This window comes from Polynucleobacter sp. P1-05-14 (assembly GCF_018881675.1).
Classification (GTDB): Bacteria; Pseudomonadota; Gammaproteobacteria; order Burkholderiales; family Burkholderiaceae; genus Polynucleobacter.
On sequence record NZ_JACVPV010000001.1, the window covers coordinates 225050 to 335866 of the forward strand.

The 110817-nt window shown below is 45.5% G+C and carries 124 protein-coding genes and 1 pseudogene (2 of these 125 only partly in view); 82 read left to right on the forward strand and 43 right to left on the reverse strand.

Annotation, left to right across the window (positions count from 1 at the left end):
- Both ICN37_RS01225 and ICN37_RS01230 read left to right on the forward strand, forming a co-directional pair.
- Positions 1-266 carry the 3' portion of a hypothetical protein gene (locus ICN37_RS01225; protein ID WP_216154381.1) on the forward strand. It extends 223 nt beyond the left edge of the window, so the window shows 266 of its 489 coding nt (coding positions 224-489); the start codon falls outside the window, past its left edge; its stop codon occupies positions 264-266.
- A gap of 2 nt (positions 267-268) precedes the next feature.
- Positions 269-712 (forward strand): hypothetical protein, encoded by a 444-nt coding sequence (locus tag ICN37_RS01230; protein WP_216154382.1) that lies wholly within the window; start codon positions 269-271, stop codon positions 710-712.
- Here the strand turns inward: ICN37_RS01230 and ICN37_RS01235 are convergent.
- A complete protein-coding gene (locus tag ICN37_RS01235) occupies positions 709-1713 on the reverse strand; it encodes a polyprenyl synthetase family protein (protein WP_216154383.1) in 1005 nt (334 codons plus the stop codon). The two genes, ICN37_RS01230 and ICN37_RS01235, sit on opposite strands and share 4 nt — an antisense overlap.
- A 75-nt stretch (positions 1714-1788) precedes the next feature.
- Between ICN37_RS01235 and rplU the strand changes: the two genes are divergently transcribed.
- The 4 genes from rplU to proB all read left to right on the forward strand — a co-directional run bounded on the left by rplU (position 1789) and on the right by proB (position 4373).
- A complete protein-coding gene (rplU, locus tag ICN37_RS01240) occupies positions 1789-2100 on the forward strand; it encodes a 50S ribosomal protein L21 (RefSeq protein WP_011902040.1) in 312 nt (103 codons plus the stop codon).
- 19 nt (positions 2101-2119) lie between these two features.
- Positions 2120-2380, forward strand: coding sequence for a 50S ribosomal protein L27 (gene rpmA / locus ICN37_RS01245; protein WP_011902041.1), 261 nt, complete (start codon positions 2120-2122; stop codon positions 2378-2380).
- Positions 2381-2468: 88 nt separating this feature from the next.
- Positions 2469-3557 (forward strand): GTPase ObgE, encoded by a 1089-nt coding sequence (obgE, locus tag ICN37_RS01250; protein WP_215321387.1) that lies wholly within the window; start codon positions 2469-2471, stop codon positions 3555-3557.
- Between the two features lie 21 nt (positions 3558-3578).
- Positions 3579-4373 carry a glutamate 5-kinase gene (proB, locus tag ICN37_RS01255; protein WP_215321388.1) on the forward strand — a complete coding sequence of 265 codons (795 nt, stop codon included), beginning with the start codon at positions 3579-3581 and terminating at the stop codon, positions 4371-4373.
- On the opposite strand, the gene ICN37_RS01260 is transcribed toward proB, so the two are convergent.
- Positions 4370-4936, reverse strand: coding sequence for a CNP1-like family protein (locus ICN37_RS01260; RefSeq protein WP_215321389.1), 567 nt, complete (start codon positions 4934-4936; stop codon positions 4370-4372). The two genes, proB and ICN37_RS01260, sit on opposite strands and share 4 nt — an antisense overlap.
- Positions 4933-5532, reverse strand: coding sequence for an RNA pyrophosphohydrolase (locus tag ICN37_RS01265; RefSeq protein WP_215321390.1), 600 nt, complete (start codon positions 5530-5532; stop codon positions 4933-4935). The genes ICN37_RS01260 and ICN37_RS01265 overlap by 4 nt, the downstream gene beginning before the upstream one ends.
- 48 nt (positions 5533-5580) lie before the next feature.
- On the opposite strand from ICN37_RS01265, the gene ICN37_RS01270 reads away from it, so the two are divergent.
- Complete coding sequence (locus ICN37_RS01270) at positions 5581-7323, forward strand: proline--tRNA ligase (RefSeq protein WP_216154384.1); 1743 nt, start codon at positions 5581-5583, stop codon at positions 7321-7323.
- Here the strand turns inward: ICN37_RS01270 and ffh are convergent, their stop codons facing one another.
- Positions 7324-8706 (reverse strand): signal recognition particle protein, encoded by a 1383-nt coding sequence (gene ffh / locus ICN37_RS01275; protein ID WP_215321392.1) that lies wholly within the window; start codon positions 8704-8706, stop codon positions 7324-7326.
- Positions 8707-8726: 20 nt separating this feature from the next.
- Between ffh and ICN37_RS01280 the strand changes: the two genes are divergently transcribed.
- The 5 genes from ICN37_RS01280 (at position 8727) to ICN37_RS01300 (ending at position 15458) form a co-directional block, all read left to right on the forward strand.
- Entirely contained in the window at positions 8727-9575 is an 849-nt protein-coding gene (locus ICN37_RS01280) for an inner membrane protein YpjD (protein WP_215321393.1), read from the forward strand.
- A 3-nt stretch (positions 9576-9578) separates the two neighbouring features.
- The gene (gene ampD / locus ICN37_RS01285) at positions 9579-10394 is read left to right on the forward strand and encodes a 1,6-anhydro-N-acetylmuramyl-L-alanine amidase AmpD (RefSeq protein ID WP_255538430.1); all 816 of its coding nucleotides are present in this window, start codon (positions 9579-9581) and stop codon (positions 10392-10394) included.
- A gap of 331 nt (positions 10395-10725) precedes the next feature.
- Complete coding sequence (locus tag ICN37_RS01290; protein WP_370623804.1) at positions 10726-13635, forward strand: ribonucleoside-diphosphate reductase subunit alpha; 2910 nt, start codon at positions 10726-10728, stop codon at positions 13633-13635.
- Between the two features lie 43 nt (positions 13636-13678).
- Positions 13679-14866 carry a ribonucleotide-diphosphate reductase subunit beta gene (locus tag ICN37_RS01295; RefSeq protein WP_216154385.1) on the forward strand — a complete coding sequence of 396 codons (1188 nt, stop codon included), beginning with the start codon at positions 13679-13681 and terminating at the stop codon, positions 14864-14866.
- A 331-nt stretch (positions 14867-15197) separates the two neighbouring features.
- Positions 15198-15458, forward strand: a complete 261-nt coding sequence (locus ICN37_RS01300; protein WP_370623802.1) for a hypothetical protein — start codon at positions 15198-15200, stop codon at positions 15456-15458.
- Positions 15459-15680: 222 nt separating this feature from the next.
- Here the strand turns inward: ICN37_RS01300 and ICN37_RS01305 are convergent, their stop codons facing one another.
- The 7 genes and pseudogenes from ICN37_RS01305 to ICN37_RS01330 all read right to left on the reverse strand — a co-directional run bounded on the left by ICN37_RS01305 (position 15681) and on the right by ICN37_RS01330 (position 21349).
- Positions 15681-16640, reverse strand: a complete 960-nt coding sequence (locus ICN37_RS01305; RefSeq protein WP_215321396.1) for a carbohydrate kinase family protein — start codon at positions 16638-16640, stop codon at positions 15681-15683.
- 52 nt (positions 16641-16692) lie between these two features.
- On the reverse strand, positions 16693-17313 hold the full coding sequence (locus ICN37_RS11465) for a DUF3426 domain-containing protein (protein ID WP_370623805.1): 621 nt from the start codon (positions 17311-17313) through the stop codon (positions 16693-16695).
- Positions 17302-18222, reverse strand: a pseudogene (prmA, locus tag ICN37_RS11470) (50S ribosomal protein L11 methyltransferase); the annotation flags it as partial. The pseudogene prmA and the gene ICN37_RS11465, both read right to left, overlap by 12 nt.
- Before the next feature lie 15 nt (positions 18223-18237).
- Positions 18238-19602 carry an acetyl-CoA carboxylase biotin carboxylase subunit gene (accC, locus tag ICN37_RS01315; RefSeq protein ID WP_215362568.1) on the reverse strand — a complete coding sequence of 455 codons (1365 nt, stop codon included), beginning with the start codon at positions 19600-19602 and terminating at the stop codon, positions 18238-18240.
- A gap of 52 nt (positions 19603-19654) precedes the next feature.
- On the reverse strand, positions 19655-20116 hold the full coding sequence (gene accB / locus ICN37_RS01320) for an acetyl-CoA carboxylase biotin carboxyl carrier protein (RefSeq protein ID WP_215321399.1): 462 nt from the start codon (positions 20114-20116) through the stop codon (positions 19655-19657).
- A 36-nt stretch (positions 20117-20152) separates the two neighbouring features.
- Positions 20153-20602, reverse strand: coding sequence for a type II 3-dehydroquinate dehydratase (aroQ, locus tag ICN37_RS01325; protein WP_215321400.1), 450 nt, complete (start codon positions 20600-20602; stop codon positions 20153-20155).
- 219 nt (positions 20603-20821) lie between these two features.
- A complete protein-coding gene (locus ICN37_RS01330; protein WP_215321401.1) occupies positions 20822-21349 on the reverse strand; it encodes a TlpA disulfide reductase family protein in 528 nt (175 codons plus the stop codon).
- 26 nt (positions 21350-21375) lie between these two features.
- Between ICN37_RS01330 and mpl the strand changes: the two genes are divergently transcribed.
- The 6 genes from mpl to mtgA are packed head-to-tail and all read left to right on the forward strand — an operon-like array spanning position 21376 to position 28153.
- The gene (gene mpl / locus ICN37_RS01335) at positions 21376-22776 is read left to right on the forward strand and encodes a UDP-N-acetylmuramate:L-alanyl-gamma-D-glutamyl-meso-diaminopimelate ligase (protein WP_216154387.1); all 1401 of its coding nucleotides are present in this window, start codon (positions 21376-21378) and stop codon (positions 22774-22776) included.
- A 29-nt stretch (positions 22777-22805) separates the two neighbouring features.
- Positions 22806-23540 (forward strand): beta-ketoacyl-ACP reductase, encoded by a 735-nt coding sequence (locus ICN37_RS01340; protein ID WP_216154388.1) that lies wholly within the window; start codon positions 22806-22808, stop codon positions 23538-23540.
- Between the two features lie 2 nt (positions 23541-23542).
- Entirely contained in the window at positions 23543-25567 is a 2025-nt protein-coding gene (locus tag ICN37_RS01345; RefSeq protein WP_216154389.1) for a ribonuclease catalytic domain-containing protein, read from the forward strand.
- Positions 25536-26438 carry an energy transducer TonB gene (locus ICN37_RS01350; protein WP_255538431.1) on the forward strand — a complete coding sequence of 301 codons (903 nt, stop codon included), beginning with the start codon at positions 25536-25538 and terminating at the stop codon, positions 26436-26438. The genes ICN37_RS01345 and ICN37_RS01350 overlap by 32 nt, the downstream gene beginning before the upstream one ends.
- 44 nt (positions 26439-26482) lie before the next feature.
- Positions 26483-27388 (forward strand): shikimate dehydrogenase, encoded by a 906-nt coding sequence (aroE, locus tag ICN37_RS01355; protein ID WP_216154390.1) that lies wholly within the window; start codon positions 26483-26485, stop codon positions 27386-27388.
- 9 nt (positions 27389-27397) lie between these two features.
- Entirely contained in the window at positions 27398-28153 is a 756-nt protein-coding gene (mtgA, locus tag ICN37_RS01360) for a monofunctional biosynthetic peptidoglycan transglycosylase (protein WP_216154391.1), read from the forward strand.
- Positions 28154-28172: 19 nt separating this feature from the next.
- On the opposite strand, the gene pyrF is transcribed toward mtgA, so the two are convergent.
- Together pyrF and ICN37_RS01370 are read right to left on the reverse strand one after the other, a co-directional pair.
- On the reverse strand, positions 28173-29018 hold the full coding sequence (gene pyrF / locus ICN37_RS01365) for an orotidine-5'-phosphate decarboxylase (protein WP_216154392.1): 846 nt from the start codon (positions 29016-29018) through the stop codon (positions 28173-28175).
- A gap of 57 nt (positions 29019-29075) precedes the next feature.
- Positions 29076-30149, reverse strand: a complete 1074-nt coding sequence (locus ICN37_RS01370) for an RNA-guided endonuclease TnpB family protein (RefSeq protein ID WP_216154393.1) — start codon at positions 30147-30149, stop codon at positions 29076-29078.
- A gap of 134 nt (positions 30150-30283) precedes the next feature.
- Here ICN37_RS01370 and corA point away from each other — a divergent pair, with 134 nt between their 5' ends.
- The gene (corA, locus tag ICN37_RS01375) at positions 30284-31249 is read left to right on the forward strand and encodes a magnesium/cobalt transporter CorA (protein WP_072583348.1); all 966 of its coding nucleotides are present in this window, start codon (positions 30284-30286) and stop codon (positions 31247-31249) included.
- Positions 31250-31292: 43 nt separating this feature from the next.
- On the opposite strand, the gene ICN37_RS01380 is transcribed toward corA, so the two are convergent.
- From ICN37_RS01380 to thiL, 3 genes are read right to left on the reverse strand one after another with little or no spacing between them, the layout of a single operon-like run.
- Positions 31293-31772 (reverse strand): CinA family protein, encoded by a 480-nt coding sequence (locus ICN37_RS01380; RefSeq protein WP_216154484.1) that lies wholly within the window; start codon positions 31770-31772, stop codon positions 31293-31295.
- Positions 31773-31777: 5 nt separating this feature from the next.
- Positions 31778-32341 (reverse strand): phosphatidylglycerophosphatase A, encoded by a 564-nt coding sequence (locus ICN37_RS01385; protein WP_216154394.1) that lies wholly within the window; start codon positions 32339-32341, stop codon positions 31778-31780.
- On the reverse strand, positions 32338-33363 hold the full coding sequence (gene thiL, locus ICN37_RS01390) for a thiamine-phosphate kinase (RefSeq protein WP_216154395.1): 1026 nt from the start codon (positions 33361-33363) through the stop codon (positions 32338-32340). The genes ICN37_RS01385 and thiL overlap by 4 nt, the downstream gene beginning before the upstream one ends.
- A gap of 105 nt (positions 33364-33468) precedes the next feature.
- Between thiL and ICN37_RS01395 the strand changes: the two genes are divergently transcribed.
- Both ICN37_RS01395 and ICN37_RS01400 read left to right on the forward strand, forming a co-directional pair.
- Positions 33469-35790, forward strand: a complete 2322-nt coding sequence (locus ICN37_RS01395) for an NADP-dependent malic enzyme (RefSeq protein ID WP_215321413.1) — start codon at positions 33469-33471, stop codon at positions 35788-35790.
- Positions 35791-35918: 128 nt separating this feature from the next.
- The gene (locus ICN37_RS01400) at positions 35919-36539 is read left to right on the forward strand and encodes a barstar family protein (protein ID WP_215321414.1); all 621 of its coding nucleotides are present in this window, start codon (positions 35919-35921) and stop codon (positions 36537-36539) included.
- Positions 36540-36572: 33 nt separating this feature from the next.
- Here the strand turns inward: ICN37_RS01400 and ICN37_RS01405 are convergent, their stop codons facing one another.
- Complete coding sequence (locus tag ICN37_RS01405) at positions 36573-37334, reverse strand: 16S rRNA (uracil(1498)-N(3))-methyltransferase (RefSeq protein ID WP_216154396.1); 762 nt, start codon at positions 37332-37334, stop codon at positions 36573-36575.
- A gap of 43 nt (positions 37335-37377) precedes the next feature.
- Between ICN37_RS01405 and tkt the strand changes: the two genes are divergently transcribed.
- Positions 37378-39369 (forward strand): transketolase, encoded by a 1992-nt coding sequence (gene tkt / locus ICN37_RS01410; protein ID WP_215321416.1) that lies wholly within the window; start codon positions 37378-37380, stop codon positions 39367-39369.
- A gap of 42 nt (positions 39370-39411) precedes the next feature.
- Positions 39412-40440, forward strand: a complete 1029-nt coding sequence (gene gap / locus ICN37_RS01415; protein ID WP_216154397.1) for a type I glyceraldehyde-3-phosphate dehydrogenase — start codon at positions 39412-39414, stop codon at positions 40438-40440.
- Positions 40441-40586: 146 nt separating this feature from the next.
- Here the strand turns inward: gap and fur are convergent, their stop codons facing one another.
- The gene (fur, locus tag ICN37_RS01420) at positions 40587-41039 is read right to left on the reverse strand and encodes a ferric iron uptake transcriptional regulator (RefSeq protein ID WP_072583439.1); all 453 of its coding nucleotides are present in this window, start codon (positions 41037-41039) and stop codon (positions 40587-40589) included.
- A gap of 130 nt (positions 41040-41169) precedes the next feature.
- Between fur and ICN37_RS01425 the strand changes: the two genes are divergently transcribed.
- From ICN37_RS01425 to hemL, 10 genes are all read left to right on the forward strand, one after another.
- Positions 41170-41805 (forward strand): outer membrane protein assembly factor BamE, encoded by a 636-nt coding sequence (locus ICN37_RS01425; RefSeq protein ID WP_251368499.1) that lies wholly within the window; start codon positions 41170-41172, stop codon positions 41803-41805.
- Between the two features lie 69 nt (positions 41806-41874).
- Positions 41875-42675, forward strand: coding sequence for a 4-hydroxy-tetrahydrodipicolinate reductase (dapB, locus tag ICN37_RS01430; protein WP_216154485.1), 801 nt, complete (start codon positions 41875-41877; stop codon positions 42673-42675).
- A 42-nt stretch (positions 42676-42717) separates the two neighbouring features.
- On the forward strand, positions 42718-45390 hold the full coding sequence (gene leuS / locus ICN37_RS01435; RefSeq protein WP_216154398.1) for a leucine--tRNA ligase: 2673 nt from the start codon (positions 42718-42720) through the stop codon (positions 45388-45390).
- Between the two features lie 14 nt (positions 45391-45404).
- Complete coding sequence (gene lptE / locus ICN37_RS01440; RefSeq protein ID WP_216154399.1) at positions 45405-45932, forward strand: LPS assembly lipoprotein LptE; 528 nt, start codon at positions 45405-45407, stop codon at positions 45930-45932.
- A gap of 14 nt (positions 45933-45946) precedes the next feature.
- Entirely contained in the window at positions 45947-47008 is a 1062-nt protein-coding gene (gene holA / locus ICN37_RS01445) for a DNA polymerase III subunit delta (protein ID WP_216154400.1), read from the forward strand.
- Between the two features lie 18 nt (positions 47009-47026).
- Positions 47027-48304 carry a glutamate-5-semialdehyde dehydrogenase gene (locus ICN37_RS01450; protein WP_216154401.1) on the forward strand — a complete coding sequence of 426 codons (1278 nt, stop codon included), beginning with the start codon at positions 47027-47029 and terminating at the stop codon, positions 48302-48304.
- Between the two features lie 29 nt (positions 48305-48333).
- A complete protein-coding gene (locus ICN37_RS01455; RefSeq protein WP_215321423.1) occupies positions 48334-48759 on the forward strand; it encodes a CopD family protein in 426 nt (141 codons plus the stop codon).
- A gap of 69 nt (positions 48760-48828) precedes the next feature.
- Positions 48829-50265, forward strand: coding sequence for a class I SAM-dependent RNA methyltransferase (locus ICN37_RS01460; RefSeq protein ID WP_216154402.1), 1437 nt, complete (start codon positions 48829-48831; stop codon positions 50263-50265).
- An 81-nt stretch (positions 50266-50346) separates the two neighbouring features.
- Positions 50347-50517 (forward strand): rubredoxin, encoded by a 171-nt coding sequence (locus tag ICN37_RS01465; protein ID WP_011902084.1) that lies wholly within the window; start codon positions 50347-50349, stop codon positions 50515-50517.
- A gap of 13 nt (positions 50518-50530) precedes the next feature.
- On the forward strand, positions 50531-51832 hold the full coding sequence (hemL, locus tag ICN37_RS01470) for a glutamate-1-semialdehyde 2,1-aminomutase (protein ID WP_216154486.1): 1302 nt from the start codon (positions 50531-50533) through the stop codon (positions 51830-51832).
- A gap of 25 nt (positions 51833-51857) precedes the next feature.
- On the opposite strand, the gene ICN37_RS01475 is transcribed toward hemL, so the two are convergent.
- Together ICN37_RS01475 and ICN37_RS01480 are read right to left on the reverse strand one after the other, a co-directional pair.
- Positions 51858-52697 carry a symmetrical bis(5'-nucleosyl)-tetraphosphatase gene (locus ICN37_RS01475; protein WP_216154403.1) on the reverse strand — a complete coding sequence of 280 codons (840 nt, stop codon included), beginning with the start codon at positions 52695-52697 and terminating at the stop codon, positions 51858-51860.
- Positions 52698-52746: 49 nt separating this feature from the next.
- The gene (locus tag ICN37_RS01480) at positions 52747-54219 is read right to left on the reverse strand and encodes a deoxyribodipyrimidine photo-lyase (RefSeq protein WP_216154404.1); all 1473 of its coding nucleotides are present in this window, start codon (positions 54217-54219) and stop codon (positions 52747-52749) included.
- Positions 54220-54295: 76 nt separating this feature from the next.
- Here ICN37_RS01480 and ICN37_RS01485 point away from each other — a divergent pair, with 76 nt between their 5' ends.
- From ICN37_RS01485 to ICN37_RS01520, 8 genes are all read left to right on the forward strand, one after another.
- Complete coding sequence (locus ICN37_RS01485; protein ID WP_216154405.1) at positions 54296-55105, forward strand: YdcF family protein; 810 nt, start codon at positions 54296-54298, stop codon at positions 55103-55105.
- Between the two features lie 66 nt (positions 55106-55171).
- Positions 55172-55771, forward strand: a complete 600-nt coding sequence (locus tag ICN37_RS01490; protein ID WP_255538443.1) for a YqgE/AlgH family protein — start codon at positions 55172-55174, stop codon at positions 55769-55771.
- A complete protein-coding gene (gene ruvX / locus ICN37_RS01495; protein ID WP_216154407.1) occupies positions 55764-56177 on the forward strand; it encodes a Holliday junction resolvase RuvX in 414 nt (137 codons plus the stop codon). The genes ICN37_RS01490 and ruvX overlap by 8 nt, the downstream gene beginning before the upstream one ends.
- Positions 56178-56221: 44 nt before the next feature.
- Positions 56222-56722: a bifunctional pyr operon transcriptional regulator/uracil phosphoribosyltransferase PyrR gene (pyrR, locus tag ICN37_RS01500; protein WP_215321429.1), complete on the forward strand. Its 501-nt coding sequence runs from the start codon at positions 56222-56224 to the stop codon at positions 56720-56722.
- Positions 56722-57681 carry an aspartate carbamoyltransferase catalytic subunit gene (locus ICN37_RS01505; protein ID WP_215321430.1) on the forward strand — a complete coding sequence of 320 codons (960 nt, stop codon included), beginning with the start codon at positions 56722-56724 and terminating at the stop codon, positions 57679-57681. The genes pyrR and ICN37_RS01505 overlap by 1 nt, the downstream gene beginning before the upstream one ends.
- Positions 57682-57697: 16 nt before the next feature.
- Positions 57698-59038, forward strand: a complete 1341-nt coding sequence (locus ICN37_RS01510) for a hypothetical protein (RefSeq protein ID WP_216154408.1) — start codon at positions 57698-57700, stop codon at positions 59036-59038.
- An 11-nt stretch (positions 59039-59049) separates the two neighbouring features.
- Positions 59050-59949 (forward strand): DUF6492 family protein, encoded by a 900-nt coding sequence (locus ICN37_RS01515; protein ID WP_216860865.1) that lies wholly within the window; start codon positions 59050-59052, stop codon positions 59947-59949.
- Positions 59949-60863: a glycosyltransferase family 2 protein gene (locus ICN37_RS01520; protein ID WP_216154409.1), complete on the forward strand. Its 915-nt coding sequence runs from the start codon at positions 59949-59951 to the stop codon at positions 60861-60863. Before ICN37_RS01515 ends, ICN37_RS01520 begins: the two co-directional genes overlap by 1 nt.
- Positions 60864-60870: 7 nt before the next feature.
- On the opposite strand, the gene ICN37_RS01525 is transcribed toward ICN37_RS01520, so the two are convergent.
- Positions 60871-61755, reverse strand: coding sequence for an alpha-1,2-fucosyltransferase (locus tag ICN37_RS01525; protein ID WP_216154410.1), 885 nt, complete (start codon positions 61753-61755; stop codon positions 60871-60873).
- Between the two features lie 82 nt (positions 61756-61837).
- Between ICN37_RS01525 and ICN37_RS01530 the strand changes: the two genes are divergently transcribed.
- From ICN37_RS01530 to waaC, 6 genes are read left to right on the forward strand one after another with little or no spacing between them, the layout of a single operon-like run.
- The gene (locus ICN37_RS01530) at positions 61838-63058 is read left to right on the forward strand and encodes a glycosyltransferase (protein ID WP_216154411.1); all 1221 of its coding nucleotides are present in this window, start codon (positions 61838-61840) and stop codon (positions 63056-63058) included.
- Positions 63059-63114: 56 nt separating this feature from the next.
- Complete coding sequence (rfbB, locus tag ICN37_RS01535) at positions 63115-64173, forward strand: dTDP-glucose 4,6-dehydratase (RefSeq protein ID WP_216154412.1); 1059 nt, start codon at positions 63115-63117, stop codon at positions 64171-64173.
- Between the two features lie 27 nt (positions 64174-64200).
- Entirely contained in the window at positions 64201-65175 is a 975-nt protein-coding gene (gene rfbD / locus ICN37_RS01540) for a dTDP-4-dehydrorhamnose reductase (protein ID WP_216154413.1), read from the forward strand.
- 44 nt (positions 65176-65219) lie between these two features.
- On the forward strand, positions 65220-66149 hold the full coding sequence (gene rfbA, locus ICN37_RS01545; RefSeq protein WP_216154414.1) for a glucose-1-phosphate thymidylyltransferase RfbA: 930 nt from the start codon (positions 65220-65222) through the stop codon (positions 66147-66149).
- Positions 66146-66712 (forward strand): dTDP-4-dehydrorhamnose 3,5-epimerase, encoded by a 567-nt coding sequence (gene rfbC / locus ICN37_RS01550; RefSeq protein ID WP_255538432.1) that lies wholly within the window; start codon positions 66146-66148, stop codon positions 66710-66712. Before rfbA ends, rfbC begins: the two co-directional genes overlap by 4 nt.
- 39 nt (positions 66713-66751) lie before the next feature.
- A complete protein-coding gene (waaC, locus tag ICN37_RS01555) occupies positions 66752-67819 on the forward strand; it encodes a lipopolysaccharide heptosyltransferase I (protein WP_216154415.1) in 1068 nt (355 codons plus the stop codon).
- Here waaC and ICN37_RS01560 read toward each other — a convergent pair.
- Positions 67816-69441 carry a TolC family protein gene (locus ICN37_RS01560; protein WP_216154416.1) on the reverse strand — a complete coding sequence of 542 codons (1626 nt, stop codon included), beginning with the start codon at positions 69439-69441 and terminating at the stop codon, positions 67816-67818. The genes waaC and ICN37_RS01560 overlap by 4 nt on opposite strands.
- A gap of 120 nt (positions 69442-69561) precedes the next feature.
- Between ICN37_RS01560 and ICN37_RS01565 the strand changes: the two genes are divergently transcribed.
- From ICN37_RS01565 to trmB, 3 genes are read left to right on the forward strand one after another with little or no spacing between them, the layout of a single operon-like run.
- Complete coding sequence (locus ICN37_RS01565; protein WP_216154417.1) at positions 69562-70407, forward strand: undecaprenyl-diphosphate phosphatase; 846 nt, start codon at positions 69562-69564, stop codon at positions 70405-70407.
- Positions 70408-70446: 39 nt separating this feature from the next.
- Positions 70447-70911, forward strand: coding sequence for a DUF2721 domain-containing protein (locus ICN37_RS01570; protein WP_216154418.1), 465 nt, complete (start codon positions 70447-70449; stop codon positions 70909-70911).
- The gene (gene trmB / locus ICN37_RS01575; RefSeq protein WP_216154419.1) at positions 70908-71687 is read left to right on the forward strand and encodes a tRNA (guanosine(46)-N7)-methyltransferase TrmB; all 780 of its coding nucleotides are present in this window, start codon (positions 70908-70910) and stop codon (positions 71685-71687) included. Before ICN37_RS01570 ends, trmB begins: the two co-directional genes overlap by 4 nt.
- 24 nt (positions 71688-71711) lie before the next feature.
- On the opposite strand, the gene ICN37_RS01580 is transcribed toward trmB, so the two are convergent.
- The 4 genes from ICN37_RS01580 to ribBA form a co-directional block, all read right to left on the reverse strand.
- Entirely contained in the window at positions 71712-73184 is a 1473-nt protein-coding gene (locus ICN37_RS01580; protein ID WP_216154420.1) for an NAD-dependent succinate-semialdehyde dehydrogenase, read from the reverse strand.
- A gap of 110 nt (positions 73185-73294) precedes the next feature.
- On the reverse strand, positions 73295-73804 hold the full coding sequence (gene nusB / locus ICN37_RS01585; RefSeq protein ID WP_215321446.1) for a transcription antitermination factor NusB: 510 nt from the start codon (positions 73802-73804) through the stop codon (positions 73295-73297).
- A 5-nt stretch (positions 73805-73809) separates the two neighbouring features.
- Positions 73810-74325, reverse strand: coding sequence for a 6,7-dimethyl-8-ribityllumazine synthase (gene ribH / locus ICN37_RS01590; protein WP_216154421.1), 516 nt, complete (start codon positions 74323-74325; stop codon positions 73810-73812).
- 35 nt (positions 74326-74360) lie between these two features.
- Positions 74361-75491, reverse strand: a complete 1131-nt coding sequence (gene ribBA, locus ICN37_RS01595; protein ID WP_216154422.1) for a bifunctional 3,4-dihydroxy-2-butanone-4-phosphate synthase/GTP cyclohydrolase II — start codon at positions 75489-75491, stop codon at positions 74361-74363.
- A gap of 122 nt (positions 75492-75613) precedes the next feature.
- On the opposite strand from ribBA, the gene ICN37_RS01600 reads away from it, so the two are divergent.
- The 6 genes from ICN37_RS01600 to ICN37_RS01625 are packed head-to-tail and all read left to right on the forward strand — an operon-like array spanning position 75614 to position 79185.
- A complete protein-coding gene (locus tag ICN37_RS01600; protein WP_215321449.1) occupies positions 75614-75943 on the forward strand; it encodes a hypothetical protein in 330 nt (109 codons plus the stop codon).
- Entirely contained in the window at positions 75867-76532 is a 666-nt protein-coding gene (locus ICN37_RS01605; RefSeq protein ID WP_215321450.1) for a hypothetical protein, read from the forward strand. The genes ICN37_RS01600 and ICN37_RS01605 overlap by 77 nt, the downstream gene beginning before the upstream one ends.
- Complete coding sequence (locus ICN37_RS01610) at positions 76529-76858, forward strand: hypothetical protein (protein ID WP_216154423.1); 330 nt, start codon at positions 76529-76531, stop codon at positions 76856-76858. The genes ICN37_RS01605 and ICN37_RS01610 overlap by 4 nt, the downstream gene beginning before the upstream one ends.
- Before the next feature lie 4 nt (positions 76859-76862).
- Positions 76863-77411: a GspH/FimT family pseudopilin gene (locus ICN37_RS01615; RefSeq protein WP_216154424.1), complete on the forward strand. Its 549-nt coding sequence runs from the start codon at positions 76863-76865 to the stop codon at positions 77409-77411.
- 17 nt (positions 77412-77428) lie between these two features.
- Complete coding sequence (gene ribD / locus ICN37_RS01620) at positions 77429-78547, forward strand: bifunctional diaminohydroxyphosphoribosylaminopyrimidine deaminase/5-amino-6-(5-phosphoribosylamino)uracil reductase RibD (protein WP_216154425.1); 1119 nt, start codon at positions 77429-77431, stop codon at positions 78545-78547.
- Between the two features lie 26 nt (positions 78548-78573).
- The gene (locus ICN37_RS01625; protein ID WP_216154426.1) at positions 78574-79185 is read left to right on the forward strand and encodes a riboflavin synthase; all 612 of its coding nucleotides are present in this window, start codon (positions 78574-78576) and stop codon (positions 79183-79185) included.
- Here the strand turns inward: ICN37_RS01625 and ICN37_RS01630 are convergent.
- On the reverse strand, positions 79182-79427 hold the full coding sequence (locus ICN37_RS01630) for a type II toxin-antitoxin system Phd/YefM family antitoxin (RefSeq protein ID WP_215321455.1): 246 nt from the start codon (positions 79425-79427) through the stop codon (positions 79182-79184). The genes ICN37_RS01625 and ICN37_RS01630 overlap by 4 nt on opposite strands.
- A 93-nt stretch (positions 79428-79520) precedes the next feature.
- Here ICN37_RS01630 and ICN37_RS01635 point away from each other — a divergent pair, with 93 nt between their 5' ends.
- Together ICN37_RS01635 and ICN37_RS01640 are read left to right on the forward strand one after the other, a co-directional pair.
- A complete protein-coding gene (locus ICN37_RS01635; protein ID WP_216154427.1) occupies positions 79521-79826 on the forward strand; it encodes a type II toxin-antitoxin system HigB family toxin in 306 nt (101 codons plus the stop codon).
- A complete protein-coding gene (locus tag ICN37_RS01640) occupies positions 79823-80209 on the forward strand; it encodes a transcriptional regulator (protein ID WP_216154489.1) in 387 nt (128 codons plus the stop codon). The genes ICN37_RS01635 and ICN37_RS01640 overlap by 4 nt, the downstream gene beginning before the upstream one ends.
- Positions 80210-80214: 5 nt before the next feature.
- On the opposite strand, the gene queC is transcribed toward ICN37_RS01640, so the two are convergent.
- The 7 genes from queC to tolQ form a co-directional block, all read right to left on the reverse strand.
- Positions 80215-80958, reverse strand: a complete 744-nt coding sequence (gene queC / locus ICN37_RS01645) for a 7-cyano-7-deazaguanine synthase QueC (protein ID WP_215321457.1) — start codon at positions 80956-80958, stop codon at positions 80215-80217.
- Positions 80959-80968: 10 nt separating this feature from the next.
- Positions 80969-81700, reverse strand: a complete 732-nt coding sequence (gene ybgF / locus ICN37_RS01650) for a tol-pal system protein YbgF (protein ID WP_255538434.1) — start codon at positions 81698-81700, stop codon at positions 80969-80971.
- Positions 81701-82201 carry a peptidoglycan-associated lipoprotein Pal gene (pal, locus tag ICN37_RS01655; RefSeq protein WP_215321459.1) on the reverse strand — a complete coding sequence of 167 codons (501 nt, stop codon included), beginning with the start codon at positions 82199-82201 and terminating at the stop codon, positions 81701-81703.
- 142 nt (positions 82202-82343) lie between these two features.
- On the reverse strand, positions 82344-83666 hold the full coding sequence (gene tolB, locus ICN37_RS01660) for a Tol-Pal system beta propeller repeat protein TolB (protein WP_216154428.1): 1323 nt from the start codon (positions 83664-83666) through the stop codon (positions 82344-82346).
- A 3-nt stretch (positions 83667-83669) separates the two neighbouring features.
- Positions 83670-84491, reverse strand: coding sequence for an energy transducer TonB (locus ICN37_RS01665; protein WP_216154429.1), 822 nt, complete (start codon positions 84489-84491; stop codon positions 83670-83672).
- Positions 84492-84516: 25 nt separating this feature from the next.
- Positions 84517-84936 (reverse strand): protein TolR, encoded by a 420-nt coding sequence (gene tolR, locus ICN37_RS01670; protein ID WP_072583297.1) that lies wholly within the window; start codon positions 84934-84936, stop codon positions 84517-84519.
- Between the two features lie 23 nt (positions 84937-84959).
- Positions 84960-85616, reverse strand: coding sequence for a protein TolQ (tolQ, locus tag ICN37_RS01675; protein ID WP_215321461.1), 657 nt, complete (start codon positions 85614-85616; stop codon positions 84960-84962).
- 76 nt (positions 85617-85692) lie between these two features.
- On the opposite strand from tolQ, the gene glyA reads away from it, so the two are divergent.
- From glyA to ICN37_RS01690, 3 genes are read left to right on the forward strand one after another with little or no spacing between them, the layout of a single operon-like run.
- Positions 85693-86937 (forward strand): serine hydroxymethyltransferase, encoded by a 1245-nt coding sequence (gene glyA, locus ICN37_RS01680; protein WP_216154430.1) that lies wholly within the window; start codon positions 85693-85695, stop codon positions 86935-86937.
- A 39-nt stretch (positions 86938-86976) separates the two neighbouring features.
- The gene (gene nrdR / locus ICN37_RS01685; RefSeq protein WP_215321463.1) at positions 86977-87423 is read left to right on the forward strand and encodes a transcriptional regulator NrdR; all 447 of its coding nucleotides are present in this window, start codon (positions 86977-86979) and stop codon (positions 87421-87423) included.
- A 14-nt stretch (positions 87424-87437) separates the two neighbouring features.
- Complete coding sequence (locus tag ICN37_RS01690) at positions 87438-87593, forward strand: DNA-binding protein (RefSeq protein WP_216154431.1); 156 nt, start codon at positions 87438-87440, stop codon at positions 87591-87593.
- Between the two features lie 57 nt (positions 87594-87650).
- Here ICN37_RS01690 and adk read toward each other — a convergent pair whose 3' ends face one another.
- The 6 genes from adk to ICN37_RS01720 all read right to left on the reverse strand — a co-directional run bounded on the left by adk (position 87651) and on the right by ICN37_RS01720 (position 91708).
- Positions 87651-88316, reverse strand: coding sequence for an adenylate kinase (gene adk / locus ICN37_RS01695; RefSeq protein WP_216154432.1), 666 nt, complete (start codon positions 88314-88316; stop codon positions 87651-87653).
- A gap of 124 nt (positions 88317-88440) precedes the next feature.
- Complete coding sequence (kdsB, locus tag ICN37_RS01700; protein WP_216154433.1) at positions 88441-89205, reverse strand: 3-deoxy-manno-octulosonate cytidylyltransferase; 765 nt, start codon at positions 89203-89205, stop codon at positions 88441-88443.
- A gap of 21 nt (positions 89206-89226) precedes the next feature.
- Positions 89227-89406, reverse strand: a complete 180-nt coding sequence (locus ICN37_RS01705) for a Trm112 family protein (RefSeq protein ID WP_215321469.1) — start codon at positions 89404-89406, stop codon at positions 89227-89229.
- 72 nt (positions 89407-89478) lie between these two features.
- Positions 89479-90570: a tetraacyldisaccharide 4'-kinase gene (gene lpxK / locus ICN37_RS01710; RefSeq protein WP_216154434.1), complete on the reverse strand. Its 1092-nt coding sequence runs from the start codon at positions 90568-90570 to the stop codon at positions 89479-89481.
- Between the two features lie 26 nt (positions 90571-90596).
- Positions 90597-91061 carry a biopolymer transporter ExbD gene (locus tag ICN37_RS01715; protein WP_215321471.1) on the reverse strand — a complete coding sequence of 155 codons (465 nt, stop codon included), beginning with the start codon at positions 91059-91061 and terminating at the stop codon, positions 90597-90599.
- Positions 91058-91708 carry a MotA/TolQ/ExbB proton channel family protein gene (locus ICN37_RS01720; RefSeq protein ID WP_216154435.1) on the reverse strand — a complete coding sequence of 217 codons (651 nt, stop codon included), beginning with the start codon at positions 91706-91708 and terminating at the stop codon, positions 91058-91060. Before ICN37_RS01720 ends, ICN37_RS01715 begins: the two co-directional genes overlap by 4 nt.
- A 313-nt stretch (positions 91709-92021) precedes the next feature.
- Between ICN37_RS01720 and xseA the strand changes: the two genes are divergently transcribed.
- Positions 92022-93242, forward strand: a complete 1221-nt coding sequence (gene xseA, locus ICN37_RS01725; protein ID WP_216154436.1) for an exodeoxyribonuclease VII large subunit — start codon at positions 92022-92024, stop codon at positions 93240-93242.
- A 98-nt stretch (positions 93243-93340) separates the two neighbouring features.
- Positions 93341-94393, forward strand: coding sequence for a GSU2403 family nucleotidyltransferase fold protein (locus tag ICN37_RS01730; RefSeq protein ID WP_216154437.1), 1053 nt, complete (start codon positions 93341-93343; stop codon positions 94391-94393).
- 13 nt (positions 94394-94406) lie between these two features.
- Here ICN37_RS01730 and murB read toward each other — a convergent pair whose 3' ends face one another.
- Positions 94407-95444 carry a UDP-N-acetylmuramate dehydrogenase gene (gene murB, locus ICN37_RS01735; RefSeq protein WP_216154438.1) on the reverse strand — a complete coding sequence of 346 codons (1038 nt, stop codon included), beginning with the start codon at positions 95442-95444 and terminating at the stop codon, positions 94407-94409.
- 136 nt (positions 95445-95580) lie between these two features.
- On the opposite strand from murB, the gene ICN37_RS01740 reads away from it, so the two are divergent.
- From ICN37_RS01740 to ICN37_RS01800, 13 genes are all read left to right on the forward strand, one after another.
- Complete coding sequence (locus tag ICN37_RS01740) at positions 95581-96066, forward strand: YajQ family cyclic di-GMP-binding protein (RefSeq protein WP_215321476.1); 486 nt, start codon at positions 95581-95583, stop codon at positions 96064-96066.
- Complete coding sequence (locus ICN37_RS11650; protein ID WP_216154439.1) at positions 96059-96265, forward strand: CopG family antitoxin; 207 nt, start codon at positions 96059-96061, stop codon at positions 96263-96265. Before ICN37_RS01740 ends, ICN37_RS11650 begins: the two co-directional genes overlap by 8 nt.
- Positions 96266-96421: 156 nt before the next feature.
- A complete protein-coding gene (locus ICN37_RS01750) occupies positions 96422-96703 on the forward strand; it encodes a hypothetical protein (protein ID WP_216154493.1) in 282 nt (93 codons plus the stop codon).
- Positions 96700-97110, forward strand: a complete 411-nt coding sequence (locus ICN37_RS01755; RefSeq protein ID WP_216154440.1) for a type II toxin-antitoxin system PemK/MazF family toxin — start codon at positions 96700-96702, stop codon at positions 97108-97110. The genes ICN37_RS01750 and ICN37_RS01755 overlap by 4 nt, the downstream gene beginning before the upstream one ends.
- 4 nt (positions 97111-97114) lie before the next feature.
- Positions 97115-98038, forward strand: a complete 924-nt coding sequence (xerD, locus tag ICN37_RS01760) for a site-specific tyrosine recombinase XerD (RefSeq protein WP_216154441.1) — start codon at positions 97115-97117, stop codon at positions 98036-98038.
- 17 nt (positions 98039-98055) lie between these two features.
- A complete protein-coding gene (plsY, locus tag ICN37_RS01765) occupies positions 98056-98688 on the forward strand; it encodes a glycerol-3-phosphate 1-O-acyltransferase PlsY (RefSeq protein ID WP_216154442.1) in 633 nt (210 codons plus the stop codon).
- 40 nt (positions 98689-98728) lie between these two features.
- The gene (locus ICN37_RS01770) at positions 98729-99100 is read left to right on the forward strand and encodes an MAPEG family protein (protein WP_216154443.1); all 372 of its coding nucleotides are present in this window, start codon (positions 98729-98731) and stop codon (positions 99098-99100) included.
- An 83-nt stretch (positions 99101-99183) separates the two neighbouring features.
- Positions 99184-99435: an antitoxin gene (locus ICN37_RS01775; RefSeq protein ID WP_215321482.1), complete on the forward strand. Its 252-nt coding sequence runs from the start codon at positions 99184-99186 to the stop codon at positions 99433-99435.
- Positions 99401-99844: a type II toxin-antitoxin system VapC family toxin gene (locus ICN37_RS01780; RefSeq protein WP_216154444.1), complete on the forward strand. Its 444-nt coding sequence runs from the start codon at positions 99401-99403 to the stop codon at positions 99842-99844. Before ICN37_RS01775 ends, ICN37_RS01780 begins: the two co-directional genes overlap by 35 nt.
- Positions 99845-99885: 41 nt before the next feature.
- Positions 99886-100671, forward strand: a complete 786-nt coding sequence (folE, locus tag ICN37_RS01785; RefSeq protein WP_255538435.1) for a GTP cyclohydrolase I — start codon at positions 99886-99888, stop codon at positions 100669-100671.
- A gap of 4 nt (positions 100672-100675) precedes the next feature.
- Entirely contained in the window at positions 100676-101569 is an 894-nt protein-coding gene (locus ICN37_RS01790; protein ID WP_216154445.1) for a hypothetical protein, read from the forward strand.
- A 41-nt stretch (positions 101570-101610) separates the two neighbouring features.
- On the forward strand, positions 101611-101838 hold the full coding sequence (locus tag ICN37_RS01795) for a hypothetical protein (protein WP_255538436.1): 228 nt from the start codon (positions 101611-101613) through the stop codon (positions 101836-101838).
- Between the two features lie 184 nt (positions 101839-102022).
- Positions 102023-102331: a high-potential iron-sulfur protein gene (locus ICN37_RS01800; protein WP_215359138.1), complete on the forward strand. Its 309-nt coding sequence runs from the start codon at positions 102023-102025 to the stop codon at positions 102329-102331.
- A 73-nt stretch (positions 102332-102404) separates the two neighbouring features.
- On the opposite strand, the gene ICN37_RS01805 is transcribed toward ICN37_RS01800, so the two are convergent.
- Positions 102405-103765 (reverse strand): IS3 family transposase gene (locus ICN37_RS01805; protein WP_216154446.1). Its coding sequence is split into 2 segments (ribosomal slippage): positions 102405-103306 and positions 103306-103765, totalling 1362 coding nucleotides; the frame shifts between segments, so codons are not numbered across the junction.
- 89 nt (positions 103766-103854) lie between these two features.
- On the opposite strand from ICN37_RS01805, the gene ICN37_RS01810 reads away from it, so the two are divergent.
- Positions 103855-104400 (forward strand): HPP family protein, encoded by a 546-nt coding sequence (locus tag ICN37_RS01810; RefSeq protein WP_216154447.1) that lies wholly within the window; start codon positions 103855-103857, stop codon positions 104398-104400.
- A gap of 20 nt (positions 104401-104420) precedes the next feature.
- On the opposite strand, the gene ICN37_RS01815 is transcribed toward ICN37_RS01810, so the two are convergent.
- Positions 104421-104570, reverse strand: a complete 150-nt coding sequence (locus ICN37_RS01815; RefSeq protein ID WP_216154448.1) for a hypothetical protein — start codon at positions 104568-104570, stop codon at positions 104421-104423.
- Between the two features lie 250 nt (positions 104571-104820).
- Here ICN37_RS01815 and ICN37_RS01820 point away from each other — a divergent pair, with 250 nt between their 5' ends.
- The 5 genes in view from ICN37_RS01820 to ICN37_RS01840 are tightly spaced (at most 15 nt apart) and all read left to right on the forward strand, a layout consistent with a single transcriptional unit that may run on beyond the window.
- Positions 104821-106335 carry a mannose-1-phosphate guanylyltransferase/mannose-6-phosphate isomerase gene (locus tag ICN37_RS01820; RefSeq protein WP_216154449.1) on the forward strand — a complete coding sequence of 505 codons (1515 nt, stop codon included), beginning with the start codon at positions 104821-104823 and terminating at the stop codon, positions 106333-106335.
- Complete coding sequence (locus ICN37_RS01825; protein WP_216154450.1) at positions 106325-107281, forward strand: GDP-mannose 4,6-dehydratase; 957 nt, start codon at positions 106325-106327, stop codon at positions 107279-107281. The genes ICN37_RS01820 and ICN37_RS01825 overlap by 11 nt, the downstream gene beginning before the upstream one ends.
- Before the next feature lie 8 nt (positions 107282-107289).
- Positions 107290-108417, forward strand: coding sequence for a GDP-mannose 4,6-dehydratase (gene gmd, locus ICN37_RS01830; RefSeq protein WP_216154451.1), 1128 nt, complete (start codon positions 107290-107292; stop codon positions 108415-108417).
- Positions 108418-108432: 15 nt separating this feature from the next.
- Entirely contained in the window at positions 108433-109425 is a 993-nt protein-coding gene (locus ICN37_RS01835; RefSeq protein WP_216154452.1) for a GDP-L-fucose synthase, read from the forward strand.
- Positions 109426-109431: 6 nt separating this feature from the next.
- Positions 109432-110817, forward strand: the 5' portion of a protein-coding gene (locus ICN37_RS01840) for a hypothetical protein (protein WP_216154453.1). Its footprint extends 24 nt past the window's final position; only the first 1386 of its 1410 coding nucleotides appear in the window; it begins with the start codon at positions 109432-109434; the stop codon falls past the right edge of the window.

The following is a 110817-nucleotide window of genomic DNA, read 5'->3' on the forward strand; positions in this document are numbered from 1 at the left end:
GCCAAGGCGCTCCTTACAATGCTGCAGCCAAGTTTTATCAGCCCTATCAACAGTCGATCGAAGGAAGTATCGATTTACGAATTGCCCATGTGGGGGTTGATCGCAAGAATGCCAATATGGAAGATAGCCATTGTTGGTTCCCGCTGGACGCCGCTAAACGAGCGGTTGCATCTGGAAGAATAGGTGGGCTTTCAGAAAACTTCTATGGCTTGCCGACCAATCGAAGTCAGCGCCACACATTAGAGATTGATGCCCCCGCGTTTTAGAGATGATAAAAGCCGACGGTGTCAATGTAGTGGCATTAATTCCGAACTGCCCAATATGTCATCAGAGCCAAAGTTTATTAGCGCGTTACTTAGATGCTGCAGGCATTTCAACAGTCGTGATGGGCGCCGCTAAAGACATTGTTGAATATTGTGGGGTGCCACGACTAATCTTTAGTGATTTTCCGTTAGGTAATGCGGCTGCAAAACCAAATGATGTGCCTTCTCAGGATTTGAATTTTGAGTTGGCATTACGGCTTTTGGAGTCTGCTCCTGCAGCCCGCACAACGGTTCAATCACCATTGGTATGGTCAGAAGATCCTTCGTGGAAACTAGATTATTCCAATCTAGAGCAGTTATCACCGCCAGAAATTGCACGTTTGCGTGAAGAGGTGGAACAGGTCCGAATGACTGCGCGTGAACTCAGATTAAATACTTTGGGATCTTAAGTTTGCCTCGTAAGAGAGTAGGCACACAGAGCTTCCAGCGCAGCACTGGCTTCATTTGATGGGAAGTCTTTTAGGCAGGCTAAGGCCAGGTCGGCCTCACGCTTGGCTGCTGCTTGTGTGTAATCTAGAGCGCCAGAGTTTTGGACGGCGGCAAGGATTTGTGCAAACACATCATCTGGTAAATCTTGGTTTTGTTCAATTGCTGCGCGCACTAAAAGACGTTCTTCATTACTACCGTTTTCTAGCAAGTAAATCAGTGGCAGCGTAAGCTTACCTTCGCGTAAATCATCCCCGGCATTTTTTCCCATCTGTGCAGCATTAGCGGTGTAGTCCAGTAAGTCATCCATTAACTGAAAAGCCGTACCGATGTGACGTCCAAATGCAGCAGCTTGTTCGCGTTGCGTATCGGAGGCGTTGGCTAGGATGGCGCCAAGCTCAGTAGAGGCTTCAAAAAGCTTGGCCGTTTTATAGCGAATGACCTGTAAATAACTTGCTTCATCTACTTCTGGGTCATTCATATTGAGAAGTTGCAAAACTTCGCCTTCGGCAATCGTGTTGGTTGCGTCTGACAAAATTTGCATGACTCGAAGGTCGTTTGGGCCAACCATCATTTGGAAGGCTCGGGAATATAAGAAGTCGCCCACTAAAACACTGGCAGCATTGCCAAAAGCGGCATTGGCAGTCTCGCGACCTCTTCTCAGGGTAGATTCATCAACTACATCATCATGAAGCAGGGTAGCGGTGTGGATGAATTCAACTACAGCCGACATTTCCAGGGTGTGGGGTGTTTCTTTGCCATTGGCGAGGGCTTTGGCCACCAACATCAACAGGGCGGGCCTGACCCGCTTGCCGCCAGCCTGGATGATATAGCTCGAGATTTGGTCAATTAAGGCAACTTTTGATGCTAAACGCTGACGGATAACCTCGTCTAAGGCCTTGAAATCTAAGGCAATTGGGGCCAGAATTTGGCTTAAGTCATTGGTTTTGACAGTGCTCGTCATGCAAGATATAATAATGGGCTTAGCTGGTCCAGGGTGGATTAGCTTAAATGTAGATATTAATTGAGGTTTCAAACCATGTACGCGGTCATAAAAACCGGTGGCAAACAATATAAAGTTGCTGCAGGCGAAAAATTGAAAATAGAACAGATACCAGCGGAAATCGGCAGCGAAATCACTCTTGACCAAGTCCTCGCCGTTGGCGAAGGCGCTTCACTGAAATTAGGTGATCCATTGGTTAATGGTGCAGCTGTGATGGCCACTGTCGTCTCCCAGGGACGTCACGATAAAGTGACAATCTTTAAGATGCGCCGTCGCAAGCATTATCAAAAGCACCAAGGCCATCGTCAGAATTTCACTGAAATTTTGATCAACACGATTAAAGCCTAATTCAGGGTAGGAGAAAGATATGGCACAGAAAAAAGGCGGCGGCTCAACACGAAATGGCCGCGACTCAGAATCGAAACGCTTAGGCGTTAAGGTATTTGGCGGCGAGCATATTAATGCTGGCAGCATCATCATTCGTCAACGTGGCACACGTGTTCATCCAGGTGCTAACGTTGGTATTGGCAAGGATCACACTTTGTTCGCCTTGATTGACGGACAAGTGGAATTCGGCGTTAAGGGTGCTTTGAAGAAGGCCCAAGTTTCAGTCTTGCCTCGTTCATAAGGTAGCCTGACTGAGACACGTTTGATTCAGATTTATTCCGAATTTAACTCTTAGGAACAGGCCTCGCTAAGCGAGGCCTTTTTTATTCATGAAATTTATAGACGAAGCACGTATTGAAGTGATAGCCGGGCAAGGTGGCGCCGGGAGTGCCTCTATGCGCCGCGAAAAGTTCATTGAATTTGGCGGGCCTGATGGTGGTGACGGCGGCAAGGGCGGTAGCGTCTGGGCAATAGCCGATCGCAATATCAACACACTGATTGATTACCGCTACGCAAAAACGCATACCGCAAAAAATGGTGAGCCTGGTCGTGGCGCTGACTGCTATGGTCGCGCTGGCGATGATATCGAGTTGCGGATGCCGGTTGGCACAATCATTGCCGACTATGAAACTGGTGAACCCATTGCTGACTTAACTACCCATGGTGAGCGCTTATGTTTGGCGCAGGGCGGTGTTGGTGGTTGGGGCAATATTCACTTTAAGAGTAGTACGAATAGGGCGCCACGTCAAAAGACGAATGGCAAAGAAGGCGAACGTCGTAAGCTTAAGCTTGAATTAAAAGTATTGGCTGACGTCGGTTTATTGGGTATGCCTAATGCGGGTAAATCTACCCTGATTACTGCAGTTTCGAATGCTCGTCCAAAGATTGCGGATTATCCATTCACCACTTTGCATCCAAATTTGGGTGTAGTGCGTGTGGGAGCTGAACGCAGTTTTGTGATCGCTGATATTCCTGGTTTGATTGAAGGCGCGGCTGAAGGCGCTGGTCTGGGTCATCGCTTCTTGCGCCATTTACAACGTACAGGCGTATTGCTGCATTTGGTTGATATTGCTCCATTTGATGCAAATGTTGATCCAGTGGCAGATGCTGTAGCGATTGTGAATGAATTGCGTAAGTACGACGAAGCTTTGGTTGAGAAGCCGCGTTGGCTAGTCTTAAATAAAGTGGACATGATTCCAGAAGAAGATCGCAAGAAAGTCGTTGCTGACTTTATAAAGCGCTTTAAATGGAAAGGCCCCGTCTTCGAGATCTCAGCCTTAACAGGCTTGGGTTGCGACAAGCTTTGCTATTCTTTGCAGGATTATTTGGATTCTGTACGTCGTGACCGAGATGATGCGGATGAGCGCGCTCAAGATCCGCGTTATCAAGATCAGCTAGAAGATAAAAAACCAGATTAAACATTTCATTCGCCTTTTGCTATGAACGCTAAAAAAACTCAACGGATTGTTGTCAAAGTAGGATCTAGCCTAGTCACCAATAATGGTGAAGGCTTGGATCATGCTGCGATTGCAATGTGGGCTGAGCAAATGGCTGGGCTATTAAAGGCAGGTCATGAGGTGTTGATGGTGAGCTCAGGCGCTATTGCTGAAGGCATGCAGCGTCTGGGTTGGACTAAGCGCCCACAAGAAATTCACCAACTACAAGCCGCTGCTGCAGTCGGTCAGATGGGTTTGGTTCAGGTTTATGAAAGCTGTTTTGCGCGCTTCAATCTCCGTAGCGCTCAGGTCTTGCTGACTAATGCAGACTTAGCTGATGCTGAACGGAATGCCAATGCCAGAGCTACCCTCGATACTTTGTTGAAGTTGGGTGTAGTTCCCATCATTAATGAGAATGACACAGTAGTAACCGATGAAATTAAGTTTGGTGACAACGACAGCCTTGCCGCTTTAGTAACCAATTTAATTCATGCAGATCTTTTGGTGATTTTGACTGATCAAGGCGGTCTGTTTACTGCAGATCCACGTCAAAATCCAAATGCCACCTTGCTTGCAGACGCTGTTGCGGGAGATCCTGCTTTAGAAAAAATGGCGGGTGGTGCCGCTAGTGAGCTCAGTAAGGGCGGTATGTTGACTAAGGTACTGGCAGCAAAGATTGCCGTACAAACCGGCGCAGCTACCGTGATTGCCTCTGGGCGCGAACCTCATGTGCTTACTCGCCTAATGGCGGGCGAGAAAATTGGGACCTATTTGGCCCCAGCCCCAAATAATCTTTAATTGACTACGCCAAAGGAATTAGTTGGTTTTGTTTGACCAGTGAATCCATTGGGGTTGAGCGATTTAAGAATCGTATTGATATTTTTTTCTTGAGAGCTGAAATTACAAAAAGCTCCTTGTGCTAAAGCTGCTTGATAGCGATTGGGTACGTTGCTTTGAATATTGCGCCAAGTAGACAAGGGATTCTCTTTCCAGGCGCCATTTTCTAAAGTGCCATAAAGCCGCCACTGAAATGAATCACAACGAATGCCTTCATATTGAGTCTGCACGCTACCGCTTGGACTTGTGAGCACGACAATATAGCGAGTCACTCCATCGGCACCAATCAGAATAGAGTCAGTATCTACGGCAAATTTAAAGATGGTGTGCTGAGAAACATAAAAAGGCAGTAAGGTAGCCTGGTTCGGTGGGCTTAAGGGCATAGTAGTTGTACCCTCCTTAAATACCATGGGTGCAAATGGATCTTCGCCACTAATGAGGGCATCTCCGCCGCATGCAGATAATGCAATGCCGAAGATTGCGGTGCAGCAAGAGAGATACAGGCGCTTCAGAGAAATAGTCATGTGGATTGATCGTTTGGGTTGTCGTCTTTCGGATGTTCGTGAGAGCCACCGTAAAAAGACTGAATTAAATCAAGAGGGGATCCCCAGGCAAGTTGCTGCATACGCATGCCACGGGATAAGAAACGCGCTAATTCTGAAAGCGCAAGTTGATAAACTTCACGTTTAAAGCCAATGACTGCATCTAGTTGAATCCAGAAGGGTACCCAGCGCCAGGCATCGAATTCGGGGTGTTCTGAAGCGCGTAGTTGGATATCGCTATCTAGACCTACGAGACGCAAGAGAAACCAAATTTGTTTTTGACCGCGGTATGCTGCTCTATGGACCCGAGTGGCATGTTGGCGGCGCAAGTATTCCTCAGGGACGTCGTAGCGAAGCCAATCCCTGGTGCGTCCAATAATTTGGACATGCTCCGGCAGTAAGCCAACCTCCTCTTGCAATTCGCGGTACATAGCCTGTTCAGGGCTTTCACCATGCTGAATCCCGCCCTGCGGGAACTGCCACGAATGCTGCCCAACGCGTTTTCCCCAGAAAACCTCGTTACGGCTGTTGAGGAGGACAATGCCGACATTCGGGCGATACCCTTCACGGTCAAGCATGATCGTGCCTCAAATCCTTTAAAATCAACGATTTGATTATATCCATACATGAAAGCCTCACAATCATTTCTCGCCACGCTAAAAGAAGCCCCCTCCGACGCTGAGGTGGTTTCGCACAAACTCATGGTACGTGCAGGTTTAATTCGTAAGCTCAGCGCAGGCATTTACAACTATTTGCCGCTGGGTTTGAAGGTTATCCGCAAAGTAGAAAACATTATTCGTGAGGAAATGAATCGTGCTGGCGCAATTGAATTACTCATGCCAATGATTCAGCCTGCTGAGTTGTGGCAAGAGACTGGTCGTTGGGAAAAAATGGGTCCAGAGTTGCTGCGCATCAAAGATCGCCATGATCGCGATTTTTTGATTCAGCCAACTTCTGAAGAGGTCATTACTGATTTGGCTCGAAATGAGATTAAGAGTTACAAGCAATTGCCAGTGAACTTCTATCAGATACAGACCAAGTTCCGTGATGAGCGTCGCCCTCGTTTTGGCATCATGCGTGGTCGTGAGTTCAGCATGAAGGATGCCTACTCATTTGATCGCGATGTTGAGGGTCTCAAGAAGTCTTATCAAATGATGTTTGATGCTTACACCCGCATCTTTAAGCGTATGGGCCTTCAGTTCCGTGCGGTAACCGCAGATAATGGCGCCATTGGTGGCTCTGGCAGTCAAGAGTTTCATGTGATTGCCGATACTGGTGAAGATGCGATTGTGTATTGCCCTAGCTCTGATTACGCAGCCAATTTAGAGGCGGCCGAGTCTTTAGCTTTAATTTCTACACGTGCCGCTGCAGCTGCTGCGATGGCCAAAGTGCCAACGCCTGACAAGACAAATTGCGCAGATGTAGCAAAGTTCTTAAATATTCCGCTTGAGAGCACAGTGAAGTCACTATTGTTTGCTGCGGATCAGGAAAAAGGTCCAGCTAAGCTATTTATGTTGTTGGTGCGCGGTGACCATGAGCTTAACGAAGTCAAAGCAAGCAAAATTCCGGGTATGGCTGAATCACGTTTTGCTACTGAAGCAGAAATCAAACAAGCCTGTAATGCGCCTGCAGGTTATTTAGGTCCCGTTGGAGTAAGTGCTGACGTGACTGTTGTTGCTGATCGTACGGTCGCTAATATGGCTGACTTTGTCTGTGGCGCCAATGATGCTGGTCATCACTTGACTGGCGTGAACTGGGGCCGTGATTTGCCTGAGCCTTTAGTGTTGGATATTCGTAACGCGGTGATCGGTGATCCTTCGCCGGATGGCAAAGGGGTTGTTGATATTTGCCGCGGCATTGAAGTGGGTCACGTATTTCAATTGGGTACTCGTTATTCAGAAGCAATGGGTTGCACTTACTTGGATCAACAGGGCAAAGCCCAGCCGATGGTGATGGGTTGTTACGGGATCGGCGTTACTCGTTTGCTTGGCGCTGCAATTGAGCAGGGCCATGATGAGAAGGGTATTATCTGGCCGATCTCAATGGCACCCTTCGAGGTGGTCATTTGCCCAATGGGTTACGAGAAATCAGAAGCCGTTAAAGTCGCATGCGATCAGTTGCATGACGAGCTATTAGCAGCTGGCGTTGATGTGATTCTGGATGATCGCAATGAACGCCCAGGCGCGATGTTTGCTGACTGGGAGTTAATTGGAGCACCATTCCGTGTAGTGATTGGTGATCGTGGTTTGGCAGACTCTCAAGTCGAATTTAAGGGCCGCACGGATGCTGAGTCCGAGAACATCCCACTAAATGACATCAAAGCAAAAGTGATTGCTGCAGTTCAAGCAGCGAAGATCTTAGTTAATTAATTATTTCTTAAAGAGCCCGCCAATACCCTTGGCGGCTCCTTTTGCAGCCATGGTGGCCATGGTGCGCGCCATTTTTCCACCCTTGAATTGCTTCATCATGGTTTGCATTTGCTCGAACTGCGCTAGCAGGCGATTGACCTCTTGCACTTCTACGCCAGAGCCGGCGGCAATGCGACGCTTACGACTGGCTTTAAGTAATTCAGGCTTTCTGCGCTCCCGAGGAGTCATGCTATCAATAATGCCACGCATACGCGTAGTTTGTTTATCTGCATTGCTGAGATTTGCTTTGGAGGCGGCTTGTGCCATTTGGCTGGGTAACTTATCCATCAGACTAGCCATGCCACCCATCTTTTGCATTTGCATGAGTTGATCTCTAAAATCCTCTAGATCAAAACCACCTTTAGAAATCTTGCTGGCTAATTTTTCTGCCTTGGCAACGTCAACGTGTTGCTGAGCTTGCTCAACTAGAGCCAGAATATCGCCCATGCCCAGAATGCGATTTGCCATGCGTTCAGCATCAAATGCCTCTAGACCATCCATCTTTTCGGCGACGCCGATAAATTTGAGTGGAACACCAGTTACCTGTCGAACGGAGAGGGCTGCACCACCCCGAGAGTCGCCATCTAACTTAGTCAGGATCACGCCGGTAAGCGGGAGCGCTTCATGGAAGGCTTTAGCAGTATTGACAGCATCTTGACCCAGCATGGCGTCAACTACAAATAGGGTTTCAATTGGATTGAGGCTGGCATGCAAAGTTTTGATTTCTTGCATGAGGGCTTCATCAATACCAAGACGTCCTGCGGTATCCACAATCACCACATCAAAGTAATGGCGGCGTGCCCAATCTAGGGCAGCTACAGCAATGTCATTTGGTTTTTGACTAATGTCGCTCGGAAAAAACTCAGCGCCAACCTGCTTGGTAACAGTTTCTAATTGCTCAATCGCAGCAGGACGATAGACGTCACAAGAAACAGTCAGAACCTTCTTTTTCTTTTTCTCCTTCAACCACTTGGCGAGTTTGCCAACGGATGTCGTTTTACCCGCACCTTGTAAGCCGGCCATCAAGATAACTGCAGGAGGCTGGGTAGCAAGATTGAGTTCGCCGCTTTGATTGGTGTCGCCCATCATGACTTGGGCGAGTTCACGTTGAACTACGCCAACCAGAGCTTGTCCAGGACTGAGGCTCCCAACCACTTCCTCGCCAAGGGCTTTAAATTTGATTTGCTCAAGCAGTGACTTCACTACTGGCAGCGCTACGTCAGCCTCTAGCAAGGCCAAACGGATTTCCCGCAGCATTTCTGCGGTATTGTCTTCAGTGAGGCGGGCTTGGCCCCGCATTGTTTTAACAACGCGTGATAGGCGGTCGGTGAGGTTTTCTAGCATTTATCGATTAGACTTTCCAGATGGATATTTTAGGTTACTCAAGTTACGGATGGCTCCCTTCCGCACTTTATTTAGTGCTTTTGCTGGTTTTGAGCTTCAAAGCCAAGAGCGGCGTGGAGTCTGGACTCTCCAGCACTCTGGTCCAGGCTGCTATTTTTGTGATTTTGGTCATTCATGGGGTGCAATTGCATGACTCCGTCTTTACCCCTCAAGGCTTTGTATTTGGTTTTGCACAGGATTTGTCCTTGATTGCTTGGGTTGGTCTGGCCTTTTATTGGTTTCAATCTTGGTTTTTACCTATCTCAAGCTTACGTTGGATGGCCCTAATGTTTGCGCTCATTTGCGCATTGCTCCCTTCCATTTTTCCAGGGACCCTGCTTTCGCCGAAAGCGGTTTCAGATCCTTGGTTTAAGGGGCACTTCGTGGTGGCTACTGTTTCAGTGGGCTTGCTGAGTCTAGCAGCGATGCATGCCATGCTCATGAGCGTTCAAGATCGCGCATTGCATCGTCAGTTGGCAATCATTCCCAATGGCCGCCTTGCTCACTGGTTAGAGGATTTGCCCCCGCTCATGACAATGGAAAGTCTTTTGTTCAATTTGCTCTATGTTGGTTTTGCACTTCTGAGTTTGACCGTCTTCTCGGGTCTACTCTTTTCGCAAACCTTGTTTGGCAGACCTTTGTTGTTTGATCACAAAACCATTTTTGCTTTGGTTTCCTGGTTTTTGTTTGCTGGTCTTTTGATAGCGCGTTGGCGAGTAGGGCTGCGTGGCAGAGCGGCTATTCGATGGGTATTAAGTGCTTATACCGCTTTGTTGCTTGCATATGTCGGCAGTCGTTTTGTGGTTGAAGTCATTCTGCAGAGAGCTTAACCATTGTTTAAGTGGCTTTTATTATTTGCAGGTGCTGGTCTTTTTTATCTTTGGATTAAGGGTAAGAAGCAAGCGCAGTTCAACGCAGAAAACCCCCCTAAACCTAATAATAAGCCTGAGAGGCCTACTGCGCCTGAGGTAATGGTGCAATGCCAATACTGCAAAGTGCACCTTCCTCAGTCAGAAGCCTTTACTTTTGACGATCGTTTTTATTGCTCCAATGAACATCGCCATATCCTCGATTCAAATGGTTGGGTTGGGGATGCGCAATGGAGAATTTCGCCTAACCAAGACACTAGACCAGAAAATGTTATCCCTGATTTAGTGGTGATTCATCACATCAGTCTTCCCCCAGGCGATTTCAAAAATCAATCATCTAGTCAGCATATAGTCGACTTTTTCCAAAATAAGCTGGACCCAAACAAGCACCCTTATTTTGCGCAGATTGCCGACCAAAAGGTATCCAGTCATTTTTTGATTACCCGCTCTGGAGATTTAATTCAGTTTGTCTCTACACAGAACAAGGCTTGGCACGCTGGTATTTCATCATTTTTTGACAGGGAAAAGTGCAATGACTTTTCGATTGGCATTGAGATGGAGGGAGATGGAGATTCGCCATTCGAGGCTTCTCAGTATCAAGTTTTGGCAAATCTCATTACGAAATTGGCGAGCACTTATCCTCATTTGCAATTTGCGGGACACAGCGACATTGCGCCTGGTCGCAAAACTGATCCTGGAATTTATTTTGACTGGAAAAAGTTCCAAAAAGAGACAGGCATTTCTCCTGAAAAACTACCTTTTGGTCTAAGTTCTCGATAGTCTTATTTTTGTATGTGAGCGTACGCTTACTTTTTTAGCCTTTGTCTAAAACGGGTCAAAAAATCCGCACCAAAATGACCCCAGAATAAGTGGAAAACTTAGTAAAAATACTAATAAATATTTGTCATAAATGGCTTACCAATTATCAAATATTTCCCTATACTTAGTGCCTAATGCGCTTCGAAACACTAGATGTAGTGTTTGAATCTAGCAACACCTCATTGTTTTTTAACGATATTTTGTCCAAATAACTATATATATACGCAGGAGCAACATGACATACGCTAATCCACAGACAGCAGGCCAACCAGCTGGAGCGAATAACCCAGGAATGAGTCCTGCAGGGGCGGTAAATCAAGCCCCTTCTGCCAGCTTTGTGGCTGGTGGTGTTGGTGGCACCCAGGCAACCCAATTGTCTGATTACAAAATTATTCGCCGTAATGGTTCAGTTGTAGCGTTTGAGCCATCAAAAATTGCGATTGCAGTAACCAAGGCATTTTTAGCGGTTAATGGTGGACAAGGCGCTGCATCAGCACGTGTTCGCGAACAAGTAGAGCAGTTGACCCACTCTGTTGTGCGCGCATTGTTGCGTAGCCGCCCAAATGGCGGAACTTTCCACATCGAAGATATTCAAGACCAAGTTGAATTGGCTTTGATGCGTAGTGGTGAGCACAACGTTGCTCGTGCTTACGTCCTCTATCGTGAAAAGCGCAACCAAGAGCGCGCTGCTCAGCAAGAAGTTTCCCAAGAAGCACAAACTGCGAATCAAGCTGGCGAGTCTGGCATCAAGGTAACTGACAACGGTGTTGAGAAGTGGCTTGATATGGCTGCTTTGCGTACTGTGATTGAGGCAGCTTGCGAAGGTTTGGGTAATAACATTGATGCAACACCAATCATTACTGAAACCATCAAGAACTTGTACGACGGCGTACCAATGGCGCAGGTGTATGACTCTGCTATTTTGGCTTCCCGTACTTTGATTGAAAAAGATCCGGCCTATAGCCAAGTAACAGCGCGCATTTTGATGCACGTGATTCGTAAAGAAATCTTTGGCAAGGAAGTATTGCAGGGCGATACGCAAGCCGAATACAGCACTTATTTTGCGAAGTACATCAATGAAGGTATCTCTGCTGAGTTGCTGGACCCACGCATGCGTGAGTTTGACTTGCCACGCTTGGCTGCAGCCTTGAACGCCAGCCGTGATTTGCAATTCAACTATCTCGGCTTGCAAACTTTGTATGACCGCTATTTCTTGCACATTGAAGAGCGTCGTATTGAAATGCCACAGGCTTTCTTTATGCGCGTGGCAATGGGCTTGTCTTTGAATGAGATGGATCGTGAGCGTCGTGCAATCGAGTTCTATGAAATCCTATCTACATTTGATTTCATGTCCAGCACACCAACATTGTTCAATTCAGCAACTACTCGCCCACAGCTTTCTAGCTGCTACTTGACGACAGTGGATGATGATTTGGATGGAATTTACGAAGCATTGAAAGAAAATGCTTTGTTGTCTAAGTTTGCCGGTGGTTTGGGCAATGACTGGACTAACGTTCGTGCGTTGGGAAGCCATATCAAAGGTACTAACGGTAAATCACAGGGTGTTGTGCCGTTCTTGAAAGTGGTGAACGACACTGCAGTTGCTGTTAACCAGGGTGGTAAGCGTAAAGGTGCGGTCTGCGCCTACTTGGAAACATGGCACTTAGATATCGAAGAGTTCTTGGAGTTGCGTAAGAACACTGGTGACGACCGTCGTCGTACCCATGATATGAATACCTCAAACTGGATTCCTGATTTGTTCATGAAGCGTGTAATGGAAGGTGGTGATTGGACTTTGTTCTCACCATCAAACACTCCAGATTTGCATGACAAATTCGGCAGAGCATTTGAAGAGGCTTATGTTGCCTATGAGCAAAAAGCGGATCGTGGTGAATTGAAGCCATTCCGCCGTATCCCGGCGCAACAGTTGTGGCGCAAGATGCTTGGCATGTTGTTTGAAACAGGTCACCCATGGATTACTTTCAAAGATCCTTGCAACATTCGTAGTCCACAGCAGCATGTCGGTGTAGTTCACTCATCCAACCTCTGTACTGAGATCACCCTCAATACAAACGAGACTGAAATTGCGGTTTGTAACTTGGGCTCTGTGAACTTAACGGCTCACATGACTACAGATGCCAACGGCAAGATGATTTTGGATCACGAGAAGCTCCAAAGAACTGTGCGTACTGCAATGCGCATGTTGGATAACGTGATTGATATCAACTACTACGCAGTAGCTAAAGCACGTAATTCGAACTTGAAGCACCGTCCAGTGGGCATGGGCATCATGGGCTTCCAGGATTGTTTGCATATGCAGCGTATTCCTTACGCTAGCGATGAGGCTGTGAAGTTTGCTGACTCTTCAATGGAAGCGGTTTGCTACTACGCATACCAAGCATCCAATGAATTGGCTGAAGAGCGTGGCGTTTACAGCACCTACAAAGGTTCCTTATGGGATCGCGGCATTCTCCCGCAGGATTCAGTAGCCATGTTGGCGGCCGAGCGCGGTGGTTACGTAGAGGTAGATAACTCTTCTACTATGGATTGGAGTGGTTTACGTGCACGCATCAAGCAATACGGTATGCGCAACTCCAATTGCGTGGCAATTGCGCCAACAGCAACGATTTCAAATATTATTGGTGTTTCAGCTTGTATCGAGCCTACATTCCAGAACTTGTTTGTGAAGTCGAACCTTTCAGGCGAATTCACAGTGGTAAATGAGTATTTGGTGCGTGATTTGAAAGATCGCGGTCTTTGGGATGAGGTGATGATTGCCGACTTGAAGTACTTTGATGGCACATTGTCGAAAATTGACCGCATTCCGCAAGATTTGCGTGATTTGTATGCAACAGCCTTTGAAGTGGAGCCAAGCTGGTTGGTTGAGGCAGCATCCCGCCGTCAAAAGTGGATCGACCAAGCGCAATCACTCAACATTTACATGGGCGGCGCTTCCGGTAAGAAATTGGATGACACTTACAAATTAGCTTGGTTACGTGGCTTGAAGACCACTTATTACCTCCGCACAATGGCTGCAACTCACGTTGAGAAATCAACTGTTACTAGCGGTCAGTTGAATTCGGTTTCTAGTGGTGGTGGCGTGAATGGTACTGATGCGGCAGCGGCGCAAGAATTAGATGGCCCAGCCTGCACAATGCGCCCAGGCGATGCTGGTTTCGAAGAATGTGAAGCATGCCAATAAGCGATTTGCTTATTGGTCAGAATAAAAGAATTAGGAGAAAGTTATGTTGAATTGGGAAGAAGAAGTCGCTCCGGCACTAGCCAAGGCGAATCTTGCACCGCAAACGGTTGCAGTCGAGCCACAGCGCCCACAGGTGGATCAGGTTGCTCAAGTAGCCCCTCAAGTTGTTTCTGCCGGCCCATCACAAGCTGCTGCTGCAGTTAGTGGCGCCGCCTTGCGTGTTAATGCCGCTGACAAGCGCGTCATTAATGCCAAGACTGACGTTAATCAGTTGGTTCCATTTAAATATAAATGGGCTTGGGAGAAGTATTTAGCTGGTTGCGCAAATCACTGGATGCCACAAGAGATCAATATGAACCGCGATATCGCGCTTTGGAAAGATCCGAATGGCCTAACAGAGGATGAGCGTCGCATCATCAAGCGCAATCTGGGTTTCTTTACAACTGCAGATTCTTTGGCAGCAAACAACATTGTTTTGGGTACTTATCGCCACATTACCGCTCCAGAATGCCGCCAATACCTATTGCGCCAGGCTTTTGAAGAGGCAATTCATACCCACGCGTACCAATATATCGTTGAATCTTTGGGCTTAGATCAATCCGAAATCTTCAATGCGTACAACGAAATTGAATCTATTCGCGCGAAAGATCAGTTCTTAATTCCGTTTATTGATGTTTTAACTGACCCGAATTTTCAGACTGGCACATTAGAAAACGATCAAAAGTTACTCCGATCACTCATTGTTTTTGCTTGTGTGATGGAAGGTTTGTTCTTTTATGTTGGTTTTACGCAAATACTTGCAATGGGTCGTCAAAACAAAATGACGGGTGCTGCTGAGCAGTATCAATACATCCTTCGCGATGAGTCTATGCACTGTAATTTCGGCATTGATTTGATAAACCAAATCAAGCTGGAGAACCCGCAGCTATGGACTTCCGAGTTCAAAGATGAGATCAAATCCATCTTCGAAAAAGCAGTCGAATTAGAGTACCGTTATGCCGAAGATACGATGCCTCGCGGAGTGCTCGGATTGAACGCTCCGATGTTCAAAGGGTACCTAAGATACATCTGTAATCGCAGATGTTTGCAAATAGGACTTGACGCGATGTTCCCAAATGAAGAGAATCCATTTCCATGGATGTCAGAAATGATTGATCTTAAGAAAGAAAGAAACTTTTTTGAGACACGCGTTATTGAGTATCAAACTGGCGGTGCGCTAAGTTGGGAGTAGTAAGCAGTAAGTAAGCGCATAGCCGGCTAAATTGGAGATTAGACGGTTGGATAGTTTAAGAAGTCAGCAAAAACAGACTCAAATCCGAAAACCCTTGCTCAAGGGTGTCTGGGCTATTCTCTCCATTTTTTCCAGCACATTTAAGAAGCCGTTGTCCTTTGGGACCACGGCTTTTTTTCCAGGATTCATTAGCGTGCAGCACCTAGCATCAAGCCGCGCGCCGATGAATGGCTCGCTCGTCAGATCCAAAAGGTTGCAAAACCAGGCGGAAATGAGTGGTCGGGTCTTCTTAATGTAGTTTGTACTAATCCTCACGTGAAGGAGTATTAATATGGCAATCGCCAAGAAAAAACCTGCTGCAAAGAAACCAGCTGCTAAGAAAAAAGTAGTTGCTAAGAAGCCTGCTGCTAAAAAAGTAGCTAAGAAGAAGCCTGCTGCTAAAAAAGTAGCTGCTAAGAAGCCTGCTGCTAAAAAAGTAGCTAAGAAGCGTCCTGCTGCTAAGAAGCCTGCTGCTAAAAAAGTAGCTCGTAAAGTAGCTGCTAAAAAGCCAGCTGCTAAAAAAGTAGCTCGTAAAGTAGCAAAAAAAAAGTAAGTAAGCCTGCTGCGAAGAAAGCGGGCTCTGCTGTAAAAAAGCCCGCGGCTAAGAAAGCTGCACCAGCGACTAGTGCGTTGAATCCTGCTGCTGCTTGGCCCTTCCCAACTGGCACACGTCCTTAATTGGACGGGTGTTACTAGAAGGGGTCTCTCACGAGACCCCTTTTTTATTTCTGGATTATTAAACGAGTGATCCTAGGCCAGCTAGGACTGTTTTTGCTTAGAAGCTAAAGCCAAACGCCGCTTTAAATTGCTCAGTGATCTGATCTTTGCTCAATTGGTGATTTTGTGGTCCCTGGTGGGTAATTTTGATTGAACCCATCAAACTAGCAAGTCGACCAGTGGTGTCCCAGTCCATGCCGTTTTCTAAACCAAACAGCAATCCACCGCGGAATGCATCTCCGCAACCTGTTGGATCTACTACTTTTGCAGCTGGTACCGGGGGAATGGCAATGCATTTACCCTCAAAGTATATATCCGCACCTTCAGCACCTTTAGTAACGATCAGTGCCTTGACTCGTTCAGCCACTTTTGCCAAGCTCAAGCCCGTTCTTTGAGAAAGCATTTCTCCTTCATAGTCATTTACCGCCAAGTAGCTAGCGATATCTACCAATTCCAGAAGCTCGGGACCATTAAACATTGGTAAACCTTGGCCTGGATCAAAGATAAAGGGAATATTGGCATCGGCCAATTGATGGCAGTGCTCCCACATTCCTTGGCGACCGTCGGGCGCAACGATTCCTAATTTCACTGGACCTTTAGCGTTCTTGCTACGCTCAACCACAACTGCCGAGACTTGGTTCAGGTGGGATTCCCCCATGGCGCCTGGATGGAAAGCAGTGATTTGGTTATTAGCTTGATCGGTGGTGATCATGGCTTGTGCGGTAAACGCTTGATCGATCTGGCGAATATGGCTCGCATCAATTTTGAGTTGCTCAAGGCGGCCCATGTAAGGCGCAGCATCACCACCCACTGTAGCCATGATGATCGGATCGCCGCCCAAAAGATTGAGGTTGTAGGCAATATTGCCAGCGCAACCACCAAACTCGCGGCGCATAGTTGGCACCAAAAAGGCTACGTTCAGGATGTGAATCTGTTCGGGGAGGATCTGATCGGCAAATTTGCCTTCAAAGTTCATGATGGTGTCGTAGGCAATAGAGCCGCAGATCAAGCTAGCCATAAATTACTTTCTTTATAAAAATTGGGTGTAAATGTGGTGTTTTTGAATTGATTTAGGGGTAGAGCACTCGAACGCGATAGCCCGCAGCATTCGGTGGAAGAGAAATAAGCAACTCAAGCTGCAGCGTTTCACCAGAAGGGATCCCCTTTTTTAAAAAATCAGGATGAGATTCTTGCCAAGCTTTGGGCAGCCACTCTTGTGGAGTGAATTGCAGTGATTTGATTTCAGATTCTTCTGCATCAGTCAAAGAAATTTCTAAATTTGGAGCTAAAACGGCAATAGCTAGACAATTTTTTATCTCCACTTGCAACAGAGATTGATTTGCAGGGTTTTTAAGGCCCTCACGCGCGTTTTCTGGCGCAAGTGCGGCGGAAGTTATTTTCCATGCAGAAAAATCGCTCACAGTGCGATCTAGACATCCTAGTGCACGACAAAGTTTTGCATCGATACGTTGTAAAACATGAAACGCACTAACGGAAATGGAATTCGATGTCCCATCAATTCGTGGTGCTAATGCAGGAAGCAATGAATTTCTGGAGAGATGCTCTCCAAAAACTAGGAGCAGCAGAAGTAAGGCAGCTAGAAAGACGAACTTAAGACTTTTTTTTTGAGCAGGTGCAGCAAAAGTAGATTCAGAATGACTTTGCTTGTCCTTGTGTAAGGTGCCGTGCAAGCAAACCCAACCTTCACTCTCTTTCCAGACAGAGAGCTTGAGCCATTGGCTATAAGTAGCAATCACTTCTTCTGCTTGGCGGGCAAGTACACCAGATAAAACAATACGTCCGCCTATTTTCATCTTGTTGACTAAGGCAGGAGCAAGAACTTGCAGTGGATTTGCCAGAATATTGGCCATCACGATGTCGTATTTGGTTTCAGCAGCCAATTCGAGCGCACCCTCGTTTGGAAGCACGAAGCGAATAGTGGTGTTGTTGATTTCTGCATTGCTACGAGCAGCTACCATCGCCTGTGGATCAATATCGGTGCCGATCACTGGCTTACAACCCAGCTTTGCAGCAGCAATTGCCAAAATGCCTGAGCCACAACCGTAATCCAAGAGACTTTGATTTTGTAAATGACTTTGTTGCTCAAGCCAAAGAAGGCATAAATGCGTGGTTGGGTGACTACCGGTGCCAAATGCGAGACCTGGATCAACCGCAAGGCAGATCGCATTGGGATCAGTCGGTGCATCGTGCCAAGATGGCACTACCCAAATCCGCTCACCAATCTGAATGGGTGCAAATTGACTTTGGGTTAAGCGAACCCAGTCTTGCTCTTCGACTGTTTTTTCTTGGGGAGGTGCTAGATGAAAGCCTGCCTCCTTAAGGGATGCGAGTAGTTCGGGAATAAATTCTGCGCTGCCTGAAGCATCAATCTCTGGATTAAAAAGCGCGGTTACTGCGGATCTATCCCAAGCCTGTACTTCTGGATGAAGCCCAGGCTCTCCATAAAGTGGGTTTTCGTCATAGCCACCAGCAGCATCATCTTCAACTGTGACGGACAGGGCACCCAAATCCAAAAGCGCATCACCCAAAGGCTCGGCGGTTTCAGCAGCTACCGTGAATACCAGTTCACGATAAGACATGAGGCGCTTTCATCATTAGGATTTACCGCGACTCGCAGCTTGCTCTTCTAAGCGATGCTCTAAGTAGTGAATGCTGGTACCGCCTTCAATGAAGTTCGGATCTAGCATGAGCTCACGGTGGAGTGGAACGTTGGTTGTAATGCCGTCAATCACCATCTCAGAGAGCGCAATCTGCATACGGCGAATGGCTTGCTCACGAGTATTACCGTAAGAAATCAATTTACCAATCATGGAGTCGTAGTTTGATGGCACCACGTAACCACTGTAAGCATGTGAATCAACCCGAATACCAGGGCCTCCAGGCATGTGGAATGAACCAATTTTGCCAGGGCTCGGGGTGAACTTGAATGGATCTTCAGCATTCAGACGGCACTCAATGGCATGACCACGGAAAACAATGTCTTTTTGGCGATAGCTGAGTTTCAGGCCAGCGGCAATACGAATTTGTTCCTGAACGATATCCACACCAGTAATCATTTCTGTCACTGGATGCTCTACCTGAACACGGGTATTCATCTCAATGAAGAAGAATTCGCCATCTTCGTAGAGAAATTCAAATGTACCGGCGCCACGGTAGCCAATCTTACGACAGGCTTCTGCGCAACGCTCGCCAATTTTGGCGATAAGACGACGATCAATGCCTGGTGCCGGTGCTTCTTCAATCACTTTTTGGTGGCGACGCTGCATAGAGCAATCGCGCTCACCCAACCAAATCGCATTGCCATGGGTGTCAGCCAAAATTTGAATCTCTACGTGGCGAGGTTTTTCTAAAAACTTCTCCATATAGACTTCTGGGTTACCAAAAGCACGGCCCGCTTCTTCTCGGGTCATATTGACAGCGTTGATCAGCGCAGCTTCAGTGTGAACCACTCGCATGCCACGACCGCCACCACCGCCAGCAGCTTTAATGATTACTGGATAACCAACCTTTTTTGCTGTTGCAATAATCTCTTTTGGATTATCAGGAAGCGCGCCCTCTGATCCGGGTACGCAAGGGACACCAGCTTTAATCATGGCGCGTTTTGCGGAAACTTTGTCACCCATTAAGCGAATGGAAGCGGCTGTAGGACCAATAAAGGCAAAGCCAGATTTCTCAACCCGCTCTGCAAAGTCAGCGTTTTCAGAAAGGAAGCCATAACCAGGGTGAATTGCTTCTGCATCAGTAACTTCCGCTGCAGAAATAATCGCTGGCATATTCAGATAGCTGAGCGGAGATGGCGCTGGCCCGATACAAACAGCTTCATCAGCAAGTTTTACATACTTGGCTTCTTTATCTGCTGTGGAGTACACCACCACAGTTTTAATTCCCAACTCGCGGCATGCGCGTTGGATACGGAGAGCAATTTCTCCCCGATTGGCAATCAGAATCTTATCGAACATGTCGGCTCTGAGTTAAATAGCAGTGAATTGGAATTGAGCTAAATGTAGTCAATTAAGCGATGATGAAAAGCGGCTGGTCAAATTCAACACCTTGACCATTCTCACAAAGAATTTCTTTGATCACACCAGCATGCTCGGATTCGATTTCATTAAGCAACTTCATTGCTTCAATAATGCAAAGCGTTTGACCTACTTTTACAGTGTCGCCAATGTTGACAAAGTTGGGAGACTCTGGGTTTGGAGCGCGGTAGAAGGTCCCCACCATTGGTGAGCGTGCAATAGAACCAGTTTCAACCGCGGGAGCTTCTGCAGCAGGGGCTGTTGCAACAGGTGCACTAGCTGCTGGTGTGGCTTGCATCGCAGGGGCCGGATTGGCATAAACCATTTGGCCAACTGGCGCAGGAGATCCAGCGTTCACAATACGAACACGATCTTCGCCTTCATTTACTTCTAACTCTGAAATGCCTGATTCAGAAACTAGGTCGATCAATGTTTTTAGTTTTCTCAGATCCATGTGAGTGCTTCCTCTCTTCTAATTCTTTAAATAGTTTTATTTCTGCAAGCGAGCAATAGCTGCTTGCAGGGCTAACTCATAGCCAATCGCGCCAAGGCCACAAATCACCCCGGTTGCAATATCGGACAAATAGGAATGTTTACGGAATTCTTCGCGCTGATGAATATTGGATAAATGGACTTCGGTAAAAGGGATGGCTACCCCAGCCAAAACATCGCGTAATGCGACGCTTGTGTGGGTAAAGGCACCCGGGTTAATGATGATGAAATCAACCCCATCTTGTTTAGCCTTTTGAATGCGGTCAATTAACTCGCCTTCATGATTGCTTTGAAAAGTGCCGAGGTCAACAGACTGCGCTTTTGCCAGTTCGCCGAGCCTTTGGTGGATATCTTCCAGGGTAGTTTTTCCGTAAACATCAGGTTCACGAGTACCTAATAGATTTAGGTTTGGGCCCTGAATTACGAGAATTGAAGCTTTTTTCGACATAGATCCCTGTTTTTAGAGGCAGTTAAGCGTAAATTGCTAAATAACATCATGCTCGATTGCTTATGAAGGGAAGTATACCTTTTTAAAGCAAGGAATAGACTAAAAACTCACTACAAAAACAGGAATTTTCATTGCTTTTAAAGACAGATATCAGAATTAATGCTTAATTATTAGGCAAAAATTGATCGATAGAAAAATCCATTCACAGCTTATAAATACTTATAAAGCTGATTTAATGGCATTTCTGATATCATCTTCGCTTATCTTACCTAATTTGCTATAGCTGGCCTTACCTTTGGCATTGATGATGATGGTGTAGGGAAGGGCGCCTTGGGAATTTCCCAGTTGCTTAGAAAGATTGCTACCTTCAAGACCACCAATTACAATCGGATAGCTCACTGGAGTTTTTGAAAGAAATTCACGAATATTGGAGGGTGAATCGATGCCAATGCCAACAAATAAGACATTTTGCTGCAAGAACTCTTGCTGAAGCTTATCTAAAGCAGGCATTTCTTCGACACATGGGGGGCACCAGGAGGCCCAAAAGTTCACCACCAGCACTTTACCCTGCCATTCTTGGGTGTTGACGGTTTTTCCATCCGGCGTTTGCCAAGAATTGGCAAAAAATGCTTTAACAGCAGGATCGCTGGCCAAACCAGTTTTATAAATCCACTGGGAGGTTAGTACGCCCCCAAGGAGCGCCAAAAGGCTAATTGCGACGATGATGATCAATTGTCTACGGTTCATTGCAACTCCTTCGCTAAAATTCGCTAATGCATATACATATCTTGGGCATTTGCGGTACTTTCATGGGCGGCATTGCCGCAATTGCGAGGCAGGCTGGACACCGCGTTACTGGTTGCGATGCCAACGTCTATCCACCAATGAGTACGCAGCTTGAAGCTCAAGGCATCGAACTGATTGAGGGATTTTCCCCTGATCAATTATCTCAGTTTGAGACCATGCCTGATTTATTCGTGATTGGCAATGTGGTTTCTCGCGGCAATCCATTGATGGAAGCAATTCTCAATCAAGGGCTACCCTATATCTCTGGCCCGCAATGGTTGGGCGAACAAGTTTTGTATGGACGACATGTCTTGGCCGTAGCGGGTACGCATGGCAAGACAACTACTTCAGCCATGCTGACTTGGATTTTAGAATTCAATGGTTACAAGCCGGGCTATCTCATCGGTGGCGTGCCCCTGAATTTCACAGTGTCTGCACGTTTAGGTGAGAGTAAATATTTTGTCATTGAGGCTGATGAATATGACACAGCTTTCTTTGATAAGCGTAGTAAGTTTGTTCACTATCGACCACGTACCGCCCTATTGAATAACCTAGAGTTTGATCACGCCGATATTTTTGCTGATCTTGCGGCAATCGAAACGCAATTTCATCATTTAGTGCGCACTGTTCCTGGCGATGGTTTACTGGTTGTTAATGGCGAGGAGCCTGCATTGGCGAGCGTGATTACGCGTGGCGCTTGGGCGCCTGTAGAGCGGTTCGGGCAAGAACTCAAAAATGAATGGTCTTTAATTGCTCAAGAGGCTGATAGCTTCATCGTGCGCAAGGCAGGTAAAGAAGTAGCCACTGTGAAATGGGCGCCTGATTCTGGTGTGATGGGTAGACACAATCAACTCAATGCACTTGGTGCGATTGCTTGCGCAAATCATATTGGTATCTCGCCAGCAGATTCTGCACGTGCATTGGCAGAATTTAAGAATGTAAAGCGTCGCTTGGAAACGATTGGTGTTGCAAATGACATCACGGTCTATGATGATTTTGCCCACCATCCAACCGCGATCACGACTACAGTTGATGGCCTTCATCGCCGTGTTGGTAAAGCACGCATCTTGGCGGTGCTTGAGCCACGTTCAAATACGATGAAGCTCGGTGTCATGAAAGCTCAACTTCCTGGAAGTCTAGAGGCTGCTGACAAAGTATTTGTCTATGGCGCTAATGCCGGCAAGGAATCATTGGGATGGGATTTGGCAGAAGTCTTATCTCCACTCAATAAGCAAGAACAGGGTAAAGCACATGCCTTTGATGATCTTGAAGCTCTGGTGAAGGCGGTTGCGCATGAGGCTAAGCCTGGCGATCATATTTTGGTGATGAGTAATGGCGGGTTTGGTGGCGTGCATCAGAAAATATTAAAAGCCATTTCGGCGCAGTAAAAAATATAAGTAAATACAGAAAGCAAATCATGGGCGATAGATTAAAAGACAAAGTAGCCATCATTACTGGTGCCGCTAAGGGTATTGGTTTTGCTACTGCTCAGCGTTTTGCAGAAGAGGGTGCAAAAGTCATCATTACTGATATCAGTCAGGAGGCTGTTAATAGTGCGGCAGAAAAAACGCCTAATGCCGAAGGCTATGCCATGAATGTCACGGATCGCGCTAGCATTCAGTCTGTTGTAGATCAGGTAATGCAAAAGCACGGACGGATTGATATCTTGATCAACAATGCTGGCATTACTCAAGATGCACGCTTAATTAAGATGACCGAAGCTCAGTTTGATACTGTGATTGATGTCAATCTGAAGGGTGTATTCAATTGCACCCAGATAGTCGTACCGCATATGCTGGAAGCTGGCTCTGGCGCAGTGGTTAATGCATCAAGCGTTGTGGGTCTCTACGGTAATTTTGGCCAAACCAATTACTCGGCTACTAAATTTGGTGTGATTGGTTTTACAAAAACATGGGCGCGTGAATTAGGAGCTAAAGGCATTCGAGTCAATGCGGTGTGCCCAGGTTTTATCGCCACTGAAATGGTCATGGCCATGCCAGAAAATATTGTGCAAGATATTGAAAAGCGCAGTTGGCTTGGTCGCCTAGGCACCCCAGCAGAAATGGCAAATGTGTATTTATTCTTAGCGAGCAATGAGGCAAGCTATGTCAATGGAGTGGCATTAGAGGCCAGCGGCGGGATCTCGCTCTAAGCATGAATCTTTTATACGAAGAAGGTGGCGATATTAAGATCGCCACAGTCCAGTCTGCTTCAGGGGCTGGCGATACAGAGTCTTGGCAAGCCACGAGCCTTTCTGGAAAAAAAATCAAGCTCAAGGCCAAAGAGGTATGGCTGCGTTTTGAAAAGCCAGAAGCTCAAATAGCCATGGATGAAGCCAACACACTTACTGCTGATATTGATTTACAGTTCCTTTGGGATTGCGCACCTGATGAAGAGTTTGGCTTGGTTGATGTGGCTCATGAGTACTTTGGCTCACAAGCGAGCATTCCGCAGCAAGTTGCTCTGGCGATTGCCTTGCAAGGTGCGCCAGTATTTTTTCGTCGCAAAGGGCGCGGACGGTTTCAGAGAGCTCCACTAGAGCAGTTACAGGCTGGATTGGCTGCTTTAGAGCGCAAGCAAAAAGAACTTGAACAGCAATCCGTTTGGCAGCAAGAGTTGGTTGCTGGCATCTTCCCTGAGTCACTGAAGTCTTCAGCCAAGCAATTACTTTTCTCGCCCGATAAAAATACCTCAGCCTATAAGACATTGATCGCAGCCTGTACTGAAACCGGGGAGTCTCCGGCGCAACTGATGATTCGTTGTGGCGCAATCGACTCTCCTTTGGCGTATCACCAGGGATTGTTTCTCAAGGCCCATTTCCCGAATGGTGCGGATCACAACCCGGCTATTAGCATTGATCAATCGGCATACGCATCAGCGGTTGCTGAGCTACCTCTTGCTCAGGTCCAGGCATTTTCCATTGATGATTCCGGTACTACCGAGATTGACGATGCCCTATCAGTTACACCAATTGAGGGTGGTCATCAGGTGGGTATTCATATCGCCGCTCCTGGACTGGCAATTACAAAAGATGATCCATTGGATCAAGTCGCTCGTAATCGAATGTCCACGGTGTACTTTCCGGGTGACAAGATTACGATGTTGCCTGATTCAGTCATTGAGCAATTCTCATTAGATGAGGGTATGCCAAGACCGGCCTTATCGATCTATGTTGATATTGATGCTGAAGGTATTGCTAATCGAGCGAGCTTGCAGATGCGTGCTGAGATGGTGCCGATGGCTGCTAATTTACGCCTAGAAAATATTGAGCATCTCGTGAGTGAGGAAAGTCTGCTTGATGAGGGTGCAAGCTATCCCTATCGCAAAGAATTAGCGATTTTGTGGCAGGCTGCCAAACACTTGCATGCAGGACGTCAAGAAAAGCGGGTAGCAAATGGTTTGCGCGCAGAACAGTTAGGTCTTATCGATCCAAATGCGCTAGCGAGAGACTTTCATTTTCAAATTCAGGATGTTGATGGCGTAAAGCGTGTTGAAATCGCGCCACGCCAACGCGGATCTATTTTGGATACCATCGTTGCTGAATGGATGATTTTCTGTAATAGCGCATCGGGGCAATTGCTTGCAGACCATGGTCTTCCAGGTTTATTCAGAACCCAGAAGGGTTGGGGCCCATTACGCACCCGTATGCAAACTACCCCTGGGCCACATGAAGGTTTAGGTTTGGACTATTACGCCTGGTGTACCTCTCCCTTGCGTCGATATTCTGATCTGGTAAATCAATGGCAATTGATTGCGCTTGCAAAGCATGGTGTCACTGCCAAAATGGTTGCCCCTTTCCCGCCGCGTGATGCAGCCTTAATGGGCATCGCTGCTGATTTTGAATCTTGCTATCAAGCATATGGTGAGTTTCAGGATCGATTGGAGAAGTATTGGTGTTTGCGTTGGATCACTCAAGACGGTGAATCGAAGACGGTGTATGTTCGTCATCTGAAGGAGGGTATGTCTAGAGTGGAATTGGTTCCTTTACATTTACCTATTCCCGAGTTGGCTACCCATCCACGCATGACTCGTGCTGAGGTAGTGATTGCAGATGTCGATTTGCTGCAACTGAGTGCCGGTGTTCGTGTGCTCGAGATTGAAGCAAAGGCTGACGCTCCTGAAAAGGCTGTAGAGCCGGAGCCCTCAGATGCTCCCAAAGAAGATGCTAGCTCAGATTAAATCGCTAGAATTTCCATTGCCCGAGAGTCTGAGTGGGGCCTTGCGTTATTTGCATAGCGCTTGGAGTCGCTATCCTTTTCGATTTGCCTTGTGTGTTTCGATACTGATTCACATTCTTTTCCTTTCGTTTCGTTGGGGCGTTGGGGAAATCCAGAATCGCAGGCTCAATACCCCCTTGAGTGTTGTATTGGTAAATGCCAGTAATAAAACTCCCCCTCTCAAGGCAAACAAGTTGGCGCAGGCTGATTTGCAGGGTGGTGGTAAAACAGAAAATCAAGAAGCCACTGCAATTCATCGGGCCAGACTTGGGGCTGAGGCTAAGCTTGAGATTTTAGAAAAACAGCAAAAGCAAATGCTCGCAAAGTTAGATGAGCAGCGCATGCGTTCAGGTGGTCGAAAGAGTGGGGACGAACAAAAAATTACCCCCCAGTTAAATTCTTTAGAGGCTGAGCTGGCTAAACGGTTGCAAGCTGATGGCAAGGAACCGAAGCGTAAGGTATTAACTGGCGCCAATACGAAGGCGGTTACCTTTGCACATTACTACGATGCGATGCGCCAAAAAATTGAGGCTTATGGAAGTACTTTTTTCCCAAGGGCAAATGGACGCCCCTTATATGGAAGTTTGGTGATCGTGGTTAGCGTTGACAACCAAGGCAGAATCACGACTAACGCCCAAGGCAAGGATGGGTTATCCATTGGACGCAGTTCTGGTAACCCTGAGCTAGACCGTCAGGCAATAGCTATTGTGAGAGCCTCGGCGCCATTTGGTCCTTTTCCATCAGAAATGCGTAATCAAATTGATGTTTTGGATTGGATCTCTACTTTTGAGTTCACGCGCGATGGTGTGGATCGTCTAGAGCTACGGCATTAAAGCAATTTAACTAACTTTATAAATTCGCTTATTCTGTAGTCAATATGAGTTCAACAGATACCGCCTCCTTACATACGGACCCAAGCCTTTTTGCTGGCGTGGACGTCTATGCTGTTGCTGGTCATCCTATTGCTCACAGTAAGTCTCCAGCAATACATCAACGGTTTGCAGAGCAAGCTAAGCAGCGTATGCACTATGGCCGTCTTCAGCCCGAGATAGATTCATTTGCTCAGGCAACCAAATCTTTTTTTGCTGCGGGTGGTAAGGGCATGAACGTCACCGTGCCATTCAAACTGGATGCTCAAAATCTAGCTGATGTATTAACCCCGCGCGCGCAATTAGCGGGCGCTGTGAATACTTTATGGAAAACAGAGGGTAAGATTTTTGGTGACAATACGGATGGCGCTGGTTTAGTCCGTGATTTGCTTGCGCAAGGTATTGCGCTCCATAGCGCCCGTATTTTATTGATTGGTGCTGGTGGGGCTGCCCGTGGCGTGATTGGCCCATTGCTTGAACAGTCACCTAAATCCCTCATCATTGCCAATCGATCAAGCGCAAAAGCCGATGAGTTGGTAAAGCTCTTTGCAGATTTGGCTGGGTCACGCGAAGTAGCTCTGGAATCTCGCACATTGGCAGAACTAGAAGATGCTGCAAAAACCCAATATCCATTCGATTTGGTGATTAATGCCACTGCTGCAGGCTTGACTGATGAATCTCCCTTGACGCTTAAGGCGGTGGCTAATATTTTTGTGCCCAGCTCATTTGCGTATGACATGGTTTACGGTAAAACCACTGCCTTTATGCAGCAGGCCTTGCAGCGAGGTGCACGCGTCAGTGACGGTCTTGGGATGTTGGTTGAACAAGCGGCTGATGCATTTTTACTTTGGCGAGGCGCGCAACTAGCGACCGCTATAGATCCTCGCGCAGTCTTGGCGGAGTTACGTAGTTAATTTGCTCTAATGCGCTGGCTTCTTTATCCAGTGAAATGTTTGCTAGCAGGCTTTGTGGCTATGCAAATCTTTTTCGCATTACAAATTGCATTGTGGATTGGCTTAGATCCCAGTAGCACTGCGTTTCAGAGAGCCGAGCACTGGCGTTTATGTACCTGGCATTGGAATTGTTCTATGCAGTCCAAATGGACGCCTTATGAAAAGATATCCAATAATCTCAAGCGCGCTGTTTTGGTTAGCGAAGACGACATTTTCTTTCAGCATAAAGGTGTGCGGGTTGAGGATATGCAAAAAGCTTGGCAGAAAAATCAACAGCAGAATCAACAAAAAGCCCAAGCAGGCAATAAATCTAAGACGGTTTTACGGGGTGGGTCCACCATTACGCAACAATTAGCCAAAAATTTATTTTTATCGTCAGAGCAAAACTATTTACGCAAGGGTCAAGAGCTCATCATTACAGGGCTCTTAGAGCTAACACTCTCAAAGCAGAGATTATTTGAGATTTATCTTAATTCGGTAGAGTGGGGTGAAGGTATTTTTGGGGTTGGTGCTGCCTCTCAACACTATTACGCTTCCACTCCAGCGGGACTAAGTCGGGAGCAAGCTGCTGCTCTTGCTTCAGCCCTGCCGGCACCCAAGTGTTTTGATAAGCAGCAGTATTGCCGTCGAGGAAGTATTAACTATTCTGCTCGACAAGAATTTATCTTAGAAAATATGGACCGAGTGGCTTTAGCGCCTTACCCCAAAAGCGGTACAAGCAAATAAAGAAAATAAAGTAAATAAATTACTTGCTTGCAGCTGCCCTGAGTGCATCACGAGTGCTCATGGCAACCGCTCTAGCAGCCTGGGCAAAATCAGCCCCTGAGCTGGCATACAGAATAGCTCTTGAGGAATTAATGATCATTCCAGTTCCTGGCTTGCCTGCTATTTTTCCAGCGCTGACTGTGGCATCAATATCGCCTCCTTGCGCGCCAATCCCTGGAATCAACAAAGGCATTTCACCAACAATGGCGCGTACTTTAGCGATTTCTTCTGGGAAGGTTGCACCGACCACCAAGCTGATTTGATCAGAACTATTCCACTGTTGTGCAGCCAACTTGGCTACATGAAGATAAAGAGGTTCTCCGTTGGGAGCCACATTCAGAAACTGCAAATCAGATCCACCGGGATTGGAGGTGCGGCACAGCACAATAACTCCTTTACCTGAATGTTTTAGGTAAGGCTCAATCGTGTCAAACCCCATATACGGATTCACGGTCACTGCATCAGCGCCGTAGCGATCAAAGGCCTCGAGAGCGTAATGGTCAGCGGTACTGCCGATATCTCCCCGTTTGGAATCGAGGATTACGGGGATATGAGGGTATTTATCTTTGAGATGCTTGATGAGTTTTTCTAACTGAGCCTCTGCTCTTTGGGAGGCAAAGTAGGCAAATTGGGGTTTGAATGCGCAGACCAAATCTGCAGTCGCATCGGCGATTTCTCGACAGAACTCATAGATGCCCTCGGGGCTCCCTTGCAGGGCTTGAGGTAAGCGCTTTGGGTCTGGGTCAAAACCAACGCACAGCATGCTGCCTTGGGAAGCCCATGCGGACTGGAGTTGCTGGTTAAAGGTATTTAAGTGAGAGTTCATTGAGATCAAGGTTTTTAGTGAAACTGTCATGCTCTATAGGTTGACATCTTCCCCTCCTTAATTGGTAGGGATTCCTCCTGCGAGACGCTCATGTCCGAGCGCAAGAATATTCTTGGCTGCATTGAGGTCGCGGTCATTCACCGAACCACAATCTGAACAAGTCCATTCTCTTATTCGCAAACCTATTCTACCTTTCGGACTGCTGGTGGCTATAGAGCCGCAGCACGAACAAGTCTGGGTTGTGTAAGACTCATTAATTACCTCAAATACCCCGCCAGCGTAAGCGCTTTTATATTCCAACATGGTTTTGAGTGACGACCATCCAGCATCTAGCGTAGATTTGGCCATTCTTGTCTTAATGAGTTTATTACTGGATACGTTTCCTACAAATATTGCCCCATACTCTTGAGCGAGCTTAGTGGAGAACTTATGGAGCTCGTCTTTACGACGATTCTTGATCTTGGCATGAAGTGCTTTGACTAAAGATTTCTTATGGGCTCTTTGTGCTATGCGCAGTGATGGCTCTAGCTGGCGGTAATTTCTGCCAATAAGGTGATGCCCATCGCTAGTGACAGCGCATTCTTTTAGTCCAAGATCAATACCTATGGACTGAGTAGCTGTATTGTGTTTCTTCTCTACTTTGACTGTGGTGTTGAAATACCAACGACCACGGGAGTCTTCGGAGAACGAACCGGAACCTAGTTCGTAGTCTACTAAGCCGTATGAGTCCCATAGACTAATTGCCTGGCCTTGGTAGTGAAGCTGGCCATTGCGGTAGCGAATTGCCGATTTTTTAATCGGAATCCAGCCCAGAGAGCGCCTTGCGCCACCACTTTTGCGCCAGGAGAGGCGGATTTTGCGAAACTGCATTCGGCGAGCAACAAACTCCTCATTGATTGCTTGTACTGTTTGGCTGTGTAGGCTCAAACCTTCTTTACTCGCGCCAGTGGTGTATTGATTTAGGTCGTATGCTGAGAGAAATTTACCAGTACGGCGCGTATGTTTCTCAGAGAGCTCGTTTACAAAATTCCAAACGAAATTGACTTCACGAGCCTGGGTACAAAGGCATTTTGCGTGTCTATCTTTGACACGCAATCGCAGGGTTCGAATTGCTTTATTAGACTCCGACATGCTGTAATTATATACAGTACTTTTAAAAATAAAGCTATTAATTATTTATTCTTATTTGTTATAGCTTCCTCTCTCATGGGGCAGTGACTTTTGCGTTGGCTGATAAACTAGCGCACATTCCTTAGGAGTTCACCATGATCAACTTGTTCGTCCTGCAAAATGGCCGCCTCTCTCAAGAGCAAGTCGAAGATCGCAATGAATTGTTGCAATATGCCAATCCTATCTGGATTGATGTGGTTGATCCAGAAGAAGAGGAATTAATCTGGATTAAAGAGGCATTTGGCGTACTTTTGCCTGAGTTAGATGACTTGGGTGACTTAGAAGCTTCTGCTCGTTATTTTGAGGCAGATGATGGTCACCTCCATATCCGTACCGATTTCTTATTGGATGAAGAAGAAACCTCTCGTAACGTTCGAGTAGCGTTTGTTCTTACTAAGCAAGTGTTGTTTTCAATTCATGATGAAGATTTGCCAGTGTTCCGTTTGGTTCGCTTGCGTGCTCGTTTGCGTCCTGGTTCTGTGAGCAATGCAAAAGATGTATTGCTTGATTTGTATTCAACGGATGCTGAGTATTCTGCCGATGCTTTGGAAGAGGTTTATGAAAACCTTGAGCAAGCTGGAAAACGTGTTTTGCAAGATGACATCAATGATGCTGATGCTGAGCAAGTTTTGGAGACAATTGCCAAAGAGGAAGATACCAACGGACGCATTCGTCGTAACGTGATGGATACCCGCAGAGCCTTGTCTTTCTTAATGCGCAGCAAACTACTATCGGATGAGCAGCAAGAAGAAGCCCGTCAAATTTTGCGCGACATTGATTCTTTGGAAAACCATACTGCTTTCTTATTCGACAAGATTAACTTCTTGATGGATGCAACTGTCGGCTTCATTAACTTGAACCAGTCCAAGATTATTAAGATCTTCTCGGTGGTATCCGTAGCTTTAATGCCACCAACACTACTTGCAAGTATTTGGGGTATGAACTACAAACATATGCCCGAGTTAGATGCTACTTGGGGTTATCCAATGGCGATTGTTGCAATGGTAATTTCAGCAATCATCCCACTTTGGTACTTCCACAGCAAAGGCTGGATGAAGTAATTAGTGCATTAGTGCATTAGCAATTGGCAGTATGAATATGCACTTAACTTCTGAGTAGGGCAATTAACTCAGTCAGTGCAAATTCTACTGCCTGTTGCCTGATCGCGTGACGATCACCGTCAAAGTGCATGGTTTTCGCTAAGACTTGATTCTCGGTAGCCCAGCCAAAACAGACAGTTCCCACTGGTTTTTCGATTGAGCCCCCTGATGGCCCCGCTACGCCGGTAATGGAAATGGCCACATTACTTCCTGAATTCATGCGGGCGCCCTCTGCCATGGCCTTGGCCACTTGCTCACTTACTGCTCCATAGGACTCAATTAGCTGGGCAGAAACATCAAGGCACTCGGTTTTGGCTTCATTGCTATAAGTGATGTAGCCCCGCTCAAACCACTCACTGGAGCCCGCTAACTCGGTCAGGGTGGCGCAGACAAGTCCACCAGTACAAGATTCCGCTAACGATACCGTCCAATTTCTAGAAAGCAAAATCTGGGCAAGAGTTTTAGTAAGGTCGCTTGCGTTCATTAGACTCATGATTTAATCAAGAATTGTATTAAAGCCATTACGAGCAGCGTGCAGAACGCAGCCGCGAGATCGTCAATCACAATCCCAAACCCACGCCACAGTATTTGAAGGTAACTTGAGTGTTGAGTGGTATCACTCGCAGTATTTTTAAAGTGACGATCAATGATTCCAATAGGACCAGGTTTCATTGCATCAAAATATCGGAACAGTGCGAAAGCAATGATCTGCATCCAAATAGTGGTTGGCATGATGAAGATAAGCACCAGCCAGAACGCGACAATTTCATCCCAAACAATACCGCCAAAATCTTTTTTACCAAGCTCTTCGCTGACATGACCGCAGATCCAGCAGCCGAGCAAAATGCCGCCACCAATGATCCAGATAAAGTCTGCCGTACTGAAAAAATATTCACCTATAAGAAATGCAGCCCACGCCCAAAGAGTACCGGCAGTGCCTGGAGCTATAGGACTTAGACCACTACCAAAGCCAAATGCAATGGTGCGACTAGCAGTTTGAAAAACCCATTTAAGGTTTGGTTTTACTTCTGCGGAATGCTCAACATTAGTCATTGTGCGAAGTGGTCAAATGAGTTGAGGAATGGAGCTGCTTGTGAATCACTTAAGAGGACTCCTGATGCATCTAGTAAATATACCCTTGCTTGATGATCTTTTTGCGGAAGTATTTTTCCAATGAGTGTTAGTGGCAAGTTAAGTGTTCTGCTAATTTCCTGTATTTTTTCATGCTGGCTTGATGGTGCAGTAAAGCAAAGCTCGTAATCATCACCGCCGCATGCGGCAAATAAATTTTGAATGGAAGATTCTTGTTTTTTCAAGATGCTCGATTTTGGTAATTGATCCAACTGAATTTGTGCGTCAACTTGCGATTGCTTCAAAATATGGCGTAAATCACCCAACAACCCATCAGAGACATCTAAAGCTGCGCTTGCCACATCTCTCAATTGAATGCCTAAGTCAATGCGCGGCATTGGTTGATGCATGCGGTCTTCAATTCGTTGTAAGTCTTCGCTAGATAGATCTATTTCATGACGCAGTGCAGCAAGAGCAAGTCTGGCATCTCCAACCGCACCCGAGACCCAAACGTCATCGCCTGCCTTTGCGCCAGATCTGCGAATAGCTTTGCCGGCGGGGATGCTGCCAAAGGCGGTGATCGAGATGGTGAGGGGGCCTGCAGTGGTGTCGCCGCCGATAAGGGGGCAGGAATACTCCTTAGCAATGGCAAAAAGCCCTTTAGAGAAAGCTTCTAGCCAGACTTCATCTACTTTTGGTAGGGCAATTGCCAAGGTAAAACCCAGCGGACTTGCCCCCATGGCCGCTAGGTCTGAAAGGTTAACTGCTAGGGCTTTGCGGGCCAATAGGGTGGGATCGGCGCCAGCAAAAAAGTGCCTGCCCTCAACCAACATATCGCTGGTAATGGCTATTTCTTCATTCCCTGGTGGTTTGATCAGGGCGCAGTCATCACCAATCCCCAAGGTAACGCCTTGATCTGCTTTAGAGCGCATTGAATCCGCACCCGTTTTGAAAAAACGTTCAATCAGGTCAAATTCACCGAGGGGGGTAGCGCGAGAAGACATGCCCCATTTTATGGTGGTTATGAAGCGAATGTCCGAGAGGAATAGAATTGAAGTCTTATAAGTCTTAGCTAAATGAAGATAAGACAGAACTTAGCGAGTTAGTGGATGAGCAAAGAAAATAATAAAGAGCAACAAATTGCAGCCTTAAGAGAGGCAGCGCTTCAGTACCACGAGTTTCCGACTCCGGGAAAAATTGAAATTGCCCCAACAAAGCAATTAACCAATCAACGAGACTTAGCCCTTGCATACACGCCTGGCGTTGCAGCTCCTTGCGAAGAGATTGTTAAAGATCCGGCAAATGCATTCAAGTACACCGCCCGTGGAAATTTAGTTGGCGTCATTACGAACGGCACAGCCGTTTTAGGTTTAGGAAATATTGGACCGCTGGCAAGTAAGCCAGTGATGGAAGGTAAAGCAGTTCTTTTTAAGAAGTTTGCTGGCATTGACGTTTTCGATATCGAAGTCAATGAAAACGATCCCGATAAATTAGTAGAAATTATTGCGGCACTAGAGCCAACTTTTGGCGGTATTAATTTAGAAGATATTAAAGCGCCTGATTGTTTTGTCGTTGAGCGCAAGTTGCAAGCTCGCATGAAGATTCCAGTCTTCCATGATGACCAACACGGTACAGCGATTGTGGTTGCAGCCGCCATCCTCAATGGTTTGAAGGTGGTTGGTAAAAAAGTAGAAGAGGTTAAGTTAGTCACCTCAGGAGCTGGTGCTGCTGCGCTAGCCTGCTTAGATTTATTGGTTGACTTAGGTATTCAGCGTAAAAATATTTGGGTTACTGACTTGGCTGGCGTAGCATACAAGGGCCGTAAAGAGTTGATGGATCCTGAAAAGGAGCCGTTTTGCCAAGACACAGATTTGCGCACACTTGATCAAGCGATTGAAGGTGCGGATATTTTCTTGGGTCTTTCTGCTGGGGGTGTACTCAAGCAAGACATGGTGAAGAAGATGGCACCGAAGCCATTGGTTTATGCCTTAGCAAATCCAACCCCTGAAATTCTTCCTGAAGAAGTGAAAGCAGTTCGTCCGGATGCAATCATGGCGACTGGTCGTACCGACTACCCAAATCAAGTAAACAACGTTTTATGTTTCCCATTCATTTTCCGCGGTGCTTTGGATGTGGGTGCAACAACGATTACTCGTGGCATGGAAGTCGCAGCGGTCAAGGCAGTAGCGGAATTGGCTCAAGCAGAGCAGAGCGAAGTGGTTGCTTCTGTTTACGGTCTCGATAACTTATCCTTTGGCCCGGAGTATTTAATTCCAAAGCCATTCGATCCTCGACTCATTACCGTGATTGCTCCTGCAGTTGCTAAGGCGGCGATGGATGATGGTGTAGCTCTACGCCCAATCAAAGATTTCGATGCCTATCGCAATCAGTTACAGCAATTCGTGTACCACTCTGGCACTTTGATGAAGCCACTCTTTAGCATTGCTAAACGTGTACCAGCAAATCAAAAACGTATTGTGTTCGCTGAAGGTGAAGATGAGCGTGTATTGCGTGCAGTGCAGATCATCATTGATGAGCATCTTGCTACCCCAATTCTGATTGGTCGCCCAGCCGTCATAGAGCATCGAATTGAGAAATTCGGCCTGCGTATGAAGGCGGGCGATGATTTTGAGATTGTGAATCCAGAGAATGATTCACGCTTCCGTGATTTCTGGCAAACCTACCTTGCACTCACAGAGCGTAAGGGTGTAACGCAGTCGTTTGCTAAGTTAGAAGTCCGCCGCCGCAACAGTTTGATTGGAAGTCTGTTGATTCAAAAAGGCATGGCTGATGGCATGATTTCCGGCACAGTCGGCAATATCGCTACGCACTTGAAATATATTGATGAAGTGATTGGGCATGAGCCTGGTGCGAATGTTTATGGTGCCATGTCAGGTTTGATTCTTCCAGGACGCCAAGTATTTTTAGTGGACACCCACATCAATCTAGACCCTACGGCCGAACAGTTAGCGGATCTCACTCTCATGGCCGCAAGTGAAATGAGAAAGCTAGGATTAGCTCCGAAAGTTGCCTTACTGTCCCATTCGAATTTTGGTTCTAGCAATGCCCCTTCTGCAGTCAAGATGCGTGAAGTGTTGGCATTACTCCAAAAGGCAGATCCAACTCTAGAGGTTGATGGAGAGATGCATGGCGATAGCGCTTTAGATGCAAGCATTCGAGAAGGTGCCGTATCTTCATCCTCACTGAAGGGCGATGCCAATCTCTTGGTCCTGCCAAACATTGATGCAGCAAACATTTCTTACAATTTGCTAAAAACAGCAGCAGGCAATGGCATTGCAATCGGCCCATTGTTGTTAGGTGTTGCTAAGCCAATTCACATCCTCACTCCGGCCGCAACTGTGCGTCGTATTGTGAATGTGACAACTTTGGCGGTTGTAGAGGCAGCGAGTAACGCCAGAGGCATTTCTTAAGAATCAGTAATATATGTAAGTTAGTAATAACTTACATATATTATTTCTATATAAATCAGTGCATTACATAAAATGCACTGTATTTGGGCTTGATTTGATGGCGTGTTAAGGGTAACCTAGCACCCATCATGAATAATCGCTCTGAAAACAGCAATACAGCAAGCTTCGATGAACATAGCCGTGCTGAAAGTTGGGATAGCAATGATCGACTGGAAACCGAATCATCCGCTGCCAACATTTATGCTGAAGGCGGTTTATCTCGTTTACAAACCTATGCAGCAAATCAAGTTTCGGGGAAAAAAGTGACAGCTTCTTGGCGTGCCGCTTTGGCCGTTCGCGATGCCGGACCGCCGGCAATGTTGCGCAGTGTGCGCCCTAATATCGTTCAATCTATTCGTGCTTTCCGTACTCCTGATTTGCAGGAAGCGGCAACTGAATTGGGTCAACACTTCATTTATGCCAATTGCGCAAATGCAATGACGAAAGGTGAGGTTTTGGAGTCGATTGCGATTGCGTACTCATTTACTAAGCAGCAGGCAAAAAATTACGATCCTTTGTTGGATGCTTTGACTACCACGGTAGACAAGTCTGGTCCACAGCCTGGATTTGTAGTGGTGCTTGAAGGTCTGCCTTGTACTCAGAAGTTTGACAAAGAAGCCCGTGAAACATTGTTGGATGTTTTCCGTGATGCTGTTGATTTCTGGGCTGAGCGCCGTACTCCATACCGCGTCTTCTATTCTTTTGCTTAATCGTTAAAGTCTTGTAAGCCTTATAAATCGCCTCTACTTGAGGCGATTTTGCATTTCAGGATTCCATACGCTGTGTACGGCTGTAATAGCCACTACGCCCGCTGTTTCCGTTCTGAGTACCCGCTCCCCCAGTGAAACCAATTGATAGCCTGCTGCTTGCGCTTGAGCCTCTTCTTCAGGGGAATGACCACCCTCGGGGCCGATCATTAAGACGATATCTTGGGGAGCATTTTCAATTAACACCGAATATAGGCTTTTCGTCGCATCAGGACTGAGTAGTAGTTTGAGTGCGAGTTTTGGAGTCGCTTGTAAATAACTTTCAAAAGTTTGAATGGGCTCCAGGCTGGCAAGGACGGTGCGATCGCATTGCTCGCAAGCTGCTTGAATGATGCCCTCCCAGTGGGCAAGTCTTTTTTGGGCGCGCTCAAGGTCGCTGGAGCGGGTTAACTTGAGGATGGAGCGTTCACATTGCATGGGGGCAATATTTTGGGCGCCCGTTTCTACCGCTTTCTCAACAATCCAGTCCATTTTGTCCCCGCCAGCCAGTCCTTGAGCCAGGGTAATGGCATATGGGGTCTCACGATGGGTGTCGGTATGGATATCCGTCAGTTGAACCTGACCCGTTTTTCCACTCAAAGAGAGTAGTTCTCCTTTGGCTACCTGGCCTTTTCCATCAAATACAGGGAAGAATTCCCCGGCTTGGACACGCCTAACGCGCAAATGGTGGGCAACCTCTGGGGTGAGGGCGGTCGGCTTTTGGGATTCCCATGGTCCGGGAAGATAAAATTGAGGCATTACTGAAATATAGCCAATTAATTTTCCAGAGACCACTTTTACGATGTCAAATCTTCAAATTCGTATGGCCAACGCCATTCGCGCCTTATCCATGGATGCTGTGCAGCAGGCAAATTCAGGTCACCCTGGTATGCCAATGGGTATGGCAGATATTGCTGTCGGTCTTTGGAATGAACATTTAAAACATAACCCAACAGATCCACTTTGGATTGATCGTGATCGCTTTGTTTTATCCAATGGTCATGGATCTATGTTGTTGTATTCACTCTTGCATCTTTCTGGTTACGACTTGCCGATTGAAGAGTTGAAAAATTTTCGTCAATTGCACAGCAAAACTCCAGGACATCCTGAGTATGGAATTACTCCCGGCGTAGAAACAACTACGGGTCCATTGGGACAGGGAATTTCTAATGCAGTAGGAATGGCACTTGCTGAAAAATTATTAGCAGAAGAATTTAATCGTCCTGGCCTTAACATCGTTGATCACTACACCTACGTATTTTTAGGTGATGGTTGTTTGATGGAAGGTATTAGTCACGAAGTGTGTTCTTTGGCCGGCACACTGAAGTTGAATAAGTTAATTGCATTATGGGATGACAACGGCATCTCGATTGATGGCAAAGTGGTTTCTTGGTTTAACGAAGATACCCCTAAGCGTTTTGAGGCTTACGGTTGGAATGTGATTCGGGCCGTTGATGGCCACGATGCAGAGGCTGTATCTGCCGCGATTGCTGAGGCCAAAAAGAGCGATAAGCCAACCCTGATCTGCTGCAAGACTGCGATAGGTCAAGGCTCACCGAATATGGCGGGTAGCGACAAGGTACATGGCTCCCCATTGGGGGCGGCAGAAATTGCTGAAACTCGTGTTGCATTGAATTGGCCATACGCCCCATTTGAAATTCCGAAAGATATTTATGCGGCATGGGATTTTAAAAAGCGTGGTCAAGCTGCCGAACATGAGTGGAATAAAGAATTTCAGAAATACAAAAACAAATTTCCAGAACTTGCTGCTGAATTGCAACGTCGTATGGCAGGTGATTTATCTAAAGATTTTGTATCCACATTAAATGCATACTTAAAAACTTGCCAAACTAAAGCAGAAACCATTGCGACTCGCAAAGCAAGTCAGAATGCGATTGAAGCATTAGCACCTGCTTTGCCAGAATTTATGGGCGGCTCTGCCGACTTAACAGGATCCAACCTCACTAATTGGTCTTCATGCAAACCTGTGCGCGCTGATCAATGGGGTAATCACATCAATTATGGCGTTCGTGAATTTGGTATGAGCGCCATCATGAACGGCATTGCCTTGCATGGTGGTTACATCCCATTTGGCGGCACATTCTTAACCTTCTCCGATTACAGTCGTAACGCTTTGCGTATGGCTGCTTTGATGAAGTTGCGCAGTATTTTTGTCTTTACCCACGACTCAATCGGTTTGGGTGAGGATGGCCCAACCCATCAGTCTGTAGAGCATGTAGCCAGCTTGCGTCTCATACCGAACCTGATGGTTTGGCGTCCATGTGACACCACAGAGAGCGCTGTAGCCTGGGGCTCAGCCATTGAGCGTAAAAACGGCCCTAGCGCCTTGATCTTTAGTCGTCAGAATTGTCCATTTGTATCTCGTACTTCTGCACAAATTAAAGAAATCGCACGTGGTGGTTACGTTTTGCGTGATCCCTCCGGCAAGATTGATGCGGTCATTATTGCAACTGGTTCTGAAATTGCGCTTGCATTACAAACTGCGCAACAGTTAGAAAAAGAAGGTTTAGGTATTCGAGTGGTTTCAATTCCATCAACCACTGTCTTTGATCAACAAGATGCTGCCTACAAAGCAAAAGTATTGCCTGAAAATATTCCGCGCATTGCAGTTGAAGCGGGCGTGAGTGATTTCTGGTGGAAGTATGGTTGCGCAGCAGTTCATGGCGTAGATACCTTTGGTGAGTCTGCGCCTGCGCCAGTGCTGTATGAATATTTTGGATTAACGGCTGACCAGATTGCGAAAACAGTTAAACAATGCATCGCAAAGAAATAAATCAAAGTGCGGAATAAATTCAATATTAGTAAGGGGAAATAAATGACAATTCGTATCGCAATTAATGGTTATGGACGCATTGGTCGTATGGTATTGCGTGCTTTATATGAAGATCAAGTAAATGGTAAGCCACGTCGTGATATCAAGATCGTCGCAATTAATGCGATGGGTGATATTGCTATTAACGCCCATCTTACAAAGTATGACTCTGCTCATGGCCGTTTCCCAGCAGATGTATCCGTTGATGGCGATTGCATGGTGGTCAATGGCGATCGCATCAAAATGTTCTGCACACGTAATCCTGCAGAAACCCCATGGGGTGAGTTGGGCGTTGATTTAGTTTTGGAATGTACTGGTAAGTTCACTTCCAAAGAAAAAGCCATGATTCATATTGAGCAGGGTGCGAAGAAGGTGCTGATTTCTGCTCCTGGTGAAAAAGATGTAGACGCAACTATTGTCTACGGCGTAAATCAAAATGTATTGAAGCCAAGCGATGTTGTTGTCTCTAATGCTAGCTGCACAACCAACTGTTTAGCCCCATTGGTAAAGCCGCTCTTAGAAAAGATTGGTATCGAGTCTGGTTTGATGACTACGATTCATGCATTTACTAATGACCAAGTGTTAACAGATGTGTATCACAAGGATATGCGTCGTGCGCGTTCAGCCGTTACCAGCATGATCCCAACGAAGACGGGTGCTGCTAAGGCAGTTGGTTTGGTTTTGCCGGCATTGGCAGGTCGCTTTGATGGCTTCGCAATGCGTGTACCTGTCATTAATGTTTCTGTTGTTGACCTCACTTTTGCTGCTAGTCGCGCCACCAGCGTTGACGAAGTGAATGCCATTCTGAAGACTGCTAGCGAAAGTGAGCTCAAAGGCATTTTGGGCTTTAATACATTGCCCTTGGTATCCATCGACTTTAACCATGATCCACGCCCAAGTATTTATGACGCCTCCCAAACTCGCGTTTCTGCGGATGGCAAGCTGGTGAAGGTATTGGCTTGGTATGACAACGAATGGGGTTATTCAGTGCAGATGCTCAATGCCGCTGAAGCATTAATGGCTGTAAAGTAAGAAAAAATAGATAAGAGTAGCTAAGAGCGTCTAAAAGTTGTTAAAAAACGTTTAAATCCTATTTTTCGGCTTAATTGTGTAAAAAAGACCTCAATTTGAGGTCTTATTTGCTTCTACAGTGCTAATAACGGCTTACTTTGGCTGTCTTATTTAGCTTGTTTATTGCGGCAATTCTTCTTTAAGCAGTGGCCATACATGGCTAAAGAATGCTCTTGGAGCTTAAAACCAAGGTTTTTGGCAATATCACGTTGCCTTTTTTCAATAGCTTCGTCTACAAATTCCTCTACATGGCCACAATCAATGCAAACCAGGTGGTCGTGGTGCTGACCCTCATTCAATTCATAGATTGCCCTGCTATCCCCTTTGCTAGATTCAAAATGACTACGCAATAGAAGGCCGGCCCGCTCAAATTGGGTGAGTACCCGGTAAACCGTTGCCAGACCGATCTCTTTGTCTTCTTTGGCTAAGGCCATAAAGACATCTTCGGCGCTAAAGTGGGTTCCCCCGTTTTGATGAAAAAAATCGAGGATTTTCATCCTTGGGCCGGTAGCTTTTAGGCCAATATCGCGTAAATCTTCAGGGCTAGGGTTTTGGGTCATATTTATGGCATTGGGAGCTAAAATCAATGTCTTAATGATACGGCCAGCCATGCAAAATTGCCTTGAACTTTTTATCCGTTTTTTGAACCCGTTTTTGAAGGGTGTTTATTCCCCCGCTCGATTGGGGCTAGTGTCTTTGGCTCTGCTGGGATTGATGGGGGTTGTTGGGTGCACTTCTGCTGTTGATGAAACTCAACGCGCATGGATGAATAAGGTTTTTAGACCCTATGTTCCTGATGTTGTGCAAGGTAACTTCGTCTCTAGTGAGCAGTATTCCAAATTGCAACTAGGGATGACACGCGAACAGGTGCGTCAAATTATGGGTACACCATTGTTAGCTAGTTACTTCCACGCAAATCGCTGGGATTATATTTTTGAATTTAAGCGCGCTGGACAGGTTATGGGCAAAGATCGTCATGTCACAGTGTTCTTTGATGGCGATAAAGTAGTGAAGTTTGATGGTGATGCTTTGCCAACGGAAGTTGAGATGGTTGCCGAGATCGATAACTACGCTAAAACCAAACGCTCGTTCTGGGAGGTCATCACAGGCACCAATAAGCCACCAGTCACGCCACCATTGCAGCAACCCGAACTCATGGTGCCAAGTAAAACGGATAATTTGGCAGCGGGTGCGGCCATACCACCAGCTAGTACTAGCAGTTCATTCTGGGACTTTTTTAGTTTTTCTAAAAAGGATCCAAATGCTCAGCCTGAGCCATTGGGTCCTGGTGCTCTCAATGTTCCGCAGGCCAGTGAAGCCAAGTAAAAAATTACTTATGTGTTGATGCTGAAGCAAGTTGCTTCAGCAACTTTTAATCAGAAGCGAAGAAAAATGATGAAGATTGCAATTGCTGGGGCAACAGGCCGTATGGGCAAGATGTTGATTGAGACTGTCCTCAATACAGCTGATGCAGAGCTGGTGGGTGCGCTTGAGCATAATGCTTGCCCACAGCTGGGTGAAGACGCTGGCGCCTTCTTGGGCAAAAAGACGGGTGTAGTGATTTCTTCTGATGTTGCTCAGGTTTTGGCTCATGCACAATTCTTAATCGACTTCACCAGGCCAGAAGGCACTATGGCCCATTTGGCTGTTGCTGAAAAGACGGGTACCAAAATGATTATCGGTACAACAGGCCTAACTACCGATCAAATTGCTAGCTTGAAAAAAGCATCTGCAAAGCTGGCGATTGTTTTTGCTCCAAACATGAGCGTGGGTGTGAATGCCACTTTTAAGTTGCTGGAGATCGCGGCAAAGATGCTCAATCAAGGTTATGACATTGAGATTATTGAAGCGCATCACAAGCATAAGGTCGATGCCCCTTCTGGTACCGCACTCAAGATGGGTGAGGTGATTGCGAATGCTTTAGGTGAAAAGCTTGATGATGTTGCTGTGTATGCCCGCGAAGGTCATACCGGTGAACGTAAAGAAGGTTCAATTGGTTTTGCAACGATTCGTGGTGGCGATATTGTTGGCGACCATACTGTCTTATTTGCAGGTGATGGTGAACGTATTGAAATCAGTCATAAATCTTCAAGCCGTCAGTCCTATGCGCAAGGTTCATTGCGTGCGGGTCGTTTCTTGCAAAACCAAAGTGCCGGTTTATTCGATATGCAAGATGTTCTTGGCTTACGCAAGTAATTAGTCAATTAATTAAAAATAGAAGAAAAGAGTTGCCTAAGAATGAGTAAGGATTATGACTACCGCAGTATTGAGGCGGCAGCGCAAGCTGATTGGGAAAGTGCGCAAGTCTATCAAGTAGCAGAGAACGCAGTAGATGCGCAGGGTAAGCAGAAGCCAAAGTACTATGCCTGCTCAATGCTGCCTTACCCATCTGGCAAACTCCACATGGGGCACGTGCGCAACTACACCATTAACGATGTAATGGCCCGCCAGCTACGCATGCAAGGCTATAACGTTCTTATGCCTATGGGTTGGGATGCCTTTGGTATGCCTGCAGAAAATGCGGCGATTCAAAATAAAGTTCCTCCCGCTAAATGGACCTACGACAACATTGCTTATATGAAAAAGCAAATGGCTGTGATGGGTTTAGCGATTGATTGGTCACGTGAAGTGGCTACCTGTAGCCCTGACTACTATCGTTGGAACCAGTGGCTCTTTTTAAAGATGCTCGAAAAAGGTATCGCGTATCGCAAAACGCAAGTGGTGAATTGGGATCCAATTGATCAAACAGTTTTGGCGAACGAGCAGGTGATTGATGGTCGTGGTTGGCGCTCTGGCGCTTTAGTAGAGAAGCGCGAGATCCCTGGTTATTACTTCAATATCACAGCGTATGCAGAACCATTACTTTCTGGTTTAGATGACTTGGGCTGGCCAGAGCGCGTCAAGACTATGCAGCAAAACTGGATCGGCAAAAGTCGTGGCGTGCGTTTTGCTTTTAAGCATGACATTGCTGATGATCATGGTAACTTTATTCAATACGGCCTCTTGTACGTGTTCACTACCCGTGCAGACACCATCATGGGTGTTACGTTCTGCGCGGTAGCGGCTGAGCATCCATTGGCTGCCAAGGCAGCCGCTAACAATCCCGAGCTCGCAGCATTTATTGAGAAATGCAAAACTGGTAGCGTGATCGAGGCTGATCTAGCTACTCAAGAAAAAGAAGGAATGTTCACCGGCCTGTATGTCACACATCCTTTGACGCACGAGCCAGTACCTGTCTGGGTTGGTAATTACGTATTAATGTCTTATGGTGATGGCGCCGTGATGGGTGTGCCTGCGCACGACGAGCGCGATTTTGCTTTTGCACTTAAGTATGACTTGCCAATTAAACAAGTGATTGCGCTTAAAGGCGAATCTCCCATGTTTAATACCACTCGCTGGGAAGATTGGTATGCCCAAAAAGAGGGTGTAGTTTGTTTTAACAGTGCTCAGTTTGATGGCTTATCCCATGAAGAAGCGGTGAGTGCTGTTGCGAAAGAATTAGAAAAGCTTGGTATTGGTGAAATCAAAACCACCTATCGCTTGCGCGATTGGGGAATTTCTCGTCAGCGCTATTGGGGTACACCGATTCCGATTATTCATTGTGGCGATGAGAGTAATCCAGGTTGTGGCGCCGTACCTGTACCTGAGGCAGACCTACCGGTCGTGTTGCCGGAAGATTGCGTACCAGATGGTAGCGGTAATCCACTCAATAAGCGTGCTGACTTCTTGAATGTGAAGTGTCCGAAGTGTGGCAAACCTGCGCGCCGAGAAACTGACACCATGGATACCTTTGTGGATTCCTCTTGGTATTTCATGCGCTATACCGGACCTAATGCTAAGACTATGGTCGATGAGCGCAATGAATATTGGATGCCGATGGATCAGTACATTGGCGGCATTGAGCATGCGATTTTGCATTTACTCTATGCGCGTTTCTGGACTAAGGTCATGCGAGACCTTCATCTCATTACCTTTGATGAGCCATTCCAGAATTTACTCACCCAAGGCATGGTTCTTAATGAGACTTACTATTCTGAAGATGCTTCGGGTAAAAAGACTTGGCTTAATCCCTTGGATGTGGAATTAGATCTTGATGAGAAGGGTCGTCCGCAAGGCGCCAAGTTGATAGGTGACGCTTCAAATACACCAGTCATCATTGGCGGTGTTGAGAAGATGTCTAAGAGCAAGAATAATGGTGTTGATCCCCAGGCTTTGATTGATCAACATGGTGCTGATACTGCGCGTCTATTTGTAATGTTTGCTGCTCCTCCTGAGCAACAGTTAGAGTGGTCTGGCGCTGGTGTAGATGGCGCCTCTCGTTTCTTGCGTCGGGTGTGGCTGTATTCCAGTGGTCACGCTAGTGCTTTGCGCGATGCCTCAGATGTCTTGCCTAGTGGCTTGAACGATGCTGAAAAAGAATTGCGTCGTGAAGTCCATACGATTTTGAAGCAAGCAAATTTTGATTATCAGCGTCGCCAGTACAACACGGTTGTCTCTGCCGCGATGAAAATGCTCAATACACTTGAGCCGATCAAGCTCGACCAGAATGCCGCGATTAGCGCGCCGGTCTTGCGTGAATGCCTGAGTATCTTGTTGCGCGTTCTCTATCCAGTAGTTCCACACATGACCCATATGTTGTGGAAAGACCTTGGCTACACCAAGACTTTTGGACCACTGCTTGATGCTCCATGGCCTTCTGTAGATGAGGCTGCATTGGTGCAGACTGAACTGACTTTGATGCTCCAAATTAACGGTAAGTTACGCGGTGATATTAAGATACCCGCTGACGCAACCAAGGAGCAAGTTGAAGCCTTGGCTTTACAAAGTGAGCCTGCACAAAAAGCATTAAATGGTGATGCGCCAAAGAAGGTGATTGTGGTGCCCGGACGTTTGGTCAATATTGTTGCTTGAATAGAAAAAAAGAGATGAGCGTAAATTCCCTGCGTCGCGCAATGCTAGGCTTCATTGCTACAGCCCCGGTAATGGGGTTGATCGCTTGCGGCTATCGCTTGCGCGGTATGGTGGACTTGCCTTTCAAGGTTATTGCAATTACGGGCAATCCATCCCCGCCACTGAGAGCGGATTTGCAGACAGCAATCTTGACAGGAACGGATGCAAAAGTTGCGATTAATCCTAAAGATGCAGATCTCATTTTGGATATTAATAACGACATCAATGGTCGTGAGATCTTGGCTTATAACTCCAATGGTCAAGTATCAGCCTATCGCCTGAATATTCGTGTTGGATTTAGGGCATATGATTTGGCTGGTGCTGAAATCGTCCCAGAATCTGAGATCTACATGACCAGGGATATAGACTTTAGTGTGTCAACAGTGTTGGCAACTGACGTTCAAATTCAGCAGTTCTTAACTCTGATGCGCAAAGATTTGGCGACTCAGATTCTACGTCGTGTATCTGCTGCTGCAAGAGCGCCGCAAGCAAAATCTTTCTAGAGATGAATTAGGGCATGGTTAAAGTTGATGCCTTACAAGTGCACCTCAAGTCTTTGAGTTCTGGTGGTGCAATGTTGCCACTCTATGTATTTAGTGGTGATGAGCCTCTGTTGATGATGGAGGCGATGGATCAACTGCGATCTGCCGCCAAGAAACAAAACTTCACTGAGCGCGAAGTCTTATTGCAAGAGCGTGGCTTTGATTGGAGCTCTTTGTTAAATGCCGGTCAAACCATGTCATTGTTTGGCGACAAACGTTGGGTGGAGTTACGAATACCGACCGGTAAACCTGGTCGCGATGGGGCTGACGCTTTAAAACAATTTGCCACTCAAATTGCTTCTCAAGCTGTTGAGTCAGACGGACCGGATACGGTTGTCTGTATTGTGTTGCCTCGTTTAGATGGCAAGACTAAGACTTCTGCGTGGTTTAGTGCTCTAGATGATGCTGGTATGGCGATTCAGATTGACTCTTTGGATCGTAGTCACTTGCCACAGTGGATTTCGGGGCGATTAAAGCGCCAAGATCAAGAGGTAGAGGCTGGCCCTGAAGGTCAACGCGCTCTTGAATTTATCGCTGATCAAGTAGAGGGTAATTTAATTGCTGCCCATCAAGAGATTCTGAAATTAGGCTTGCTCTATCCCACTGGTAAGTTGAGCGAAGAGCAAATTCGTTCTTCTATTCTGAAGGTAGCGCGTTACAACGTCTTTGAATTAACTGAGGCCATGCTTGCTGGAGATCTGGCTAGGTTAAATCGCATGCTAGACGGTTTAAAGGGCGAGGGTGAGCCACTGGTATTGATTCTATGGAGCGTAACTGAGGAGCTTCGGATACTATCTAAACTCAAGGCAGCAAGTGATGCTGGTGAGTCTGTACAGAATCTGATGCGCGCAAACCGGATTTGGGGAAATAAAGAACGTTTATACCCAGCAGCCTTGAGAAGAGTTCAGCCTCTGAAGTTGCGCAGAGCAATGCAGGTTGCTGCAGGACTAGATCGCCAAGTAAAAGGTTTGCATGCTGCTGAATTGCCTGCCGACCCATGGGATGGTTTGCGTTTAGTTGGAAATTTACTTCGTTAAGAAATAAGAGATTAAGAAATGATTTCATCCATTCAAGAAATGATGCAAGACATTGGAATGCGAGCCCGCGTCGCATCGCGGGCAATGGCACGTGCATCAAGTGAGCAAAAGAACCAGGCTTTATTGCATATTGCTAAAGTGGTTCGTCAGCAAGCCACTGAAATTCAGAAGATTAATCAAGTGGATGTAGAGCGCGCAAAAGGCAATGGGCAAGATCCTGCTTTTATTGATCGCCTAACCATGACTCCTAAAACGATCGAAACCATGGCTTTAGGTTTAGAGCAAATTGTTTCTTTGGATGATCCGATTGGCAAAATTTCTGCTTTGCAAAAGCAGGCTTCTGGCATTGAGTTGGGTCAGATGCGCGTACCTCTGGGTGTTATTGGCATCATTTATGAGTCTCGCCCAAACGTCACTATTGATGCTGCTGCCTTATGCTTAAAGTCTGGCAATGCCGTGATTTTACGGGGTGGTTCCGAAGCAATTGATTCAAATACTTTATTGGCTCAGATTATTCAAGAAGGTCTGGCTTCTGCTGGCTTGCCTAAAGACGCAGTGCAAGTGGTGACTACTACCGATCGTAGCGCAGTCGGCGAGATGATTACCATGACCCAATATATTGATGTGATCGTGCCTCGTGGCGGTAAGAGTTTGATTGCCCGTCTTATGGCTGAAGCGCGAGTACCGATGATTAAGCACTTGGATGGTATTTGTCATACCTATATTGATGCAGATGCTGATGTCGCTATGGCAGTAAAGGTCTGTGATAACGCTAAGACTCAACGCTACGCCCCTTGCAATGCAATGGAGACCTTGTTAGTCAATCAAGATATTGCACAGAAAGTCTTGCCAACGCTTTGCAAGATTTATCAAGATAAAGGTGTGGAGTTGCGGGTTGATGATTTGACACGCAAAACACTTGAAGCAAATGGTTTTCAGAATCTGGTCGATGCCAAAGAAGAAGATTGGCAAACTGAGTACTTGGCCCCTATCTTGTCGATTAAGACAGTGGCTAATATCGATGAAGCCATGAATCATATTGAGCAATATGGCAGCAAACATACTGATGCCATTATTACTAATAACAAAGCCCAGGCCGATCGCTTCTTGCGTGAAGTGGATAGTGCTAGCGTGATGGTTAATGCCAGCACTCGCTTTGCAGATGGCTTTGAATATGGCTTAGGGGCTGAAATCGGTATCTCCAATGACAAGCTGCATGCCCGTGGCCCAGTTGGGTTAGATGGCTTGACCTCATTGAAGTATGTGGTTATGGGCCATGGCGAGATCCGGACCTAAAGTAAAAAGATAAACAGAGCAAAAAATATATGAGCAACGCCTACCTCTGGGTAAAAACCTTTCACATCGTCTTCATCACCTCTTGGTTCGCCGGTTTGTTTTACCTTCCTAGAATTTTTGTGAACTTGGCTGAAGAGAAAAACTCTGATGCTTGTGCCCGTTTATTGGGTATGGCAGATCGCCTCTTCCGCTTTATGACTATCTTGGCTGTGCCAGCCGTAATACTAGGTTTGACACTATGGCTTTACTTTGGCATTGGTGCAGGCGATATCTGGATGCATGCCAAATTGTTCTTTGTGATTTTAGTTATTGGGTATCACCATGCCTGTTTAAGTTTGCTCAAAAAGTTTCGTGCGGGAGTCAATAAACGATCTGGCGTTTGGTTTCGTTGGTTTAATGAAGTCCCAGTGATCTTGTTGGTCATTATTGTTGCCTTGGTGTTGTTTAAGCCTTAAGACCAGCTTTTCAATACTACTCAATACCGTTTAATTTTTTAATCCCCCTATTTAAAGACTGTTAGCCCCATGAGATTTTTTGTTGTTTGTCCAGGCGGTTTGGAAGTGCCGCTTGCCCAGGAGCTAGCCGAGATTGCTGGACGCCCAGAATGTAAGGCATTAGGAGCATGGGTAATTGATCCTACGCCTACAAGTCCTACCGGTGGTGTTGGTCTTGCTGCTCCGATCTCTGCTGCAATGGCGCTGAACTTGCATTCTCGTATAGCGAGTCGGGTGTTATTGCAAATGGCTCAAGCACCTTATCGGCAAGAAGAGGACTTATATAAATTAGCGAGCGGCTTGGCGTGGGAGGAATGGTTTAGTTCAAAGCAAACTTTACGAGTGGATGTGACGGCACATCGCTCCCCATTAAAGAGTTTAAATTTTGCAACGCTCAAAATTAAAGATGCCATCGTGGATCGTTTACGTGACGTGACTGGCGATCGTCCTAGTATCGATACTGCGTTTCCGGACGTGCGAGTGCAGGCGCATTTGACAGCAACCCAAGTTACGATTTATTTGGACACTTCAGGCGAAGCATTGTTTAAGCGGGGCTGGCGCGACGAAAAGGGTGATGCACCCCTGAAGGAAAATTTAGCAGCCGGTATTTTGTCGATAACCTCTTGGAAACCAGGCCAAACCTTATTTGATCCTATGTGCGGTAGTGGCACCTTTTTGATTGAGGCTGCGCAGATTGCATTGGCTGTTCCTCCTGGCGCTATTCGTGCAGGCATGTATGGCGATGATGCCAAACCAAGTCGATTGGCTTACCGCCCTTTGGTGACATCTGCCCATGGCTTTGGGTTTCAAAGACTCAAGCCGTTTCATGAAGCTGCTGAGCAAAAGCGCTGGGTAGATTTGAAAGAGGCGGCGCTTGCTTTGATGCTGGAAAAGCGTAAGCAATATTCAAATGTCGATGCGCTGAAAATATCCGGTGGCGATATCAACGAGAAATTAGTATCAATGTTCAAAGGCAATTGGCAAAGAGCCCAATTACCCGATCAGCCGGTGGTACGTCAGGTGGATGCCTTGGCTGCCAAAGCACCTGGCAATCTGAGTGAGGGTGTGATGTTATTAAACCCTCCTTATGGCGAGCGTCTGGTCATTAAAGGCGGACGTGGTCAGGATCGCGCTTCTCCTGAAGATGCTAATTACGATGATGAACCTGATAATCGTTTTGAATTGAACCTAGAGACTGGCCGTCAAAGTGCTAAACGTTCAAGTCGTGAATCCCTGAAAAAGCTTCAAGCCCAGGAAGAGCAGGATCCTAAGTTTGTCGAGTTTTTACGTCAGTTTGGACAGCACCTCAAAGAGGATTTTGGTGGGTGGAATATCTTTGTATTGACTGCAGATATGGCGCTTCCAGGCCAACTGCGTATTAAAGAATCCAAACGCACACCTTTGTTTAATGGTCCATTAGAGTGTCGTTTATTTAAGTTTGAGATGCACGCTAAGAGACCAACTTAAAGCAAGCAAAAACCTTAAAATAAAAGAGCAAGCTTGGTGCAGTTAAATTCAAGTAGCTAAAAATATTCGGAGATTAAAGCAATGGAATTTAAAACGTATATGTGTTTGATTTGTGGCTGGGTTTATGACGAAGCTGCTGGTTTGCCTGAGGAAGGTATTGCACCGGGAACTCTCTGGAAAGATGTTCCTATGAATTGGACTTGCCCAGAGTGCGGTGCACGCAAAGAAGATTTTGAAATGATGGCAATTTAATTCGGAAGTAATGATGCTAAAAGTAGATCAAAACGAAGTTTTATTTGAGCGTGCACAAAAGACAATTCCTGGGGGTGTCAACTCTCCAGTGCGAGCATTTCGTCAAGTGGGCGGAACTCCCCGTTTTGTTACTAAAGCCCAGGGCCCTTATTTTTGGGATGCCAACGGTCAGCGCTATATCGACTTAATTATGTCTTGGGGTCCGATGATTGCTGGCCATGCTAATCCCGAAGTTGTTTCTGCAGTTCAGAAAGCCGCTGAGACCAGCTTTAGTTATGGCGCTCCGACTGAAGGCGAGATTGAATTAGCTGAGCGTATCTGCGCGCTTATGTCGAGCGTTGAACAAGTACGGATGGTTTCTAGCGGAACTGAAGCGACGATGAGTGCTTTGCGTCTGGCTCGCGGTTACACTGGCCGTGACTTAATTATTAAGTTTGAGGGTTGCTATCACGGCCATGCCGATAGTCTCTTAGTCAAAGCAGGCTCAGGCTTACTTACCTTTGCCGACTCTACCCAAAATGCGCCTTCTTCTGGTGGCGTTCCGCAGGATTTGGTGAAGCACACTTTAGTGCTGCCATATAACGATATTGCTGCGATTGAAGAAGTGTTCAAAAAACAAGGCGATCAAATTGCTGCCGTCATCATTGAGCCTATTGCTGGAAATATGAATCTGATTCAGCCTTCAAAAGAATTTTTATCGGCTATTCGAAGTTTGACGAGTAAGCATGGCAGCGTTTTAATCTATGACGAAGTGATGACTGGTTTTAGAGTCGCCTTAGGTGGCGCTCAGTCCTTGCAGGGCATAACCCCTGATCTAACTTGCCTTGGTAAGGTCATGGGCGGCGGCATGCCTATGGCGGCGTTTGGCGGCAAGAAAGAGATTATGAACAAGCTTGCCCCTTTGGGTAATGTTTATCAGGCGGGCACTTTATCTGGCAACCCAGTAGCAGTTGCTGCAGGCCTAAAAACTTTAGAGATTATTTCTCGCGAAGGTTTCTATGAATGCTTGACTGGCCAAACAGAAAAGTTGATGGCGGGCTTAAAACAGGCTGCAGATAAGGCCAATATTCCTTTTGCTGTGGACAGCGTTGGCGGTATGTTTGGCTTTTACTTTGCCGCTCAAGTGCCAACTACTTTTGAAGCGGTTACGAAAACCAATATTGAAGCGTTTAAGAAATTCTTTCATCTGATGTTAGATGAAGGTGTTTATCTAGCGCCTTCAGCTTATGAGGCTGGCTTCACATCCATTGCACATGACAATGCTGTGGTCGATGCCATCATTGCTGCTGCCGAGAAATCATTTAAAAAACTTTAAAAAAGTTTTTACTTCCAGGGAAAAATTACATTCGGAGTGGGTGGTCATAGCCACTCACCTGAATAATTTCTAGATTTTTGGAGTCTTTATTGGAACTTGAAATCTCCAGAGCAGTGAGTTTCCCGCCCCACACGCAGCCGGTATCGAGTCCAATCACATTGTCTTGACGCAATAAGCCCAATGTAGACCAGTGGCCAAAATAGGTGAGGACATCTCGAGTCTTCCTGCCTGGGACTTTGAACCAGGGGATATAGCCTTTAGGGCCTTGCTCTAGGCCTTCCTTGCTCTCAAATTCCATTTTTCCAGTTGGTGTGCAGAAACGCATTCTGGTTAGAGTATTGGTAATCACACGGAGGCGTTCATAACCTTTCAGAGATTTATTCCATTGGTTTGGTGTATTGCCATACATATTAGCTAAAAAATCTTTATACGATTTGCCACGTAAAGTTTTTTCAACTTCTTGAGCACATTCAATCGTTTGCTGTAAGTCCCATTGCGGCAAGACTCCTGCATGAACTGTTAGTACTTTGCCATTGCTCAATGCCATAGGTCGATTACGAATCCAATGAATGAGTTCTCCGCGATCGGGCGCCAACAATATGGGTTCTATGGTATCTAGCCCTTTCGATTTGCGAAGTCCTGCATCGATTGCTAGGAGGTGTAGGTCATGATTGCCAAGGATGCATTCAGCGCGACCTGATTCCTGTAAGGCTTTTAGTTGGCGCAATGCCCCAAGTGAGTCTGGACCACGATTAACGAGATCCCCTAAAAAAATCAGCTTGGATTTTTTAGGGAGTTTCTTGACTAAGGCTTTCAGAGAGGGCGCGCAGCCCTGCACATCGCCTATGGCGTAGATCTTGCTCATACCTTATCTTAAATCGGAACTGTGAATAGAGCTCTAATAAATCTGTGTATTAGGTGACTTTTTTGACTACGCTGTAACGCACTAAGGTATTTTTGCGCGCTTCATCATGATCTACTACCGGAAGTGGGTAGTCGCGTCCAATCACTACCCCAGCGGCTTCTAACTCAATATGGCCGGCCTTCCACGGGGCATGGATGGACTTTTTAGAGAGCTTTTCCAGTTGCGGTAGGTAGCGTTTAATGAATTTACCTTCCGGATCAAACTTCTCAGATTGGGTAATAGGGTTAAAGATGCGGAAGTAGGGTTGGGCATCGCACCCAGATGAGGAGGCCCACTGCCATCCGCCGTTATTAGAGGAAAGCTCAAAGTCATTGAGATGTTCTGCAAAGTAGGCTTCGCCCCAGCGCCAATCTATTCCCAAATCTTTAGTCAGAAAGCTTGCCACCACCATGCGTAAGCGATTATGCATGTAGCCGCTTTGATTCAGTTGATGCATAGCCGCATCAACTAATGGATAGCCTGTTTTACCTTCGCACCAAGCGGCAAATAATTTTTTAGCTTTAGCGCCAGATTCCCAAGCGATGTTGTCGTAGTCTGGTTTAAAAGATGCGCCTGTGGCTAAACGAGGATGATTAGCCAGAATCATGAAATAAAAATCACGCCAAATCAATTCACTTAACCAGATGGTTGCACCCATGCTGCCGGCTAGCATACGTCGATGAGCCTCACGCACCAAGCCTCTGATGGAGAGCATGCCAAAACGTAAGTGGGTTGAAAGATAACTCACCCCTTTTATTGCAGGAAAGTCTCTACCAATTTGGTATTGATCAATGCGTGGCAAGAAGTCTTCTAAGAAAGCTTGCCCACCCTCTGAGCCAGGTGATAGATAGCTTTCAATGCCGGTTGGGCAAAATCCCATCGACTCTAGAGAGGGCAGTTTTTGATCTAATTTTTTTGGTAAGACTCCCAATTGCTTGGGCTTTGGATTGCACTCATAGGCAGCAAGATCATTTTCTTGGAGAGTCTTGAGCCAGTTATTTTTATAAGGTGTAAAGATTGAAAAGACAGTGTTTGAGTTTGTAAGAATTTCTTTCTTCTCAAAAATAACTTGATCTTTAAAGCTCTCAAAATGAATTCCCAACATTTCTAGGGACGCTTTTACAGTTTCATCCCTCTCAATTGCTGAAGGTTCGTAGTCATGGTTTGTGAAGACGGTTTCGACACCTAGCTCTTTGGCAATTGCAGGAATACATTCAGCGGGTTTTCCGAAGCGAACGATGAGTCCACTACCTTGCTTACGCAGCTCATCATCCATTTGCTTTATACCCTGCCAGATGAAATCCACGCGGCGGTCATGCTTTAGTCCGTTGGCATCTAAATCACCCTTCAATAAGGGCTTGAGAATGTCCGTATCAAAGATAAAGGTGAGCCAAACCTGGCCACTATCTTTCAGGGCGTGGTGAAGCGCGGCATTGTCATAGAGGCGGAGGTCACGGCGGAGCCAAACGAGAGCTTTTTGCATAGCCCCTATATTAGGGCTTATTTACGGTAAATGCAGGCGGCTAGGCGGGGCTGACAGGTTAAGATCCTGAGGAATGATGGATACGATCTTTTTTATTCTCTCGAAGGTAGTGCAATTTTGCATTGAGCCACTCAATTGGGTGCCTATTTTCGTTTTGCTGGCCCTTCTCTTTTTATCCTTGCGAAAGCCGCACCTCTGTAAGAGATTCTTAGTGCTAGCTTTGGTAGATCTTGCTCTGGTGAGTTGGCTTCCTGCGTCTGAAGTGTTTCTTAGAGCACTTGAGAGTGCCGTGTCCAAAACTGAGATTACAAAATTATCCAATAACGAAGTGGGGGGCATCATTATTCTGGGTGGCGCCATTGAGGATGGAGAAATAATTGGAGATCGCGGCGAGGTTTCTCTACGCTCATCTGCCGAGAGAGTGACTAAAGCATTCGAGTTAATACGCAAAAACCCCAATGTACCATTCATCTTCAGCGGTTATTCAGGGCGCATAACACCTAAGGGGATTACAGAGGCGGATGCATTTAAGCGGTTGATTCAAGAGCAGGGCTTAAGCGAGCAGAACGCGCATTACGAAAATCAATCTCGAAATACCTATGAAAATGTGTTTCATATGAAGCCCATGATTGAGGAGTTTGGCTTAAAAACGGAATCGGGGGAGCCCAAGCCATGGCTTCTCATTACCTCCGCCAGCCATATGTACCGCTCTACCAAGATTTTTCAAAAACAGGGTTTAGAAGTGCTTCCAATGTTAGTCGATTATCAAACGGCCAATAGCCTTCAGTGGACGATGTTTGACTTGGTGGATGGAGCTCACAACTGGAACATCCTAGTTCATGAAATAGTTGGTCTTTTTGCTTACTGGATTACCGGAAAAATCTAGATATTCTGTAAAATAAGCCATATGACTTCTGCTAAAAAAGCACCCCCTGCTTCAGAACGAGCTTCTATGTCAGAGTCATCAATTTCCTTTTCTGCAGACCATCTCGCCAATCAGTTTTTAATTGCTATGCCGGGCATGGTGGACCCTAATTTTGCTGGATCTCTTATTTATCTGTTTGAGCATACCGAAAGAGGTGCAATGGGCTTGGTGGTTAATCGACCTACCGAGGTTGATTTAGAAACCCTTTTTGACAAGATTGAGTTGAAATTGGAAATTGTCCCATTATTAAAGCAGCCAGTATATTTTGGCGGTCCAGTTCAGATAGAGCGGGGCTTTGTCTTGCATGAGTCTGATTCACTAAGTCCATATAGCTCTTCCTTAATTATTCCCGGCGGCTTGACGATGACTACTTCAAAGGATGTTCTTGAGGCAGTTGCTGCAGGTAAAGGACCGCAACATTTTTTGATGACCTTGGGTTATGCCGGATGGGGTGCTGGTCAGCTTGAAGAAGAAATTACGCTTAATGGTTGGATGAATGTCCCGCTAGCACGTGAGCAAATGATTGAAATCATCTTTAATACCCCTTCGAGTCAGCGTTACGAGAAGGCAGTGAGTCACCTAGGGTTTGATTTGTCTCATTTGTCTGGTGAGGCTGGGCATGCCTAAGGCATTGACCATACTGTCTTTTGATTATGGAACTCGCAGAGTGGGTGTGGCAGTTGGAAACTCGATATCCAAGTCGGGACAAGCTTTAAAGACGATTGCAGCGCCAACTAGCGATGCTCTTTTTCAAGCGATTGAGTCTCTATTAAAGGAGTGGCAGCCAGACCAATTGGTGGTTGGAAAGCCAATGCATCCAGATGGCACGCCCCATGAGATGACATCTAAAGCAACCCGCTTTGGCAATCAGCTACATGGACGCTTTCATTTGCCGGTTGTTTGGGTCGATGAGCGTTATACGTCAGCCGTTTTAGAGGGGGATCCAGAGATGTACGACAATCTAGATGCCCACTCTGCCGTTTTGATCTTAGAGCAGTATTTTGCAGAGCAAAGCACGAAGTCTTTAAATTAAAAATAGTTACAAAAATGGAATTGATATAAGCACCGGACCCAAGAATGAACGCTGAACAGTTATACGGAAAATTACTAGAGAACTTGCGTAAGAGAGCGCAAGAGGGTGCCTTTGAACTTGCGGGTCTCGCTATGGGAGGCGCTTGGATTACTGAGCGTTTGGCTCACGATTTAGGGCTTCCACACTTTGGTGTAATTAATGTGGCTTTTCATCGGGATGATTATGCTGAGAAGGGTATGACTGCTTTGCGTACTGCTAGTACTATGACCACCCATTTACCGTTTGATGTAAACGGCGCCAATGTGATTTTGATTGACGATGTTTTGTTAACGGGTAGAACTGTCCGCGCGGCTTTAAATGAGTTATTTGATTTCGGCCGACCCGCTCAAGTGGAGTTGATGGTTCTGGCTGATCGAGGGAATCGCGAACTTCCAGTAGCTGCCAACTTTGTTGGTGAACAGATAGAAGTTCCGGAGAATCAACTTCTGGTTTTAGAGAAAGATACCGCTGGTAAGTTCAGCTTTCAGTTAGAGGAGCGTGAATAATGAGTCAGCTAGTCAATCAATTTAATTCCGCTGGCGAGTTAACGCATCTTCTAACGCTTGAAGGTTTACCTAAAGAGCAGATTCTCCATATTTTGGATACTGCCCAACAGTTTGTAAGCGTGACTGATCCCGCGCGCGAGGTGAAAAAAGTCCCACTACTTAGAGGGAAGAGCGTATTCAACCTGTTTTTTGAAAACTCCACTCGCACTAGAACTACTTTTGAGATTGCTGCAAAACGTTTATCTGCAGATGTGATTAATTTAGATATTTCTACATCCTCCACTGCTAAGGGCGAGAGTCTTCTCGATACGATTGATAATTTAGTAGCAATGCAGGCGGATATTTTTGTTGTGCGACATGGTGTTTCTAAAGCCCCTATTGAAATTGCAAACCACGTACCAGCGCATGTACACGTTGTGAATGCTGGCGATGGTAGCCATCAGCATCCAACTCAAGGTTTGTTGGATATGTACACCATGCGGCACTTCAAACAAAACTTCAAGGGCCTAAAGGTAGCGATTGTGGGCGATATTGTGCACAGCCGTGTAGCCAAATCCAATATTCATGCGTTGACCACATTAGGTTGTGAAGACATCCGTGCCATTGGTCCAGAAAGCCTGCTCCCAAGTGATTTAGATATGCTCGGCGTTAAAGTCTTCCACAATATGGAAGAAGGCTTAAAAGATGTTGATGTAGTGATGACATTGCGCATCCAAAAAGAGCGCATGGAAGCCGGGCAGGTGCCTGAGGGCGATGCTTTCTTTAAGCAATATGGTTTAACACCGACTCGTTTAGCCTTAGCTAAGCCAGATGCTATCGTCATGCACCCAGGTCCCATGAATCGGGGCGTAGAGATTGACTCAGTGGTAGCTGATGGTCCTCAATCAGTCATTCTGAATCAAGTCACCTTTGGTATTGCTGTACGCATGGCTGTGATGTCTATAGTTGCTGGCAACTAAAGCGTTCACAGATAGCATGGCAACAGCAAAACTAACAGATAAGCGATGGCTGATTTTGTCTCATGGCTTTAATATGGATGGCCGCGCATCTAGTCAGACAATTACTGACAAAATTCCATATTTGTTGGAGGCTGGGGTCCAGCCAGTTGTTTTTAGTGCAATCACTGGAATTAAGGATCAACGTTTTCCGCATCGCCAATTTCTAGCTTGGGGACCAGCCGCATTTCGTTTTGATTTTCGTCATTGGATTGCCAATCAATATGGCCGCGGCATTGTGTATAAGCTGCTGACCAGAACTATTTCTATTCTGTTGGCGCCATTTATTGGGCTGGAGAAATTAATTTTGGGTTATTCCAGTCAATGGTCATGGGCGATGCCTGCATTTATGCATGGGTACAAACTTATTCGCGATGGCAAGATCGATTTGGTGTATTCCACTGGTGGTGCATGGTCCGCTCATTTGGCAGGGCTTTGGCTGAAGAGGTTCACAGGAGTTAAATGGATTGTTGAAATCCACGACCCATTAGTTATTCGCAAAAGTGCCGTCGATATCGGGCTTGAAAAGCCTAAAAATCGAGATGCGAGCTTTCGTCATTGTTTGGAAAAGCAAATTACTAAGTATGCAGATTTTGCCTGGTGGTTTACTGATGGCGCTTTGCACTATGCGAAGACTCGCAATACAAACCTCAATACGGCAGGAAATGCGCACGGCTTTATGGTGTTGCCTGGTGCCGAGCCCCCTGGTGGGCTGATTGCTGCTAAATCCCATCTTTATACCGACATTTTAAATTTATCTCATTCAGGATCATTGGCAAAAGATCGTTCGCTTTCTACGATTTTGAATGCACTTCATTCATTATTTAAAAAATATCCCCAAGCACGAGAAAAGATTCGCGTTCATGCATATGGCGCCCCCTTGGATGACCTGACGGCTGATGCCATCAAGCATTATGGTTATCAAGATATATTGATAGCACATGGGAGACTGGAGAAAGATCCTATTACAGGAAAATCAGGGCGCGAACGAGTGGTAGAGAAAATGCAAGAGGCAGACGTATTGATTTTGTTGCATGGAAATGATGAGTGGTGCGCGGAATATATCCCTTCAAAGTTTTATGAATATCTTTGGGCTGGCCGTCCAATATGGGGTATCACTCATCGCAATCCGCAGCTAGATGAAATGTTGTCAGAACGAGGCGCTTACCTGAGTCATGAAGGTGATAGCGCTGGTATTGATATGGCGATTGAAAGAATTTGGTTGGACTGGAATGAGGGTAAACTGATTGAGTCTCAATGGCATCCTTTGGGGGTAGATCAAGCTGTCTCAAAGATTCTGTCTAAAATTGAAGACAAATAATAGGTAGCCCATTGAAAGACTTCGTTCTCTACTGCAAGTCCTATCGCAATGACTTTTTGCGTTTAAAAAGATTGCTGTCTTCGATTCAGGAATTTAATGTAGATCGAATACCATTTTATATATCGACACCAAAATCTGACTATGCAGCTTTGACTGAAATGCTTGGTGCGGATGGTTATATATGGGTGGCAGATGAAGATATTGTGGTTTCAAATCCAAGAGCCTCAATGCAAAAGTATGAGGCTATGCCGGGTGGTTTATCACAGGCTATTGTTAAGTCTGAATTTTGGAGGCTTGGATTAGCGCAAAACTACTTATGTTTGGATTCTGATTGTGTCTTTATTAGATCATTTCAAAAATCAGATTTTATTTCTGAGGGCGGCGTTCCTTACACAGTGCTTCATCAAAATAAAGAATATTTTCAGTTAGCAAATAACCGAGGTCAAACCAAGGTAGTTGAGAGCTTGCGATCTGAAGCAAAAAGAGTGCAAGCCTTGTTCGGTAGGTCGGGCCCTGAATTTTATTGCGCACCCGCACCTTTTATTTGGTCCGCCAATGTTTGGGGGTCCCTCGATCGCGAGTACCTAAAGCCCAGGGGGGTAACGCTTTGGGATATGGTGACCCCAGAGTATCCAGAAACCCTGATTTATGGCGAGACTCTATTGAAATATCGTGCCATTCCATTAATTGCAATTGAGCCATTGTTTCGGGTTTATCACTATGACTGGCAGTATTTTTTAATGCGACGTCTAGGTGAAACCGAAGCCAAAGTTGCAAAACATTACTTAGGGATTATTTACCAGTCTACCTGGGAGGCTGAGTTAAATTTTGGGTCGCTAAAAAAATCACTTCCCTCACGTATCCTCAAACGTATTAAGCGATTTGGTCGTTATTTACAAAGCTTTATCTAATGAATGAGCCAGTCGTTAGCGTTTTAATGCCAGCCTTTAATGCTGAGAAATATATTGCTCAGGCAGTTGAAAGCATTTTGCAACAGAACTTCTCTAATTTTGAATTAATCATTTTGAATGATGGCTCTACTGATGGCACCTCCCAAATCATTGGCGGATTTAATGATCATCGTATTTGCGTAATTCATTTAAATGAAAATCAAGGCCTGGTAAATGCACGTAACCACTTAGTGGCCGCTGCAAAGGGAAGGTATATTGCATTTCTGGATGCGGATGATATTGCCATGCCTAGTCGACTTAAGAAACAAGTTCATTATTTGGATAGGGATGAGGCGGATCTTTGTGGATCTGCTTGCTACTCCCTGTATGAAGGCATAGGAAGGATCAAAACCTCTAAAGAGCGCTACACGGATGCCGATATTAGAGCCCTGATTACTATTTCAAGCCCCCTCTGTAATCCAACTGTGATGGGAAAGGCTGAGATATTTAAGAAATTTCCCTACCGTGCAGGGAAAGATTATGCAGAAGATTATTCTCTTTGGGCTGAACTGGCTTTGGCGGGATATCGATTCGCCAACCTGAAAGAAAAACTCATTACCTATCGCATCCATGACAAGCAAACTAGTCAGGTTCGGAACGCTGAAACGAATACTATTTTTTCAAAGAGTCGCGCAGAATATGTATTGGGTCTTGGGATTTCGACTAAGCTCAGCCCAAGACCGATGGGTTTTTGTGATCGCATGAAAGTTGCACTACCGTTTCTGATGCAGTTGAATCGGAAAATTAAGGGCATTTCCGTGGCGGCAAATTATGAAATCTATGCTCGCTTTCAATATCGAGGTAATGGCCTGTTAACGCCATTTACTAGGTTGGAACGATTGCTAGTATCTGCGCTGGCTTCATTTAGACCCTAGCCACCCTTTAAATTCTCTGCCAAGAGCTGGGTAATAAATCAGACCAATTAATGCTGGCATCAGTCGTCCACTGGCTTGGGCAGATCACAGAACCATTTGGATTCTTGCTTAACCAGGCAGCCCACCAACTTAATGAACTATTAGCAATCAGATGATGTTGGCAATGAGTCATGAGCTCAAGCTCTTGAATAACAGCATCAACGCTACTTGTAGGTTCTATAAATCTACATTTATCTTGATAAGGCAGATTTTCTTTAGCCCATTGAAGATCATCTGAGAATACAAAGAATTGGGTATCAGGATTTTTTTCTAGAATAGATTGCATCCCCTTTTGGTAATAATCTAGGCCAATAAACCCGTGTACCTTGGCTGCACTTGCTAAATTGACATAGTCACCTCGGCGGACATGCACCATAGCGGATTTACTGGTTTTGATTTGCTCTAAATAGTTTTGATAATGCTTATCGAGAGGATTTTTTGGGCTAATTTCTGTTTGTAGAATTGACTTGATTGACTCAAAATATTTATAGGATTGCCAATAACCCATCAGATATAAATTTTGTTGCTTAAATGAGGGAGCTTTACCGAGTTGAGGGTCAAATCGAAACGGTATTTGTTCCACAAAAATGAACGGGTCAATTGGCCAAAATTTTTGGGCTAAGCGATACATCTTTTTTGGTCGTTTGATCTCTATTCCATAGGAAATGAACGAACCCTTTACGTTCATTAAAGGTAACAAAAACTCTCGTGGGGTGACATCTTCGTAGGTCTTACTAAACCAACCTTGATCCAAAAGTAATGGGATATGGTGTTTTTGGGATAGGGCTCTGGCAGCGGCATATTGAAATAGCTGGTTGCCAAGGCCACCCTGTAGCTGTGCAATGATATTCATAATTCTATAATTAGAACATTAGATGAACTCAATTGGGGGGTCTTGTGCCCATACCATTAACGCATTTTATTTTGGACAGAATATGACCCCTCAGCATCTGCAGAAACTAGCCCAAAAGAGGATCATCAAGCTTAAGCGTTCTTTTGAAAAGCATCAATTTAATTACCTATTTAATTCGGAAACCCTGTTATCCCATGACATGGTTCTCGCAGAAGCGGAGGCTGGGCTACTTCATCAAACTATCCATGAAAATCATGAGTTATGCCTCAATTCAGCTGATCCAGTAGTGCGTCAAGGCACTCGTTTCAAAATAGACTTGGAAGCTCGAATGAAGGATTCCTGCATTGGTACTTCTGAGCGTATTTTGATTCAGGTGCCTGATGCTCGTTTTTCACCTGCCGGCTACTCTCTTTTTTCTAATTTAATCGAAAGCTTAAATTACATCGGGGTGGATGCAAGAGTCTTGGATTGGAACGAAGATATTCGAGGCGTTCTAGAAACATTCAAGCCTTCCATTTTGCTCTCCAGTGATAATCCTGAGTATCTCAAAAGAATTCACTGGGATAGCGTGAATCAATATAAAAAGCACTCGAGACTATATGTTGGTCTTAGCGCAGCCCTAGAGGAGTATGAGAGTACGCCTCTGCTGCCACGGCTGGCTTGGGCTAAAAAGCATCGAATTGATTTTTACTATAGTTATCGTGATGAAGATTACGTTTGCAGTCGCCTAGAGTACCAACCATTTTTTGATTCTGGCTTTCAAATTATCTACATTCCTTTTGGGGCGAACATCCTTCATTACTATCCAGTTACTGGGTTTCAGAGGGACCTCAATTATGTGTTGATGGCTTCTCGCAAGCGTGAGCATATTCAATATCTAAAAAATATTATGAAAGAGTATTCCGGATTTTTAGATGGCCCTGGCTGGAAGCAAGTGAAGAATTTTTCATTTAAACGCGAGCGCGATCGGTATATTTATGCGCGTGCCAAGGTGGGTCTTAATGTGCACTTGCCAGAGCAAACCAGCTGGGCGTGTGAACTCAATGAGCGTACCTATCAGTTAGCTGCCTGTGGTGTGCCACAGTTAATTGATCATCCGATGCTCTTAAACAAAATATTCGGACGCGAATCTTTCTTTATTGCAGGTTCACCAAAAGATTATGAAGAAATGTTTAGAGAGTTAATCGCCCATCCTCGGTTGGGTTCTGATAAAGCCCTGCATGCCCAAAAAGAGGTTTTTGCAGCCCACACTACTTTACATAGGGCCAAGTCATTGATCGATCAGTTAAAATTACTAGAATAAATTTTAAGAACATGCTCATTAAAAATCTTTCAAATAACTGATTTATAGGCTAAAAAATGATTCTTGTTACTGGTGGTGCCGGTTTTATTGGCGGTAATTTCGTTCTGGATTGGCTTAAAGCACCCGCTAATGAGGGAATCATTAATCTCGATAAATTAACGTATGCCGGTAATTTGGCGACACTGGATTCTCTTAAGAATGATGCTCGCCACGTATTTGTGCATGGTGATATTGGTGACAAAGAGTTAGTTACCAAATTGTTGAAAGAGCATAAGCCACGTGCAATTGTGAATTTTGCTGCCGAGAGTCATGTGGATCGCTCTATTCATGGGCCGGCGGATTTCGTAGAAACCAATATCGTTGGTACGTTTAATTTGCTAGAGTGCGCTCGTGAGTATTGGAACGGTCTTGAAGGAGGGGCTAAAGAAGGGTTCCGTTTTCATCATGTATCAACTGATGAAGTTTATGGATCCTTATCTTTAACCGATCCAGCATTTACGGAAACAAATTCGTATGAGCCCAATAGCCCGTACTCAGCATCTAAAGCAGCATCCGATCATTTGGTACGTGCCTGGTTTCACACCTATGGGTTCCCAGCAGTAACCACCAATTGTTCTAATAACTATGGCCCTTATCACTTTCCAGAAAAATTAATTCCTTTGGTGATATTAAATGCGCTCAATAGCAAGCCATTACCTATTTATGGTGATGGCCAACAGATTCGCGATTGGCTCTATGTGGGCGACCATTGCTCCGCTATTCGTGAGGTATTGGCTAAAGGTAAATCGGGTGAGACTTACAACATCGGTGGTTGGAATGAAAAGGCCAATATTGATGTTGTGAAAACCATTTGTAGCATTTTGGATGACCTAAAGCCCCGCGCAGATGGCAAGTCCTATGTCGAGCAAATCACCTTTGTAAAAGACCGCCCAGGCCATGATCGTCGTTATGCAATTGACGCTAGCAAGGTAGAGCGCGAGTTGGGTTGGAAACCAGCCGAGACCTTTGAGACAGGTATTCGTAAAACAGTGCAATGGTATCTGGATAATCCTGTCTGGATCGATGGCGTAGTGAGCGGGTCTTATCGTGACTGGTTGCAAAAACAGTACAACTAACCGTAAATACTGAGATTAAATAACTGCGTGAATATTTTAGTTTTCGGAAAAGATGGTCAACTGGGTAAAGCATTCAAAGCTTTATTTGACGAACTTCCAGCCTCTGCAAATCTGGATATAACTTATCTCGGTAGAGCGGAGTGCGACCTTAGTAAAGAAGAGGAAGTACTCGCGCAACTCAATATAGCAAAAGCAAATCTCATTATTAATGCTTCTGCATATGCAGCAGTGGATAAAGCAGAAACTGAAATCGATTTAGCTTATGCGGTAAATGCCAAAGCTCCAGAATTAATGGCGCGCTATGCCGCAGAAAATAATGCCGCCTTTCTGAACTACTCCACAGATTATGTGTTTGATGGCAGTAAAGATGGTTTCTATATTGAAGACGACCCACGCAATCCTTTGGGAATTTATGGCAAGAGTAAGGCTGCGGGTGAAGAGTCAATAGAAAAGGTATTTGCAAATTCCGCAAAAGGCCAATTTGCTATTTTCAGAACCAGCTGGGTTTATGGGGATGGTGGTAATTTCATTCGTACGATGTTGCGCTTAGCAAAAGAGCGTGAAGAATTAAAAGTCATTCATGACCAACATGGCGTCCCCACTAGTGCGGATTGGCTTGCCGGCATAAGTCTGGATTTGGCATTAGATTCAGCATGGAAGTTAAAGCAATTCCCATCCGGTATTTATCATGCCGTGCCAGCAGGTGAGACTACTTGGCATGGTTTGGCGACTTTCGCGGTTCAATCCGCCCTGAATGCTGGAGTTGAGCTCAAGGCTCAACCAGGGGCAATTAAGCCTATTTTGGCAGTTGAATACCCACTCCCAGCCCCCAGACCCATGAATTCACGCATGGATAGCGTAAAACTGCGTTCTGCTATACAAGATGGGGCTTCCAAAGCTTCAAACTCTTATAATCAACTCCAAAATGTGCCAAATTTCCCAGCATGGGATGGCATGGTTCAAGAATATGTATCCAAGCTAGCTTCAAAGGGTTTGATTTAAAAACCCTCATTGGCTTTCTTGGGGTGCTGAAACAGGGGTAATAAATGGCTGTAAATCGCAAAGGCATCATCTTGGCTGGTGGGTCTGGTACCCGTCTTTATCCAGTGACTCAGGCAGTGTCAAAGCAATTAATGCCAGTCTATGACAAGCCAATGGTGTATTACCCATTAAGCACCCTAATGTTGGCTGGTATTCGCGACATTCTCTTAATTTCTACGCCGCAAGATACTCCTCGATTTTCTGAACTATTAGGCGATGGCTCGCAGTGGGGTCTCAATATAGAGTATTGCGTGCAACCCTCACCAGATGGTTTGGCGCAAGCATTTACGCTTGGCAAAAACTTTGTAGGAAATAATCCAAGCGCATTAGTGCTGGGCGACAATATTTTCTATGGCCATGAATTGGTTGATCAACTCAATAGTGCAAACGATCGCACTTCGGGTGCATCTGTATTTGCGTATCACGTGAATGATCCGGAGCGTTATGGCGTAGTAGAGTTTGATAAAGATTACAAAGCGCTTTCGATTGAAGAGAAACCCTTGAAGTCACGTAGTAGCTATGCAGTCACAGGCTTATATTTTTATGACAATCAGGTTTGCGATATTGCTGCCTCGATTAAGCCCAGCGCTCGTGGTGAACTCGAGATTACAGATGTCAACCGTGTCTATCTTGAAAAGAATGAGCTGAATGTTGAGATTATGGGTCGTGGATTTGCTTGGTTGGATACCGGTACTCATGACTCATTGCTAGATGCTGCTGGCTTTATTGCAACCCTGCAAAAACGTCAAGGCTTAATGGTGGCTTGTCCCGAAGAGATTGCTTATCGCCAAGGTTGGATTAGTGCTGAAGTGGTACAGAAGGTTGCTGCACAGTTAAGCAAGAATAGTTATGGTCAGTACTTGGGTAAGATTTTGAACGAGCTCAATAACTCAGCTCAACCCATTTCACTTTCTGCCAAGAAGGTTCCTAAATGAGCATTTCTTCTAAGTTGCAGTTAACACCTACTGCGATTCATGATGTTTATATTGTGGAGTCAAAAGTCTTTGGCGATGAGCGCGGTTGGTTTACCGAATCATTCAATGCAGAGGACTTTGCAAGTGCAACTGGCCTTGATGTCCAGTTTGTGCAAGACAATCATTCTTTTTCACGTCAGTGGACTTTGCGTGGCCTGCATTATCAAATAGAGAAGACTCAAGGTAAATTAGTACGAGTCGTGGCTGGTAGCGTATTTGATGTGGCTGTCGATATTCGTAAGGATTCACCAACTTACGGTAAATGGGTTGGTGTTGAATTGAGCGCAGAAAACCACAAGCAATTGTGGATTCCTGCTCAATTGGCTCATGGCTTTTTGGTACTCACACCTACAGCAGAATTTCTTTACAAGACAACGGATTATTACCATCCACAGAGTGAAGCTTGCCTTGCTTGGAATGATTCAACAGTGGGTATAGAGTGGCCTTTGCCCGCTGGTATCGAGCCCAATATGAATGCCAAGGATGCGGCCGGTCTTTCATGGGACGCGGCACCCAAGTTCTAGATGCCTTCGGCAATTTTCAAAAGATAAGATAATCCTCATATGAGTGATTTATCTTCGACCTATTCAAAGGGCCTCCCGTCCAATCCCAAGATTTTGTTGGTAAAGCTTTCCTCCTTAGGGGACGTACTTCACAACTTACCGATTGTCTGGGATCTTCGTATACGTTTGCCTCATGCGCAAATTGATTGGGTGGTTGAAGAGGGTTATGTTCATTTGCTTGAACCAATTCTCAGTAAAAGTGGCTTTAGCGGAATTGATCGCATCATTCCATTTGGTTTACGTCGCTGGAAAAAGAATTTATTTAAGCTCTCTACTTGGCAGCAGTTTTTTGCATTCAAAAAAGAGCTTCAGGCAACTTCTTATGATGTGATTATTGAGACTCAAGGCCTGCTCAAATCAGCCATTGTTTGTGCCCTGGCTAAAAAGAGTTCAAACGCTGTGATCTCAGGGCTCGCCAATGCAACAGAATTTTCCGGGTATGAGCCGATTGCCCGATTGTTTTATAACCAGTCTGTGCAAGTCCCAACACAATGTCATGCAGTAGATCGATCACGCTGGGTAATGTCTTCAGCTTTAGATTGGCTGCTGGTTGATCGCACAATTACACCTCAGTTTTATTCAAAGACTTACATTGATTCTCTGAACGTCAATTCAGGTGAGGTCTTAAAAGAATTAAAGTCACCTTATATTTTGTTTTTTCATTCGACCGCTAGAGAAGCTAAACGTTGGTCCAATGAAAATTGGATTTCTTTGGGTAATGAGCTGGCTAGTAGTGGTTATCAAATTGTGCTCCCCTGGGGCAATGCGGCCGAGCAAGCTGTGAGCAAGGAAATTGCTTTGCACGTTCCAAATGCCTTGGTGCCACCAGCATTTTCAATTCAGGAGGCTTTTTCGGTGATCGCAGGTGCCGCACTGACAGTGGGAGTTGATACGGGCCTGACACATCTTGCAGCCGTTTTAGGTAAACCTACAGTAGAAATTTATTGTGATTCACCAAGATGGAAGACCGAAGGTTACTGGTCTAATAGTATTCGCAATGTGGGTGATATGCAGGCGCCACCGCAGGTGGCAGAAGTCATTGAAGCTGCTTTTAGTTTGCTGAATTAACGCAATAAAGAATTAATTGCCATTAAATCCTCATCAGACAAGGTTGAGGCACTTGCTTTAAGCTTGAGCGCATTTAAAACTGTGCTGTAGCGCGCTTGTTGTAACTGCGAGCGTGTGGTAAATAAGGTATCGACCGCAATCAATACGTCAATATTAATTAAGGTCCCAACCTGAAAGCCTAGGCGGCTTGATTCCACAGCAGATTCTGCAGATCTCTCAGCAGCTTCATAGGCTTTAACGCTGGCTAAACCACCATAGAAACCAGTGAACGCAGCACGCGTATTTTGAGCCGCAGTACGTCTCGCATTGTCATAATTGGCTTTTGCTGTATCTACTAATGCAGCATTCTGTCGAATGACGGAGCTATTGAACCCGCCTGACACCAATGGAATGGTCATCTGCAAGGCAAGGGTATTGTTATAAACGTTGGTCTGTGAAGGAGAGTAATTATTTGGCGTACCGTTGGAGGTGTTGTAGCCCGAGGTACCCACTAAATTGATTGAAGGATAGTTCAAGGCCTGAGCGGCGCGATAAGTGCTTTCGGATAAGGTCACTGATAACTGGCTTGCTAATACTTTGAAATTTGCAGCTTCTGTTTGATTAATCCAGTCATCTAAAGTTTGGCCAGGTGGCAGTATCGGATTGACGTTATCCACCAGTGGAGCGCTTTTGTTTTCTTTACTTTTGCTACGGGGGTCCTTCAGTACGCCATCAATTTTGGCTGCCTTAACTAGGGGCTTGAGTGGACCAACTGGGTGGCCAACTAATTGCTCTAGAACCCCCTTTTTTACAACCAAATCCGCTTGTGCAGCAATTTCTTGGGAGGTAGTCAGGTCGTAGCTAGCTTGAGCTGTATTGACATCCACAATGGTTGCAAGGCCTGCGTCAAACTTGGCTTGAGCAATGTCTAGCTGTTGCTTAATCAGATCTTTCTTATTGCGATAGAGCGCTACATTGTCTTGGCTTGTCAGCGCATCAAAATAAGCTTGTGAAACTCTCAGAATAAGATCTTGCTGTGCTTGAAAGAAATTCATATCAGCAATCTTGGTATTCAGGTCACCTTGCTTAAAGGCCTCGAGGGCTGTTACGTTAAAAACAGGCTGGGTAAGGGTGACGGTATAGCTTTTTTGATCAAATACACGAGAGTTACCTGCACCCGTAGAGACTACTGTTGTCCCGGCTCCATGCTGATAGTAGCGTGTACCACCAGGCGTTGCATTCGCTTGCGGGAGCAATAAAGAGAGACCTTGCCAGTAGAGTTCTTTGCTGGCTTGATAGTTAAAGCGTGCAGCATTCAATACCGGATCACTAAATGCAGCATCTTGATAGAGTTGAATGAGGTCGTTGAATTGAGTCCTGTTATCACCAGCCTTGCTATTTGCTAGGTAGGATGGGGTCGCATTGTCTGGTAGTGCTGTTTTATTGGGTAGAGGTGCTATCTGCGGTGGTTGCTCTAGTCCAATTAAGCTTGATGCACTCATGGGAGTGGGCAATGCAGGTCTTGCGGCAGCAGTAGGGCTTTGGGCCAAAGCTGGAAGTGACCATGTGCCAAGACCGAGTGATTGACTTAGGATCAAACCAAAGGCGGTAAGTCGAGAAAGTCTAAAGCGGGATGGGGTCATGTAATTCAGATACTTTTCAATGTGCCATGCAGTTTAAGGCTAATTTATTCAAAATGCATATTTAGACACTATTTTGCCAAATCCTCTGAGTTGTCTCTATATACCTATAAAATTTGGCCTATGGATCTAATCTTGTTACTAAAAGCAGTCATTCTGGGGGTGGTCGAGGGATTAACGGAGTTTTTGCCGATATCCAGTACCGGGCATCTGATATTGGTCGGAGATTTGCTCGACTTTAATAATGATCAAGGCAAAGCCTTTGAGGTCATTATTCAGTTTGGCGCCATTTTGGCGGTTTGCTGGGAGTTTCGTCAAAAGCTCATCAAAGTTGCCACCTCTTTTACCGGTAGCGCTATTGCGCTACGCTTTGTATTCAATCTCTTGATTGCCTCAATTCCGGCTATGGGTCTGGGATTCTTATTTGGCAAGCATATTAAGGCAGTGTTGTTTTCCCCGATTCCAGTAGCTGGCGCATTCATTGTGGGGGCACTCATTATTTTTTGGGCTGAACGTCGCCAACAAAACCGGGCCGATGTATCTAGTCATATTAAATCAGTAGATGACATCACTCCTTTAGATGCACTCAAAGTCGGATTAGCGCAATGTGCTGCATTAATACCGGGGACATCCCGTTCAGGGGCAACCATTATTGGCGGTATGTTATTTGGTCTGCCTCGTGCTGTAGCAACAGAGTTTTCATTCTTCTTAGCTATTCCAGTCATTGGCGGAGCCACAGCTTATGAGTTACTTAAGCTGTGGAAAGCGCCGGTAGCCTTCCCTGGAGAATTTACTCTCGCTACTATTGTGGGTTTTATTGCTGCGTTTATTTCAGCGTTTATATGTGTGCGTTGGTTAATTCATTATGTAGCTCACCATAACTTCATTCCATTTGCCTGGTATCGAATCGCATTTGGATTGCTAGTGTTATTTACTGCTTACAGCGGGTTGATTGCTTGGTCTCACTGATCTAACCAACGTCCTTCATCAAAATAAACGGAATTAAATATGGATGTATCAATAGACGCAATTACTAATAATATTCAGCTGGCACTTGCCCCTGTATTTTTACTAACGGCTGTAGCAACTTTGATTAATGCGATTTCAGGACGCTTAGCCCGCTCAGTCGACCGTATGCGTGCAATCCGACACTCCATTAATCTGGGTGAGGTAAAAGATGCGGCAATACTGCGGCACATGAATAAAGAGGCTGATGAGGCCCAAATTAGAGGCCGCCTTTGTACCGCTGCCATCTTTTTTGATGTCCTCAGTGGCGTGTTTATTTCCTTAACAGTGCTCGAATTATTCTTTTTTCAGGCGGGCGCGGTGCGTTCTTTACAGACGTCTTATGTCATTTGGACATTTGTATTGGGGCTCATCTTTTTTATGACATCTTTATCCATTGTTCTGGCAGAGGTTGTTTATGCCTATCGCTCGGCGGGTTGGAATGCCCCAAATGGCTTTGATAAATGAAGAGAGTAGACAGGATTCGCTCCTTTGTTTTAAGGGCTGGAAGAACTACCGCTGGTCAACAACGCGCAATTGAGGAATTAGGCCCTCAGTTTTTACTGCCTTATCAAGCGTCTAATCTCAATTTAATCGAAGCATTTAACGGCTCAACTAAACCAAAGATATTGGAAATTGGTTTTGGCATGGGTGAGACGACTGCCAAGATTGCAGATCTCAGAACAGAAGATGATTTTTTAGCAATTGAAGTTCATCCCCCTGGCGTCGGTGCCTTGCTTAAGCTCATTGGCGAAAACAATCTTACCAATCTCAGACTAATACGTCATGATGCTGTTGAGGTTTTAGAGAACATGCTTGCACCAAATTCTTTGGATGGGATTCATATTTACTTTGCTGATCCTTGGCATAAGAAGCGTCATCACAAACGTCGTTTAATCCAGGCTGAGTTCGTAAAGCTTTTGGTTTCCAGATTAAAGCCTGGTGCTTATTTGCATCTAGCAACCGATTGGCACAACTATGCTGAGCAAATGCTCTTGGTTCTGAATGCTGAAACTACTTTAGAAAATACTTCTCGCGAATTAATGAAAGTGGAAACTTTCACTGCTGACGATATTGCTAAGCCCGGTGAGGTTTACAATGAATTCAAGCCCACTCCTGAACAGCTCAATGCCGAGCATCAGGGTTATGTCGTGCGCCCAGACTATCGCCCAGTAACGAAGTTTGAAAACCGTGGCATCAAGCTGGGCCACGGTGTTTGGGACTTGGTTTACAGGAAAAAATAAACCAAGAGCATTAAATACTGAAGCTTATAAGCCTACGCAGACGTATTTCATCTCAAGGTATTCATCCATTCCGTAGGCGCTGCCTTCGCGTCCCAGTCCGGATTGCTTGATACCGCCAAAGGGAGCAACCTCGTTAGAGATTAATCCAGTATTGACGCCTACCATGCCGTATTCCAAGGCTTCAGCCACTTTCCATACTCGGCCAATATCACGACTATAAAAATACGATGCTAGGCCAAATTGACTACTATTGGCTAACTTTATGACTTCTTCATCACTCTCAAAAGGAATGATCGGCGCTATCGGGCCAAAGGTCTCTTCATAAGTAATCAACATTTGACTATTTACGTTGGCTAAAATAGTTGGCTCATAAAAGTTCTTACCTTCAATAGATTGCTTACCACCAGTGATCAGCTTGGCGCCTTTACTTAATGCATCAGCAACATGCTTTTGTACTTTTTCAAGGGCGGCAGTTTCAATTAAAGGGCCTTGAGTAATGCCCGCCTCCATGCCATTGCCGACCTTAATGATGGCTAGTGCCTTGGCAAACTTTTCGACAAACTGATCATGCACCTTTTTATGAACATAAAAACGGTTTGCGCATACACAAGTTTGCCCAGAGTTTCTAAATTTAGAAGCCATAGCGCCACTGACTGCAGCATCGATATCTGCATCTTCAAAGACGATAAACGGTGCGTGTCCACCCAACTCAAGGGCAAGCTTCTTAACGGTGGGGGCGCATTGCTCCATCAGGATTCGGCCCACTTCTGTGGATCCTGTGAAAGATAAATGGCGCACTGTTGGTGAGGAGCAAAGTGTTTTACCAACCACAATAGATTGAGTTGCATCAGCAGTCACAATATTAATTACCCCATCCGGAATGCCGGCGCGCTTCGCAAGTTCAGCTAGGGCTAAGGCAGATAGTGGTGTTAATTCAGCGGGCTTAATCACGATGGTGCATCCTGCCGCTAATGCAGGTGCAATCTTGCGCGTGATCATCGCAATCGGAAAGTTCCATGGCGTAATAGCTACGCATACACCAATCGGCTGCTTTAAGACCATGAGGCGCTTGTCACTCCAGGTCGTTCCCAGAATGGAGCCTTCTACACGTTTCGCTTCTTCAGCAAACCACTCTACAAATGAGGCGCCATAAACCACTTCACCAGCAGCTTCACTGAGAGGCTTGCCTTGCTCAAGCGTCATGAGCTTTGCAAGATCTTGTGTATTTTCAATAATGAGGTCAAACCACTTGCGCATGATGTGCGCCCGCTCTTTGGCTAATTTGCTGCGCCATGCTGGAAGTGCTTTTTCAGCTGCGGAGATAGCGAGCTCAGCATCTTTGGTTTCTAGATTGGCTACCGTTGCAATGGTCTCATCGGTGGCGGGATTGGAAACGGCAAAGGTATTTGCGGAGCCAATCCATTGACCATCAATAAAAGCCTCTTCTCTAAAGAGACTGGAATCTTTCAGTTGACTACGAATGTCTACTTTTTGCATGTTGTCTGACCTCGGTATAGATTTAGGTCATTTTATCCCTCAATAAATAAAATAGCCTCCAGGCTCTAAGGGCCTGAAGGCTGGATGCTTTACCACTGTTTAGGAAGTGTTTAGCCTGCCTGAGTCTCGGTAGCGCGGAGCTTCTGGGCGAGTAGATCTAGTACGCCATTGACATATTTATGGCCGTCTGTGCCGCCAAAGGTTTTGGCAAGCTCGACTGCTTCGTTGATTGCTACTTTATAAGGCACGGAAAGGTCGACAGCTAGCTCATAGGCGCCAATCAGTAAAGCGGCATGCTCAACTGGTGAGAGCTCATTAATTGGGCGATCTAGTGCCGGAGTAATAATGGCCTCCAACTCATCAGTGCGAGCTAGTACACCATCAAAAATACCTTGAAAAAGCTCGAGTTGGCAGCGACGGAACGCGGGATCTTCAGCAAGCTGCTTAGCAATGGCAGCACCATTGGGAATGCTGCCAGCACGACGCATGACTAGGCTTTGATAAACGCCTTGGAGGGCATATTCACGAGCGCGACGACGTGGTGTTAATGAGCGCTTTGGAGCTGGCTTCACTTCCTTACTAGCTTGTGGGTTCAGTGGGTTTTGGCTAGATGTGGTCATGCGAATTATTCTTCTTCACTCGAGTTGAGTTCGATATCAATATCAGGAGTTAATGCCAAGGCTAAATTTGCCATCTCCACTACTGCTTGAGCACATTCTGCGCCTTTTACTTGAACACGGACTTGAGCTTGCTCATCAGTGTCGCAAGTGAGTACGCCATTGGCGATTGGTAATCCAGAGTCAATTGAGATACGGGTGATGCCGGCAGCGGATTCATTGGATACTAATTCGAAGTGATAGGTCTCACCGCGGATAACAGCACCTAGGGCCACTAAGCCATCAAACTCACCAGTCTCTGCCATTTTTTGGAGGGCAAACGGAATTTCTAGTGCGCCAGGAACGGTAACCAATTTAATATCTGCTTGAGAAACCCCAAGAGAAATCAATTCATTGATGCAGGCATTAGTTAAGGCAACACAATGATCTTCATTAAAGCGGGCTTGCACAACACCAATGCGGAGATCTTGACCGTTGAGATCAGCTTCTAATACACCTACAAAATCATTAGTGGAACTCGTCATATCAATCTTTAAAAATATTTAGGCTTTAATGGAATTTAAGAAGTGTACGGCTTGTAACCCGTAACTTCGAGCTTATAACCAGATAGGCTAGGCACAGGGCTTGGATTTGCAAGCAAGCACATTTTGCCAACGCCGATATCTTTCAAGATTTGGGCGCCGATACCGTAGCTTCTGAAATCAGTTTTTCTGGTCAACGGTTTCTTGGCTTCTTCATGGGATTGATTCAGTTTCTGGAACTGTGCCAACCAATCTTGGTCGTTCGGAGCAGCGATCCCAGAGGCATTGAGGAGTACCGCAACGCCAGTAGGGGCAGAAGCAAGTTCTTCCAACGCTTTGGCTAGCGGCCATGAATGGGTGCTGACGTTGGAGTCCAGGAAATCCAAAACAGTGACCGGCTCATGCACGCGCACTAAGGTTTCTTGAGCTTCAGAAGGCTTGCCATGCACTAATGCAATATGAATGCATGAGCTAGGAGTATCGCGATAAACAATCCCTTGGAATTTTCCCCAAGGGGTAATGAATTCACGAGTACCTACACGAACCACAATACTTTCATGTTGGCTACGGTATTGAATGAGATCTGCAATGCTGCCAATTTTTAATTGATGCTCTTTTGCAAATTCCAAAAGATCTGGAAGACGTGCCATGCTGCCATCGTCTTTCATAATTTCACAAATCACGGAAGTCGGTGAGCATCCAGCCATTGCTGCTAAGTCGCAGCCCGCTTCAGTATGTCCTGAGCGAATAAGTACACCACCAGGCTGTGCCATCAATGGAAAAATATGGCCAGGCTGAACTAAATCACTGGGCTTGGCGTTTGGAGCCACGGCAGTTTTAATTGTAAGTGCGCGATCAGCTGCTGAAATACCAGTAGTCACTCCGCTGGCTGCTTCAATAGAGACTGTGAAATTCGTTCCCATTGATGTGCCGTTATCACGAACCATCAAAGGAAGATTCAGTTGTTGGCAACGCTCGCGTGTCAGGGTTAAGCAAATCAATCCACGGCCATGTTTTGCCATGAAATTCACGGCCTCAGCTGTAACGTGATCGGCGGCCAGAACTAAATCGCCCTCGTTTTCACGATCTTCTTCATCGACGAGGATCACCATTTTGCCGGCGCTAAGCTCAGCAATAATTTCTTCGGTGGAGGCAAGGGTATTTGGCATAGCCCTCTATTTTAAGCTCAGGAGCCCTTTACAGTGCTGTCCCACCTTAATATCCCGTGTTTCTGACAGCAAGAGCCTTAGATGTGAGTTTCAGTTCACAAGACTGCCTTTGAAAATGGGCGATGCCTCCTAAAAAGACCTCCAACCCAGCATACGGACCTATGAATTGCCGGGGATTTATTTTGTTAGAGGTTTTGGTGGCCATGAGCATGATTTTGGGGGTCTGGATGGCATCGGCGGGTGTTTATCAGCGCCTAGCCTTAACCCTGACTCAACAAGAGAGCAAAAGAGCGCAACTTAGAAAGGATTCAGATGCTTTTGAAATGCAGGAGCAAAGCAGGATCAATCTCAATCTACCCAATAAAGCTTTAAGTTATGAGTCTACTCGAATGTCTGGTCGGGATCGCTCTGTGCGCATTGCTACTCAACCCACTATTAAAAACAAGCGCTGATTTGGTAATCAAGCAAATTGAGTATGAAAAATCACAAGCGCTAATTTCAGAAGCAGATCGTGCATTTGAATTAATTGGCCGAGCTATTCGTATAGCGGGTTATCGAAATATTCAAGACGCTCAAATCCTAAGTCAGAAGTCAAGACAAAAAATAAGGCATCAAAAAAATGATAGCTCATTGCTTCAGGTCGAAAAAAGATCGGGATTCCGAGGATCGGATTCACTGATCATTCGTCATGAATTATCCGCTAGTACAGATTTTGATTGCATTGGAAATGTACTGACTCAAGATCGCACCAAAAATAATTTGGCCATGCAAGGATTCTTGGTGGATCGTCAGGCAGGTATTCCAAAAGGCAAAAAAGTCAATGGTGGTTCGCTAATTTGTCAGTCACTCGATCGCCAGGGCCGCATACAAAATACCACCTTAATGAATGGAGTCAATAGTCTTCTGATAGAAGAGTTGAGCCTCTCTGAAGCCCAGCAATCATCGGTGTTAAGGCTTTTTAAGGTCAAGCTACAAATGACTGATGGGGCTAAGCTCAACTTGGATCTCGAGCGCACTTTTGCGACGAGGAATTTCTTATGATTTTGGCTTGGGTGATATCGCTGCTATTGCTCTGTTCATCTCTCATAGCGTATTTGGAGAGGCTGAGTGCATTACGCATCGTAGAAGTAAAAACAATGGAAGCATCTCAGAAACATTTTATTGCTGCTGAAAAATCGGTCTTAGACTGTGAGAAAAATTTAACCGCTCTTGCTAATCTCGAAGAGAATACTTGTTTTATTCAATCAGTAGGAAAAAATCGTTGGTTGATTTCCAGTAAAGAAAAGCCAGCGATTCAGATTGGTGTTGTGATTGATGAAACAACTGGCACAGTAACTCGCATTAACTGGCGACAAATATTTGAATAACTTAATGCTAGATTCAAAATCCGGATTTAGTCTCTTGGAGTTAATGGCTGTGGTTTTGCTCATTGCCATTGTTGCGATGATGACCATGCCTTTATTGCAAGAACAAATTGCCGCACGAGAAATCGAAACTATCGCTCGAAGGTTTATTGCTCATGCGCACTTTGCTCGTCAGCAAGCTTTGTATTTAGGGCAACCCGTGCGCCTTGCGCCTATTGCTGACGATCGATGGGAGTCGGGGTGGGTAGTTAAAAGCGGCTGCATCGGTAAGGCAGTCAAATCAGGTTGTATTGAAAAGCCCTGGTTTTTGCAGGGAGGCATCGACCCCATTTACTTTAAGGGCGGAGGTAAGCAATTTATTGATCCCAATTCTGGCAAGAAGAGCATTTTGTTTAATGCCGCCGGTGCGGCAAAAACGGCTCAAGGCGGGTTTGTGGCCAATCGATTGATCCTGGGTCACAGCAGTGCTCCCGACTTGGAGCGCCAAATGATTTTGGGAAGTGGAGGTCGCTGGCGCATCTGCGACCCCGCTAGAGATACTAAGCGCTGCCATTGAATGGTTTAATAGACCCTATGTACAGCGCAGTTGACCACCAGTTTATGAGTAAGGCTTTAGCCGAGGCTCAAAAAGCACTTTATTTATCGAACCCTAATCCTAGAGTGGGTTGTGTCATTGTTAAAGATGACAAAGTTATTGGTAAGGGCTTTACTCAGAAGGTAGGCAGTGCTCATGCTGAGATACAAGCCCTAGCGAATGCCAAATCACTCGGAAATGATCCTGCGGGATCAACCATCTATGTAACGCTGGAGCCCTGCAGTCATACTGGGCGAACTCCCCCATGCGTTGATGCATTGATTGCTGCAAAACCGAAAGCCATATTTGTGGCAATGTCTGATCCCAATCCTTTGGTTGGTGGCAAGGGCTTAGAAAAACTAAAAACTGCAGGCATCGTAGTACATTGCGGATTAATGGAAGCCGAAGCGCATGCATTAAATCCTGGATTTATTTCACGCATGACTCGAGGTTTGCCTTGGGTGCGCATGAAAATTGCTGCAAGTCTCGATGGTAAGACGGCTTTACCGGATGGCCGTAGTCAGTGGATCACCGGACCGCTTGCAAGAGCAGATGGCCATCATTGGCGTGCTCAGGCTTGTGCCATTGTGACTGGTGTAGGTACTGTTAAAGAAGACGACCCCACTCTGAATGTGCGAGATGTTCAAACTGAGCGTCAACCTTGGCACATCATCGTTGACTCCAAATTAGAAACGCTACCAACTGCAAAGATTCTCAATGGTATTGAACAATCTGGAGTCATCATTGTCTGTGCCAGCTTGGACAGCTCTGAAATGCAGCAAAAAGCGAAAGTATTTACTGAGCGTGGTATCGAAGTGATCGCCATGGCGAACCCATTTGGCAAAGTGGATCTTCCAAAGTTATTCTCATATTTGGCCAAAGAGCATGAGATGAACGAGATTCATATTGAGTCAGGCTTTAAACTCAACGGCTCTTTGCTCAGAGAAGATTGCATTGACGAGTTGTTGCTCTACTACGCCCCGTTCTTGATGGGTGACGGCATTGGTATGGCTAATGTTTCTCCTTTGAGTTCCTTGGAAAGCAAGCAAGAATGGCAAGTGATGGATCACGGCCTATTTGGCCCTGATATTCGTTTACGCCTAGTTAAGAAACAATAAGAATCAAACAGAACTAAAATCACACTATGTTTACTGGAATCATTACTGCTGTTGGTCAAATTAAGAGCGCTCAAGCGAAGGGTGATGGCTTGCATTTAGTTGTTGAGGTTCCGGCTGGCTACTTGGATGATGTTGCTTTGGGTGACAGTATTGCCATTCAAGGTGCTTGCATGACGGCTACGCAGTTAACTAGCAATTCTTTTGCTTTGGATATCTCTCGGGAGTCTCTGAATAAAACCGTAGGTCTTGATAAGGTTAGTCTAGTGAACCTCGAAAAAGCCATGCGCTTAAATGATCGCTTGGGTGGACATTTAGTGAGTGGGCACGTAGATGGTGTTGGCAAGGTCGCGCACTTTTCGCAAGTTGCTAATGATGCTTATGGTTCATGGCTGCTGCGTATCGAAGCGCCTAAGGAGCTGGCGCAATACTTGGCTTACAAAGGCTCTATTGTTGTGAATGGCGTATCGCTCACTGTCAATCAGACTGAAGACACGGCAACTTCTTGCATCATCGATATCAATATCATTCCCCACACCTTGGAAAATACTACGCTGGGTAATCTCAAGCAAGGTGATGCGGTAAATCTTGAGGTGGATTTAATTGCGCGCTATATAGCTAGAATGCTTAATAAGACTTAAATCTTTACTTTTATAGTTTTGCCACCCCTACGAGCCTTGATAGTTTTTATTAGCGAGGCATCATCAATAAAATCAAGTATCACTTCATATGCCTTAGCTGACAAAAGATAAGCCTTAGGTTTGTTACTATTTAAGATGGCCATAGGTAGATCGTCTGCATTACCAATAATCTTCTTAGGATTGCGTTTTAGCTCAGCCATGCTGACTGTGGTTTTAATGCGAAGTATGTCTGCAATATCCATGTGACTTGTAATTTTAAATCGCTTAAATCTTAATTGGCATAGGGTTATATGACCCCACTTGCAATAGTCCCATTTTGGGACTAAGATTAATGTGTGCGAATAATAGCCAGAAAACACCTAACAAATTTTTGGCGTATTCATCCCGATGCCGAGCAGCCACTTAAAGCTTGGTATGACGAGGTGGCGCATGCAAATTGGAAAAGGCCGCAAGATATAAAGAATAAGTATCGAAATGCGAGTTTTATTGCAGGTAATAGAGTTGTCTTTAATATCAAAGGAAATACCTACCGTTTGGTGGTGGCAGTTGCTTATAGTTTTGGGGCGGTATATGTGAAATTTATTGGTAGCCATGCTGCATACGATCAAATTGATGCTTACACAGTGCAGTTGGAGGAATAATGAAAGAATTAAAACCCATTCGTAACAAGCTTGAATACAAGGATGCCCTAGCCCAGGCGTCTTACTATTTTGATCATGAGCCAAAACCTGGGACTAAGGATGGAGATAGGTTTGAGATCCTCTTAATGCTCATTGAGTCTTATGAGAACAAGCACTATGCGATTCTTCCACCAGACCCAATTGAGGCAATTAAATTCAGAATGGAACAATCCGGCTTGAGTCCAAAGGATTTGCAGCCGATGATCGGTGGCCTAAATCGCGTATATGAAATATTAAATCGCAAACGCCCCCTTACACTGAAGATGATTTGGAAGTTGCACTCTATGTTGGGGATCCCTGCTGATAGTTTGATTCAGCAGGATGATGAGCTGCGCGCAGCCTAATACGTTTAATATTTTTTTTGGTAGCGAGTAGGATCGCCCACATTGGCTTGCTTAAAGCCAGCCTGTCTTAGGCGGCAAGACTCACATTCTCCACAGGCTTCACCCAAATCATTTGCTTGATAGCAAGAGACTGTTTGCGAATAATCAACGCCTAGAGTGCTGCCTAGTTGGATGATTTCACCTTTAGTCAGGCTGATGATGGGTGCGTGTACTCTAAAACGATTTGCATCATTGATGGCTTCGACACCTGCTTTAGTAGCTAGGTTGGCCATATGTTCAAAAGAGGCAACATATTCAGGGCGGCAATCAGGATAACCAGAGTAATCCACCGAATTAGCGCCGTAGAAAATATCAAGGCCTCCTAATGACTCCGCCCAACCCAATGCAAGTGATAGCAAAATCGTATTGCGTGCTGGCACGTAGGTAATGGGAATTTCTTGATCTTTGCCGGGAGTGGTTGGGACTGCAATCGAGGCATCAGTTAAAGCAGAGCCCCCAAAGCGAGTGAGGTCTAGATTAACCACTTCGTGTCTTGCTACTCCAATTTGCTTGGCAATATGTTTGGCCGCTGCCAATTCAGATGAATGACGCTGACCATATCCTACGGATAGGGCATACGGCGTATACCCAAGGTCTTTCGCAAGGGCGAGCACAGTTGTTGAGTCTAGCCCACCCGAAAACAGAATGACTGCTGGAGCGCCGGCTTTACGGGGCGCTAGAGATTCGAATGCGGCAGAAAGCTTAGACATGGATAATCAGTTACTTGGTGCTAGTAATGAGTTGCTGCGCATCTTTAGCTGCATCAGTGTCTGGGTACTTAGCAATAATTTCGCTAAATGTTTTTTTAGCCGCTGCCTTGTTGCCGCTTTCTAATTGCGAGTTACCCAAAGTCACCATTGCCGCAGGAACGCGTGGATGATTTGGGTAGCGTTTAATTAAACTTTGTAATTGGGCGATGGCACCAGCATATTCTTTATTGGCATATTTGCTATTACCACTCCAGTAGAGGGCAAGCGGCAAGTAAGGGCTTTTTGGATACTTGGCAGTGAATGCAGCAAAGCTATCGTCAGCTTTCTTCAGATTACCCGCCTGAAATGCCTTTAATGCATCGTCGTAGGCTTTTTTCTCGCCAGGTTGCACTGTTCCAGAGACGCCTTCAATTGTTACGGTGCGAGGCTCAAAATTACCCAAGCGAGTATCGAGATCTTGGTAGTAAGTTTTCTGACTATTGTTAATGTCTTCGCCTTGCTTCTCAAGCTCTTCAACCTTGCCACGCAGCTCTGCATTCTCAGTTTTGAGTTTGTCGATTTGACCCTGTAACTCAAGCTGGGTGGTCGCTAGAGACTTGCGTAGATCCAGAATTGCCTTACGCGCTTCGTCATCGGAGAAGAGGGCCCAGGCGCTATTAGATGCGCCTAAACAAATGAGTGCAGCACTTAAACAAAACGCTCGTGAGAGCGTTTGTTTTACTGTGTATGAAAGCATCTTCATTTAGTTGGTGATGTAAACAATGTCAGCGCGGCGATTTTCTGCCCAAGCTGCTTCAGTGTCACCTTCTGCTTTTGGCTTTTCTTTACCAAAGCTCACTGCTTCCATTTGGTCGTCAGAAACGCCCATCAAGTTCAATGATTTACGTACAGCATCAGAACGACGTTGGCCAAGTGCCAAGTTGTATTCAGCTGTGCCGCGTTCATCAGTGTTGCCCTGAATAATGACTTTCTGCTTTGGATTGGCTTTTAAGTAGCTTGCGTGAGCAGACAGCATTTTTTGGTATTTAGTTTGAACGGTGTATTCATCAAAGCCAAAGTAAACACTCTTTTCAAAGAGTGGACTGCTCGGGTCATTCCATGGCTGTGAGCCAAATTTGCCACTGCCGCTACCATTAGCACCATCAGTGTCATCTAGCTTGACGCTGGAGCATGCTGCCATCAAAAATGCCGCGGCACCAATCAGGGCGAATGTCGCTGCGCGACGTGCGATAGAAATCTTCATGAATTTTCCTTTTTCCTACGAGCTAAATCTATAAATAAATCAATAGACAATATTATGCCCCTAAGAACATCAAAAGTGACTATTTCAACCCCTAAAAAAGGGTTTAGATGCAGTTAAGGCTTGGTTCAGACCTACCTAAGACTCAGTCCATGAATGGGCCCCAGGACGGCTGACGTACATCAGATCCGGGAATGCTCAATACCTGTTTGGAGTTGCCATCGACTGAAACGGCGGCGAGCACTCGTTTGCCACCGACTTTAGTGGAGTAGAGAACATAGCGGCCGTTGGCAGCAAAGGAAGGAGATTCATCACTAGTGCCATCGGTAAGCGCCTGAGTATCGCCAGTAGCCAAGTTCAGAATGTAGAGGCGATATGCGCCACCAATATTGGCGATGTAAGCTAAATATTTGCCATCTGGTGAGATGCGAGGTGAGGTTACAAAACCTTGTTTGAAGGTAATGCGTTTGACGCCTTCAGCTTGTTCGCCATCAGCACTCATGCGATAGATTTGTGGGTTGCCACCGCGATCGCTAGTGAAGTAGATGTAGCGACCATCAGCAGAATATTGCGGCTCGGTATCAATCGTGTTGCCACGAGTTAAACGATGCAAACCCGTGCCATCTGCATTGATGCCGTAGATCTGTGTATTACCATCTTTAGACAATGAGATCGCTAATTTCTTGCCATCGGGTGACCACGCTGGTGCGCTGTTATTACCCTTTTGATTTGAAAGAGAAATGCGACGACCGGTTGCTAGTTCATGAACATAAATCACCGGCTTACGATCTTCAAAAGAAACGTACGCTACTTTCTTGCCATCGGGTGACCATGATGGAGAAATAATCGGCTCACCACTGTTCATAGCATTGCGAATGTTCTGACCGTCTGCATCAGATATCACCAGGCGATAGCGCTTACCATCCTTAATGACATAGGAGAGACGGGTGGAGAACACGCCACGCTCACCCAATAACTTAAAGATGATGTCATCAGCAATTTTATGGGCAACTGCACGCAAGTTATCGGTGCTTGAGCTGAGATTTAGACCGCCCAGGCTTTGAGATTTGCGAACATCAAATAATTTGTAATGAATGTCAAATTGATTGTTGCCAGTCTGTACGACTGATCCGACTACTAATGCATCAGCGCCACGTGCTGCCCAAGATTTGTAGTTGGGGGTACCATCATCGCTCTCAACAGCATTACCGTTCTCAGTATTTTTAAAGTAACCGCTGCGAGCTAAATCTTGGCGAATGATTTCAGTAACGCTAGTGGGTAATTTGTTCTCATCTTTATAGCGCATTACCGCGATTGGGTAAAGTGATTGACCTACGCCAGTGATTTCAATATTCATCTGCGCAAGCGCAGGAGTTGCAAAGCTGATACATAAAGCAATACCAATCAAGCTAAAAGAATTTAGTTTTGAGGTCAGTTTCTGTATCTGTCTTTTTGCTAATTGCAACATGCATTAATCCTTGGGTTTAAAAGTCAGTTTTACTTCGCGTTGAGGAATTTTGCCATTGTCGTCTTTTGGCAAACTCTCTGCGCGAGAAAGTGCGAGGAGTACGGCACGGTCCCAGCCGGTATTACCGCTAGAGGATTGAATACTGGTACTCAAAATAGCCCCGTCTGGAGCAAGATTGACCAGAATCACCGCTGCAGGGTTGCCACTCACGGATTCAGGGTTAAAGACAATCAATGGCTTGACCTTCTTAATGACTTTGTCGGTCCAGCCTGGGGGCGCATTGCCTCCGCCGCCAACACCACTTCCAACCGTACCACCACTACCGCCTTCGGCACCAGCTGCAGCACGTAAACGCGCTAATTGATCAGAACGTGCTTTTTCTGCAGCGGCATTGGCTTTAGTTTCTACAGGAGATTGGGCTTTAGGGGCTTCTACTTTTTTCGGCGGATCTTCCTTCTTCGGCTTTTCCTTCTCCTTCGGTGGAGGAGGTTTCACTGGCTTTGGCTTCTCTTTCACCACTTCTTTTTTGGGAGGTTCTTTATCTACCTTCTTTTTCTTGATGGCGATATCAGCAGCCTCTTCTTTCACTTCTGTTTTGAGTTCTGGCTCAGGTGGAGATTCTACTTGTGGAGCGGAGTCCCAGAGCTCAACCTCAACACCAGAAGAGGTGGTGTTGTTCCAGCTAATCCCAATCATTAAAAAAGCAAGCAGACCTAAATGCGCGATGAGTGAAAAAGTAAAGGCGCGCTTGGTACTTTCTTCTTTCGTAAAACGTCCTCGCTTGAATTGCGAGAGGGGTGACTTAAAAGAGTGTGCGCTATTCATGAGCAGCTAAATCAATCCTCTAGCCTTACTGGGTCTTGACCGCAAGGCCAACGCGCTTCACGCCATTCTCTTTGAGCTTGGACATCACTTCCATCACTGTTTCATACTTAATGGATTTATCCGCAGCAATCACAATCGGTTGATCGGCAGATTTTTCTGCCTGAGATCTGGCAAAAGCACCAAGCTCAAATTTATTAAGTGTTTGCGTGGGGTCTCCATCTTTGCGCACGATGACATTCTCGTTGGCATCAATCGTTAGAAAGACTGGCGGTAGTGATTGCACTTTGGCGCCACCAACAGTGGGTAAGTTGACAACGCCTGGGTTGACCATTGGTGCGGTGACCATAAAAATTACGAGCAATACCAACATGACGTCGATGTAGGGAACGACGTTAATGTCAGACATTGCCCGACGTTTGTTTTTACGCAATGAAGAACCAGCCATAATTTTTTCGCTTATGAATCCAATTAACGTCCAGCAGTTTGACGCTGCAAGATGTTGGTGAACTCTTCAATGAAAGTTTCAAAGCGAATGGAGAGGCGGTCTACATCAGTTGCTGCGCGGTTGTAAGCAACTACTGCTGGAATCGCAGCAAACAAACCAATCGCTGTAGCGATCAATGCTTCTGCGATACCGGGAGCCACTGCAGAAAGGGTCGCGTTTTGCACGTTAGCCAAACCGCGGAAGGAGTGCATGATGCCCCAAACGGTGCCAAAGAGGCCGATATAGGGGGAGACTGAGCCTACGGATGCCAAGAAGGGTAGATTGGCTTCTAGGAGGTCCATTTCACGTTGGTAGGTGGCTTTCATGGCGCGACGGGCAGCGTCAATCTCACGACCTTTTGCAAATTCTTGCATCCCAGCCTCGAAAATATGCTCTAGGACCGCGTCATTGCGGTTATTGCGCTGGGCCGCCTCTAGGAGGGTATTGAGGTCTCCACCGGCCCAAAAGTCACGCTCAAAGCGCTCGGTATCCTGGCGGACCCCACGTAAAACAGCGGTTTTCTTAAAAATAATGGTCCAAGAGGCCACGGACATGCTGAGTAATAACAACATTACCAGCTGTACTAATAGGCTGGCATTGAGGACTAGGGAGAGGAATGAGAGGTCTTGTGTAGAGGTCATGGTGGATTTTGTATGATGTAGGTTGATTTTACTAAGTTAATTCACTCAGCAATCCAACTTTTTCAGGATTATCACCATGTTTGACCGTCAAAACACTTTAGCTAAAACCGACCCCCAGTTATGGGCAGCCATTCAGAACGAAAATAAGCGTCAGGAAGACCATATTGAGCTGATTGCTTCTGAGAACTACACCTCACCAGCGGTAATGGAGGCTCAAGGCTCTCAGTTGACCAATAAGTACGCTGAAGGCTATCCAGGCAAGCGCTATTACGGCGGTTGTGAATTCGTGGACGTGGCTGAGCAATTAGCGATCGATCGCGTCAAAGCATTATTTGGTGCTGAAGCAGCAAACGTACAACCGCATTGCGGCGCATCTGCCAACCAAGCTGTGTTCTTGGCTTTCTTAAAACCAGGCGATACCTTCATGGGTATGAGTCTTGCTGAAGGCGGTCACTTGACCCACGGTATGGTGTTGAACATGAGCGGCAAATGGTTTAATCCAATCGCTTACGGGCTTGATAAAAACGAAGAGATCGATTACGAGCAAATGGAACGTCTCGCGCGTGAGCACAAACCAAAACTCATTATTGCTGGTGCCTCTGCCTACTCTCTAAAAATTGATTTTGAGCGCATTGGTAAATTGGCAAAAGAAGTGGGCGCAATTTTTATGGTCGACATGGCGCACTATGCTGGCTTAGTTGCAGCTGGCGTTTATCCAAACCCAGTGCCGCATGCCGACATTGTTACTTCTACAACCCACAAGAGCTTGCGCGGCCCACGTGGCGGCATCATCTTGATGAAAGCTGAGCATGAGAAGGCAATTAATTCTGCAGTCTTCCCAGGTCTACAGGGTGGTCCTTTGATGCATGTGATCGCAGGTAAGGCGGCAGCGTTCAAAGAGGCCCAGGAACCTAGCTTTATCGATTACCAAAAGCAGGTGGTTGCGAATGCAAAAGCACTTGCCGAGACTTTAATTGCGCGTGGCTTGCGTATTGTTTCTGGCGGAACAGATTCTCATGTGATGTTGGTGGATCTGCGTGCCAAGAAAATGACCGGTAAAGAGGCTGAGCGTGTTTTAGGTGAAGCGCACATCACTTGCAATAAGAACGGTATTCCAAATGATCCAGAAAAACCAATGGTGACCAGCGGCATTCGTTTGGGTTCACCAGCAATGACTACGCGTGGATTTAAAGAAGCAGAAGCAAGACAAGTTGGAAACTTTATTGCGGATGTTTTAGATAATCCAACTGATCCTGAGAACATTGCTAAAGTGCGTGCTCAAGTTTCTGAGCTCACGAAGCGTTTCCCAGTTTACGGTTAAGCAAACAATCAGCAACCCAACTAAGAAAAGAAGAGCTCATTGCGCTGCCCTTTTTGCCATAACGAAGATACCCAGGTTTTAGATACCCGGGTATCTGACGAGGGCGATACCATTCGCCGTCGTCGTCGTTGTGCCAAGTGCGATAAGCGATTTACAACTTATGAGCGTGTTGAATTGGTGCTACCAGCTATCGTTAAGAAAAATGGCAGTCGGGTTGAATATAGTCACGATAAGCTGGCTAGCTCAATCAAGCTGGCACTACGTAAGCGTCCGGTCTCCTCTGATTCTGTAGATGAATCCATTGCCCGCATTGAGGAGAAACTTCTCAGTCTTGGCGAAAAAGAGATTCCCAGTGAGCGCGTAGGTGAGCTAGTAATGCGCGAGCTCAAGCGTCTTGATAAGGTGGCCTACATTCGCTTCGCCTCTGTTTACAGAAGCTTTGCTGACATTGAGTCCTTTGAGAGTGCTCTAAAAGAGCTTAAATAGGAAATATTCAGCTTATGAAAATTAATCAGCTTTCCACATTCAATATTCTGGATTATTTAAAAACAGAAGAAGATATTGCTGGATATTTGCAGGCGGTAAATGAAGACGGAGATCCCGTTTTAATTAAGTATGCATCGTTAGATATAGAGCTGGCGCGAGCAAATCTTTAATCTACGCTTCAAATAAAAAAGACTGCAATGCAGTCTTTTTTATTGATGGAGCTTGAATTACTTCAATTGAGCAAAAATCGAAGCAGTAATGTCTTCAACGCTTCCAGTGCCGCTTACCTTGCGATAGGCGGGTGCTTTCACCTTGTCTGCTGAATTAGCCTGCGCAGCCCAAGAAGAGTAATACTCCACTAATGGACGGGTTTGATCGTCATAAACCTGTAGACGCTTGCGAACCGTCGCTTCTTTGTCGTCGTCACGCTGAATCAGATCGTCACCAGTCACATCATCTTTACCTGCAACCTTTGGTGGGTTGTATTTGATGTGATAAGTACGACCAGAGGCTGGGTGAACGCGACGTCCGCCCATACGATCGATAATGGCATCAAATGGCACATCGATTTCTAAAACGTAATCAATCGGAACGCCAGCATCTTTCATCGCTTGCGCTTGGGGAATGGTTCTTGGAAAACCGTCAAACAAGTAACCCTTGCTGCAATCAGGTTGTGTCAGACGATCTTTAACGAGGCCAATGATGATGTCATCAGAAACAAGGCCGCCTGCATCCATAATCTTTTTGGCTGCAATACCCAGTTCAGTTCCCGCTTTCACAGCAGCGCGCAACATATCGCCAGTGGAAATTTGTGGAATAGCGAACTTTTCGCAAATGAACTGAGCTTGTGTGCCTTTTCCAGCACCTGGTGCACCGAGCAGAATCAACCGCATTGTTTTCCCCTTAGAAGAGCTGTCATTGTCCCGTATTTTGTCGGGATCTTAGATACCTATTGCCTAGGATTATCCCCGAGAAGTTGCAAGCTACTGAGGTTTTGGCTTTTAGCCTTAGGTTAGCCTAGGAGCGAGCTAGCATCTGCCGCACTCTTTCCAGGTCCTCTGGGGTATCGACGCCAGCTGGTGGAACTTCTGAGGCGATATGAACTGCTATGCGATAACCATTCCAGAGGGCGCGCAGCTGCTCTAGGGCTTCAGCTTGCTCTGGAGGAGCTGGCTCTAGACGGGTATAGGCCTGTAAAAAGTCAGCTCTATAGGCATAGATCCCCAGATGGCGTAAATGATCTGTTTTTTGATCGACTTGCGGATCCCTCACAAATGGAATAGGTGCTCTAGAAAAATAGAGCGCCTCGCCAGCGCGATTGAGAACGACTTTCACAACATTGGGATTATTGATCTCTGTGGCATCGGTAATGGGTACAGCAACTGTGGAGATGGCGCACTCTTGATGCTCTGCCAAAGTGCTAGCAACTTGATTAATCAATTCCGGCGGAATGAGTGGCTCATCACCTTGCACATTCACAATCAATGCATTACTGGGTAATTTAAGTAGCTGCGCAACCTCTGCAATACGATCGGTTCCGGTTGGATGATCTGCGCTAGTCAGTAAACACTCAATGCGGTACTCATCACAAGCCGCTTGTATTTCTGGTGAATCAGTTGCCACTACAACGCTGTGCGCAAGTGATTGCTTGGCGCGCTCTGCAACCCGAATGACCATGGGTTTGCCACCAATGTCAGCTAGAGGTTTTCGAGGCAAGCGAGTAGATCCCAACCTAGCGGGAATCACTACTAAAAAATCTGCAGCCTTTGAGTCAGCGTCCATTAAAAAATGATTTTTATTAAATTAAGCGATTTCATCAGCGCTAAGGCTGCGCGCTTCTTCCACCAGCATTACCGGCACATCATCCCGAATGGGGTAAGCCAAGCGGTCAGCTTTGCAAATGAGTTCATGTTTCTCGGCATTTAAATGCAATTGGCTTTTGCATAAAGGGCAAACCAAAATATCGAGCAGTCGTTTATCCATGATTTCTTTGCAGTGATCTAAATGAAGAGTTTAAATATATGAGGACACAGTGTAGTGCTATGTACGCTAAACCTACAAGGTATAGCGATAAGGATTAGGTCTTTGCAGGATAGATTGGAGCCAGTCAGCCAGGCTATCCGGAAGGGCAAGAGTCATTGGCACCACCCAAATACGTTCATCTGTAATCGTGGTGCATTTCACGGCATCTTTTTCGGTGATGAGGATGCATTGCGCGTTGATCTTCTCAAAGAACTCAGGGGTATAGGTCGCATGATCAGGCAAAGGAATCGATTTGGCGGCAATGCCCTGTTTGAGTAGATCGTCAAAAAAGCGTTGTGGATTACCCAAGGCAGCAACAGCAGTAATTTTGTTTGGTAGATAGCTATCCGCAATTTGAGCAAGCGTCTGCGTATTGGCTGGATTGATTAATTGGTAGGCATTACCTAAATGACCCAAGAGTGAAAATGCGCGACGCCCTAAAAAGTATTCATCCTGGGGGCCAAGCTTAGTTTCAATATCCTTTGTTTTTCCAGTAAAAAGGGTAGCATCGCGTTCGCGTGTCGCTGGTTCACGCAAAGGACCGGCGGGCAGCAAAAAGCGATTGCCTTCGCCGCGTCCATCACGCACTACGAATTCGATATCACGACCACCTTCGCGAGCAGGCCAGCGGGCTAAGCCGCTATGTTGCAAGCCATCATCACTAATGATGACGTTTACATTGGGCGAATGCTTGAGCAAGGCCCCAATAGTTCTTTGACGCTTTGGAAAAACCCAAATCGGAAATTGATCGTGCGTACGTTTTGCAATCAAGACTGGTTCATCGCCAACTAAAGCAGGATCAGAATTGCCGTGTACTTGTAAGGGTGCTGTTTGTGAAGAGGAGCCATAGCCTCTACTGATAATGCCGGGCCTCCATCCAAGTTGCTGTAAGCGTTCTGCTAAAGCAATCACGATAGGCGTCTTGCCAGTGCCGCCTACGCGGATATTGCCCACAATAATCACCGGTACTGGAGCAGGCTTTTGTTTTACTAAGCCCGTATCCAGAATTAACTTACGCATACGCACCACTAGGCCATAAAGCCAAGAGAGTGGCCATAGCAATAAGCTTGTAGGACCACGTCTTTCCCAGAACTTAGGTGCTTTACGGGAAAAAGAAAAGGACATGAAGAATATTTTTCTTTGTTCTGAAGTTATTTTTTGGTTTGACTGCTAAACACGATATTCGAGAGATTGGCATCACGCGCCGCTTCCAGTGCACTCATCACTGATTGGTGGGGCGCCTTGGCATCCGCATCAATATTGACCTGCAGAGAGCTGACGCCTTCCTTCTGATTGCTTTGTCCGTTTAACTGAGTTAATGCATTACTAAGTTGTGATCGATCGGTGACTTTGCCATTAACAGCGAAGCGGCCATCGCGACTGACTGCAATATGAATTTGCTTGACCTCTGCTTGGCTCTCATTGCCATTGGCAGTGGGTAAGGTAATGGCGAGTTCTTGATACCGTGTGAAGGTTGTAGAGATCATTAAAAAGATTAGCACCACCAATAGCACATCAATAAAAGGAATCAGATTGATTTCTGGTTCTACAGATGGAGTACTGCTCCCAAGAGAAAATTGTCTCTTAGCTCGTGGGTGCGTTTCTAGCCAACTCATTTTGTAGTGTCAGCAGCGTCGTTTGGATAAAGCTTTTTGAAAAGTTGACGAGTAAATTCTTCGCATTCACGTTGACGTTGATTTGCCATTGCGCGCAAACCACGCCAAGCAGCAAGCGCTGGAATCGCAATCAATAGTCCAAATGCAGTGTTATACAAAGCGACTGATATACCGTGTGCCAATTGTTGTGGACTGCCGGCAGCACCATTGATTGCCCCTTGGCTGCCAAAGATTTCAATCATGCCCACTACGGTGCCAAATAAACCCAGTAGCGGAGCGACCGTGGCGATCGTGGCAAGGGCACCTAAGTAGCGGTCCAGCTTAAGCCAAGTGCTTTGTGCGCTCACCTGCAGCTCCTCCAGCGCAGCATCAGTACTACTGCCGGCTAATTTCTCTTTTAGTGCGCATGCCAATAAAGGACTTGCAGGAGAAAGATTGGCCAATTCTGCAATCTGCTGCTCAGAAACGGTTGATTTGTTTCCAACCAACTGATTTGCAAGAGAAAAGACGCTTTCCAGACAGTTTTTGGGGAATATATGCGTTTGACGCAGATACCAGCCTCGCTCTATGGCGATTGCAAGGCCCAATATGGAAATGATGAGGAGGGGCCAAATAGGCCAGCCAGCGGATAGTAAGATGGAGTACATAAGCTCAGTACTTTAGCTGAATTAAAAAGCCTGTTTCGGAAACCTAGCCTGTGGATAACTCTGTGCAAAACTTTTTTGAATTCGCTCTGTAAGTCCTTGATACATGGTTGACTCGGTTTTATATTGCATTCAATTAAATTTATTGGATGCATTAATTCCTATATAAATCAATGGCTTATATTTTTAATGTTGGATTTATGAGACGTTTTGGGTCAGTAATTACTTACTTATGAGCATTAAACCTAGAGTGAATCTGCATCTGTGGATATTTATTGGCGCCTAAGCCAGATAGCTGTGAGATTAAAGAGAAAAAATGTCGGAAATATCAAGGGAAATTCTGAGTGTTGGCGATCTAAACCGCGCCATTGCTGCCTCTTTAGAGGACCGTTTCGACACTGTATGGGTGAGCGGGGAGATTTCCAACTTCAAGGCTTATGACAGCGGGCACTGGTATTTTTCGTTAAAGGACGCAGAAGGTCAGATTCGCTGTGTCATGTTCCGTGGTCGCAACGGCCAAGTTGGGTTCATGCCGCAATCTGGGGACTTGGTTGAGGTCAGCGCCAGTCTAGGCATGTATGTCCCTCGTGGGGATATACAGCTCACCATTCAGACTTTACGTCGCGCTGGTATGGGCGGTCTTTATGAAGCCTTCTTAAAGCTCAAAGCCAAACTTGCTAAAGAAGGTTTGTTTGATGATGAGCGTAAACGCGAGATACCAACACATCCGAGATCCATCGGCATCATCACATCACCACAAGCAGCTGCACTTAAGGATGTCTTAAGCACTTTAGCGAGAAGAGCGCCACATATTCCGATTGTGATTTATCCAACCTTGGTTCAAGGTCCTGATGCACCCGCTGGAATTATTGCCGCACTCAAAGCTGCGGAAAAAGAAAAAGCAGTCGATGTCATCTTGCTAGTGCGCGGTGGTGGCAGCATTGAAGATCTATGGGCTTTTAATGATGAACAGCTTGCTTATGCGATTGCAGATTCATCCATCCCAGTGGTCAGTGGTGTTGGACATGAAACCGACTTCACCATTGCCGACTTTGTTGCCGACCTCCGTGCACCAACTCCGACGGGCGCGGCAGAGCTTGCAGCACCACGCCGAGATCAAATGCTACAGGAGCTCGATGCCATCATGCAAGCGCTTCTCCAGCGCATTAATCAACGAGTTGAGCGCGAGGCGCAAACCTTAGATCAATTGGCTCTGAGGCTCAGCCATGCTTTGCCCAATCCCGATCGTATGCGCGAACACATTCATGGCTGGCAGCAACGATTAAACCAAGCATGGTCAGTGCGTATAGAAAACTGGAAGCGTAATCAAGTGCACTACCAATCTCAGTTGGAGATGCTCAATCCGCAGCGAACGCTTGAGCGTGGTTATGCCGTTATTCTGAGCAAAGAAAAAGATCAACTACACGCGTTACGCAAGCCTAGTGAGCTAAATGTGGAAAACACATATCAAGTGCAATTAGCCGAGGGTCAAGTAGACGTACAATTTTCAGAAATAAATCCAGTGGAAAGCAATTGACAGTGTAGTGTTTTCGGGTGTGATATCAACCCCAATTACCGTTATAAGCTATATAGAATAATGGTTATTATACAAATAAATTTTTGTATAATAACCAAATGAGTACCAAGCTATATGAATCACTTTCATTGTCCGCGCAAACGGCTTATGCCGAACTGCAGGATCAATTGCACGTTGAAAATATCAATCAATTTAAAGAATTGCCAGGATCCTTTCATAAGCAAGTTCAAAAAGGTAAGACTTATATTTATTACGGCTATCGTGATATTGATGGTGTAGGTCGTATGGCTTATGTGGGTCCTGAGGATCAACGCGTTACTCAGCTTATTAAAAAACATCAAGCTCTGAAAGTAAGTGATCGATCGACTAAGATCAAAAGGCTGGCGCTATCGGCGGAAGCGCTTGGTTGTGAGTCAACATTAACCAAGCATTTTCGCGTAGTGAATCGCTTACGTCATTATGGATTTTTCAGCGCTGGTGGAATATTGATTGGCACACATGCATTTCTTGCCATGGGAAATATGTTGGGGGTGAAATGGCTATCTTCCAATACAACAATGGATGTAGATTTTGCTCACGCAGGAAAAAATGTTTCAATCGCATTAGGGGCAAATGTCAAAATCTCAGTGCACGATGCCTTAAATTCGTTGGAGATGGGCTTGTTACCCATTACTGAATTTTCAGGAAAAACAGGTGCTCAATATCGCAATCCCAGGGATCCGGAACTACGGCTAGATTTTGTTACCCCCCAAACTCGAAGTGGTGGGCCAGTGGTGTTGCCTGAATTGGGTTTGACTCTGGAATGCCTTAAATTTATGGAGTTTTCACTGGTAGATACTACACAGACTGTGCTCTTATCTAAAGAGGGTGCTTGCATTGTGAATATCCCAGCCCCAGAGCGCTATGCAATACATAAGTTAATTGTTTATGGGGAGCGGCCTATGAATGAGCGCGTCAAAGCAAATAAAGACTTAGGTCAAGCCGCAGCAATTTTCAAAGTTCTATTTGATGAGGGTAATGGAGAGTTAATTAGGCGAGCATGGATAGATGCAATTTCACGTGGACCTGGTTGGCTTAAGCGTTTAAATCAAGGAAAGACTGCCTTGCTGAAGCAATACCCAGAATTATTGGATCTAGCTAATGTACGGTAGTAATAAGCACGATTTACAAAATATTGGGCTCAATCTGTAAGCTAACACCAAATTTGTCGTGCACTTTTTCCTGAATGCATTTGGCTAAACCTAAAATATCTTGAGCGGTGCCGCCGCCATGGTTAACTAGAACAAGTGCTTGATGTTCATAAACACCAACCGAGCCCATGCGTTGACCCTTAAAGCCGCATTGATCGATAAGCCAACCAGCTGCGAGCTTACGTTTACCAGCTGCATCTGGATAAGACACTAGATTCGTATGCGCTCTCAGCAAAGTTTCATACTGCTCAACAGGAATTACAGGGTTCTGAAAGAAACTTCCAGCATTACCAATCACTTTGGGGTCTGGCAGCTTATGTGTGCGCACCTTACATACTGCTAAGAAGATATCTTCAGGACTCGGGTTGGCGTTCTCAGAAAATTGCCTTGTAAGATCTGCATAGTGGATGCGAGCCTGCCAAGCTTTAGGCAGCTTAAAAACGACCTTTGTCACGATAAAGCGGTGGGGATTTTGCTTGAAGTAGCTATCGCGGTAAGCAAAGTGGCATGCCTCATTTTGGAGGGTGATAAAGGCATAGTTTTTTGCATCAAATGCTTCAATGCTATCAATGTAATCTGCAATTTCAACACCATAGGCGCCGATATTTTGAATGGGTGCTGCCCCAACTGTGCCAGGAATGAGTGCTAAGTTTTCTAGGCCGGGCAAATCTTTCTCGAGTGTCGAAGCAACGAGTTCATGCCAGTTAACACCAGCACCAACTGCTAAATAGCTTGCCTTTTCATCGGAGGAAATGATTTCTTGCCCAGCGATATTCATGAGGAGGGTGGCTCCCGGTAAGGTGCTTGGGAGAATGACATTGCTACCTCCGCCTAAAACCCGCCATGGCAGTTTTTTTTCTGCAACTTCTGCAATAACTTCAGGAATTTGCTCGGGCGCGGTAATTTCGTAGGCCAGTTCCGCGCTAGCGTCAAAGCCAAAGGTGTTGCGGTGCTTCAAACCCAAATTTGGGATCAATTTTGCGGGTTGGGGCGCATTTTGAGCACGGTTCATGCCACAATCTTATTCGTAAAAGAATCCAGAGCCTATTTTTGGCAGCACAGGAAGCAAGAAATCTGCGATGGACGCCAAAATAGCCAGAAAATGTAAAGATTACGAGAGTAATTACGAGAAAACATAGGGAGTAAAAATGCCAACATTTGACGTAGTTTGTGAGCCAGACATGGTTGAGCTCAAAAATGCCATCGAGCAATCCAATAAAGAAATTACCAATCGTTTTGACTTCAAGGGCTCTGATAGCCGTGTTGAACAAAAAGATGAGGCATTAATCTTATTTGGTGATGACGACTTTAAATTGGGTCAAGTGCGTGATGTCCTGATTAATAAAATGGCCAAGCGCAATGTGGATGTGCGCTATCTTAAGGATGAGAAAACAGAAACCATTGGTAGCGATAAGCGTAAGCAAACGATGAAGATTCAAAAAGGGATCACTTCGGACTTAGCAAAAAAAGTTGTGCGCATTATTAAAGACAGCAAGCTCAAGGTGCAAGCCAGTATTCAGGGTGATGCAGTGCGTGTCACCGGCGCCAAGCGTGATGACTTACAAGAAACAATGGCCTTGCTTAAAAAAGAAGTAACAGAAGCGCCATTGGGCTTTAATAATTTCCGTGACTAAGAAGAAGCTTGGTGCAATGAAGACGTTTAAACCCATTCCTGTATTTCAATCGGAACTTGATGAAAGACGGTTTTGGGAAATGAATGACGCTTCTAATTATTTTGATTTAAATAAAGCATTTAGAGTGGCAACACCAAATCTAAGACCCCACTCTGCGACTATGAAGTCTCAAGTTGGGGTATTTGGAAAATTGGTATAGGACTTTATTTGGTCAAGGAACCCAGAAATTAGTTAAATCAGGTATCCGTAATTTGTCGTTGATTTGGGTTAAATCTCACTTATTCAATGAGAGCGTAAAGATTGCAATTGCACCTAAAATAGTATATATTTTATATATATAAATTAAAGAGGTGCCATGATGAGAGCTTCAAACGAAAACCTGTTGGTCAAATTCCGCTCTAAAGACACCCAATTTGGCGTGACTCGAACAACGGTTAAGGCAATTGCTAAAGAGCTCGATGTCAATGAAACGCAGGTTATTCATATGGCCTTGTCAAAATTTGCTACTGATGTTTTACCTTCTTATGCCCCTGATGATGGTCCGTTGACCGCAAAACAAGTCTTGGCATTACGCAAGGATGCGGCCAAGCGCTTACCAAAAGGAAAACTGCTTGCACGCGATGCATTGTTTGCATGAGTCAGGCTTGGATGTTGCCAGCACCTGGCGATATCGTTTGGTGTTTGTTTCCAGAAGTTCCTAATAGTGAGCCAGGACCCAAACCCAGACCAGCCATTGTCCTGAGTGTCGAGCGTAGGGATGATGGCAATCAGGTCAGCGTAGCGTATGGAACATCCCAAAATCTGACAAGACTTAAAGCTGGCGAGGTGGCGATAACCCAGACCAAGAATCCAGCTGCTTACGCACTAGCTGGATTGGCTTACGACACAAAGTTTGATTTCAAGGTGATTGTGGATCTGCCCTGGTCTGAGCGCTATTTCAAAGTGCCCGCCAGAAGCCCGCATGGCAATACACCCAAGCTAGGCACCTTGCACGCAACTATTCTTCGCGCTGTTGAAGCGGCTTATCGCGCAGCATCAAATTGATAGGATGAAAAAAAATATACCTCCAATCTCCGTGATAAGCCAGGAGGCCATTGAGCGCTTCTGTGATGCTTGCTGGCTAGAGGATGGGTTAGCTCAAAATAGCTTGTCCGCATACCGTAGAGACCTATTGTTATTGGCTCAGTGGTTATATAAGGACTCTGGCGCCGATCTATACGGCGTTACCGAGAAAGATCTTACCGCCTACATAGCGCACCGACGTGCTGACAAGGCAACTACCGCTAATCGACGTTTGACAGTATTCAAGCGCTTCTATCGTCATGCACTCCGTATCAATTTAGTGAAGAGCGATCCCTGTATTGGTTTACGCGCTGTTAAACAAGCGCTACGGTTTCCAAAGACGCTGAGTGAAGATCACGTTACTGCATTACTCAATGCGCCTGATATTGATACCCCATTAGGTTTGCGTGATCGCACCATGCTGGAGTTGATGTACGCCAGTGGTTTACGCGTATCTGAAATTGTTTCTTTAAAAACAGTCGCCTTAGGTTTGAATGAGGGTGTAGTGAGAGTAGTTAATGGTAAGGGCGGCAAAGAGCGCTTAGTGCCCTTTGGCGGAGAAGCAGGGCAGTGGTTAAGACGCTATTTAGCAGAAGCCCGCACTCCTTTGCTGGAGGGTAAGACAACTGATGCGGTTTTTATAGGGCGCCACACCGGAACCGGTTTAACTCGTCAAGCATTCTGGGCGCTGATTAAACGCTATGCCACATTGGCTAATATTCCGGTGGCTCTATCACCCCATACCCTGCGTCATGCATTTGCCACCCATTTACTCAATCATGGAGCGGATTTAAGAGTGGTTCAGCTCCTTTTGGGCCATGCTGACATTTCTACCACCCAGATCTACACCCATGTGGCCAGAGAAAGACTGAAATCCATACATCAGCAGCACCATCCCAGGGGTTCATAAGTGTTTAAGATAGCGGTATGGAATTGACCCTTGATCTCTTGCTTATCCCAGTTGCCTATTTAATAGGCTCCATTTCTTTTGCGGTAGTGGTGAGTAAGTGCATGCGCTTACCTGATCCCCATTCCTATGGCTCTGGAAATCCAGGCGCCACCAACGTGCTACGAACCGGTAATAAGTTAGCCGCCGTCTTAACGCTGATTGGTGATGCGCTGAAAGGATATTTTGCGGTCATGCTGGCACGGGTATTACTCGGAGATGAATCTCTGACCTCCACGATGAGCTCATGGCTCTTGTGCGGAGTTGTACTGGCAGTATTTTTAGGCCATCTCTTCCCCGTATTCCATGGATTTAAAGGCGGCAAAGGTGTTGCTACTGCTTGCGGTATTTTGTTTGGCATTAATTGGATTTTGGGATTAGCTACGCTCAGTACTTGGATTATTGTGGCGATGTTTATGCGCTACTCTTCTTTAGCGGCATTGGCTGCTGCAATCTTCGGCCCCATCTATTTTGTTTTCTTATTCGGCTTTCAGCCGATGGGCTTGGCTCTCTTGGCCGTATGTGCATTACTTATCTGGCGCCATCGAAGCAACATTCAGAATTTACTCAATGGCAAAGAGAGTCGTATTGGCTCTAAAAAGACTCCAACATAATTCATCCAACATAACCAAAAAATAACTAACGGTACTTCTTATGACTATTGCTTACGCTTGCATTCTGTTGATGGGTCTTTTACCTTATGTCGCAGCAGGTATTGCTAAAAAAGGTTTTCAGGGTTATGACAATGCGATGCCACGGCAATGGCTGGCAAAGCAAACGGGGTTTAGAGCCAGGGCTAATGCTGCTCAAGCCAATCTATTTGAGTCGCTCCCTTTGTTCTTTGCCGCCGTGATCATTGCATCCGTAGCTCATGCTCCACAGGACAGAATTGACTTACTGGCAATGGGTTTTGTAATTGCCCGTATCGCCTATCTCATTTGCTATATCGCTAATTGGCCAACCACGAGATCCATCGTTTGGCTGTTTGGCATGATTTGTGTAGTGGGCTTGTTTTTTCAAATGTAAAGGTGTTTAGGCATTTGCTTGATTTTTAGATGTAATATATCATTGCTATATTACAAAATATCCCCATAGATGTGGAGGGTCAAATGACAAGTATTGCCAAATTATTTATGAGCGGGCGCAGTCAAGCGATTCGTCTGCCCGCGAAGTTACGCTTTCAATCCAAGCAAGTCCGCATAGAACAAGTGGGTAATGCGCTTTGGGTTACGCCTGATGTTGAGAAAGAGCACAATCTGGGTCAATGGCTCAGTACTTTTTATCAACAGACTGATCCTCTTCCAGAGAACTTTTTACAGGATCGGGATGATTCACCAGCACAAGAGCGTGATTGGACTTAGATTGGTAAAAAAACAAAAAACCTTAGATACCAATATTTGTAGATATATATTGCGCAGACATCCGCAAAAGATGTTGGAGCGCTTTGCTGGGCTGGAGCATGATGAAGTATGGTTATCTGCCATTGTTGCTGCAGAGCTGAGGTTTGGGGCGGCAAAATTAGCATCGCCACGTTTTAGTGCGGCGATTGAAGCATGGATAGATGGTTTTGAAATTCGTCCATGGCCGGTGGAGGCTACGCACCATTATGCTCAAATTCGTTCTGAGCTAGAGATAATGGGTCAACCCATTGGTGGAATGGATTTAATGATTGCAGCCCATGCCCTATCTGAGTCAAGCGGTTTGATCACTAATAATGCACGAGAGTTTCATCGTATTCCCAATCTCCAAGTGGAAGAATGGTCAATTTAGACCCTGTTCGATAGCCGCTATTTTTTCCCTAGAAAGTTTTTATGTCAACCCCTAAAAAAGCTATTCAGAAAATGCCCGTAAAAAAAATAGTGAGCAAACTTCCTATAAAAAAATCTGCCGTTCACTCAAGGGATGCTGCAAAAGAAGAGGGTGGTTTACCTTTATCGGTAGTCATACGCCGCCGTATTGAGGCCCAAAAGGCTCGCTTTCATGCGAATGACAATATCTCAGCATTTATTAAGCCAGGTGAATTAGAAGGTTTGGTAGATGAGGTAGCAGAGAAAATGCAGGCTGTTTTAGAAAGCCTCGTCATCGATACTGAAAATGATCACAACACTCAAAACACGAGTCGTCGTGTAGCAAAGATGTATGTGCAGGAGGTGTTTAATGGGCGTTATGTTGATCAGCCCACTTTAACCAAGTTCCCCAATGTGAGCCGCTTAAATGAGCTCATGATTATTGGCCCCATTACCGTTCGTAGTGCTTGCTCTCATCATCTATGCCCAATCATGGGTCGTATTTGGATCGGTGTTCTACCTAGTAAGGAGTCTGCTCTGATTGGCCTTTCTAAGTACTCACGCTTGACCGAATGGGTCATGTGTCGCCCACAAATTCAGGAAGAAGCTGTTGTAGAGCTGGCAGATATGCTTGAGAAGAAGATTAAGCCAATTGGTGTGGCAGTAGTGATGGATGCCGATCACTTTTGTATGCAATGGCGTGGTGTTAAGGATCGTGATTCGAAAATGATCAATAGCGTGATGCGTGGAGCTTTCTTAAAAGATTCTAATTTGCGTAGAGAGTTCTTGGCGTTGATTGATCGTAAATAAGTTGATGAAGAAACTTCCCATTCTTGCTGTTTTGGTTATTGCGGGCTGCACTTCTGGCCCCATGAGCCAAGATTATCAATCCGTCATGGATGAGAAAGTGGAGTCACCATTCTTTTATGTTCCGCCATTAAATAAAAAAGACTACTCAGAGCGTAATTGGATTTTGCTGGCAGAGTCTCAAAATAAAAACTGGTTTTATGACCCCTACACCTTGAGTGAAGACGAAGATGGGGTTATTAGCTTTGATATTTTTATTGCCCCTAGGGAAAAAAATACCTTGGCGCAATTTAACCCCACAATAGTTGGGCCTTATCGCCAAAAAATTGATTGCTTTAGCAATAATCAGTGGTCAGAGACTCTATACACCCAGAATATTGTTTCCAAAGGTCCTCTAGTTGGTGATATCAAGCCCGTCAATGGATCTGGCTGGGTCAAAATTGCTCCCAAAACAGCTATGGCCTATATGCGTTCTCGCCTATGTGGCAGAAAGTTTATCGACGATCAAAACGTGAATTACTTCCTCTATCAAGATAGCGCCTTACCGGCCCCAATATCTAAAAGAGCACCTGAAGAAGTATTTGATGAAAAAGAAAATAAGCAACTGGTGCTTGCTAAGCAAGAGGTTGTTCTGGAGTCAGCTAATACTCGCTCACCCGTTTTTTATGAAGTCATTAATAATGAAGTAAGTATTGTTGATTCTAAAAAAGATGTTCGCCAATTACGGTTGAGTTCTTATATATTGGGTAAGGGTTTAATCAAGCAGGCGGATTACAGTTTTACTGCTAATTGTCAGGAAAATACTTACGTCCTAACGACTCAAGGCCAAGGTGCTAAATCTAGCGGCGTTATTGGTGCAAAAGATTCCTTGGCTGCAATTGCGTTTAATAGGGCGTGTTGAGATCATGGTGCGTATATGAAAATGACAAATAAGGGTAAGAATTGACTCCAAGCATGGCCCGACTCAGTTGCTGGTGTTCACTGCTCTTGTTGGTGTTGAGTGTTGCCGCTTGCGGATCTTTTCCATCGGAAAATCAAGACCCCACTAAAAATAACAAAATGACTTACAACAAGGATCTCAGCGATTGCAAAGAGGATTACCCCGAATCTGGTTCTGGGGTTCACATCCGTCAGTGGATTAATTGTATGAAGCTAAAGGGCTGGAATTAATCGATGTTTTCAATGTGAAATTTTATGAGAACAATTCTCATCTATATTTCCATATAAATCATTGACTTAGGTGCTAGCTAGCATCCCTAAATCTTCTCCACTATGATCACATTTAGTTTTGAAGGTTGCGCATTGCTTCTTGATGCGCGTGCAAGTTAATCACTGATTTATTTTTGGAGAATCCATGAAAAATAGTCGTCGCCAATTTATGATTTTGTCTGCTGCTGGTGCCTGTACTTTGGCATTGAACGGTAAAGTTCAAGCTCAAGCAATGGTTGCAGAAACTGATCCACAAGCTGCAGCATTGGGTTACAAAGCGGATGCCTCTAAGGTAGATAAAGCAAAGTACGCTAAGTACGCTGCCGGTCAACAATGCAGCAACTGTGCATTGTTCCAAGGTAAGGCTGATGCAGCTGCAGGCCCTTGCTCATTGTTTGCTGGTAAGCAAGTTGCTGGTAAAGGCTGGTGCTCTGCTTACGCTAAGAAGGCTTAACATTAAGTCGATTGTGTACGCATGAATAAAAAAGACTGCTTATGAACTGACCCCCATTAGTTGGACAGTTTAATTAGGTTAGCACGAGGGATTGAGTTCGGTATTGCACCGGGCTTAATCCCTTTAGTTTTTGTTTGATCCGATCATGGTTGTAATAGTGGATATATTCCTTTAGCTCGTTTTTAAATGATTGAACATCCTCAAACTTCTTTTGGTAGAAGAACTCTGTTTTCATAATTCCAAACCAGTTTTCCATTACCGCGTTATCTAGGCAGTTTCCTTTTCTAGACATACTCTGAGTAATGCCTTGTTCTTCCAAGGCTTGTTGATACAGCCCCATTTGGTATTGCCAGCCTTGGTCGGAGTGGAGTATGGGCCTGTCTTTGGGTTTGAGTTGCTTAAAGGCCTCCTGGAGCATTTGCATGACCGAGCTAATCTGCGGCCGATCAGCAATCTCGTAGGAGATGATCTCGCTGTTGTAAAGATCCAAGATGGGGGATAGATATACCTTCTGACCTTTGATATTGAACTCAGTGACATCCGTTACCCACTTTTGATTGGGTACTTTTGCGACAAAGTCACGCTCGAGCAAATTAGGTGCCACCCTGCCTACGGATCCCTTGTAAGACTGATAGCGCTTAGGTCTTACCGTAGATTTGAGCCCGAGTTGCCCCATCAGTTTTTGCACGGTTTTGGGGTTAAGGTAATGCTGCTGATTGCTCAGCTCTAAATGGACTCGTCGATAACCATAACGCCCCTGATGGGCATTAAAGATGGCGCTAATCTGGACCTTGGCATTGGCATGGGGATCAGTATTGCTGCTGGCTTTTTGCCAGTAGTAATACACGCTTTTGGGCATTTGGGCTGCCAGCAAAATGACTTGCAATGGATAGTGCTGCCTTAACTCAGTGATTACTTGGACTTGTTCTTGCTTACCAAGTGCTTTTGCTGGGCTAAGGCTTCGAGCTTTTTTAGATAAGCGTTCTCCACCTCCAAATACTGTGCTTTGCGCAGTAACTCTTCATGCGTAAGTGAGGTTAGGGGCTTGGTAAGCAAAGCCTTAATATCGCGAGGTTTTGACATGGGTGGCCGTCCCTTGGGCTTAGGTTCTAGGGCTGTAATACCACCCTCATTGTAGAGGCGTTGCCAATGGCTAATCGAGCTTGGGGCTGGAATATTAAAGCGGGCTGACGCTTGATTGATTGAGAGTTGATCTTGCTCCATCGCTTTAAGCACGGACAGCTTAAAAGCGCTGGGGTGATAAGTGTAGGTCTTCGTTAGGCTGTTTTGGCCATGGACTTGATAAGCATGAACCCATTTGCGCACATAGGCGTATTTAACGCCATACTGGTCTGCGACGGCTTTAAAACCTCGGTTGCCAGCGAGATAATGCTTAATAACTGCTAGCTTGAATGCTTTGCTGTATTTGGACATAAAACTGACCCTTTGGAGTTGGATTGGGTGTCCAACTTTTGTGGGTCAGTTCATTAGGCGGTCTTTTTTATTGCCAAGAAAGATAAGCAATGAAACATTCTCTCCAATATCTTCTTAAGTATTACTCCTTTTATTTGGGTGGCGATCAGCCGACTGTAGCCTGGTCCGAGCGCATTCGTTCTGTTTTAGGGGCTTTCATAGGACTCATGTTGGTAATCGCGGTTGCCACATACCTTAGGGAGCTGAGTGGCATCGATGAGTGGTTGATGGCATCTTTGGGCGCAAGTGCTTTATTGGTTTTTGTTTTACCTGGGAGTCCAATGGCTCAACCTTGGGCTGTCATCGCAGGCAATACTCTGTCTGCCCTAGCGGGGGTGAGCTGTGCAATTCTGATATCGACCCCTTTGCTGGCACTGCCGATGGCTGCTGCACTATCGATTTTGGGGATGTTTATGTTGCGTTGTTTACACCCACCTGCTGCTGCAGTAGCCTTAATCGCAGTACTCGGGGGGATCACACATTATCGCTATGCCTTTTTCCCGGTGATGGTAGATTCAGCGCTCTTGATTCTGGTTGGGGCGGCCTACAACAATCTGACTAGTAAGTGTTATCCCAATAGGCCACCTTCTAAATGAAGCAAGACAAACCCAGGCCTTTATTTGCTGATTCTTCCTGCCGCTATTGAGGCCTTGCAGTCCTTAATGGTGTAGTTTTGGTACTTGCCAGCATTTTCTTTGCGAATGGATTGACCACATTCAGTTAAGGAGTTGCGTAAATTAATTTTGGGTATATTTCCTGTTGTCATGGTTGACTCCTGGTTAGTATTTTTAATTGTGAATTGAAATCCTTGAAATGGCTTAAAGTTACAAGCCTTGGACTTAATGACGCTATCTTGCGCATTACAAATTCTAGGGTGTTTTTGGGTTTAAAGGAAATAATGATTAGCCAAATGGATTTAAATCCGTCGTAAGGGGTGAATTTCACAAAAATAGTCTCTTAATACCTTTAAAATAAGGGGATATTTACAAAAAGCATAATGTTTTGCTAATTTATTGATGAGCTCAACCAAACTGACAGCCAATACCGTTATCCCCGTTATTCTCTGTGGCGGGTCAGGAACGCGCCTATGGCCACTTTCCCGTGCAGGCTTTCCAAAACAGTTTTTAGCGTTGTCTGGCGATGACTCTGGCAAGAGCTTATTTCAGCAAGCAGTACAGCGATTAAATACGCTTACTAAAAATGACATTGGGCCCACTTTAATTGTGACCAATGAAGAACATCGTTTCTTGGTTCTTGACCAATTGAGAGAAATACCTGGCATTCAGACTACCTTGTTATTGGAGCCTGAAGGGCGAAATACTGCCCCAGCTTTGAGCTTAGCCGCTCTCTATGCTAGTGAGCAAAAAGATGGTAACGGTGATCCCATCGATCCCATCTTGGTGATTACGCCAGCAGACCAGACGATACAAAATGGCGCAGCTTTTACTAAAGCACTCAATGAATGTATTGAGGTTGTTAAAGCAGATGCTAGCGCAAAGACCATCACTATTTTAGGTATTACAGCAAACTCCCCGGAAACGGGTTATGGCTATATTAAGAAAATGGGCCAACAGGGTTCTTATGGCGAATACACTGTAGAGCAGTTTGTAGAAAAGCCTGATGCTCAGACTGCTCAAAGTTATTTAGATAATGGCAATTACTTTTGGAATGGTGGCATGTTTGTATTGCGTGCCAGTACTTGGTCGGCTGCATTAAAAGAATTCCGGTCCGATATTTATGGGTCAACCGAGACTGCTTGGGCTGCTCGTAAAACTGATCACGCTGGCGAGACTAATTTTGTACGCCCCGATAGAGATATTTTTAAAACCATCCCAAGTGAGTCGATTGACTACGCGGTGATTGAAAAATGTCCAGGTAACACTACTGGTCAATTCCATATCAAAATGGTAGAGCTCAATGCGGGTTGGAATGACTTGGGCGCTTGGGATGCTGTATGGCAGGTCGGTAAAAAAGATGGACAAGGTAATGCGACATCTGGTGATACTTTGCTTAGTGACACTAGCAATTCTTTAGTGCATGCAAGCAGTCGCCTTGTTAGCGCAGTGGGTGTTAGTAACCTGGTGATTATTGAGACCGCTGATGCAGTCTTGGTAGCCGATAGGGCAAACAGCCAAGATGTTAAACAAATTGTCAATCAACTCTCCTCCCAAGGGCGAGAGGAGAAAAATTTACATCGTAAGGTGGCTCGTCCTTGGGGCTGGTATGACAGCGTAGATGAGGGTGAGCGCTTTAAAGTTAAGCGTATACAAGTTAAGCCTGGTGCAAGTCTATCGCTGCAAATGCATCACCACCGTGCGGAACATTGGATAGTGGTTAAGGGTGTCGCGGAAATTACCAATGGGGAACAAGTCATCGTACTGAATGAGAATCAGAGTACGTTCATACCTCAAGGGCAAGTACATCGCTTAAGCAATCCCGGAAAAGAACCCTTAGAAATTATTGAGGTTCAATCTGGCAGCTATTTAGGGGAAGATGATATCGTGCGATTTGAGGATAACTATGGCCGATAAGATTGTCTTAATTTGCGGAGTGAGTGGGCAAGATGGTGCTTATTTGGCCAAACTGCTGCTTGAAAAAGGTTATGTGGTTTATGGAACCTCTCGAGATGTTCAGGGGTCGTCTTTTGCCAACCTTCAGAAATTTGGGATAAAGGAGCGCATTCTTTTCATCTCTATGGTTCCTGAAGATTTTCGTAGTGTGCTAGTGGCGCTACGAAAAAGTAATCCTGATGAGATCTACCATTTAGCTGGGCAATCATCAGTGGGACTCTCTTTTGAGCAGCCAGCAGAGACTATGCAAAGCATCACCATTGGTACCCTCAATCTGCTTGAGGGTTGTCGGATGATGGATAAGCAAATTCGTCTCTATCACGCCGGCTCTGGGGAGTGCTTTGGCGATACTAAAGGGGTGCCGGCAAATGAGCTAACTCCGTTCCATCCCATGAGTCCCTATGCGGTTGCGAAGGCTTCAGCCTATTGGCTTGTGAATAACTATCGTCAGGCATATAACTTATTTGCCTGTACCGGAATTTTATTTAATCATGAGTCGGATTTAAGGCCAGAGCGATTTGTGACGCAAAAAATTATTAGAGCTGTCAAGCGGATTGCTCAGGGCAGTGGTGAAAAATTACACTTAGGTAAATTAGATATTTCACGCGATTGGGGTTGGGCGCCGGAATATGTTGAGGCAATGTGGTTGATGCTCCAACAAGATAAACCCGCAGACTATGTGATTGCTACTGGTAACACTCTAACTCTAGAAGAGTTTGTATCAGCTGCATTTAAAGAAGCTCAATTAGACTGGAAGGATTATGTTATTAAAGACCCAAGCTTCTTTAGGCCAACCGATTTGGAAATTGGTTGTGCAGATCCAAGCAAAGCATTAAAAGAAATTGGCTGGAAGGCGTCTACCCAAGGAATCGAAGTAGTTAAAAAAATGTATCAATCTCTTAAATAATGATGAATATGAAAAATAAAAAAGTTGCTCTCATTACCGGCATTACTGGCCAAGATGGGTCCTATCTAGCAGAATTTCTGCTAGAGAAAGGCTACATCGTTCACGGCATTAAACGCCGCGCCTCATCCTTCAATACCGAGCGGATTGATCATCTCTACCAAGATCCACACGTGAATCACCCAGATTTGATTTTGCACTATGGTGATTTAACAGATACCAGCAACTTAGTGCGCATTATTCAAGAATGCCAACCGGATGAAATCTATAACTTGGGCGCCCAGTCTCACGTAGCCGTTTCCTTTGAGTCTCCTGAGTACACTGCTGATGTCGATGCTATGGGTCCACTGCGAATGTTAGAGGCTATTCGTATTTTGGGTTTAGAAAAGAAGACACGCTTTTATCAGGCATCTACTTCTGAGCTTTATGGCCTGGTACAGGAAATACCTCAAAAAGAGACGACACCTTTTTATCCAAGAAGTCCTTATGCAGTAGCCAAAATGTATGCTTATTGGATTACTGTGAACTATCGTGAAGCTTATGGGATGTACGCCTGTAATGGCATTCTCTTTAATCATGAGTCAAAGCGCCGCGGTGAAACCTTTGTGACCCGTAAGGTCACTCGTGGCTTGGCTAATATTGCTCAAGGCTTAGAGGTATGCCTCTTTATGGGCAATATTGATGCCCTGCGTGATTGGGGTCATGCTAAAGACTACGTGCGTATGCAGTGGCTAATGCTTCAGCAAGATAAGCCAGAAGATTTTGTAATTGCCACTGGGGTGCAGTTCACCGTTCGTGAATTTATTACTCGTAGCGCTAAGCAGTTGGGCATTACGCTCAAATTTGAAGGTGCTGCTGAAAATGAAAAAGCTATTGTTGCCAGCATTGAAGGCGATAAAGCCCCAGCCTTAAAAGTAGGCGATGTGATCGTTCAGATCGACCCGCGCTATTACCGACCTACCGAAGTAGAAACGCTGTTAGGTGATCCGACTAAAGCAAAAACAAAGTTGGGCTGGGTTCCAGAGATTACCCTCGATCAAATGATTGTGGAGATGGTGGCTAATGACTTAGATCAGGCCAAGCAACATGCGCTCTTGCAAAAGCATGGCTATGCTGTTTCCATTCGCAAAGAAAATTAATATGGAGCTCAAAGTATGCCCACGGATTTGAACCAAAAAATTTATATTGCCGGCCATCGAGGTATGGTTGGGTCAGCTATTCTTCGTCAATTAAAGTCACGAGGATTTAATAATATTATTACTAGGACACATGCTGAACTAGATTTATGCAATCAGGCAGCAGTTTCCCAGTTCTTTGAGCAGGAAAAACCAGATCAAGTCTATTTAGCCGCAGCTCGGGTTGGTGGAATTTATGCCAACAATACTTTTCCAGCTGAGTTTATTTATGATAATTTGATGGTGCAGAATAATGTCATTCACCAAGCTTTTCTTAGTGGAGTAAAAAAACTTCTTTTTTTGGGATCTAGTTGTATATATCCTAGGTTGGCACCTCAGCCCATGAAAGAAGATGCTCTCCTATCGGGTAAATTAGAGTCCACTAATGAGCCTTATGCGATTGCAAAAATTGCCGGCATCAAAATGTGCGAGAGTTATAACCGTCAGTACGGTCAAACACATGGAATCGACTACCGTTCAGTCATGCCGACTAATTTATACGGCTCAGGCGATAACTATCACCCAGAAAACAGCCATGTGATTCCAGCTTTAATTAGACGATTTCATGAGGCGAAGATCAATGCATTGCCAGAGGTAGTGATTTGGGGAAGTGGTACACCTAGAAGAGAATTTCTCTATGTCGACGATATGGCTGCTGCTGCTGTATTTGTCATGCAGTTAGATAAAATACTCTATCAAGAGAAAACTGAGCCAATGCAGAGCCACATTAATGTTGGTTATGGCAGTGATCTGACAATCAAAGACCTAGCATACGCGGTAGCTAAAGCAACGGGGTTTCAGGGGATGATTAACTTTGACCCCAGCAAGCCTGATGGCCCCCCAAGAAAATGGATGGACTCTTCGCTCTTAAATCGATTGGGTTGGGTTCCGCAGGTGCCTTTGGCTCAGGGCTTAGAAATAGCATATGCTGAAATGGTATCGCGTGCAGACAATCACAGCCTAACAACCTAAAAGCAAATGAAAGATCTAGCCATAAAGCTTGTGCGCTCTCCATTAGATGTTGTTGCTCTCGTACTGATTTCTCTCAATACTATTTTATTAGCGGTCTGGGCAGTAAAAGACACTATTGCGCTGCGTAATATTGCATTGGTCTTAGGGTCAATCCTGGCTTTGATTGTGATATCAAATGATTGGCGCCAAGGATCATTAAGGAAGCAATTGCGGTTTCCGAATAGTGTGCCTTTGATTTTACTTGCGCTAATATTTATTTGGGTATTGGCCCACTTCTTTTTTCTTTCGCAAGACCCTATACAACAATTGCAAGAATTACATAGCACTTGGTTACGAGCTTTACTTGGCACTATTATGGCATTTGGGTCAGGCTTGGTAATTGGCAAAAGACCAGGATTCATTAATTGGTTGTGGTTCGGGCTATTTGTTAGCATACTCGCAGCTTATTTTCGTTATATCTCCAGGGCAATAGAGCTGCACAGTCTATTTGCGCCAGATTACGAGGGTTATATTTTTTACGGAAAAATATATGCAGTCTTAGTCGGGACTATTTTGATTTCTGGATTAAGTGGAACGTTATTAGATAAATTGAGAAACCAGGGATTATCAAAATGGATGTGGCAGGGGTTGTTTTGGTTATCTGGGTTAGCCTTAGTTCTTTATGCGTATGTTTTTATATTTGATGCTAGAAATGGCATAGGATTAGCTGCTATTTTGGTTTTGGGTTTGTTTGCAGCTGGTTTCATTGGCTTGGTGCGACATGGTGAAAAAAGTAGGAATACAAAAGGAGTCAAACTGATTGCTTCTTTTCTGGTGGCTCTATTGTTATTAGGAGGGGTATTTGCTTATCAACAGATAAAACATAACCCTGGCTGGACCTACTTAGTAGAGGATGCAAAAATTGCCGCTCAAATTGATCGGCATCCAGAATGGCAACTATCGAATTCAAGTCACATCTATCCAAAAACAGATGCGGGTCGCCAAGTTACCGGCAATAATTACGAGCGGGTAGCCTGGGCAATTGTTGGTCTTCGATTGCTATGGCAAAACCCTTTTGGGGAAGGTTTGCTTTACAGGTCATTTAGAATACTGCTACAAAAGGACTATCCAGGCGCTACTCCCATGGCAACCCACAGTGGTTGGATTGATTTATCGCTTGCCTTCGGGATTCCAGGGATCATATTGATGTGGAGCATTTTGGAAAGCACCTTTTGCTTGGCTTTAAGAAATAAAGGGCCGTTCATGGTGACGGTGTTGGTGTTATCGCTAATGCTATTTTTGCTTTACTCCGTTGGGGAATTAAGTAATTCACATTCGCTAGAAATCCTGTTTTATTGGTTTTCAATGCTAGCTTCCTTGCAGTTACCTAATTCAACCGAGAAAAATATTAAT

Excerpts from the sequence above, each read along its gene's own strand:
- nusB (WP_215321446.1), bottom strand. The coding sequence starts at position 73,804 with ATGACCACATCTAGCCAAAACCCACTGAACCCACAAGCTAGTAAGGAA.
- ICN37_RS01350 (WP_255538431.1), top strand. The coding sequence starts at position 25,536 with ATGCTCCCAAAGAAGATGCTAGCTCAGATTAAATCGCTAGAATTTCCA.
- ICN37_RS01780 (WP_216154444.1), top strand. The coding sequence starts at position 99,401 with ATGATTCACCAGCACAAGAGCGTGATTGGACTTAGATTGGTAAAAAAA.
- lptE (WP_216154399.1), top strand. The coding sequence starts at position 45,405 with ATGAGCGTAAATTCCCTGCGTCGCGCAATGCTAGGCTTCATTGCTACA.
- ICN37_RS01580 (WP_216154420.1), bottom strand. The coding sequence starts at position 73,184 with ATGCAAAAAGTAGACATTCGTAGTCAACTGAAAGATTCCAGTCTCTTT.
- ICN37_RS01340 (WP_216154388.1), top strand. The coding sequence starts at position 22,806 with ATGGGCGATAGATTAAAAGACAAAGTAGCCATCATTACTGGTGCCGCT.
- pal (WP_215321459.1), bottom strand. The coding sequence starts at position 82,201 with ATGAAGATTTCTATCGCACGTCGCGCAGCGACATTCGCCCTGATTGGT.
- ICN37_RS01290 (WP_370623804.1), top strand. The coding sequence starts at position 10,726 with ATGAGTCCTGCAGGGGCGGTAAATCAAGCCCCTTCTGCCAGCTTTGTG.
- ICN37_RS01380 (WP_216154484.1), bottom strand. The coding sequence starts at position 31,772 with ATGAACGCAAGCGACCTTACTAAAACTCTTGCCCAGATTTTGCTTTCT.
- ICN37_RS01800 (WP_215359138.1), top strand. The coding sequence starts at position 102,023 with ATGAAAAATAGTCGTCGCCAATTTATGATTTTGTCTGCTGCTGGTGCC.
- ICN37_RS01270 (WP_216154384.1), top strand. The coding sequence starts at position 5,581 with ATGAAAGCCTCACAATCATTTCTCGCCACGCTAAAAGAAGCCCCCTCC.
- tolB (WP_216154428.1), bottom strand. The coding sequence starts at position 83,666 with ATGTTGCAATTAGCAAAAAGACAGATACAGAAACTGACCTCAAAACTA.
- ICN37_RS01705 (WP_215321469.1), bottom strand. The coding sequence starts at position 89,406 with ATGGATAAACGACTGCTCGATATTTTGGTTTGCCCTTTATGCAAAAGC.
- gap (WP_216154397.1), top strand. The coding sequence starts at position 39,412 with ATGACAATTCGTATCGCAATTAATGGTTATGGACGCATTGGTCGTATG.
- corA (WP_072583348.1), top strand. The coding sequence starts at position 30,284 with ATGATCAACTTGTTCGTCCTGCAAAATGGCCGCCTCTCTCAAGAGCAA.
- ICN37_RS01450 (WP_216154401.1), top strand. The coding sequence starts at position 47,027 with ATGATTTCATCCATTCAAGAAATGATGCAAGACATTGGAATGCGAGCC.
- ICN37_RS01385 (WP_216154394.1), bottom strand. The coding sequence starts at position 32,341 with ATGACTAATGTTGAGCATTCCGCAGAAGTAAAACCAAACCTTAAATGG.
- ribH (WP_216154421.1), bottom strand. The coding sequence starts at position 74,325 with ATGACGAGTTCCACTAATGATTTTGTAGGTGTATTAGAAGCTGATCTC.
- accC (WP_215362568.1), bottom strand. The coding sequence starts at position 19,602 with ATGTTCGATAAGATTCTGATTGCCAATCGGGGAGAAATTGCTCTCCGT.
- ICN37_RS01790 (WP_216154445.1), top strand. The coding sequence starts at position 100,676 with ATGAAGAAACTTCCCATTCTTGCTGTTTTGGTTATTGCGGGCTGCACT.
- aroQ (WP_215321400.1), bottom strand. The coding sequence starts at position 20,602 with ATGTCGAAAAAAGCTTCAATTCTCGTAATTCAGGGCCCAAACCTAAAT.
- ICN37_RS01280 (WP_215321393.1), top strand. The coding sequence starts at position 8,727 with ATGGATATTTTAGGTTACTCAAGTTACGGATGGCTCCCTTCCGCACTT.
- ICN37_RS01400 (WP_215321414.1), top strand. The coding sequence starts at position 35,919 with ATGAATAATCGCTCTGAAAACAGCAATACAGCAAGCTTCGATGAACAT.
- ICN37_RS01815 (WP_216154448.1), bottom strand. The coding sequence starts at position 104,570 with ATGACAACAGGAAATATACCCAAAATTAATTTACGCAACTCCTTAACT.
- ribBA (WP_216154422.1), bottom strand. The coding sequence starts at position 75,491 with ATGCCAAATACCCTTGCCTCCACCGAAGAAATTATTGCTGAGCTTAGC.
- ICN37_RS01300 (WP_370623802.1), top strand. The coding sequence starts at position 15,198 with ATGGCAATCGCCAAGAAAAAACCTGCTGCAAAGAAACCAGCTGCTAAG.
- folE (WP_255538435.1), top strand. The coding sequence starts at position 99,886 with ATGTCAACCCCTAAAAAAGCTATTCAGAAAATGCCCGTAAAAAAAATA.
- holA (WP_216154400.1), top strand. The coding sequence starts at position 45,947 with ATGGTTAAAGTTGATGCCTTACAAGTGCACCTCAAGTCTTTGAGTTCT.
- ICN37_RS01720 (WP_216154435.1), bottom strand. The coding sequence starts at position 91,708 with ATGTACTCCATCTTACTATCCGCTGGCTGGCCTATTTGGCCCCTCCTC.
- obgE (WP_215321387.1), top strand. The coding sequence starts at position 2,469 with ATGAAATTTATAGACGAAGCACGTATTGAAGTGATAGCCGGGCAAGGT.
- ICN37_RS01230 (WP_216154382.1), top strand. The coding sequence starts at position 269 with ATGATAAAAGCCGACGGTGTCAATGTAGTGGCATTAATTCCGAACTGC.
- fur (WP_072583439.1), bottom strand. The coding sequence starts at position 41,039 with ATGACCCAAAACCCTAGCCCTGAAGATTTACGCGATATTGGCCTAAAA.
- ICN37_RS01665 (WP_216154429.1), bottom strand. The coding sequence starts at position 84,491 with ATGAATAGCGCACACTCTTTTAAGTCACCCCTCTCGCAATTCAAGCGA.
- ICN37_RS01560 (WP_216154416.1), bottom strand. The coding sequence starts at position 69,441 with ATGACCCCATCCCGCTTTAGACTTTCTCGACTTACCGCCTTTGGTTTG.
- hemL (WP_216154486.1), top strand. The coding sequence starts at position 50,531 with ATGCTAAAAGTAGATCAAAACGAAGTTTTATTTGAGCGTGCACAAAAG.
- ribD (WP_216154425.1), top strand. The coding sequence starts at position 77,429 with ATGTACAGCGCAGTTGACCACCAGTTTATGAGTAAGGCTTTAGCCGAG.
- gmd (WP_216154451.1), top strand. The coding sequence starts at position 107,290 with ATGAAAAATAAAAAAGTTGCTCTCATTACCGGCATTACTGGCCAAGAT.
- ICN37_RS01820 (WP_216154449.1), top strand. The coding sequence starts at position 104,821 with ATGAGCTCAACCAAACTGACAGCCAATACCGTTATCCCCGTTATTCTC.
- xerD (WP_216154441.1), top strand. The coding sequence starts at position 97,115 with ATGAAAAAAAATATACCTCCAATCTCCGTGATAAGCCAGGAGGCCATT.
- ICN37_RS01825 (WP_216154450.1), top strand. The coding sequence starts at position 106,325 with ATGGCCGATAAGATTGTCTTAATTTGCGGAGTGAGTGGGCAAGATGGT.
- ICN37_RS01330 (WP_215321401.1), bottom strand. The coding sequence starts at position 21,349 with ATGAACCGTAGACAATTGATCATCATCGTCGCAATTAGCCTTTTGGCG.
- ICN37_RS01505 (WP_215321430.1), top strand. The coding sequence starts at position 56,722 with ATGAGTCAGCTAGTCAATCAATTTAATTCCGCTGGCGAGTTAACGCAT.
- ICN37_RS01610 (WP_216154423.1), top strand. The coding sequence starts at position 76,529 with ATGATTTTGGCTTGGGTGATATCGCTGCTATTGCTCTGTTCATCTCTC.
- rfbC (WP_255538432.1), top strand. The coding sequence starts at position 66,146 with ATGAGCATTTCTTCTAAGTTGCAGTTAACACCTACTGCGATTCATGAT.
- xseA (WP_216154436.1), top strand. The coding sequence starts at position 92,022 with ATGTCGGAAATATCAAGGGAAATTCTGAGTGTTGGCGATCTAAACCGC.
- ICN37_RS01570 (WP_216154418.1), top strand. The coding sequence starts at position 70,447 with ATGGATGTATCAATAGACGCAATTACTAATAATATTCAGCTGGCACTT.
- murB (WP_216154438.1), bottom strand. The coding sequence starts at position 95,444 with ATGAACCGTGCTCAAAATGCGCCCCAACCCGCAAAATTGATCCCAAAT.
- aroE (WP_216154390.1), top strand. The coding sequence starts at position 26,483 with ATGAGTTCAACAGATACCGCCTCCTTACATACGGACCCAAGCCTTTTT.
- ICN37_RS01730 (WP_216154437.1), top strand. The coding sequence starts at position 93,341 with ATGAGTACCAAGCTATATGAATCACTTTCATTGTCCGCGCAAACGGCT.
- mpl (WP_216154387.1), top strand. The coding sequence starts at position 21,376 with ATGCATATACATATCTTGGGCATTTGCGGTACTTTCATGGGCGGCATT.
- ICN37_RS01370 (WP_216154393.1), bottom strand. The coding sequence starts at position 30,149 with ATGTCGGAGTCTAATAAAGCAATTCGAACCCTGCGATTGCGTGTCAAA.
- ICN37_RS01265 (WP_215321390.1), bottom strand. The coding sequence starts at position 5,532 with ATGCTTGACCGTGAAGGGTATCGCCCGAATGTCGGCATTGTCCTCCTC.
- ICN37_RS01305 (WP_215321396.1), bottom strand. The coding sequence starts at position 16,640 with ATGGCTAGCTTGATCTGCGGCTCTATTGCCTACGACACCATCATGAAC.
- pyrF (WP_216154392.1), bottom strand. The coding sequence starts at position 29,018 with ATGAACTCTCACTTAAATACCTTTAACCAGCAACTCCAGTCCGCATGG.
- ICN37_RS01770 (WP_216154443.1), top strand. The coding sequence starts at position 98,729 with ATGACTATTGCTTACGCTTGCATTCTGTTGATGGGTCTTTTACCTTAT.
- ICN37_RS01525 (WP_216154410.1), bottom strand. The coding sequence starts at position 61,755 with ATGAATATCATTGCACAGCTACAGGGTGGCCTTGGCAACCAGCTATTT.
- tolQ (WP_215321461.1), bottom strand. The coding sequence starts at position 85,616 with ATGACCTCTACACAAGACCTCTCATTCCTCTCCCTAGTCCTCAATGCC.
- proB (WP_215321388.1), top strand. The coding sequence starts at position 3,579 with ATGAACGCTAAAAAAACTCAACGGATTGTTGTCAAAGTAGGATCTAGC.
- glyA (WP_216154430.1), top strand. The coding sequence starts at position 85,693 with ATGTTTGACCGTCAAAACACTTTAGCTAAAACCGACCCCCAGTTATGG.
- ICN37_RS01630 (WP_215321455.1), bottom strand. The coding sequence starts at position 79,427 with ATGGATATTGCAGACATACTTCGCATTAAAACCACAGTCAGCATGGCT.
- ffh (WP_215321392.1), bottom strand. The coding sequence starts at position 8,706 with ATGCTAGAAAACCTCACCGACCGCCTATCACGCGTTGTTAAAACAATG.
- ICN37_RS01600 (WP_215321449.1), top strand. The coding sequence starts at position 75,614 with ATGCCTCCTAAAAAGACCTCCAACCCAGCATACGGACCTATGAATTGC.
- ICN37_RS01625 (WP_216154426.1), top strand. The coding sequence starts at position 78,574 with ATGTTTACTGGAATCATTACTGCTGTTGGTCAAATTAAGAGCGCTCAA.
- lpxK (WP_216154434.1), bottom strand. The coding sequence starts at position 90,570 with ATGTCCTTTTCTTTTTCCCGTAAAGCACCTAAGTTCTGGGAAAGACGT.
- plsY (WP_216154442.1), top strand. The coding sequence starts at position 98,056 with ATGGAATTGACCCTTGATCTCTTGCTTATCCCAGTTGCCTATTTAATA.
- ICN37_RS01755 (WP_216154440.1), top strand. The coding sequence starts at position 96,700 with ATGAGTCAGGCTTGGATGTTGCCAGCACCTGGCGATATCGTTTGGTGT.
- trmB (WP_216154419.1), top strand. The coding sequence starts at position 70,908 with ATGAAGAGAGTAGACAGGATTCGCTCCTTTGTTTTAAGGGCTGGAAGA.
- ICN37_RS01490 (WP_255538443.1), top strand. The coding sequence starts at position 55,172 with ATGTCAGAGTCATCAATTTCCTTTTCTGCAGACCATCTCGCCAATCAG.
- ICN37_RS01835 (WP_216154452.1), top strand. The coding sequence starts at position 108,433 with ATGCCCACGGATTTGAACCAAAAAATTTATATTGCCGGCCATCGAGGT.
- ICN37_RS01465 (WP_011902084.1), top strand. The coding sequence starts at position 50,347 with ATGGAATTTAAAACGTATATGTGTTTGATTTGTGGCTGGGTTTATGAC.
- ICN37_RS01480 (WP_216154404.1), bottom strand. The coding sequence starts at position 54,219 with ATGCAAAAAGCTCTCGTTTGGCTCCGCCGTGACCTCCGCCTCTATGAC.
- ICN37_RS01690 (WP_216154431.1), top strand. The coding sequence starts at position 87,438 with ATGAAAATTAATCAGCTTTCCACATTCAATATTCTGGATTATTTAAAA.
- rfbA (WP_216154414.1), top strand. The coding sequence starts at position 65,220 with ATGGCTGTAAATCGCAAAGGCATCATCTTGGCTGGTGGGTCTGGTACC.
- ICN37_RS01485 (WP_216154405.1), top strand. The coding sequence starts at position 54,296 with ATGGATACGATCTTTTTTATTCTCTCGAAGGTAGTGCAATTTTGCATT.
- ICN37_RS01615 (WP_216154424.1), top strand. The coding sequence starts at position 76,863 with ATGCTAGATTCAAAATCCGGATTTAGTCTCTTGGAGTTAATGGCTGTG.
- tolR (WP_072583297.1), bottom strand. The coding sequence starts at position 84,936 with ATGGCTGGTTCTTCATTGCGTAAAAACAAACGTCGGGCAATGTCTGAC.
- dapB (WP_216154485.1), top strand. The coding sequence starts at position 41,875 with ATGAAGATTGCAATTGCTGGGGCAACAGGCCGTATGGGCAAGATGTTG.
- ICN37_RS01520 (WP_216154409.1), top strand. The coding sequence starts at position 59,949 with ATGAATGAGCCAGTCGTTAGCGTTTTAATGCCAGCCTTTAATGCTGAG.
- waaC (WP_216154415.1), top strand. The coding sequence starts at position 66,752 with ATGAGTGATTTATCTTCGACCTATTCAAAGGGCCTCCCGTCCAATCCC.
- ICN37_RS01740 (WP_215321476.1), top strand. The coding sequence starts at position 95,581 with ATGCCAACATTTGACGTAGTTTGTGAGCCAGACATGGTTGAGCTCAAA.
- ICN37_RS01345 (WP_216154389.1), top strand. The coding sequence starts at position 23,543 with ATGAATCTTTTATACGAAGAAGGTGGCGATATTAAGATCGCCACAGTC.
- ICN37_RS01475 (WP_216154403.1), bottom strand. The coding sequence starts at position 52,697 with ATGAGCAAGATCTACGCCATAGGCGATGTGCAGGGCTGCGCGCCCTCT.
- ICN37_RS01565 (WP_216154417.1), top strand. The coding sequence starts at position 69,562 with ATGGATCTAATCTTGTTACTAAAAGCAGTCATTCTGGGGGTGGTCGAG.
- tkt (WP_215321416.1), top strand. The coding sequence starts at position 37,378 with ATGTCAAATCTTCAAATTCGTATGGCCAACGCCATTCGCGCCTTATCC.
- ICN37_RS01405 (WP_216154396.1), bottom strand. The coding sequence starts at position 37,334 with ATGCCTCAATTTTATCTTCCCGGACCATGGGAATCCCAAAAGCCGACC.
- pyrR (WP_215321429.1), top strand. The coding sequence starts at position 56,222 with ATGAACGCTGAACAGTTATACGGAAAATTACTAGAGAACTTGCGTAAG.
- ICN37_RS01810 (WP_216154447.1), top strand. The coding sequence starts at position 103,855 with ATGAAACATTCTCTCCAATATCTTCTTAAGTATTACTCCTTTTATTTG.
- ICN37_RS01510 (WP_216154408.1), top strand. The coding sequence starts at position 57,698 with ATGGCAACAGCAAAACTAACAGATAAGCGATGGCTGATTTTGTCTCAT.
- kdsB (WP_216154433.1), bottom strand. The coding sequence starts at position 89,205 with ATGGACGCTGACTCAAAGGCTGCAGATTTTTTAGTAGTGATTCCCGCT.
- ICN37_RS01530 (WP_216154411.1), top strand. The coding sequence starts at position 61,838 with ATGACCCCTCAGCATCTGCAGAAACTAGCCCAAAAGAGGATCATCAAG.
- rplU (WP_011902040.1), top strand. The coding sequence starts at position 1,789 with ATGTACGCGGTCATAAAAACCGGTGGCAAACAATATAAAGTTGCTGCA.
- ICN37_RS01775 (WP_215321482.1), top strand. The coding sequence starts at position 99,184 with ATGACAAGTATTGCCAAATTATTTATGAGCGGGCGCAGTCAAGCGATT.
- ruvX (WP_216154407.1), top strand. The coding sequence starts at position 55,764 with ATGCCTAAGGCATTGACCATACTGTCTTTTGATTATGGAACTCGCAGA.
- accB (WP_215321399.1), bottom strand. The coding sequence starts at position 20,116 with ATGGATCTGAGAAAACTAAAAACATTGATCGACCTAGTTTCTGAATCA.
- ICN37_RS01235 (WP_216154383.1), bottom strand. The coding sequence starts at position 1,713 with ATGACGAGCACTGTCAAAACCAATGACTTAAGCCAAATTCTGGCCCCA.
- queC (WP_215321457.1), bottom strand. The coding sequence starts at position 80,958 with ATGTCTAAGCTTTCTGCCGCATTCGAATCTCTAGCGCCCCGTAAAGCC.
- mtgA (WP_216154391.1), top strand. The coding sequence starts at position 27,398 with ATGCGCTGGCTTCTTTATCCAGTGAAATGTTTGCTAGCAGGCTTTGTG.
- ICN37_RS01605 (WP_215321450.1), top strand. The coding sequence starts at position 75,867 with ATGAGTCTACTCGAATGTCTGGTCGGGATCGCTCTGTGCGCATTGCTA.
- thiL (WP_216154395.1), bottom strand. The coding sequence starts at position 33,363 with ATGTCTTCTCGCGCTACCCCCCTCGGTGAATTTGACCTGATTGAACGT.
- ICN37_RS01395 (WP_215321413.1), top strand. The coding sequence starts at position 33,469 with ATGAGCAAAGAAAATAATAAAGAGCAACAAATTGCAGCCTTAAGAGAG.
- ICN37_RS01295 (WP_216154385.1), top strand. The coding sequence starts at position 13,679 with ATGTTGAATTGGGAAGAAGAAGTCGCTCCGGCACTAGCCAAGGCGAAT.
- leuS (WP_216154398.1), top strand. The coding sequence starts at position 42,718 with ATGAGTAAGGATTATGACTACCGCAGTATTGAGGCGGCAGCGCAAGCT.
- ybgF (WP_255538434.1), bottom strand. The coding sequence starts at position 81,700 with ATGAAGATGCTTTCATACACAGTAAAACAAACGCTCTCACGAGCGTTT.
- rpmA (WP_011902041.1), top strand. The coding sequence starts at position 2,120 with ATGGCACAGAAAAAAGGCGGCGGCTCAACACGAAATGGCCGCGACTCA.
- ICN37_RS01455 (WP_215321423.1), top strand. The coding sequence starts at position 48,334 with ATGAGCAACGCCTACCTCTGGGTAAAAACCTTTCACATCGTCTTCATC.
- ICN37_RS01460 (WP_216154402.1), top strand. The coding sequence starts at position 48,829 with ATGAGATTTTTTGTTGTTTGTCCAGGCGGTTTGGAAGTGCCGCTTGCC.
- ICN37_RS01750 (WP_216154493.1), top strand. The coding sequence starts at position 96,422 with ATGATGAGAGCTTCAAACGAAAACCTGTTGGTCAAATTCCGCTCTAAA.
- rfbB (WP_216154412.1), top strand. The coding sequence starts at position 63,115 with ATGATTCTTGTTACTGGTGGTGCCGGTTTTATTGGCGGTAATTTCGTT.
- ICN37_RS01715 (WP_215321471.1), bottom strand. The coding sequence starts at position 91,061 with ATGAGTTGGCTAGAAACGCACCCACGAGCTAAGAGACAATTTTCTCTT.
- adk (WP_216154432.1), bottom strand. The coding sequence starts at position 88,316 with ATGCGGTTGATTCTGCTCGGTGCACCAGGTGCTGGAAAAGGCACACAA.
- ICN37_RS01260 (WP_215321389.1), bottom strand. The coding sequence starts at position 4,936 with ATGACTATTTCTCTGAAGCGCCTGTATCTCTCTTGCTGCACCGCAATC.